Annotated in this window: 104 protein-coding genes, 1 tRNA gene and 1 pseudogene; 69 read left to right on the top strand and 37 right to left on the bottom strand. The window is 63.0% G+C overall.

Annotation, left to right across the window (positions count from 1 at the left end; genetic code table 11):
• Positions 1-1,006: 1,006 nt before the first annotated feature.
• Positions 1,007-2,824, bottom strand: coding sequence for a glutamine--fructose-6-phosphate transaminase (isomerizing) (gene glmS, locus CG51_RS11655; protein ID WP_035745169.1), 1,818 nt, complete (start codon positions 2,822-2,824; stop codon positions 1,007-1,009).
• 1 nt (position 2,825) lies between these two features.
• Positions 2,826-4,175, bottom strand: coding sequence for a bifunctional UDP-N-acetylglucosamine diphosphorylase/glucosamine-1-phosphate N-acetyltransferase GlmU (gene glmU / locus CG51_RS11650; protein ID WP_035745167.1), 1,350 nt, complete (start codon positions 4,173-4,175; stop codon positions 2,826-2,828).
• 105 nt (positions 4,176-4,280) lie between these two features.
• Here glmU and CG51_RS11645 point away from each other — a divergent pair, with 105 nt between their 5' ends.
• Both CG51_RS11645 and CG51_RS11640 read left to right on the top strand, forming a co-directional pair.
• Positions 4,281-4,949: an HAD-IA family hydrolase gene (locus CG51_RS11645; protein WP_035745164.1), complete on the top strand. Its 669-nt coding sequence runs from the start codon at positions 4,281-4,283 to the stop codon at positions 4,947-4,949.
• Between the two features lie 97 nt (positions 4,950-5,046).
• Positions 5,047-5,238 carry a con-10 family general stress protein gene (locus tag CG51_RS11640; protein WP_035745162.1) on the top strand — a complete coding sequence of 64 codons (192 nt, stop codon included), beginning with the start codon at positions 5,047-5,049 and terminating at the stop codon, positions 5,236-5,238.
• A gap of 69 nt (positions 5,239-5,307) precedes the next feature.
• Here CG51_RS11640 and CG51_RS11635 read toward each other — a convergent pair whose 3' ends face one another.
• Positions 5,308-5,751, bottom strand: a complete 444-nt coding sequence (locus CG51_RS11635; RefSeq protein WP_035745160.1) for a CreA family protein — start codon at positions 5,749-5,751, stop codon at positions 5,308-5,310.
• Positions 5,752-5,850: 99 nt separating this feature from the next.
• Between CG51_RS11635 and CG51_RS11630 the strand changes: the two genes are divergently transcribed.
• The 28 genes from CG51_RS11630 to CG51_RS11495 all read left to right on the top strand — a co-directional run bounded on the left by CG51_RS11630 (position 5,851) and on the right by CG51_RS11495 (position 34,146).
• Entirely contained in the window at positions 5,851-7,014 is a 1,164-nt protein-coding gene (locus CG51_RS11630) for an isovaleryl-CoA dehydrogenase (protein ID WP_035745158.1), read from the top strand.
• Between the two features lie 10 nt (positions 7,015-7,024).
• A complete protein-coding gene (locus tag CG51_RS11625; RefSeq protein ID WP_035745157.1) occupies positions 7,025-8,629 on the top strand; it encodes a carboxyl transferase domain-containing protein in 1,605 nt (534 codons plus the stop codon).
• Between the two features lie 114 nt (positions 8,630-8,743).
• A complete protein-coding gene (locus CG51_RS19190) occupies positions 8,744-9,241 on the top strand; it encodes a thermonuclease family protein (protein ID WP_051930482.1) in 498 nt (165 codons plus the stop codon).
• A 28-nt stretch (positions 9,242-9,269) separates the two neighbouring features.
• Positions 9,270-9,785 carry an O-acetyl-ADP-ribose deacetylase gene (locus CG51_RS11615; protein ID WP_035745155.1) on the top strand — a complete coding sequence of 172 codons (516 nt, stop codon included), beginning with the start codon at positions 9,270-9,272 and terminating at the stop codon, positions 9,783-9,785.
• Positions 9,785-11,725, top strand: a complete 1,941-nt coding sequence (locus CG51_RS11610; protein ID WP_035745152.1) for an acetyl/propionyl/methylcrotonyl-CoA carboxylase subunit alpha — start codon at positions 9,785-9,787, stop codon at positions 11,723-11,725. Before CG51_RS11615 ends, CG51_RS11610 begins: the two co-directional genes overlap by 1 nt.
• The gene (locus tag CG51_RS11605) at positions 11,722-12,378 is read left to right on the top strand and encodes a glutathione S-transferase family protein (RefSeq protein WP_035745150.1); all 657 of its coding nucleotides are present in this window, start codon (positions 11,722-11,724) and stop codon (positions 12,376-12,378) included. Before CG51_RS11610 ends, CG51_RS11605 begins: the two co-directional genes overlap by 4 nt.
• On the top strand, positions 12,371-13,231 hold the full coding sequence (locus tag CG51_RS11600) for a hydroxymethylglutaryl-CoA lyase (protein ID WP_035745148.1): 861 nt from the start codon (positions 12,371-12,373) through the stop codon (positions 13,229-13,231). Before CG51_RS11605 ends, CG51_RS11600 begins: the two co-directional genes overlap by 8 nt.
• A 105-nt stretch (positions 13,232-13,336) precedes the next feature.
• Positions 13,337-14,152, top strand: a complete 816-nt coding sequence (locus CG51_RS11595) for a crotonase/enoyl-CoA hydratase family protein (protein WP_051930480.1) — start codon at positions 13,337-13,339, stop codon at positions 14,150-14,152.
• Between the two features lie 215 nt (positions 14,153-14,367).
• Positions 14,368-14,733 (top strand): NADH-quinone oxidoreductase subunit A, encoded by a 366-nt coding sequence (locus tag CG51_RS11590; protein WP_035745146.1) that lies wholly within the window; start codon positions 14,368-14,370, stop codon positions 14,731-14,733.
• Positions 14,724-15,257 carry a NuoB/complex I 20 kDa subunit family protein gene (locus CG51_RS11585; RefSeq protein ID WP_179209136.1) on the top strand — a complete coding sequence of 178 codons (534 nt, stop codon included), beginning with the start codon at positions 14,724-14,726 and terminating at the stop codon, positions 15,255-15,257. The genes CG51_RS11590 and CG51_RS11585 overlap by 10 nt, the downstream gene beginning before the upstream one ends.
• Before the next feature lie 7 nt (positions 15,258-15,264).
• Complete coding sequence (locus CG51_RS20085; RefSeq protein WP_035745144.1) at positions 15,265-15,879, top strand: NADH-quinone oxidoreductase subunit C; 615 nt, start codon at positions 15,265-15,267, stop codon at positions 15,877-15,879.
• 12 nt (positions 15,880-15,891) lie between these two features.
• Positions 15,892-17,100, top strand: coding sequence for an NADH-quinone oxidoreductase subunit D (locus CG51_RS11575; protein ID WP_035745142.1), 1,209 nt, complete (start codon positions 15,892-15,894; stop codon positions 17,098-17,100).
• A 61-nt stretch (positions 17,101-17,161) separates the two neighbouring features.
• On the top strand, positions 17,162-18,442 hold the full coding sequence (locus tag CG51_RS11570; RefSeq protein WP_035745140.1) for an NADH-quinone oxidoreductase subunit E: 1,281 nt from the start codon (positions 17,162-17,164) through the stop codon (positions 18,440-18,442).
• Entirely contained in the window at positions 18,442-18,666 is a 225-nt protein-coding gene (locus CG51_RS11565; protein WP_035745138.1) for a DUF5337 domain-containing protein, read from the top strand. The genes CG51_RS11570 and CG51_RS11565 overlap by 1 nt, the downstream gene beginning before the upstream one ends.
• 4 nt (positions 18,667-18,670) lie before the next feature.
• On the top strand, positions 18,671-19,966 hold the full coding sequence (gene nuoF, locus CG51_RS11560) for an NADH-quinone oxidoreductase subunit NuoF (RefSeq protein ID WP_035745135.1): 1,296 nt from the start codon (positions 18,671-18,673) through the stop codon (positions 19,964-19,966).
• Between the two features lie 2 nt (positions 19,967-19,968).
• Positions 19,969-20,469: a DUF3291 domain-containing protein gene (locus CG51_RS11555; protein WP_035745133.1), complete on the top strand. Its 501-nt coding sequence runs from the start codon at positions 19,969-19,971 to the stop codon at positions 20,467-20,469.
• A gap of 3 nt (positions 20,470-20,472) precedes the next feature.
• The gene (gene nuoG / locus CG51_RS11550) at positions 20,473-22,494 is read left to right on the top strand and encodes an NADH-quinone oxidoreductase subunit NuoG (protein ID WP_035745131.1); all 2,022 of its coding nucleotides are present in this window, start codon (positions 20,473-20,475) and stop codon (positions 22,492-22,494) included.
• A 153-nt stretch (positions 22,495-22,647) separates the two neighbouring features.
• Positions 22,648-23,685, top strand: a complete 1,038-nt coding sequence (gene nuoH, locus CG51_RS11545; RefSeq protein WP_035745129.1) for an NADH-quinone oxidoreductase subunit NuoH — start codon at positions 22,648-22,650, stop codon at positions 23,683-23,685.
• Positions 23,686-23,734: 49 nt separating this feature from the next.
• Complete coding sequence (nuoI, locus tag CG51_RS11540; protein ID WP_035713893.1) at positions 23,735-24,229, top strand: NADH-quinone oxidoreductase subunit NuoI; 495 nt, start codon at positions 23,735-23,737, stop codon at positions 24,227-24,229.
• Positions 24,230-24,236: 7 nt separating this feature from the next.
• Positions 24,237-24,644, top strand: a complete 408-nt coding sequence (locus CG51_RS11535) for a carboxymuconolactone decarboxylase family protein (RefSeq protein ID WP_035713892.1) — start codon at positions 24,237-24,239, stop codon at positions 24,642-24,644.
• Between the two features lie 2 nt (positions 24,645-24,646).
• The gene (locus CG51_RS11530) at positions 24,647-25,255 is read left to right on the top strand and encodes an NADH-quinone oxidoreductase subunit J (RefSeq protein WP_035713891.1); all 609 of its coding nucleotides are present in this window, start codon (positions 24,647-24,649) and stop codon (positions 25,253-25,255) included.
• 77 nt (positions 25,256-25,332) lie between these two features.
• Positions 25,333-25,638 (top strand): NADH-quinone oxidoreductase subunit NuoK, encoded by a 306-nt coding sequence (gene nuoK / locus CG51_RS11525; RefSeq protein ID WP_035745126.1) that lies wholly within the window; start codon positions 25,333-25,335, stop codon positions 25,636-25,638.
• Positions 25,639-25,641: 3 nt separating this feature from the next.
• A complete protein-coding gene (gene nuoL, locus CG51_RS20740; protein WP_035745125.1) occupies positions 25,642-27,888 on the top strand; it encodes an NADH-quinone oxidoreductase subunit L in 2,247 nt (748 codons plus the stop codon).
• Positions 27,888-29,432 (top strand): NADH-quinone oxidoreductase subunit M, encoded by a 1,545-nt coding sequence (locus CG51_RS11515; protein WP_035745122.1) that lies wholly within the window; start codon positions 27,888-27,890, stop codon positions 29,430-29,432. Before nuoL ends, CG51_RS11515 begins: the two co-directional genes overlap by 1 nt.
• A gap of 16 nt (positions 29,433-29,448) precedes the next feature.
• A complete protein-coding gene (nuoN, locus tag CG51_RS11510; protein ID WP_088239060.1) occupies positions 29,449-30,888 on the top strand; it encodes an NADH-quinone oxidoreductase subunit NuoN in 1,440 nt (479 codons plus the stop codon).
• 20 nt (positions 30,889-30,908) lie between these two features.
• Entirely contained in the window at positions 30,909-31,667 is a 759-nt protein-coding gene (locus CG51_RS11505; protein ID WP_035745119.1) for a biotin--[acetyl-CoA-carboxylase] ligase, read from the top strand.
• Between the two features lie 13 nt (positions 31,668-31,680).
• On the top strand, positions 31,681-32,460 hold the full coding sequence (locus CG51_RS11500) for a type III pantothenate kinase (RefSeq protein WP_035745117.1): 780 nt from the start codon (positions 31,681-31,683) through the stop codon (positions 32,458-32,460).
• A 9-nt stretch (positions 32,461-32,469) separates the two neighbouring features.
• The gene (locus CG51_RS11495; RefSeq protein WP_035745114.1) at positions 32,470-34,146 is read left to right on the top strand and encodes a ribonuclease J; all 1,677 of its coding nucleotides are present in this window, start codon (positions 32,470-32,472) and stop codon (positions 34,144-34,146) included.
• Positions 34,147-34,149: 3 nt separating this feature from the next.
• On the opposite strand, the gene CG51_RS11490 is transcribed toward CG51_RS11495, so the two are convergent.
• Positions 34,150-34,956, bottom strand: coding sequence for an AraC family transcriptional regulator (locus tag CG51_RS11490; protein WP_051930478.1), 807 nt, complete (start codon positions 34,954-34,956; stop codon positions 34,150-34,152).
• 115 nt (positions 34,957-35,071) lie between these two features.
• Between CG51_RS11490 and CG51_RS11485 the strand changes: the two genes are divergently transcribed.
• A complete protein-coding gene (locus CG51_RS11485) occupies positions 35,072-36,310 on the top strand; it encodes an MFS transporter (RefSeq protein ID WP_332888856.1) in 1,239 nt (412 codons plus the stop codon).
• Positions 36,311-36,362: 52 nt separating this feature from the next.
• Here CG51_RS11485 and CG51_RS11480 read toward each other — a convergent pair whose 3' ends face one another.
• From CG51_RS11480 to CG51_RS11470, 3 genes are all read right to left on the bottom strand, one after another.
• Positions 36,363-37,601 carry a saccharopine dehydrogenase family protein gene (locus tag CG51_RS11480; RefSeq protein ID WP_035745111.1) on the bottom strand — a complete coding sequence of 413 codons (1,239 nt, stop codon included), beginning with the start codon at positions 37,599-37,601 and terminating at the stop codon, positions 36,363-36,365.
• A gap of 54 nt (positions 37,602-37,655) precedes the next feature.
• On the bottom strand, positions 37,656-38,750 hold the full coding sequence (locus tag CG51_RS11475) for a carboxynorspermidine decarboxylase (RefSeq protein ID WP_035745110.1): 1,095 nt from the start codon (positions 38,748-38,750) through the stop codon (positions 37,656-37,658).
• Between the two features lie 184 nt (positions 38,751-38,934).
• A complete protein-coding gene (locus CG51_RS11470) occupies positions 38,935-39,546 on the bottom strand; it encodes a GcrA family cell cycle regulator (RefSeq protein WP_035745109.1) in 612 nt (203 codons plus the stop codon).
• A gap of 381 nt (positions 39,547-39,927) precedes the next feature.
• On the opposite strand from CG51_RS11470, the gene CG51_RS11465 reads away from it, so the two are divergent.
• The 3 genes from CG51_RS11465 to argF are packed head-to-tail and all read left to right on the top strand — an operon-like array spanning position 39,928 to position 42,594.
• Positions 39,928-41,124, top strand: coding sequence for an aspartate aminotransferase family protein (locus CG51_RS11465; protein WP_035745106.1), 1,197 nt, complete (start codon positions 39,928-39,930; stop codon positions 41,122-41,124).
• Positions 41,117-41,668, top strand: coding sequence for a GNAT family N-acetyltransferase (locus CG51_RS11460; RefSeq protein WP_051930476.1), 552 nt, complete (start codon positions 41,117-41,119; stop codon positions 41,666-41,668). The genes CG51_RS11465 and CG51_RS11460 overlap by 8 nt, the downstream gene beginning before the upstream one ends.
• On the top strand, positions 41,668-42,594 hold the full coding sequence (gene argF, locus CG51_RS11455; protein ID WP_035745105.1) for an ornithine carbamoyltransferase: 927 nt from the start codon (positions 41,668-41,670) through the stop codon (positions 42,592-42,594). The genes CG51_RS11460 and argF overlap by 1 nt, the downstream gene beginning before the upstream one ends.
• Before the next feature lie 48 nt (positions 42,595-42,642).
• Here argF and CG51_RS11450 read toward each other — a convergent pair whose 3' ends face one another.
• Positions 42,643-43,029, bottom strand: coding sequence for a hypothetical protein (locus tag CG51_RS11450; RefSeq protein ID WP_035745104.1), 387 nt, complete (start codon positions 43,027-43,029; stop codon positions 42,643-42,645).
• 118 nt (positions 43,030-43,147) lie between these two features.
• Between CG51_RS11450 and CG51_RS11445 the strand changes: the two genes are divergently transcribed.
• Positions 43,148-43,576 (top strand): VOC family protein, encoded by a 429-nt coding sequence (locus tag CG51_RS11445; RefSeq protein WP_035745103.1) that lies wholly within the window; start codon positions 43,148-43,150, stop codon positions 43,574-43,576.
• A 15-nt stretch (positions 43,577-43,591) separates the two neighbouring features.
• On the opposite strand, the gene hrpB is transcribed toward CG51_RS11445, so the two are convergent.
• Together hrpB and CG51_RS11435 are read right to left on the bottom strand one after the other, a co-directional pair.
• Positions 43,592-46,066 carry an ATP-dependent helicase HrpB gene (hrpB, locus tag CG51_RS11440; protein WP_035745102.1) on the bottom strand — a complete coding sequence of 825 codons (2,475 nt, stop codon included), beginning with the start codon at positions 46,064-46,066 and terminating at the stop codon, positions 43,592-43,594.
• Complete coding sequence (locus tag CG51_RS11435) at positions 46,066-46,794, bottom strand: DUF3108 domain-containing protein (RefSeq protein WP_035745101.1); 729 nt, start codon at positions 46,792-46,794, stop codon at positions 46,066-46,068. The genes hrpB and CG51_RS11435 overlap by 1 nt, the downstream gene beginning before the upstream one ends.
• 107 nt (positions 46,795-46,901) lie before the next feature.
• On the opposite strand from CG51_RS11435, the gene meaB reads away from it, so the two are divergent.
• Entirely contained in the window at positions 46,902-47,933 is a 1,032-nt protein-coding gene (gene meaB / locus CG51_RS11430; protein ID WP_051930474.1) for a methylmalonyl Co-A mutase-associated GTPase MeaB, read from the top strand.
• Here meaB and CG51_RS11425 read toward each other — a convergent pair.
• Genes CG51_RS11425 through CG51_RS11410 form a run of 4 tightly spaced genes read right to left on the bottom strand, consistent with a single transcriptional unit; the run spans position 47,902 to position 49,989 of the window.
• On the bottom strand, positions 47,902-48,357 hold the full coding sequence (locus tag CG51_RS11425) for an NUDIX hydrolase (RefSeq protein WP_051930472.1): 456 nt from the start codon (positions 48,355-48,357) through the stop codon (positions 47,902-47,904). The genes meaB and CG51_RS11425 overlap by 32 nt on opposite strands.
• Positions 48,358-48,364: 7 nt before the next feature.
• Complete coding sequence (locus CG51_RS11420) at positions 48,365-48,886, bottom strand: GNAT family N-acetyltransferase (protein WP_035745099.1); 522 nt, start codon at positions 48,884-48,886, stop codon at positions 48,365-48,367.
• The gene (locus CG51_RS11415; RefSeq protein WP_342351899.1) at positions 48,876-49,136 is read right to left on the bottom strand and encodes an NfeD family protein; all 261 of its coding nucleotides are present in this window, start codon (positions 49,134-49,136) and stop codon (positions 48,876-48,878) included. The genes CG51_RS11420 and CG51_RS11415 overlap by 11 nt, the downstream gene beginning before the upstream one ends.
• A gap of 1 nt (position 49,137) precedes the next feature.
• The gene (locus CG51_RS11410; RefSeq protein WP_233141311.1) at positions 49,138-49,989 is read right to left on the bottom strand and encodes an SPFH domain-containing protein; all 852 of its coding nucleotides are present in this window, start codon (positions 49,987-49,989) and stop codon (positions 49,138-49,140) included.
• 199 nt (positions 49,990-50,188) lie between these two features.
• On the opposite strand from CG51_RS11410, the gene CG51_RS11405 reads away from it, so the two are divergent.
• Complete coding sequence (locus CG51_RS11405) at positions 50,189-51,442, top strand: DNA polymerase IV (protein ID WP_035745095.1); 1,254 nt, start codon at positions 50,189-50,191, stop codon at positions 51,440-51,442.
• Positions 51,443-51,537: 95 nt separating this feature from the next.
• Here CG51_RS11405 and CG51_RS11400 read toward each other — a convergent pair whose 3' ends face one another.
• On the bottom strand, positions 51,538-52,050 hold the full coding sequence (locus tag CG51_RS11400; protein WP_143412873.1) for a hypothetical protein: 513 nt from the start codon (positions 52,048-52,050) through the stop codon (positions 51,538-51,540).
• Positions 52,051-52,134: 84 nt separating this feature from the next.
• The gene (locus CG51_RS11395) at positions 52,135-53,007 is read right to left on the bottom strand and encodes an N-formylglutamate amidohydrolase (protein WP_035745093.1); all 873 of its coding nucleotides are present in this window, start codon (positions 53,005-53,007) and stop codon (positions 52,135-52,137) included.
• 139 nt (positions 53,008-53,146) lie between these two features.
• Between CG51_RS11395 and CG51_RS11390 the strand changes: the two genes are divergently transcribed.
• Positions 53,147-53,221 (top strand) — tRNA-Val (locus CG51_RS11390).
• A gap of 53 nt (positions 53,222-53,274) precedes the next feature.
• Here the strand turns inward: CG51_RS11390 and CG51_RS11385 are convergent.
• The 18 genes and pseudogenes from CG51_RS11385 to CG51_RS20075 form a co-directional block, all read right to left on the bottom strand.
• Positions 53,275-54,279 (bottom strand): tyrosine-type recombinase/integrase, encoded by a 1,005-nt coding sequence (locus tag CG51_RS11385; RefSeq protein ID WP_035745092.1) that lies wholly within the window; start codon positions 54,277-54,279, stop codon positions 53,275-53,277.
• A gap of 17 nt (positions 54,280-54,296) precedes the next feature.
• Positions 54,297-54,437 (bottom strand): annotated as a pseudogene (locus tag CG51_RS21135) (excisionase family DNA-binding protein); the annotation flags it as partial.
• Entirely contained in the window at positions 54,397-54,639 is a 243-nt protein-coding gene (locus CG51_RS21130) for a Lar family restriction alleviation protein (protein WP_084695149.1), read from the bottom strand. The gene CG51_RS21130 and the pseudogene CG51_RS21135, both read right to left, overlap by 41 nt.
• Positions 54,632-55,018: a Lar family restriction alleviation protein gene (locus CG51_RS11380; RefSeq protein ID WP_035745090.1), complete on the bottom strand. Its 387-nt coding sequence runs from the start codon at positions 55,016-55,018 to the stop codon at positions 54,632-54,634. The genes CG51_RS21130 and CG51_RS11380 overlap by 8 nt, the downstream gene beginning before the upstream one ends.
• A 37-nt stretch (positions 55,019-55,055) precedes the next feature.
• Positions 55,056-55,322 (bottom strand): hypothetical protein, encoded by a 267-nt coding sequence (locus CG51_RS11375; protein WP_035745088.1) that lies wholly within the window; start codon positions 55,320-55,322, stop codon positions 55,056-55,058.
• Positions 55,319-55,693 carry a hypothetical protein gene (locus CG51_RS11370; protein WP_035745085.1) on the bottom strand — a complete coding sequence of 125 codons (375 nt, stop codon included), beginning with the start codon at positions 55,691-55,693 and terminating at the stop codon, positions 55,319-55,321. The genes CG51_RS11375 and CG51_RS11370 overlap by 4 nt, the downstream gene beginning before the upstream one ends.
• A complete protein-coding gene (locus tag CG51_RS11365; RefSeq protein ID WP_035745083.1) occupies positions 55,690-55,977 on the bottom strand; it encodes a hypothetical protein in 288 nt (95 codons plus the stop codon). Before CG51_RS11365 ends, CG51_RS11370 begins: the two co-directional genes overlap by 4 nt.
• A gap of 15 nt (positions 55,978-55,992) precedes the next feature.
• Positions 55,993-56,328 carry a DUF968 domain-containing protein gene (locus CG51_RS11360; protein WP_035745078.1) on the bottom strand — a complete coding sequence of 112 codons (336 nt, stop codon included), beginning with the start codon at positions 56,326-56,328 and terminating at the stop codon, positions 55,993-55,995.
• Positions 56,325-56,786 carry a hypothetical protein gene (locus CG51_RS11355; protein WP_143412875.1) on the bottom strand — a complete coding sequence of 154 codons (462 nt, stop codon included), beginning with the start codon at positions 56,784-56,786 and terminating at the stop codon, positions 56,325-56,327. The genes CG51_RS11360 and CG51_RS11355 overlap by 4 nt, the downstream gene beginning before the upstream one ends.
• 44 nt (positions 56,787-56,830) lie before the next feature.
• Positions 56,831-57,022, bottom strand: coding sequence for a hypothetical protein (locus tag CG51_RS11350; RefSeq protein WP_035745076.1), 192 nt, complete (start codon positions 57,020-57,022; stop codon positions 56,831-56,833).
• Entirely contained in the window at positions 57,019-57,345 is a 327-nt protein-coding gene (locus CG51_RS11345) for a hypothetical protein (RefSeq protein WP_143412876.1), read from the bottom strand. Before CG51_RS11345 ends, CG51_RS11350 begins: the two co-directional genes overlap by 4 nt.
• Before the next feature lie 10 nt (positions 57,346-57,355).
• Positions 57,356-57,832: a single-stranded DNA-binding protein gene (gene ssb / locus CG51_RS11340; protein WP_035745071.1), complete on the bottom strand. Its 477-nt coding sequence runs from the start codon at positions 57,830-57,832 to the stop codon at positions 57,356-57,358.
• Positions 57,832-58,536 carry a hypothetical protein gene (locus CG51_RS11335; RefSeq protein WP_088233702.1) on the bottom strand — a complete coding sequence of 235 codons (705 nt, stop codon included), beginning with the start codon at positions 58,534-58,536 and terminating at the stop codon, positions 57,832-57,834. The genes ssb and CG51_RS11335 overlap by 1 nt, the downstream gene beginning before the upstream one ends.
• Before the next feature lie 9 nt (positions 58,537-58,545).
• On the bottom strand, positions 58,546-59,238 hold the full coding sequence (locus CG51_RS19185; RefSeq protein WP_051930466.1) for an ERF family protein: 693 nt from the start codon (positions 59,236-59,238) through the stop codon (positions 58,546-58,548).
• Between the two features lie 105 nt (positions 59,239-59,343).
• The gene (locus CG51_RS11325) at positions 59,344-59,691 is read right to left on the bottom strand and encodes a hypothetical protein (protein ID WP_035745069.1); all 348 of its coding nucleotides are present in this window, start codon (positions 59,689-59,691) and stop codon (positions 59,344-59,346) included.
• A gap of 12 nt (positions 59,692-59,703) precedes the next feature.
• Positions 59,704-61,089 carry a DUF6745 domain-containing protein gene (locus tag CG51_RS11320; protein ID WP_035745066.1) on the bottom strand — a complete coding sequence of 462 codons (1,386 nt, stop codon included), beginning with the start codon at positions 61,087-61,089 and terminating at the stop codon, positions 59,704-59,706.
• A gap of 95 nt (positions 61,090-61,184) precedes the next feature.
• Positions 61,185-61,547: a hypothetical protein gene (locus CG51_RS11315; protein WP_035745064.1), complete on the bottom strand. Its 363-nt coding sequence runs from the start codon at positions 61,545-61,547 to the stop codon at positions 61,185-61,187.
• Positions 61,544-61,684, bottom strand: coding sequence for a hypothetical protein (locus CG51_RS20075; protein ID WP_156961343.1), 141 nt, complete (start codon positions 61,682-61,684; stop codon positions 61,544-61,546). The genes CG51_RS11315 and CG51_RS20075 overlap by 4 nt, the downstream gene beginning before the upstream one ends.
• A gap of 150 nt (positions 61,685-61,834) precedes the next feature.
• Between CG51_RS20075 and CG51_RS11310 the strand changes: the two genes are divergently transcribed.
• Positions 61,835-62,995, top strand: coding sequence for a RelA/SpoT domain-containing protein (locus tag CG51_RS11310; protein ID WP_035745061.1), 1,161 nt, complete (start codon positions 61,835-61,837; stop codon positions 62,993-62,995).
• Positions 62,996-63,094: 99 nt separating this feature from the next.
• Here the strand turns inward: CG51_RS11310 and CG51_RS11305 are convergent, their stop codons facing one another.
• Both CG51_RS11305 and CG51_RS11300 read right to left on the bottom strand, forming a co-directional pair.
• On the bottom strand, positions 63,095-63,412 hold the full coding sequence (locus CG51_RS11305; RefSeq protein ID WP_035745059.1) for a helix-turn-helix domain-containing protein: 318 nt from the start codon (positions 63,410-63,412) through the stop codon (positions 63,095-63,097).
• Entirely contained in the window at positions 63,413-63,808 is a 396-nt protein-coding gene (locus CG51_RS11300; RefSeq protein WP_233141307.1) for a type II toxin-antitoxin system RelE/ParE family toxin, read from the bottom strand.
• A gap of 1,014 nt (positions 63,809-64,822) precedes the next feature.
• On the opposite strand from CG51_RS11300, the gene CG51_RS11285 reads away from it, so the two are divergent.
• The 20 genes from CG51_RS11285 to CG51_RS11190 all read left to right on the top strand — a co-directional run bounded on the left by CG51_RS11285 (position 64,823) and on the right by CG51_RS11190 (position 78,130).
• Positions 64,823-65,101 carry a hypothetical protein gene (locus tag CG51_RS11285; protein WP_035745055.1) on the top strand — a complete coding sequence of 93 codons (279 nt, stop codon included), beginning with the start codon at positions 64,823-64,825 and terminating at the stop codon, positions 65,099-65,101.
• A gap of 364 nt (positions 65,102-65,465) precedes the next feature.
• A complete protein-coding gene (locus tag CG51_RS11275; protein WP_035745050.1) occupies positions 65,466-66,008 on the top strand; it encodes a hypothetical protein in 543 nt (180 codons plus the stop codon).
• Positions 66,005-66,202 (top strand): hypothetical protein, encoded by a 198-nt coding sequence (locus tag CG51_RS11270; protein ID WP_035745048.1) that lies wholly within the window; start codon positions 66,005-66,007, stop codon positions 66,200-66,202. The genes CG51_RS11275 and CG51_RS11270 overlap by 4 nt, the downstream gene beginning before the upstream one ends.
• A gap of 210 nt (positions 66,203-66,412) precedes the next feature.
• On the top strand, positions 66,413-66,667 hold the full coding sequence (locus CG51_RS11265; protein ID WP_035745045.1) for a DUF2312 domain-containing protein: 255 nt from the start codon (positions 66,413-66,415) through the stop codon (positions 66,665-66,667).
• Positions 66,668-66,669: 2 nt separating this feature from the next.
• On the top strand, positions 66,670-67,092 hold the full coding sequence (locus CG51_RS11260; RefSeq protein ID WP_035745043.1) for a RusA family crossover junction endodeoxyribonuclease: 423 nt from the start codon (positions 66,670-66,672) through the stop codon (positions 67,090-67,092).
• A complete protein-coding gene (locus tag CG51_RS19180) occupies positions 67,089-67,775 on the top strand; it encodes a YdaU family protein (RefSeq protein WP_051930464.1) in 687 nt (228 codons plus the stop codon). The genes CG51_RS11260 and CG51_RS19180 overlap by 4 nt, the downstream gene beginning before the upstream one ends.
• Complete coding sequence (locus CG51_RS11250; protein ID WP_143412863.1) at positions 67,775-68,401, top strand: hypothetical protein; 627 nt, start codon at positions 67,775-67,777, stop codon at positions 68,399-68,401. Before CG51_RS19180 ends, CG51_RS11250 begins: the two co-directional genes overlap by 1 nt.
• Positions 68,402-68,427: 26 nt before the next feature.
• A complete protein-coding gene (locus CG51_RS11245; RefSeq protein WP_035745039.1) occupies positions 68,428-68,868 on the top strand; it encodes a helix-turn-helix domain-containing protein in 441 nt (146 codons plus the stop codon).
• Between the two features lie 794 nt (positions 68,869-69,662).
• Positions 69,663-69,875: a hypothetical protein gene (locus tag CG51_RS11240; RefSeq protein ID WP_035745036.1), complete on the top strand. Its 213-nt coding sequence runs from the start codon at positions 69,663-69,665 to the stop codon at positions 69,873-69,875.
• Positions 69,872-70,273 carry an A1S_2505 family phage non-structural protein gene (locus CG51_RS21125; protein ID WP_035745034.1) on the top strand — a complete coding sequence of 134 codons (402 nt, stop codon included), beginning with the start codon at positions 69,872-69,874 and terminating at the stop codon, positions 70,271-70,273. Before CG51_RS11240 ends, CG51_RS21125 begins: the two co-directional genes overlap by 4 nt.
• A complete protein-coding gene (locus tag CG51_RS11230) occupies positions 70,270-70,479 on the top strand; it encodes a ClpX C4-type zinc finger protein (RefSeq protein ID WP_035745031.1) in 210 nt (69 codons plus the stop codon). The genes CG51_RS21125 and CG51_RS11230 overlap by 4 nt, the downstream gene beginning before the upstream one ends.
• Positions 70,479-70,766, top strand: coding sequence for a hypothetical protein (locus CG51_RS11225; RefSeq protein WP_035745029.1), 288 nt, complete (start codon positions 70,479-70,481; stop codon positions 70,764-70,766). The genes CG51_RS11230 and CG51_RS11225 overlap by 1 nt, the downstream gene beginning before the upstream one ends.
• Positions 70,763-70,924, top strand: coding sequence for a hypothetical protein (locus CG51_RS20070; RefSeq protein WP_156961342.1), 162 nt, complete (start codon positions 70,763-70,765; stop codon positions 70,922-70,924). The genes CG51_RS11225 and CG51_RS20070 overlap by 4 nt, the downstream gene beginning before the upstream one ends.
• A gap of 840 nt (positions 70,925-71,764) precedes the next feature.
• Entirely contained in the window at positions 71,765-72,154 is a 390-nt protein-coding gene (locus CG51_RS21050) for an HNH endonuclease (RefSeq protein ID WP_051930457.1), read from the top strand.
• Between the two features lie 168 nt (positions 72,155-72,322).
• Positions 72,323-72,868 (top strand): hypothetical protein, encoded by a 546-nt coding sequence (locus CG51_RS20065; protein ID WP_143412864.1) that lies wholly within the window; start codon positions 72,323-72,325, stop codon positions 72,866-72,868.
• Entirely contained in the window at positions 72,868-74,139 is a 1,272-nt protein-coding gene (locus tag CG51_RS11205) for a terminase large subunit (RefSeq protein WP_198947693.1), read from the top strand. Before CG51_RS20065 ends, CG51_RS11205 begins: the two co-directional genes overlap by 1 nt.
• Positions 74,139-74,531: a terminase TerL endonuclease subunit gene (locus tag CG51_RS20545; RefSeq protein WP_198947692.1), complete on the top strand. Its 393-nt coding sequence runs from the start codon at positions 74,139-74,141 to the stop codon at positions 74,529-74,531. Before CG51_RS11205 ends, CG51_RS20545 begins: the two co-directional genes overlap by 1 nt.
• Positions 74,532-74,542: 11 nt before the next feature.
• Positions 74,543-76,471 (top strand): phage major capsid protein, encoded by a 1,929-nt coding sequence (locus CG51_RS11200; protein WP_035745026.1) that lies wholly within the window; start codon positions 74,543-74,545, stop codon positions 76,469-76,471.
• Between the two features lie 58 nt (positions 76,472-76,529).
• A complete protein-coding gene (locus tag CG51_RS11195; protein ID WP_051930453.1) occupies positions 76,530-76,781 on the top strand; it encodes a hypothetical protein in 252 nt (83 codons plus the stop codon).
• Entirely contained in the window at positions 76,781-78,130 is a 1,350-nt protein-coding gene (locus CG51_RS11190) for a phage portal protein (protein ID WP_035745024.1), read from the top strand. The genes CG51_RS11195 and CG51_RS11190 overlap by 1 nt, the downstream gene beginning before the upstream one ends.
• Here CG51_RS11190 and CG51_RS11185 read toward each other — a convergent pair.
• A complete protein-coding gene (locus CG51_RS11185; protein ID WP_143413020.1) occupies positions 78,127-78,771 on the bottom strand; it encodes a hypothetical protein in 645 nt (214 codons plus the stop codon). The genes CG51_RS11190 and CG51_RS11185 overlap by 4 nt on opposite strands.
• Positions 78,772-79,003: 232 nt before the next feature.
• Between CG51_RS11185 and CG51_RS11180 the strand changes: the two genes are divergently transcribed.
• The 10 genes from CG51_RS11180 (at position 79,004) to CG51_RS11140 (ending at position 85,503) form a co-directional block, all read left to right on the top strand.
• Entirely contained in the window at positions 79,004-79,921 is a 918-nt protein-coding gene (locus tag CG51_RS11180) for a collagen-like domain-containing protein (RefSeq protein WP_143412866.1), read from the top strand.
• On the top strand, positions 79,921-80,217 hold the full coding sequence (locus tag CG51_RS11175; protein ID WP_035745020.1) for a head-tail connector protein: 297 nt from the start codon (positions 79,921-79,923) through the stop codon (positions 80,215-80,217). Before CG51_RS11180 ends, CG51_RS11175 begins: the two co-directional genes overlap by 1 nt.
• Positions 80,214-80,543, top strand: a complete 330-nt coding sequence (locus tag CG51_RS11170; protein WP_035745017.1) for a phage head closure protein — start codon at positions 80,214-80,216, stop codon at positions 80,541-80,543. Before CG51_RS11175 ends, CG51_RS11170 begins: the two co-directional genes overlap by 4 nt.
• Positions 80,540-80,947, top strand: coding sequence for a DUF3168 domain-containing protein (locus CG51_RS11165; protein ID WP_051930449.1), 408 nt, complete (start codon positions 80,540-80,542; stop codon positions 80,945-80,947). The genes CG51_RS11170 and CG51_RS11165 overlap by 4 nt, the downstream gene beginning before the upstream one ends.
• Complete coding sequence (locus CG51_RS11160) at positions 80,940-81,365, top strand: HK97-gp10 family putative phage morphogenesis protein (RefSeq protein ID WP_035745014.1); 426 nt, start codon at positions 80,940-80,942, stop codon at positions 81,363-81,365. Before CG51_RS11165 ends, CG51_RS11160 begins: the two co-directional genes overlap by 8 nt.
• Before the next feature lie 223 nt (positions 81,366-81,588).
• Positions 81,589-82,044 (top strand): phage tail tube protein, encoded by a 456-nt coding sequence (locus tag CG51_RS11155; RefSeq protein ID WP_035745012.1) that lies wholly within the window; start codon positions 81,589-81,591, stop codon positions 82,042-82,044.
• Positions 82,044-82,457, top strand: a complete 414-nt coding sequence (locus tag CG51_RS19170; protein ID WP_051930447.1) for a gene transfer agent family protein — start codon at positions 82,044-82,046, stop codon at positions 82,455-82,457. Before CG51_RS11155 ends, CG51_RS19170 begins: the two co-directional genes overlap by 1 nt.
• A complete protein-coding gene (locus tag CG51_RS20945; protein WP_269845378.1) occupies positions 82,454-82,579 on the top strand; it encodes a hypothetical protein in 126 nt (41 codons plus the stop codon). Before CG51_RS19170 ends, CG51_RS20945 begins: the two co-directional genes overlap by 4 nt.
• The gene (locus CG51_RS11145; protein WP_035745010.1) at positions 82,580-85,015 is read left to right on the top strand and encodes a hypothetical protein; all 2,436 of its coding nucleotides are present in this window, start codon (positions 82,580-82,582) and stop codon (positions 85,013-85,015) included.
• On the top strand, positions 85,012-85,503 hold the full coding sequence (locus CG51_RS11140) for a hypothetical protein (protein ID WP_035745008.1): 492 nt from the start codon (positions 85,012-85,014) through the stop codon (positions 85,501-85,503). The genes CG51_RS11145 and CG51_RS11140 overlap by 4 nt, the downstream gene beginning before the upstream one ends.
• Positions 85,504-85,560: the final 57 nt, after the last annotated feature.

Here is an 85,560-nt window from a genome sequence, read left to right as displayed (position 1 = left end):
GTCAGCCCAAATTGCTCCGAAGGCAGAGGTCACAGGTTCGAATCCTGTCGGGTGCGCCAATAAAATCAAGTAGTTGGAAGACGCGCTTGATGTCGGGAAATCCCGCAATGAGCATACAATGAGCATTCGGACGGAAATCGTTTGCCACGCTTTCTGAGAATCGAATTGACTCGCCTTGGCCGGAAGAACAGATCCGCGCGACTGCCGGGGTTTTCCATTCACCGGCGAAGAGAGGCCTCGGCGAATGTCGAACGCTTTCTGCCTCAGCCTTAAACGGCGTCGAACCTGGCGGGTGAAAGCGGCCCCGTGGACAGAGCTGCAGCCTTCGTGACGATCTCCGTCCCAGACCGCGAGCCTCCCGTCCACCGCTGGAAGAATGACGACGTGCCGCGGCTTGAGGGGCACGCGCATCAGTCTCGCTGGGAAAAGCGGAGCGCCGCTTGCCGGCGTTGCCGTGGCTTTGAACGTCCAAGAACGTGGTAGCTGCCGTCCAACTTCCTATGAAAAAGCTGCCCTCGGCCTCCGACCGCAAAAGGCGCTTCCAGCGATCCTCTTCCGGGGAGCGCGGATACGGTTGGCGTCAAGGTGAATTTGGCATCCCGTGATTGCTGGTCTCGCAGGATAAAAAGGCTGCTGCGAATTTTTCCGTCCCAAACCCTCATTGACAGACCAAAGGCCAACACCACGTGGCGGGCAATCGTCGCATCAGCTTCGCAGAGGGCCATCCCCATGGCGTGACGCTCGCCGCCCGCTTTTCGTGAAAGGAGACCGCTCGATCCAGCGAATGATGCACACGGCCGGCCATGCGCTCCAAAAACGGCTAGGCCGGCCTGATGGCGTCACGCGCCGGACGGGGCAACCTGAGTTCTAGTCCTTGTCAAGACAGATCCAGGCTGCACGTACACGCCGGTTCCATGCCGCGCTAAGCTCCGGGATCAAAAAGCCAGTCGATCCGCGTGCCTAAACCTTATTTCTTGCGCGCAACAAAATGGCCCGATGGGGTCGTTTATTCCACTGTCACGGATTTCGCCAGGTTACGGGGCTGATCGACGTCGGTGCCCTTCGCGACGGCGGTGTGGTAGGCGATGAGCTGTGCGGGTATTGCGTAGAGGATCGGGGCGAAGGGAGCGGGCGCTTCGGGCATGTGTATCGTATCGGCGACGCCGGATCCTGCTTCGTGAATGCCCTGATGGTCGGAGATGAGCAATACCTTGCCCTTGCGTGCCATCACTTCCTGCATGTTGGAGACGGTCTTGTCAAAAAGTGCATCTCGCGGGGCCATCACGATCACCGGCATGGTTTCGTCGATCAGAGCGATTGGCCCATGCTTCAGCTCGCCCGCCGCATAGCCTTCCGCGTGTATATAGCTGATTTCCTTTAGTTTCAGCGCGCCTTCAAGGGCGAGAGGGAACATAGGTCCACGCCCGATGAAGAGCGCGTCCTTCGCTTCGGAGAGCTGACGGGCCAGGCGCTCGATCTGATCGGACTGGCCGATGGCAGTGTTGAGCAGGCCGGGCAGGCTGCGGAGTGCCGCGACATGGCCGCGCAGTTCCTCAGGCGAGATACGGCCCCGATCCACCCCCGCCCGCAGCGCGAGAAGCGCGAGGATAAGGAGCTGACAGGTGAACGCCTTGGTGGAGGCCACGCCGATCTCGACCCCGGCGAGGATCGGCAGCGCACCATCCGCCTCCCGCGCGATGGTGGAGGTGGCGACGTTCACGATACCCACCGTCTGCGCGACCTGACCCTGCGCGTGGCGGAGCGCCGCGAGCGTATCGGCGGTCTCCCCCGACTGGCTGACGAAGAAGGCCAGCGATCTGGGCGACAGTACCGGTTCGCGATAACGGAACTCCGAGGCGAAGTCGGTATCCACCGGCAGGCCCGCGAGCTGCTCGAACCAGTATTTCGCCACCTGACAGGCGATATAGGCTGTGCCGCAGGCGGACATCGCCACCCGGTCTGCGCTGGCGAAATCAATCTCGATGGGCAGCACGATTTCCCCATCGGCATTGATGTAATGGGAAAGCGCGTCGCCCAGCACCACCGGCTGTTCGGCGATCTCCTTGGCCATGAAGTGCTTGTAGCCGGCCTTTTCGATCCGCGCCGCGTCCATGCGGATCGTCTCCATCTTCCGGTTCGCGCGCCGTCCCGCTGCATCATAGATGACGGCACCGGAGCGGCGGATCACGGCCCGGTCGCCTTCCTCCAGATAGGTGATCCGGTCGGTCATGGGGGCGAGGGCGATGGCGTCGGACCCCACGAACATCTCGCCGTCGCCATGCCCGATGGCGAGGGGAGAGCCCTTGCGCGCGACGATCATCAGATCCTCCTCGCCATCGAACAGGAACCCGAGCGCAAAGGCGCCCTCCAGCCGTGCCACCGTTGCGGCGGTGGCGGCGTCGGCATCCATGCCCGTTTCCATGTAGCTGCGGGTGAGGGTAGCCACAATCTCCGTATCCGTGTCGGAATCGAAACTGTAGCCCTGTTCCTCCAATTCGGCCTTCAGCGCGCGAAAGTTCTCGATGATGCCGTTATGCACCACCGCGACCCCGCCCGAGACATGCGGATGCGCATTGCGGACGGAGGGCGCACCATGGGTGGCCCAGCGGGTATGACCGATGCCGGACTTGCCGGCCAGCGGCTCATGCACCAGCAGGTCCGACAGGTGGACGAGCTTGCCCGTCGCCCGCCGCCGGTCAAGATGGCCATGGTTGACAGTGGCGATACCCGCGCTGTCATAGCCGCGGTATTCCAGCCGCCGCAGCGCTTCCACCAGCATGGGGGCGACTTCGTGATGGCCCAGAACGCCGACGATACCACACATGTCACTTGCCTCCCTTGGCGCGCTTTGCTGCGCGGAGCCGTTCAAAGAACCGCAGGGCGAAGCCGGGCTTCACCTCCTGCTTGGCGCGGGCGACGCCGAGGGCGCCTGCCGGAACATCCGCCGTGATGACGGAGCCTGTCGCGGTCATCGCATCGTCACCGATCCGAACGGGAGCGACCAGCATGGTGTCCGATCCGATGAACACCCGCGCTCCGATCTTCGTCCGGTGCTTGTTCACGCCGTCGTAATTGCAGGTGATGGTGCCCGCACCGATGTTCGTCTCCTCACCCACGCTCGCATCGCCGATATAGGTGAGGTGGTTGACCTTGGCGCCCTGCGCGATGGTGGCGTTCTTGATCTCTACGAAGTTGCCGACATGCACCCCTTCCGCCAGTTCCGCACCGGGGCGGAGCCGGGCGAAAGGCCCGACCGTCGCGCCTTCCGAGACGTGGCATCCCTCCAGATGCGAAAAGCCCCGGATGCGCGCGCCCGATTCCACCGTGACGCCCGGCGCAAAGATCACGTTCGGCTCCACCACCGTGTCGCGGCCAATGGCGGTGTCCCACGAGAAATGCACCGTCGCTGGATCGAGCAGCGTCACGCCGTTCTCCGCCGCCTCTCCGCGGGCGCGAGCCTGAAAGGCAGCCTCCGCGGTGGCGAGCTGGGCACGGGTGTTCACGCCCATCGTCTCCACCTCCGCACAGGTGACGGCGGTGGCGGACAACCCCTGCGCCCGGCCGAGCGCCACGATATCGGTCAGGTAGTATTCACCCGCCGCATTTTCGTTGCCGACCTCCGAGACGAGCCGCAGCAGCGTGGCCGCATCTGCACAAAGCACCCCGCTGTTGCACAGCCCGATACGGCGTTCGCTCTCCGTCGCGTCCTTGTATTCAACGATGCGGAGCAGGGTGTCGCCCTCCATCACCAGACGGCCATAGCGTCCGGGGTCTGCCGCCTCGAAACCCAGCACGACGATATCGTGCTGCTTCCGTGCGGCCAGCATCTCCTCAAGCGTTTCGGCGCGGATGAAGGGTGTATCGCCGTAGAGCACGATGGCGTTCCCGGCGAAGCCCTCCAGCATCGGCGCGGCCTGCAACACGGCATGGGCGGTGCCAAGCTGTTCGGCCTGCTCCACGGTGCGGACACGCTCATCAAACTCTTCCACGACGCCGGCGACCGCAGCTCCGCCATGTCCTGTCACGACCACGCTGCGCTCCGGCTCCAGAGGCGCGGCGGAGAGCAGCGCATGAACCACAAGCGGCGCCCCTCCCACTTCGTGCAGAACCTTGGGCAGGTCCGAATTCATTCGTGTTCCCTGACCTGCTGCCAGAACGATGAGTGCCGTCGCCATACGTCTGATCTTCCCTTCCTGTCGCGCCCGTTTTACCGAGAGCCTCGCCTGCCGCAAGAGCGCGGGCCATCACATGAATTTACGGGACGTTTCAAGGAGCGGCGGATGCGGACGGTGATATTCGATCTCGATGGAACGCTGGCGGACACATCCGCCGACCTGATCGCCGCCGCCAATGCCTGTTTCCAGTCGCGTGGCGAGGGGACGCCGCTTGATCCCGTTGCGGATGCCGGAACGGCGTTTGCGGGTGGACGCGCCATGCTCCGGCTCGGCCTCTCGCGGTTGGGACGGGAGTGGAGCGAGGCGGATGTGGACGCTGATTTCCCCCTGCTGCTCAAGGCCTATGGTGAGGATATCGACCGCCACACCCGCCTTTATCCCGGTGCGGTGGAGGCGGTGGAGGCGCTCCGCGGGCGGGGGGACAGGGTGGGCATCTGCACCAATAAGCCCGAGGGGCTGGCGGAGACGCTTCTTGCCCGGCTCGGCGTGCGGGACCTGTTCCAGTCGCTGATCGGCGCCGACACGCTTGCCAGCCGTAAACCCGACCCGGAACCCTACCGGCAGTCCGTCCTCCGCGCGGGGGGAGAGGTCGCCTGCTCGCTTCTTGTCGGGGATACGGTGACGGACCGGAACACCGCGCGGGCGGTGGGAGTGCCGGTGGTGCTTGTCACGTTCGGCCCGGAAGGCCCCGGCATCGCCCGGCTGGAGCCGGATGCTCTGCTCGATGACTATGCCACGCTGCCGGGGTTGGTGGAGCGCCTTCTGCCGCTGTGATCTCTTTTTCGCGACTGCTTCGGCGATCAGGAACATCGCTGCTCGCCCGCTGTTGTTATCCTGCCAGCCAGACTGGCAAGGAGTTGGAGGACTCAAAATGGCAACCAATCAACATGGCTCGTCCGACAAGGACAAGAAGAGCGGCCAGATGAAGCAGGATATGGATCACAACAAGGGCGGCCAACAGGGCGGCTCGAAGTCGTCCAATCCGGGGAATTTCGCCAATGATCGGGAACGCGCCTCAGAGGCGGGCCGGAAGGGCGGCGAATCCTCACACGGAAGCCGCTGATCCCAGGGTTGCAAGAAAGGCCGGCCGGGTAGTCCCGGCCGGCCTTCTCATGCGCGTTGTAGCGGTGTTTCAGTCGAGCGCGACGGTGGAAATCGCCATCTTGGCAGAACCCTCCACCACCTGATCGCCATGCGAGACGTAGATCAGCGTATGATGCGCCTCATCGTATATCCGGCGTACCTTCAGCGATTTGAAGATGATCGACCGCCTCTCGCTGAAGACCTCCTCTCCCTTTGGTCCCTTTTCTATGTCTCCCAGCGTCACCGGCCCCACTTTGGCGCAGGAGATGGCCGAGTTCGAAGGATCCTCGAACCAGTTGCCCTGCCGCAGCCTGTCGATCGTTGAACGGCTGAAGTAGGCGACATGGCAGGTGACGCCCTGTACCTTCGGGTCGTCAAACGCCTCCACCACGACATCGTTTCCCATCCAGTCCACGCCTATGCGACCGACTTCTTCGGCAAATGCGGTGGTGGCCGCGAACGACATCGAAAGGGCAATAACGATACGGCGCATCTGGAGTCTCCATTTCGGCCAGATCATTTGCGCGATTGACCGGGTTCGAGGCCAGCGATATTTATTGAACACACGTTCAATTCCGGGGAGGGAATCGGGATGTTCATGGCGTCGATGCGCTTCGATCTGGGCGAGGATATCGAAACGCTGCGCGAGGCGGTCCATCGCTGGGCGCAGGAGCGGCTGAAGCCCATGGCGGCAGAGATCGACCGCACGAATGAATTTCCCGCGCCGCTGTGGAAGGAACTGGGCGACCTTGGCGTGCTGGGCGTCACCGTGCCGGAGGAATATGGCGGAGCGGGGATGGGATACCTTGCCCATGTCATCGCGGTGGAGGAGATCGCGCGGGCGTCCGCCAGCGTCTCGCTTTCCTATGGCGCCCACTCCAATCTCTGCGTGAACCAGATCAAGCTGAACGGCACGGAGGAGCAAAGGGCCAGATACCTGCCGAAGCTCGTCTCCGGCGATCATGTCGGCGCACTTGCCATGTCGGAGGCGGGAGCCGGGTCGGACGTGGTGTCTATGAAACTCCGCGCCGAGAAGCGGAACGGCTATTACGTGCTGAACGGCACGAAATACTGGATCACGAACGGGCCGGATGCCGATACGCTGGTCGTCTATGCCAAGACCGACCCGGAGGCCGGATCCCGCGGCATGACCGCCTTCATCGTCGAAAAGACCATGACGGGCTTCTCCACCTCCCGGCATTTCGACAAGCTGGGGATGCGCGGTTCCAACACCGCGGAGCTGGTGTTCGAGAACGTGGAGGTGCCTTTCGAGAACGTTCTGGGCGGGGAAGGCAAGGGCGTGCGGGTGCTGATGTCGGGGCTGGACTACGAACGGGTGGTCCTGTCGGGTATCGGCACGGGGATCATGGCCGCCTGTCTGGATGAGGTGATGCCCTATATGCACGAACGCCGCCAGTTCGGACAGGAGATCGGGAGCTTCCAGCTCATGCAGGGCAAGATCGCGGACATGTACACCGCGATGAACACCGCCCGGGCCTATGTCTATGAGGTGGCGAAAGCCTGCGACCGGGGTGAGGTGACACGGCAGGATGCCGCCGCCTGCGTGCTCTACGCCTCCGAGCAGGCGCAGGTGCAGGCGCATCAGGCGGTGCAGGCCTTTGGTGGCGCGGGATTTCTGAACGACAGCGTGGTGAGCCGCCTGTTCCGTGACGCGAAGCTCATGGAGATCGGGGCGGGCACCAGCGAAATCCGCCGCATGCTCATCGGGCGGGAACTGATGTCGGTCACGGCCTGAGGAGGGCGCCATGAAACTCGTCTCCGCGGCACTGACCGCTTCCGAAGGCTTCCGCGCCAATCGTGCGGCCCATCTGTCCCTGCTGGAAACGGCGGCGGAGGCTGCGGCCCTGGCCGCCGCAGGAGGCGGCGACAAAGCCCGCGCCCGCCACGTGGCGCGGGGCAAGATGGCGCCGCGGGAGCGGGTCGCCAACCTGCTGGACCCCGGCTCGCCGTTTCTGGAGATCGGCGCAACCGCCGCGCATGGCATGTATGACAATGCCGCCCCCTGCGCCGGGCTGATTGCCGGGATCGGGCGCGTGGCGGGGCAGGAGGTGCTCATCGTCTGCAATGATGCGACGGTGAAGGGCGGCACCTACTATCCCATGTCGGTGAAGAAGCACCTCCGCGCGCAGGAGATCGCGGAGGAGAACCATCTTCCCTGCGTCTACCTTGTGGATTCGGGCGGCGCGAACCTGCCCCAGCAGGACGAGGTCTTCCCGGACCGGGAGCATTTCGGCCGCATCTTCTACAATCAGGCGCGGATGAGCGCGAAGGGCATCCCGCAGATCGCCGTCGTCATGGGGTCATGCACCGCAGGCGGGGCCTATGTGCCGGCCATGTCCGACGTGACGATCATCGTGAAGAACCAGGGCACGATCTTCCTCGCCGGCCCTCCGCTGGTAAAGGCGGCGACGGGGGAGGTCGTGTCGGCCGAGGATCTGGGCGGCGGGGACGTGCACACGCGCCTGTCGGGTGTTGCCGATTATCTGGCGGAGGACGACACGCACGCACTGGCGCTGGCGCGTCAGGCCGTGGCCGGGCTGAACCGCACGAAGCCGTTTACCGTGACGATGCAGTCGAGCGAAGAACCGGCCTATGACCCGGAGGAGATCCTCGGCGTGGTGCCTGCCGACCTGAAGACGCCCTACGACATCCGGGAGGTCATCGCCCGCGTGGTGGACGGCTCCCGCTTCGACGAGTTCAAGGCGCGGTTCGGCGAGACGCTGGTGACGGGATTCGCCCATGTCACGGGGATCCCGGTGGGGATCATCGCCAACAACGGGGTGCTGTTTTCCGAATCCGCCGTGAAGGGGGCGCATTTCGTGGAGCTGTGCTCGCAACGCGGCATTCCGCTGGTGTTCCTGCAGAACATCACCGGCTTCATGGTGGGGCGGAAGTACGAGAGCGAAGGCATCGCCCGCCACGGGGCAAAGCTGGTCACGGCGGTCGCGACGACGGAAGTGCCGAAGATCACCATGTTGGTCGGCGGCTCCTTCGGCGCGGGGAACTATGGCATGGCGGGGCGGGCCTATTCGCCGCGGTTCCTGTGGACATGGCCGAACTCGCGCATTTCCGTCATGGGTGGCGAGCAGGCAGCGGGCGTGCTGGCAACGGTGAAACGCGAGGGTATCGAACGCACCGGCGGAAGCTGGAGCGCGGAGGATGAGACCGCGTTCAAGCGCCCCACCATCGAGATGTTCGACCGTCAGAGCCACCCGCTCTATGCCTCTGCCCGGCTGTGGGACGACGGGATCATTGACCCGCGCAAGACGCGCGACGTGCTGTCCCTCAGTCTCTCGGCGAGCCTGAATGCGCCTGTCGGTCAGACGCGCTTCGGCGTGTTCCGCATGTGAGGCATAGGATGAGAAACCCCTCGCAACCAGCGGATTCCACGGGCAGTCGAAAGGATCGGCGGATTTCGCCGGAGCGGGTTGCCTTTGCCGATGCGACCGGTCAGAAGCGGGACGATGTTCACGCTTCTTTCTCCACCGCGGATGCTTCGACGCGCCCTTCGGCTGCGGTCGCGGCTGCTGTTTCTTGTCCTGCTGGCGACACTGGGACCGGCCGGGCTGGATATGGGTATGGCGGTGGTCAAGCCCATTCACGAGGGCAACGGCAAGACCTGCCGCATCTGGTCCGTCACGGATGGAGACACGCTGAAGCTTGCCTGCCTGACCCGCGGTCTGGTGAACACGCGGCTGCGCGGCTTCGACACGCCGGAACTGTTCAGCCCCGGCTGCCCCTCCGAATTCGCAAGGGCGGTTGCCGCGACATGGCTGCTCCGCTGGAAGCTCTGGGGGGCAGAGCATATCGAGGTGCGGATTGGCTCCCGCGATCTCTACGGGCGGTCACTGGCGACGGTGCTGCTGGACGGCAGGCCGCTTGCCGCGATCATGGTGTCAAGCGGTCTGGCGCGGGCCTACGATGGCGGACGCAGACAGGGCTGGTGCGGCGGCCTGATCTGAGCGCAGGTCTGAACAATGGGGCGGGGGGATGACGCCGCATTGCCAGGAGGGCCGCCTGTCGGTTGTCGTGGCCGACATCACCACGCTGCATGTCGATGCGGTGGTGAATGCCGCGAACCGCTCGCTTCTAGGTGGCGGGGGCGTGGATGGCGCGATCCACCGTGCCGCCGGGCCTGAGTTGCTGGCGGAGACGCGCACCCTCGGCGGGGCCGAAACCGGAGAGGTGAAGGTCACGAAGGGATACCGATTGCCCGCCCGCTATGTGATCCATGCGGTAGGCCCCGTCTGGAGGGGCGGGACGGAGGGGGAGGCCGCACTGCTCGCCTCCTGCTACCGCCGCGCGTTGGAGGAGGCGGAGAAGCTTGGCCTCGCCTCCATCGCGTTTCCGTCCATATCCACCGGCATCTACGGATATCCCGCGGAAGCCGCCGCTGGGATCGCCGTCAACACTGTGCGGGAAGCGCAGGCGTCGCTCGACGTGATCTTCTGCTGCTTCTCCGAGGAACAGGCGCGCCTGCATTGCACGGCGCTGGGGAGGGAATGATGTTCCGCAAGATCCTGATTGCCAACCGGGGCGAGATCGCCTGCCGCGTCATGGAGACCGCCCGCCGCATGGGGATTGCGACAGTGGCCGTCTATTCCGATGCGGATGCCGGCGCGAAACATGTGGCCATGGCCGATGAGGCCGTCCATATCGGCGGCCCGAAGCCGGCTGACAGCTATCTGCGCGGCGACCGGATCATCGCTGCCGCGCGGCAGACAGGCGCAGAGGCGATCCACCCCGGCTACGGCTTCCTGTCGGAGAACCCAGAGTTCGTCGATGACGTCACCGCGGCAGGGCTGGTGTTCATCGGTCCCTCGGCCAGCGCCATCCGCGCGATGGGCCTGAAGGACGCCGCGAAGCGGCTGATGCAGGAGGCGGGCGTGCCCGTGGTGCCGGGTTATCTTGGCGCGGATCAGGACGCGACCCGGTTGGCTCAGGCCGCGGCGGAGGTCGGCTATCCCGTGCTCATCAAGGCGGTGGCGGGCGGCGGCGGCAAGGGTATGCGGCTGGTGGAGACCCCCGATGCCTTTGCCGAGGCGCTGGCCTCCGCGCAGGGAGAGGCGCGCACCGCTTTCGGCAATCCCGACGTGCTGATCGAGAAATACGTCGAAAAGCCCCGCCACATCGAGGTGCAGGTGTTTGGCGACGGCACCGATGCCGTTCATCTTTTCGAGCGGGACTGCTCGCTCCAGCGTCGCCACCAGAAGGTGATCGAGGAAGCTCCGGCCCCCGGCATGACGGCGGAGATGCGAGCCGCCATGGGCGAGGCGGCGGTGAAGGCCGCGCGCGCCATCGGCTATGCCGGTGCGGGTACGATCGAATTCATCGTGGACGGGTCTCGCGGGCTGCGCCCTGACGGGTTCTGGTTCATGGAGATGAACACCCGCCTTCAGGTCGAGCATCCAGTGACGGAAGCCATCACCGGCATCGACCTTGTCGAGTGGCAGATCCGCGTGGCGGCGGGTGAGCCGCTGCCCGCGCGGCAGAGCGACCTTGCCATTCACGGCCATGCCTTCGAAGCGCGCCTTTACGCGGAGGACGTTCCCGCGGGCTTCCTGCCCGCGACGGGGCGGCTCGAACATCTTGCCTTCCCGGCCGGCGTGCGGGCCGACAGCGGTGTGCGGCCGGGCGATGCGATCAGCCCGTGGTATGATCCGATGATCGCCAAGATCATCGTTCACGGCCCGAACCGGGAGATCGCGCTTTCGCGCCTGGCTGCGGCGGTGGAGGGCACGGAGGTGGCAGGGAGCGTCACCAACCTAGCGTTTCTTGCCGCACTGGCGCGCCATCCCGGCTTTGCGGCGGGAGAGGTCGATACCGGCCTCATCGCGCGTGATCTGGCAGAACTCACCGCTCCGCCGCCCGCACCGCCTGCGGTCGCGCCGCTGGCCGCGCTTGCCGTGGCGGGTCTTGCGGGTGGGGGGAGTGAGCATACGGGATTCACGCTCTGGACGCCGCTCCGCCAGACCGTCGCCTTCATGCTGGACGGCGAGGAGCGGAGCGCCGTGGTGCTGCCGCTCGCATCCGATCATTTCCGGGTGGAGATCGGTGAGGTCATCCACGAATGCGCGTTGCGGCAGGGGCAGTGGTGGGTTGACGGCGAGAAGGCGGAGGTGCGGATCGTGCCGCTCTCCGTGGGCGTCGGGCTCTTTGCTCATGCCGCTCATATCGCGCGGCCCGTCGATCAGCTTGCCCGTGCCGCAGAGAGCGGTGCCGGCGGCAATGCCGTGCTGGCGCCGATGCCGGGGTTGGTGAAGGCCGTTTTCGTGACGCCCGGGGCGACGGTGGAAAAAGGCCAGCGGCTCGCCGTGCTGGAGGCTATGAAGATGGAACACACCCTCGCCGCGGGGCGGGACGGCACCGTGGCCGAAGTGCTCGCCGGCGAAGGATCGCAGGTGGAGGCCGGCGCGCCGCTCATCCTGCTGGAGGAGGAGGCATGATCCGGCTTCATCACGTTCCGCAGGCGCGTTCGTTCCGCATCCTCTGGCTTCTGCTGGAAATGGGGGAGCAGCCGGAGGTCATCATACACTCCATGCTCGACAAGTCCCTGCGCTCGCCGGATTATCTCGCGCTGTCACCGGCGGGGCGGGTTCCGGCGCTGGAGATCGACGGGCGGCGGCTGTTCGAATCCGGCGCGATCACCGAGTATCTGTGCGAGACCCGCGCGCCGCAGCTGGGCCGTGGGCCGGGTGACGTGGAGCGGGCTGATTGGCTTGAATGGCTGCACTTCGCGGAAACCATCGGCCAGCATCTTGCCAACCTGACGCAGCAGCACATCGTGCTCCGGGAAGATCACATGCGCTCTCCCACCGTGATGCGGCTGGAGGCGAAGCGGCTCGAAAAGACGGTGGAGGTCGTGGAACGGGGTCTCGAAGGCCGCGATTTTCTGCTGTCCTCCGGCTTTTCCGCGGTGGATGTGCAGGTGGGATACGGCGTCATGATGGCGCGCCGTTTCGTGCGCTTCGACGCCTTTCCCTCCGCCTCCCGCTGGCTGCATCACTTCGAGACGCGCCCCGCCTTCCGCCGCGCGCTGGAGGAGGATGGTGAGGCCGAAATCTACACCCGCGATTTCTATGAGGCACCGAATGCGTGACGTCGAGATCTTCGAGGTCGGCCCGCGCGACGGGCTGCAGAATGAAAAGCGCCTGATCCCGGCGGCGGAAAAGATCGCGCTCGTGGATCTGCTCTCCACCGCCGGCTACCGCAGGATCGAGGTGGCGAGTTTCGTCAGCCCGAAATGGGTGCCGCAGATGGCGGATGGGGCGGCGGTGCTGTCCGGCATCCGCCGGGCGCCGGGCATCAGTTACGCGGCCCTTGCGCCCAATCTGAAGGGCTATGAGGCAGCAAGGAGCGCGCGGGCGGATGAGGTCGCGGTGTTCGGCTCGGCCTCCGAAGGGTTCTCGAAGGCGAACATCAACGCGACGATCGCGGAAAGCATCGAACGCATGAAGGGGGTCGCGGCGGCAGCCAAGGCCGACGGAATCCCTGTGCGCGGCTACATCTCCTGCGTGACAGATTGCCCCTATGACGGGCCGACACCGCCCGCCCACGTCGCGCGTGTCGCGGCAGCGCTCCGCGACATGGGCTGCTACGAGGTGAGCCTCGGCGACACGATAGGGCAGGGCACGCCGGAGACGATCCGCGCAATGCTGGAAGCGGTGATGCAGGAACTGCCCGCGGAGCGGCTGGCGGGTCATTATCATGACACGGCGGGACGGGCGCTCGACAATATCGCCGCATCGCTGGAACTGGGCGTGAGGGTCTTCGACGCGGCGGTGGGCGGTCTTGGCGGCTGCCCCTATGCGCCGGGGGCCAAGGGCAATGTCGCGACGGAAGCCGCCGTTGCGTTTCTGGAGGAGGGCGGTTGGCGGACCGGCCTTGACCGCACGGTCATCGCCGAAGCGGCGCAGATGGCCCGTAACCTGCGCAGTCCCGAAGCCGCCTGACCCCACCCGGCCCAACGGCGTCCAGCGCGCGGGGGACGCCCCCCGCGACCCCCGGCTCGGCCGCCCCTCCCTTGCCCTGATCCTGTCCGAAACGGAGATGCCGAGATGACCGAGACCACCCTCGCTGAGTCCACCCGCGCTGAAACCATACGCCTCGAGATCGACGCGCGCGGCGTCGCCACGCTGACCCTCGCGCGGCCCGAACGGCACAATGCGCTTTCGGCGCAGATGATGGATGAGTTGTCCGAAGCGGCGCGGCGGCTCGGGGAAGACCCGTCGGTCCGGGTGGTGATCCTCGCGGCAGAGGGCGAGAGTTTCTGTGCAGGCGGCGACCTTGGCTGGATGCGGGAGCAGATGCGGGCCGATGCGACGCAGCGCGCGCGGGAGGCACGGCGGCTCGCCGACATGCTTGGCCTGCTGGACCGCCTGCCGAAGCCGCTGATCGGCCGCATTCAGGGACAGGCCTTCGGCGGAGGGCTCGGCATGATCTCCGTCTGTGATACCGCGATCGGAGTGACGGGGCTGAAGCTCGGGCTTACGGAGGTGCGACTCGGGCTGATTCCGGCGACGATCGGGCCTTATGTGGTTGCGCGACTCGGCGCCGCGCGGGCGCGCCGTGTATTCTTCTCTCCCCGCATTTTCGGCCCGGAGGAGGCGCTGTCGCTTGATCTGTTGTCGCGCGTGGTGCCGCCAGGAGAACTGGATGCGGCAGTGGAGGCGGAGGTGGCCCCCTATCTCACTGCCGCGCCGGGCGCGGTGGCCGATTCCAAGGCTCTCGTACGGCGACTCGGCGGCGGGGTGACACCGGAGATGGTGGATGCGACGATAGGCGCACTTGTTGCGCGCTGGGAGACCGCCGAAGCGGAGGAGGGGATCGCCGCATTCTTCGAGAAACGCGCACCTGCCTGGCGTGACGGCTGAGCTCGGCTCTTCGTTGAAAACCACGGGAAATGCGCCGCCGGATACGTCCGGGAATCGGTTTGGTTCCGTTTTCCGGCGCGAGTGCCTGAAAACGCGACGTTTGCGATCGCAGAAGGCGCTTGCTGCGCCGCAGTCGGTTGACCCCGACGGGGGGCAGGGGTAAACCGCTTCGCAGCCAACCGGGATGCTACGGTATCCCAGCGAAGGAGCCACCAGTGGACGATCTGCTGAGAGAATACCTGCCGATCCTCGTCTTTCTCGGTGTTGCCGTCGCCCTCGGCCTCGTCCTGATGCTTTCGGCTGCGATTCTCGCGGTGCGGAAACCGGACCCGGAAAAGGTCTCGGCCTACGAGTGCGGCTTCAACTCGTTCGACGACGCGCGGATGAAGTTCGATATCCGCTTCTACCTTGTCTCGATCCTGTTCATCATCTTCGACCTCGAAGTCGCCTTCCTGTTCCCGTGGGCAGTGGCGTTCGGGGGCCTCACAGAAGTGGCCTTCTGGTCGATGATGATCTTCCTCGGCGTCTTGACCGTCGGCTTTGCCTACGAATGGAAGAAGGGAGCTCTCGAATGGGAGTGATGACCGGCGCGAACACCGCGGGCGCTGACCGCGAAGTGGCCACCCAGGCGCTGAACCGCGAGCTTCAGGACAAGGGGTTCCTGCTCACCTCGACCGAGGACATCATCAACTGGGCCCGCATCGGTTCGCTCCACTGGATGACCTTCGGGCTGGCCTGCTGCGCGGTCGAGATGATCCAGATGTCCATGCCGCGCTACGACGTGGAACGCTTCGGCGCGGCACCGCGTGCCTCGCCTCGCCAGTCAGACCTGATGATCGTCGCGGGCACCCTGACCAACAAGATGGCCCCCGCGCTTCGCAAGGTCTATGACCAGATGCCGGAGCCGCGCTACGTGATCTCCATGGGATCCTGCGCGAACGGCGGTGGCTATTATCACTACAGCTATTCGGTTGTCCGGGGCTGTGATCGGGTCGTTCCGGTCGATGTCTATGTTCCGGGGTGTCCGCCCACGGCGGAAGCGCTGCTCTATGGCATCCTCCAGTTGCAGCGGAAAATCCGCCGCACCGGCACCATTGCACGTTGAGGGTAAGATGAGCGACGCAGTCCTTGCAGATGCCCCTCTCGCCGAACTGGCGGAGCATATCCAGAGTCGGCAGCCGCAGCATGTCCTGTCCACGAAGGTGGAATTCGGGGAGTTGACGGTCGAGGCCGACCGCAATTCCATCGTGCCGTTTCTGGAGTTCCTGAAAACCGATCCGAACTGCCGTTTCTCGACGCTGGTCGATCTGACGGCGGTGGACTACCCCGAACGCGAAGCCCGCTTCGATGTGGTCTATCACCTGCTGTCGATGTACCAGAACCAGCGCTTGCGCGTGAAGATCCAGGTGCGGGAGGAGGAACTCGTCCCCTCTGTCACCGGAGTCCATGCCGGGGCGAACTGGCTGGAACGGGAAGTGTTCGACATGTTCGGCATCCTGTTCTCCGGCCATCCGGATCTGCGGCGGATCCTGACGGACTACGGTTTCCGCGGCTTCCCGCTGCGCAAGGACTTCCCGACCACCGGCTACACGCAGGTGCGTTATGACGAGGAACAGAAGCGGGTGATCTACGAACCTGTCAACCTCGTGCAGGAATATCGTCAATTCGACTTCATGTCGCCATGGGAGGGTGCACAATACATCCTGCCGGGCGACGAGAAGAAGTGAGGAGGGTCTGAGATGGACGGTGCTTTCGACGACGCTCTGACCGGCGAACAGAAGATCCGTAATTTCAACATCAACTTCGGGCCGCAGCACCCGGCGGCACACGGCGTGCTGCGCATGGTGCTGGAGCTGGATGGTGAGGTGGTTGAACGCGCCGACCCGCATATCGGCCTGCTTCATCGGGGCACCGAGAAGCTGATGGAGAGCCGGACCTATCTTCAGAACCTGCCCTATCTGGACCGGCTCGACTACGTCTGTCCGATGAACCAGGAGCACGCCTACTGCCTGGCCATCGAGAAGCTGACCGGAACGGTGGTTCCGCGGCGCGCGAGCCTGATCCGGGTGCTCTATTGCGAGATCGGGCGCATCCTGAACCACATCATGGTCATCACCACGGGCATCATGGACGTAGGCGCGCTGACACCGCCGCTCTGGGGCTTCACCGCCCGCGAAGAGCTGATGGTGTTCTATGAGCGGGCCTGCGGGGCGCGTCTGCACGCGGCCTATTTCCGTCCCGGCGGCGTCCATCAGGATCTGCCGCCCGACCTCATCGACGATATCGACGCCTGGGCCGACAGGTTCCCGAAGCTCATCGACACTCTGGATGCGCTCATCACCGAGAACCGCATCGTGAAGCAGCGACTTGTGGATATCGCCCTCGTGACGGAGGAAGACATCCAGCAGTACGGCTTCTCCGGCGTCATGGCCCGCGGGACCGGGCTCGCATGGGATCTTCGCCGCTCGCAGCCTTACGAGTGCTACGACGAGTTCGATTTCCAGATCCCCGTGGGCACCAACGGTGATTGCTACGACCGGTATCTCTGCAGGATGCAGGAGATGCGGGAATCGACCAAGATCATCAAGCAGGCCATCGCAAAACTCCGGCAGACCCCGGGCGATGTGCTGGCGCGCGGTAAGATCACCCCGCCGAAGCGCGGTGACATGAAGCGCTCCATGGAAAGCCTCATTCACCACTTCAAGCTCTACACCGAGGGGTTCCACGTGCCCGCCGGTGAGGTCTATGCTGCGGTTGAGGCGCCCAAGGGTGAGTTCGGCGTCTATCTCGTCGCCGACGGAACCAACCGGCCCTACCGCGTGAAGCTGCGCGCTCCGGGCTACATGCACCTTCAGGCGATGGACTATCTCGCCAAGGGGCATCTTCTGGCCGACGTGACCGCGATCATCGGCACGCTCGACATCGTGTTCGGCGAGGTGGACCGGTGAGCCGCCCCGCCCAAAGCCAGCTGGCCGCGCCCGTCGCGGCCCGCCAGACCGGAGCCGTCTGATGCTACGCCGTCTTTACCACGCGCAGCCCAACCACTTCGAGTTCGCTCCCGCGAACCTCGATTGGGCGAAGGCGCAGATCTCGAAATATCCCGAAGGGCGCCAGGCGTCCGCGGTGATCCCGCTGCTCTGGCGGGCGCAGGAGCAGGAAGGTTGGCTGACCAAGCCCGCGATCGAATATGTCGCGGACATGCTGGGCATGGCCTATATCCGCGTGCTCGAAGTGGCGACCTTCTACTTCATGTTCCAGCTGCAACCGACGGGCACTGTAGCCCATGTCCAGATCTGCGGCACGACGTCCTGCATGATCTGCGGTGCAGAAGACCTGATGGCGGTTTGCAAGAAGCGGATCAACGCCCAACCCCATGAACTCTCGGCGGACGGAAAGTTCAGCTGGGAGGAAGTGGAATGTCTGGGCGCCTGTTCCGGCGCGCCGATGGCCCAGATCGGCAAGGACTACTACGAGAACCTGACCGAGGACAAACTCGTGGCCCTGCTCGACGACCTGGCCGCCGGCAACGTTCCGGTGCCGGGTCCGCAGAACGGGCGCTTCTCCTCCGAACCAGCGACGGGCCTGACGAGCCTCACCGATCTTGCGGAAGACCGGCCGGAGCGCAACGCCTCCGTGACGCTCGCGCTCGCGATCGGGGATACCGTGAAGCGCATCGATGGCACGGAAGTGCCGCTCAATGCGCCTTGGCTCGACCGTTCTGACCGTAATGCGCCCGTCGACGCGAGCGAGGCGGAGGTCCAGCCCACTCCGGGTGCGGGTCACCCGATCGATGAGACGGGCATTTCGATCGAGGAAGCCCCCGTGGATACCATCGGGCGGCCGGAAGTCGATGGCACCGCCACCGGCGGCACCGCGACGGGTGAACCGGGCCAGCCTGTGGCGGGCGACGATCCCGAAGGTCGGGACGACAAGGATGTGGACCAGGAGCCGGAAAGCGATCCCAAGGCTACGGCGGAGGATGCCGTAATCCTTGGCGGGGGTGCCCCGACGCGCCCGGGCTTCCTACCCGAGCCGCGGGAGGGAGGGGCGGACAATCTGCTCCGCATCTCCGGCGTCGGCCCGAAGCTCGAGAAGATGCTCCACGACCTCGGCATCTTCCATTTCGATCAGATCGCTGCCTGGACGGCGGAGGATCTGGCATGGATCGACGAGCATCTGCACGAATTCAAGGGGCGCGCCCTGCGCGAGGATTGGATCGGGCAGGCGAAAATCCTCGCTGCCGGCGGGGAGACCGAGCATTCCCGCAAGGTGGAGCGTGGGGAGATCTGATGACGGAGGACGCGCACAGGGCACTGGCCGTGCAGGCCAGACAGGCGGGCGGCGTGATGGCCGCCGCGATGGTGCTCTGGTTCGTCCTGCAATGGTTGGGAGGGCGCATGGGCTGGGATAGCCGCTATGCTTTCCTGATCGACTTTGCCGCGATCGGAGCCCTTGTGTGGGGTATGATCGTCACATGGCGCGTCTGGCGCAAACGCCGGGCCTTGGAAGGGTGAGAAGATGCTGAAGGACCAGGACCGGATCTTCACCAACATCTACGGGATGCATGACCGCTCCCTGGCCGGCGCGAAGAAGCGCGGGCACTGGGACGGGACTGCCGGCCTCATCGAGAAGGGGCGCGACTGGATCATCGACGAGATGAAGAAGTCGGGCCTGCGTGGCCGGGGCGGGGCAGGTTTTCCGACCGGCATGAAATGGTCCTTCATGCCGAAGGAATCCGACGGTCGTCCGGCCTATCTGGTCATCAACGCCGATGAATCCGAACCCGCGACCTGCAAGGACCGGGAGATCATGCGCCACGATCCGCATACGCTGATCGAGGGCGCTCTGATCGCCTCCTTCGCCATGGGCGCGCATGCGAGCTACATCTACCTGCGCGGCGAATACATCCGGGAGCGCGAGGCGCTGCAGGCCGCCATCGACGAATGCTATGAGGACGGTCTGCTCGGCGTGAACCCGGCAGGCTCGGGCTGGGACTTCGATCTCTACCTTCATCACGGGGCAGGCGCCTATATCTGCGGCGAGGAAACGGCCTTGCTGGAGAGCCTTGAAGGCAAGAAGGGCATGCCGCGGATGAAGCCGCCGTTCCCGGCGGGCGCGGGGCTTTACGGTTGCCCGACCACGGTGAACAATGTCGAATCCATCGCCGTTGCACCCACCATCCTGCGCCGGGGCGGCGAATGGTTCGCCTCCTTCGGCCGGCCGAATAATGCGGGCGTGAAGCTCTTCGGTCTGACCGGGCATATCAACACGCCCTGCGTGGTCGAGGAGACCATGTCCATCTCGATGAAGGAACTCATCGAGAAACACGGCGGCGGTATCCGCGGCGGCTGGAAGAACCTGAAGGCTGTGATTCCCGGCGGCGCGTCCTGCCCGATCATCCCGGCGGACCAGTGTGATGATGCCATCATGGATTATGATGGCATGCGGGAGCTGAAATCCTCCTTCGGCACCGCCTGCATGATCGTGATGGACCAGCAGACGGATGTCATCAAGGCGGTCTGGCGGCTGGCGAAATTCTTCAAGCATGAAAGCTGCGGCCAGTGCACGCCTTGCCGGGAAGGCACGGGTTGGATGATGCGCGTGATGGACCGCTTGGTCACTGGCGATGCGGAAGTCGAGGAAATCGACATGCTCTTTCAGGTAACCAAGCAGGTGGAGGGCCACACGATCTGCGCGCTCGGTGATGCGGCGGCCTGGCCGATACAGGGTCTCATCCGCCATTACCGCAATGAGATCGAAGACCGCATCAAGTATAAAAAGACCGGGCGCGTCTCGGCCATCGCGGCGGAGTGACGATGGCGCCCGAGGGAATGCATCTCGCCGAGCTGAACATCGGACGGCTGATCGCTGAAACCGATGATCCGCGGGTGGCGGAGTTCATGGCGGCGCTGGACCGGGTGAACACGCTCGGCAAGCGGATGCCGGGCTTCGTGTGGATGATGGAAGGTTCGGGCGAACCGGGCAAAGGCAATACGGAAATGAAGATTGCGGGCGATCCGCGCTTCGTTTCCAACCTCACCGTCTGGGAAGACGTGGCGAGCCTTGAGCGCTTCGTGTGGAACACAGTCCACCGCAGCTTCTACGAGCGGAGGGCGGAGTGGTTCGAGGTGCTGGGGCGGATGCATTTCGTCATGTGGTGGGTGCCTGCCGGGCACCGGCCTAGGCTGGAGGAGGGTCTGGCGCGGCTGGACCACCTGACGGCCCGTGGCGACAGCGACCATGCCTTCGGGTGGAAATATCTGGATGACGCGCGGCTCTGGCAGAGCCGTGGGTGCCGGCAGATCGCGGCGGAGTAAGTGATGTCGAATATCAGGAAAATCTCCATCGACGGCCTCGTCTATGAAGTGGACGGCGCGATGACCATCCTGCAGGCCTGTGAGGTCGCCGGGATCGAGGTGCCGCGCTTCTGCTACCATGAGCGGCTGTCCATCGCGGGCAACTGCCGGATGTGTCTGGTGGAAGTGGTCGGTGGCCCCCCGAAGCCCACGGCGTCCTGCGCCATGCAGGTGAAGGATCTGCGTCCCGGCCCGAACGGCGAGCCGCCGGTGGTCAAGACCAATTCGCCCATGGTGAAGAAGGCGCGGGAAGGGGTGATGGAGTTCCTGCTCATCAACCACCCGCTCGACTGCCCGATCTGCGATCAGGGCGGCGAATGCGACCTTCAGGACCAGGCGATGGCCTATGGCGTGGACTTCTCCCGCTACCGTGAGCCGAAGCGTGCGACCGAGGATCTGAACCTCGGCCCGCTGGTCGAGACGCATATGACCCGCTGCATCTCCTGCACCCGCTGCGTCCGCTTCACCACAGAGGTGGCCGGTATCACCCAGATGGGCCAGACCGGTCGGGGCGAGGACAGCGAGATCACCAGCTACCTCAACCAGACGCTCGACAGCAACATGCAGGGCAACGTGATCGATCTGTGCCCGGTCGGCGCGCTTGTGTCGAAACCCTACGCTTTCACCGCGCGTCCTTGGGAACTGACCAAGACCGAGACGATCGACGTGATGGATGCGCTCGGCTCCAACATCCGGGTGGATACGAAGGGCCGCGAAGTCATGCGCATCCTGCCGCGCAACCATGACGGCGTGAACGAGGAGTGGATCTCCGACAAGACACGCTTCGTCTGGGACGGGTTGCGCCGCCAGCGGCTCGACCGGCCCTATGTGCGCGAAAACGGCAGGCTGCGCCCGGCAACCTGGGGTGAGGCGCTGGAGAAGGCCGCTGCCGCGATGAAGGGCAGGAAGGTCGCTGCACTGGTGGGCGATCTTGCCCCGGTGGAGGCGATCTATGCTCTGAAGGAACTCGTCCAAGGGCTTGGCGGCAATGTGGAATGTCGGACAGACGGGGCGAAGCTGCCCGCTGGTAACCGGTCGGGCTACGTCGGCACTGCGCGGATCGAGGATCTGGAAAATGCGGCGCTGATCCAGCTCATCGGCACCGATCCGCGCAACGAATCTCCAGTACTCAACGCCCGTATCCGCAAGGCGTGGATCAACGGTGCGAAGGTCGGACTGATCGGGTCCGCCGCCGACCTCACCTACAGCTATGACCATGTCGGAGCGGGGCGCGCCGCGCTGCGGGAGCTTGCGGGCAAGGACATCTCCGACGAGACAAAGGCGAAGCCCAGCGTCGTCGTCATCGGGCAGGGAGCATTGACGGAGGCGGATGGCGCGGCGGTGCTTTCGCAGGCGATGCGGCTGGCTGAAAACAGCGGCTCCGGCTTCCTTGTACTGCACACCGCGGCGAGCCGCGTGGGCGCCATGGATGTCGGCGCGGTGACCGAGGGCGGGATGGATGCCGCGCTAAACGGGGCGGAGGTGATCTACAGCCTCGGCGCCGATGAAATGGAGATCGCACCCGGGCCGTTCGTCATCTATCAGGGCCATCACGGAGACCGTGGTGCGCACAGGGCGGATATCATCCTGCCGGGTGCCGCGTATACCGAGGAAGCCGGTCTGTTCGTCAATACCGAAGGCCGTCCGCAACTCGCGCTCCGCGCTGGTTTTCCGCCGGGTGAGGCGAAGGAGAACTGGGCGATCCTGCGGGCGCTTTCGGCCGAACTCGGCGCGACGCTCCCCTATGACTCTCTGGCTGCGCTGCGCCGGAAGCTGGTGGCGGAGGTGCCGCATCTTGCACGCATCGACGAGGTGGCCGAAAACGCTTGGACCCCGCTCGACCCCAGTGCGCCGGCAGATGCCGACTTCCGCCCGGTGATCAAAGACTTCTACCTGACCAACCCCATCGCCAGGGCGTCGCAGTTGATGGCAGAGCTTTCCGCTCTCGCCGCCGCCCGTCGCTCGCCGGCTATGGCGGCGGAGTAAAGCACCGTGATCCGGTTCGACCCCACCGGCAACTATCGTATCCGGGCTGGCATCTGCAGGCCGGATGCTGTTAACAGCAGCGTGACCGGAGGGAGCGAGTCTCTCTCCCCGGCCGACCCAGCGATGACCGACGGTCAATGAACGTGAGGCAAGATGGCTGACTTCTTCTCCACCACCGCAGGGACCATCGTCCTCATCGTCGGTCAGTCCCTTCTGGTCGTCGCCTTTGTGATGCTGTCGTTGATCTATCTGGTCTATGGTGACCGGAAGATCTGGGCAGCGGTCCAGATGCGCCGCGGGCCGAACGTCGTCGGTCCATGGGGCCTGTTCCAGACCTTCGCCGACGCTCTCAAATATGTCCTGAAAGAGATCGTGGTTCCCGCGGGGGCCGATAAATTCGTCTTCTTCCTCGCCCCGCTTTTGTCCTTCGTCCTGGCGATCCTCGGCTTCGCGGTGATCCCGTTCGCGGATGGCTGGGTGCTCGCCAACATCAACGTCGCCATCCTGTTCCTGTTCGCCATCTCCTCGCTTGAGGTTTATGGCGTGATCATGGGCGGATGGGCATCGAACTCCAAATATCCCTTCCTCGGTTCGCTCCGGTCCGCGGCGCAGATGATCTCCTATGAGGTGTCGCTGGGGCTCATCATCATCGGCGTGGTGATCTCCACCGGCTCGCTGAACCTCTCCGCCATCGTACATGCTCAGAGCGGCTCGGCCGGGCTGTTCAACTGGTATTGGCTGCCGCACCTGCCCATGGTCGTGCTGTTCTTCATCTCCGCCCTGGCGGAGACGAACCGCCCGCCCTTCGATCTGCCTGAAGCGGAATCCGAACTGGTGGCGGGATTCATGGTCGAATATTCATCCACGCCTTATCTGCTCTTCATGGCGTCGGAGTACATCGCCATCTGGCTGATGTGCGCACTCATCTCCATCCTGTTCTTCGGCGGCTGGCTCTCGCCCATTCCGGGCCTGCCCGACGGCGCGATCTGGATGTTCCTGAAGATGTGTTTCTTCTTCTTCCTCATCGCGATGGTGAAGGCGATCGTGCCGCGTTACCGCTACGACCAGCTCATGCGGATCGGCTGGAAGGTATTCCTTCCGTTGTCGCTGATCTGGGTCGTGCTCATCGCGTTCCTCGCGCGCTACGAAGTGCTCGGTCACTTCTGGGCCCGCTGGTCGATGGGGGGCTGAAGATGAAAAGGCAGCCGACGAAACAGACGCCGAAGGAAAGGGCGCACTGATGGCCACCATAAACTATGCGCGCGCAGCGAAGTATTTCTTGATGACCGATTTCATCAAGGGCTTCGGTTTGGGTCTGAAGTACTTCTTCGCGCCCAAGGAGACGGTGAACTATCCGTTCGAAAAGGGCCCGCTGTCTCCCCGCTTCCGCGGTGAACATGCCCTGCGGCGTTACCCGAACGGTGAGGAACGCTGCATCGCCTGCAAACTGTGCGAAGCGATCTGCCCGGCACAGGCCATCACCATCGATGCAGAACCGCGGGAGGACGGCTCCCGTCGGACCACGCGCTATGACATCGACATGACCAAGTGCATCTACTGCGGCTTCTGTCAGGAGGCCTGTCCGGTGGACGCGATCGTGGAAGGCCCCAACTTCGAGTTTTCCACCGAGACGCGCGAAGAGCTGTTCTACGACAAAGCCAAGCTTCTCGACAACGGGGCCCGCTGGGAAGCCGAAATCGCCCGCAATCTCGAGCTTGACGCTCCATATCGGTGAGGCAGACATGAGCGACGACTTCTCCCGCATGTTCAAGGCGATGCTGGAAAGCAGCCAGGAGATGGCGCGCTCGCTCAATCCGGCACTCGAAGATTTCCGCATGCCGGGCTTCGACGAGCTGATGCCGACCATGTCCAAGAACTTCATGGAGATGGCCTTCGGCAGGACATTCAACCGCGAGGGGCTGGACAGCAAGACCCGGCTGCTCGTGATCATCGCCGCGCTCACCATGCTCGGCGCGCAGGCGGAGCCGCAGTTGAAGCTCACCATCCGCCACGCGCTGGAAGCGGGCGCGACCAAGCGGGAGATCGCGGAAGTGATCTACCAGATGGGCATGTTCGGCGGGCTGCCGTCGATGAACCGGGCGCTGGAGATCGCGCAGAGCGTCTTCGGGGCCAAGGGAACAGAAGAATGACGATGCTAACCTTTGCCTTCTATCTCTTTGCCATCACCACGGTGTTGGCCGGTCTCATGGTCGTGACGGCACGGAACCCCGTGCATTCCGTTCTCTGGCTCATCCTGGCTTTCTTCGCGGCGGCGGGGCTGTTCGTCCTGCTCGGGGCGGAGTTTGTGGCGATGCTGCTGCTCATCGTCTATGTCGGCGCGGTTGCTGTGCTCTTCCTTTTCGTCGTGATGATGCTCGACGTCGATTTCGAGGAATTGAAGAGCGAGATGGTGCGGTACATGCCGCTCGGCCTGCTGATAGGCCTTGTCATCATCATGCAACTCGCCATCGCGTTCGGAAGTTGGACGATGGCGCCGACGGCGGAGGCTGCACGGATGGCGCCGGCCCCTGCACCGGAGGTCATGCACAACACCGCCGCACTCGGTCACCTGATTTATGACCGCTACGTTTACCTCTTCATGGCCTCCGCGCTTGTGCTGCTGGTCGCGATGATCGGGGCAATCGTGCTCACGCTGCGGCACCGGACGAATGTGAAGCGGCAGGATGTGATCAAGCAGATGATGCGCGATCCGGCGACGGCGATCGAGCTCAAGGACATCAAGCCGGGGCAGGGACTCTGACCACCCCGACGAAACAAGGGCGGCCCGACCGCCGGTGAAGGCCGGTGCGGAAGCGCCGGAAGCGAGGGACGAGGACGATGATCGGACTCACACATTATCTGACGGTGGCCGCGGCGCTGTTCGTCATCGGGATCTTCGGGATCTTCCTCAACCGGAAGAACGTGATCGTCATCCTGATGTCGATCGAGCTGATCCTGCTGTCTGTGAACATCAATCTGGTGACCTTCTCGGCCTTCCTCGGCGACCTCGTCGGGCAGGTCTTCACCCTTTTCGTGCTGACGGTCGCGGCGGCCGAAGCGGCGATCGGTCTGGCGATCCTGGTCTGCTTCTTCCGGAACCGCGGCACCATCGACGTCGAAGACGTCAACGTGATGAAGGGCTGAGGCATGGAAAAGATCATCGTCTTCGGCCCGCTTCTGGCGGCGATTATCGGCGGCTTCGGCTGGAGGATCATCTCGGAGCGCGGGGCGCAGTTCCTCACGACAGGGTTGGTTTTCCTCGCAGCGATCCTGTCTTGGGTGCTGTTCCTGACATATGGGGGCGAGGCGTATCGCGTCCCGCTGATGACCTGGCTCGAGTCCGGCACGCTCTATGCAGACTGGTCGCTACGGATCGACCGGTTGACGACGATCATGCTGATCGTGGTCAATACGGTCTCCGCACTCGTTCATCTCTACAGCTTCGGCTATATGGCCCATGACGACAACTTCGGCGACACGCCCTATCGGGCGCGGTTCTTCGCCTACCTGTCGTTCTTTACCTTCACCATGCTCATGCTGGTGACGTCGGACAACCTGCTCCAGATGTTCTTCGGGTGGGAAGGCGTCGGCGTCGCCTCCTACCTGCTGATCGGCTTCTACTACAAGAAGCAGTCGGCGGGCGCGGCGGCGATGAAGGCGTTCATCGTCAACCGGGTGGGTGACTTCGGCTTCATCCTCGGTATCGCGGCGCTCTACTTTCTTGCGGATTCGATCCGCTTCGACGACATCTTCGCGGCAGCGCCCTCGCTCGCCACGACGGAGATCAGCTTCCTGTGGCGCGACTGGAACGCTGCCAATCTCGTGGCATTTCTGCTGTTCATCGGGGCCATGGGAAAATCGGCGCAGCTTTTCCTGCACACCTGGCTCCCGGACGCCATGGAAGGCCCCACGCCGGTCTCAGCCCTGATTCACGCCGCGACGATGGTGACGGCAGGGGTGTTCCTGGTCTGCCGCATGTCGCCGGTGATCGAATTTGCACCAGAAACCAAGACCTTCATCGTCATCATCGGTGCGTCCACCGCGTTTTTCGCGGCGACGGTCGGCCTCGTGCAAAACGACATCAAGCGCGTCATCGCTTATTCGACCTGTTCGCAGCTCGGCTACATGTTCGTGGCCGCGGGCGTGGGCGTCTATTCGGCGGCGATGTTCCATCTGCTCACGCACGCCTTCTTCAAGGCAATGCTTTTCCTCGGTGCGGGTTCGGTCATCCATGCGATGCATCATGAGCAGGACCTGCGGAATTACGGTGGATTGCGCAAGAAATTGCCTGTCACCTACTGGATGATGATGATCGGCACATTGGCGATCACCGGCGTGGGCATTCCGCTTACTCATATTGGTTTCGCCGGATTCCTCTCGAAGGACGCGATCATTGAAAGCGCTTGGGCCGGGGGCACGGGAGCATCGCAATATGCTTTCTGGATGCTGGTCATCGCCGCCTTCATGACATCCTTCTATTCATGGCGGCTGATGTTCCTCACCTTCTTCGGCAAGCCGCGCGATGCACATGTCGTCGAGCATGACACGGAGGAACCGGACGGTCACGCCGGCCACGGCGTGGATCAGCATTCCAGCCATAACGACAGCGATCATGGCCACGATCATGGCCACGGGCATCACGGTTCCGCCTATGATCATGCGCATGAAAGCCCGAGGGTCATGCTGGTCCCGATGATCGTTCTGGCTTTCGGCGCGGTCTTTGCAGGGATGATCTGGCAAAAGCCCTTCTTCGGCGATCATCACGCGGTGGAGCATTTCTTTTCCATTCCGGCGGAGCACGAGGAAGTCGCAGCAATCTCCCATGGGGCGGCGCCCGCGGAAGCTCCTGTTGGAACGGCCGCTAATGAGGCTGCAGCGGCAGACCATGCCGCTTCGGCGGAAGGCGCACCGGCAACGGCGGAGCATGGAGCAAGTCCTGAGAAGCTCGGTGCGATCTTCATGCATGCCGACAATCACGTGATGGAAAATGCCCACCATGCCCCGGTCTGGGTCAAGGTATCACCGTTCGTCGCGATGCTTCTGGGGCTGGGGCTGGCTTATATCATGTACATTCGCGATCCGAGCCTTCCGGCGCGTGTCGCCGCCACCAATCGCCCGCTCTACAAGTTCCTGCTGAACAAGTGGTACTTCGACGAGATCTATACGTTCATCTTTGTCCGCCCGGCGCAGGCGGTCGGACGGTTCCTGTGGAAAAACGGTGACGGTGCGACGATCGACGGCGGGATCAATGGGTTGGCCACCGGGATCATTCCGTTCTTTGCACGGCTCGCGGGACGGCTGCAGTCGGGTTACCTGTTCCACTACGCTTTCGCCATGGTGGTGGGTATTGCCCTGCTTGTCACTTGGATGACGCTCTGGGGAGGAGCGCACTGATGGAAAACCTCCTTTCGATCGTCACCTTCACGCCCCTTGTCGCGGCGATCATTCTCGCGCTGTTTCTGCGCGGGGACGACGCGGCGGCCCAGCGGAATGCCAAGTGGCTGGCGCTCATCGCGACAACGGCGACCTTCCTCATCTCGCTGTTCATCCTGATCGGCTTCGACCCGTCCGATACCGGCTTCCAGTTCGTGGAAAGCCGGGAGTGGATTCTCGGCCTTCGCTACAAGCTGGGTGTTGACGGCATTTCCGTGCTCTTCGTCATGCTGACGACCTTCCTCATGCCGCTGACCATCGCGGCCTGCTGGGATGTCACCTACCGGGTGAAGGAGTACATGATTGCCTTCCTCATCCTGGAAAGCCTGATGATCGGCGTCTTCGTGGCGTTGGACCTCGTGCTGTTCTACCTGTTCTTCGAAGCGGGCCTGATTCCGATGTTCCTCATCATCGGCATCTGGGGCGGGAAGGACAGGATCTACGCTTCCTTCAAATTCTTCCTCTATACCTTCCTCGGCTCCGTGCTGATGCTGGTGGCGATGGTGTCGATGTACTGGCAGGCGGGCACGACCGACATTCCGACCTTGCTGAACCATCAGTTCGCCTCCGCCCCGCTCACGCTCATGGGTTGGCAGATCATGGGCGGCGTGCAGACGCTGCTGTGGCTCGCCTTCTTTGCCTCCTTCGCGGTCAAGATGCCGATGTGGCCGGTCCACACCTGGCTGCCGGATGCGCACGTGCAGGCTCCCACCGGGGCGTCCGTTCTGCTGGCGGCGGTAATGTTGAAGATGGGCGGCTACGGTTTCCTGCGCTTCAGCCTGCCGATGTTCCCGGTGGCGTCCGACCTGCTGGGGCCGTTCGTTCTGTGGCTGTCCGTCATCGCGATCGTCTATACCTCTCTCGTTGCGCTTGTGCAGCAGGACATGAAGAAGCTGATCGCCTATTCGTCGGTGGCACATATGGGTTATGTGACCATGGGGATTTTTGCGGCCAACCAGCAAGGGCTGGACGGCGCGATCTTCCAGATGATCAGCCACGGCTTCGTCTCGGGCGCCCTCTTCCTTTGCGTCGGCGTGGTTTACGACCGTATGCACACCCGGGAGATTTCCGCCTATGGCGGCCTGGTGAACCGGATGCCCGCCTATGCGACGATCTTCCTGTTCTTCACCATGGCGAACGTTGGTCTGCCCGGCACATCCGGCTTCATCGGAGAGTTCCTGACGATCGTCGGGGTGTTCCAGGTGAACACCTGGGTCGCGACCTTAGCCGCAACCGGGGTGATCCTGTCGGCCTGCTACGCGCTCTGGCTCTACCGCCGCGTAGTGCTGGGCGATCTGGTCAAGGAAAGCCTCAAGTCCATCACCGACATGACCCGGCGCGAGAAGGCGATTTTTGCCCCGCTCGTCGCCATGACACTTCTGCTTGGCGTGTATCCGTCGCTCGTTACCGACATCATCGGGCCTTCCGTGGCCAATCTGGTGCAAGGTTACGAGACGGCGGTCGCCCAGGCCGGTGAGGCCGCGACGCGGCTCGCCCGGAATTGAACCGAAGGACCGCGCCATGATCTCTGCCGATATTGCCATCGTCCTGCCGGAGCTGCTGCTTGCGGCCTATGCGATGCTAGCGCTGCTCTTCGGGGTCTATACGGGCAAGGATGCGACCGCCACGCTGATCACCTGGGTGACGGCGGTGGTAATGGTTCTTCTGGCATTCTGGATAGGCATGGGTGGCGGCACGCGGCTCGCCTTCGGGGGTATGTTCGTCGACGACGCCTTCTCGCGGTTCGCGAAGGCGGTCATTCTGGTCTCCGGCGCCTTTGTGCTGGTGATGGGCCGCGACTATCTTGCCAAGCACGACCTGCTCCGCTTCGAATATCCGGTGCTGTTCGCGCTGGCGACCGTCGGCATGATGGCGATGGTCTCCGCCGGCGATCTGATGTCGCTTTATCTTGGCTTGGAGCTTCAGTCGCTGGCCCTCTACGTGCTTGCGGCGATCCGGCGTGACAATCTCAAGTCCACCGAGGCGGGCCTGAAGTACTTCGTGCTCGGCTCGCTGTCTTCCGGGATGCTGCTCTATGGCGCGTCCCTCGTTTATGGATTTGCGGGCACGACTCTGTTCAGCGGCATCATGGAGGCCGTCAGAGGGTCCGAGCAACTGCCGCTCGGCCTGCTCTTCGGGCTGGTGTTCATGCTCGCCGGGTTGGCGTTCAAGATCTCCGCCGTGCCCTTCCACATGTGGACGCCCGATGTCTATGAAGGTGCGCCGACGCCGGTCACCGCCTTCTTCGCCACTGCCCCCAAGGTTGCGGCCATGGCGCTCATCGCCCGGCTCGTTCACGGCGCCTTTGGCAATGTCGCGGGGGACTGGAGCCAGATTGTCGCATTCCTGTCGGTCTGCTCCATGTATCTTGGGTCTATCGGCGCGATCGTGCAGACGGACATCAAACGCCTGATGGCCTATTCCTCCATCGCCCACATGGGGTACGCGCTGATGGGCCTCGCCGCGGGGACGAGCTTCGGGATTCAGGCGATGCTCGTCTATATGGCGATCTACGTCACCATGAACATCGGCACCTTTGCCTTCATCCTGTCGATGGAGCGGGATGGACGTCCGGTGAGCGATATCGACTCGCTGCGCCTGTTCAGCAAGCGGGAACCGCTGAAGGCGCTGGCGCTTCTCGTCCTGTTCTTCAGCCTCGCGGGCGTGCCGCCGTTCATCGGCTTCTTCGGAAAGTTCTACGTCATCATGGCGGCGGTTGAGGGCAACATGACCTGGCTTGCGGTTATGGGTGTCATCGCTTCCGTGATCGGTGCCTATTACTACCTCCGTATCGTCTATTATATGTACTTCGGTGAAGAGGGCGCTGGCGTGGAAAGCCGGATGGGGCCGGTGCAATGGGTGATGCTGATGGGCTCGGCGGCGATCATGCTGGTCGGTGTCATCAACCTGTTCGGCATCGAACCTTATGCGCAGGCCGCGGCCACGGCGCTCGTTCCCTGAGGCATGACGGGCCCTGAGGCATGACGAGGGTGGCCGACTGGCCGGCGGGTATCGGGCGGCACGTCCATGCCGAACTGGACAGCACGCTGAACGAGGCGGCGCGTATCGCGCCAGTTCTCTCGGCCCCTGCGTGGATTCTCACCTACAATCAGACGCAGGGGCGGGGCCGGCGCGGTCGTCCCTGGGCCATGCCGTCGGGCAACTTTGCCGGCGCGCTGGTGCTGAGGCCGCAAGAGCCACCCGCGACGGTGGCGCTCCGCTCCTTCGTGGCAGCGCTCGCCCTTGCCGATGCCTTGAGCGAAGTGACAGGCCGGCCGGAACTCCTCGCACTCAAGTGGCCCAATGATGTACTGCTTGCCGGTGGCAAGGTGGCTGGCATTCTGCTGGAAGGCATCGGGCAGGGCGGCCACGTCAGCCATCTCGCCATCGGTATCGGTGTTAACCTGGCAGAGGCACCACCTGCCGAGGCGCTGGAGCCGGGAGCCGTGCACCCGGTGAGCCTGCTGGCCGCAACCGGTGCCCAGGTCGCGCCCGAGGAATTCCTGTCCGTGCTTGCCCGGAGCTATGCTGCGCGCGAGGCCGTCTTCATGACGCAGGGCTTCGCCCCCATCCGGGAGGCATGGCTCGCCCGCGCCGCGCGGCTGGGCGAGCGTATCACGGCGCGGACGGGCAGCACCGCGACCACGGGGATTTTCGAGACGATCGACGCGCAGGGGGCGCTCGTTCTGGCAACGTCGGAGGGGCGGCGGGCCATTCCCGCTGCGGAAGTGTTCTTCTGAGGGGGAGAAGGCCATGCTGATGGCGATCGATTGCGGCAACACCAACACGGTGTTCTCCATCTGGGACGGCGCGCACTTCATCGCCACGTGGCGCACCGCGACGGATCATCGCCGCACGGCGGATCAATACTGGGTCTGGATCAAGCAGCTCATGACGCTGAACCAGATCGACGCGGATGTGACGGAGGTCATCATCTCCTCCACCGTGCCACGGGTCGTGTTCAACCTCAGGGTGCTGTGCAACCGGTATTTCGACTGCCGCCCGCTGGTGGTGGGCAAGCCGGAATGCCGCCTTCCGAATCCGCCACGGGTGGACGCGGGCACGCTCGTCGGCCCGGACCGGCTGGTCAATACGGCAGGAGCCTATGACCGGCATGGGGGTGATCTGATCGTCGTCGATTTCGGCACGGCCACGACGTTTGACGTGGTGGATAGCGACGGGGCCTATATCGGGGGCGTGATCTCTCCTGGCGTGAACCTGTCGATGGAGGCGCTGCACATGGCCGCCGCCGCCCTGCCGCACGTGGATGTGACCAAGCCTGAACAGGTGATTGGCCGAAACACCGTCGCCTGCATGCAGTCCGGCATTTTCTGGGGCTATGTGGGTGTGGTGAAGGAGATCTGTGCGCGGATTCGGGCGGAAAGAGGCCGTTCCATGCTGGTGATCGGCACCGGGGGGCTTGCGCCTTTGTTCGCGACCGGCGAAGACCTGTTCGACCGTCTTGAAGACGACCTGACGATGCATGGGCTGCGCATCATCAACGACTACAACAAGGACACACCCCGCGAATGAGGGATACGCATGAGTGAACGGCTGATCTTCCTGCCCCTGGGCGGCGCCGGCGAAATCGGCATGAACGCCTATGTTTTCGGCTACGGGCCGGCGGGTCGGGAGCGGCTGATCCTCGTCGATCTGGGTGTGACCTTCTCGGACATGGAGACCACCCCAGGCGTCGATCTCATCATGGCCGACGTCTCCTGGCTGACCCAGCGGGCCGACCGGCTGGAGGCGATCTTCATCACCCATGCGCATGAGGATCACCTTGGCGGGATCGGCCATCTCTGGCCGCGGCTGAAGGCGCCCGTCTATACACGAACCTTCACCGGCGTTCTTGCGCGGCTGAAGCTGGAGGAGCAGGGTCTGGCGACCGACATGCTCAACATCGTCGGTGCCTATCCCGAGCAGGTGGAGGCGGGGCCGTTCCGTGTCTCCTTCATGCCCGTGTCGCATTCCATCCCGGAAAGCGCTGCGCTGGTCATCGATACACCCGCTGGCCGGGTGGTTCACTCCGGGGACTTCAAGCTGGACGGGACGCCGGTGGTGGGTGAGCCTTTCGATGCCGCCGCCTGGCATACGATGGCGCGGGCGAATGGCAAGGTGCAGGCGTTCACCTGCGACTCGACCAACGTCTTTTCACCCCGTCCGGGCCGTTCGGAAGCCACCCTGGCCGCGCCGCTGCTCGATCTCGTGGTGAATGCGCGCGGCATGGTGGTCGCCACGACCTTCGCGTCGAACGTCGCGCGCTTGAAGACGCTGGCCGATGCGGCGGTCGCTGCGGGACGCTCCGTCTGCCTGCTCGGGCGCGCGATGCGCAAGATGGTGGCGGCGGCGGTCGAGGCCGGCGTGCTGACGGATTTCCCCCCGACCGTGTCGCCCGAGGATGCGGCGAGCATGCCGCGGGAGAACGTGATGCTCATCGTCACGGGCAGTCAGGGCGAGCGGCGTGCGGCTGCCGCACAGCTGTCGCGCGGGCGCTATCTGGGGCTGGAGTTGAAGGAGGGCGATATGTTCCTCTTCTCCTCCCGCACCATTCCCGGCAATGAACGCGGCGTGATTCGCATCATGAACGCGCTCTCGGAAATGGGCGTGGATGTGGTGGATGACAACGACGGTCTCTACCATGTTTCAGGTCACGCCAACCGGCCGGATCTGGAGGCGGTGCATGATCTGGTCTCTGCCCGCATGGTCATTCCGATGCACGGCGAGCATCGTCACCTGAGGGAGCATGCAAAGCTCGTCGCAGCCAAAGGCATCCCTTCGGAAATCGTTACCAACGGCATGATGATGGATCTGTCCGGCGATCGTCCGCGCGTGGTCGACCATGTGGATACGGGGCGGCTCTATCTCGACGGCAATGTGCTGATCGGCGCGACAGATGGGGTAGTGCGTGACCGCATCCGCATGGCGCTGAATGGGCATGTTCTCATCACCGTCATCATCGACGACGAAGGCGAGATCCTCGGCGATCCTTGGGCGGAGGTCATGGGTCTGCCCACGCGGGGCCGGAGTGGCGGCGCATTGGAGGAGGTCATCGAGCAGGCGCTCGCCGATCTGCTGGAGAAAGTGTCACACAAGGTCATCGCAGATGACGGCAAGCTCGACGAGGCCATCCGCCGCCAGGTGCGCCAGACATCCGTGCAGGAAATCGGCAAGAAGCCCGAGGTCACCGTGGTGGTCAGCCGTCTGCTGGAAGAGTGAGCGTCAGACCTTGATGCCGTAGGTGCGAGGCGGACTGCCAAGCATCCTGCGGAACATTGTGGTGAAAGCCGCAACGCTTTCATAGCCGAGGTCGAGCGCCACGGTCGTCACCGGCTCGCCTGCGGCAAGCCGGGGCAGGGCGGCGAACAGGCTCGCCTGCTGCCGCCAGCGGGACAGGCTCAAGCCCGTCTCCTGCTGGAAGCGCCGGGTGAAGGAGCGACGGCTCATCCCGGCACGTGCGGCCCAGTCGTCGATGGCGACATGGGCGTCGGGTGAGGCGACGAATTCCCGGCACAGCCGTGCAAGCCGTGGATCGGTCGGGAAGGCCAGCGCAAGCGGACGTTCCGACAGCAGCGGTATTTCATGTAGCAGCAGGTGGTTGACGAGGGGATCGCGCTTACCCAGCGGTCCCAGAGGCGGGAGATCGGATGCCGCCTTCAGCAGTTCCCGCATCAGCGGCGTGACATGGACCACCCGGATGGTGCTCGGCAGGCCCGGATGTGCGCCGGGCAGGACATAAGCCGACCGCATCCGCACATTGCCAAGCATCTCTACCGAATGCACCGTTTCGGCGGGCAGCCAGAGGGCATGGTCCTTCGGCACCATCCATCGCCCCGCATCTGCGCGAACGAGCAGAACGCCTTCCAACGCATGGATAAGCTGGGACCGGCTATGCTTGTGCGGCGGCACCAGCCGGTAATCCGGGTAATCCGCGGCCGCGGCGATCAGAGGTTCGCTGGATATGTCGAGCGCGTCGAGCGTCGGCTTCGGCACCGCCGTCCGGTCACGATAGTTGGGGTCCGCCTCCATGCTGTCCTCCGTTGGCCCGGACGCGAAAGTCTTTGACCAAAGCACGAAAGAACTCAATTGGGAACTGCCTTAAGAACGGGCGGAAATATTACGCGGAGTCGTTCCCTTGTCCGATGTGGCCATAACCCCTGATATCGCGGCGCCATTGCAGCCCGCACAGCCCGCCCCGCGGCGACGTCTGGATAGCACGACCTGGTCGATCATCCTTGCCGTCAGCCTGTGTCATATGCTGAACGATGTGATGCAGTCGCTGCTCGCGGCGATTTATCCTCTGCTGAAGGCGGATTTCGCGCTGGATTTCTGGCAGATCGGTGCGCTGACGCTGGCGTTCCAGGGCACCGCTTCGCTTCTGCAGCCGGCGATCGGCATTTATACCGACAAGAACCCGTTGCCGATGTCGCTGCCCTGGGCTTCGGTCCTTACTTTTCTCGGGTTGATGGTGCTCTCGGTCGCCGGCAGCTATCCGACTCTGCTCATCGGCGCTTCGCTGGTCGGGATCGGTTCCGCCATCTTCCACCCGGAGGCGTCGCGCGTGGCCCGGTTCGCTTCCGGTGGCCGTTACGGCACGGCGCAGTCGCTCTTTCAGGTGGGCGGCAACTTCGGCACCTCGCTGGGGCCGCTGCTTGCTGCCTTCATCGTGGTGCCGCTCGGGCGTCCGGCCGTGGCTTGGTTCGGCGTTCTGGCGCTGATCGCCGGCTTCGTGCTCTATCGGGTCGGGCTTTGGTATCGCGATATCCGCGAGGAACTGCAGGCTCGCAAAGCCGCTGACAAGACGCTGCCGCTACCGCGGGCGCGGGTGATGTGGTCCATCGGGATCCTCGCCTTCCTCGTGCTGACCAAGAATGCCTACATGGCGGGGATGACCAGCTTCTACACCTTTTATCTGATCGACACCTTCGGTCTCGGCACGCAGGCGGCGCAGGTGAAGCTGTTCCTGTTCCTCGGCGCAGTTGCCGTCGGCACGATCCTCGGCGGGCCCTTTGCCGACAGGTTCGGCCCGCTCACGGTGATCTGGGTGTCCATCCTGGGTGTGCTGCCCTTCACGCTGCTGCTCCCCCATGCGAACCTGTTCTGGACGGGGGTGCTGACCGTCGTGATCGGCGTGATCCTCGCCTCGGCCTTCTCCGCCATCGTGGTCTTTGCACAGGAACTGCTGCCGGGGCGTGTCGGGATGGTTGCAGGTATCTTCTTCGGCCTTTCCTTCGGGCTCGGCGGGATCGCCGCCGCACTGATCGGGCTTGCGGCCGACAGCCACGGGATCGCCAGCGTCTATCACGTCCTTGCATGGTTCCCGGCGCTTGGTCTGCTGACGATCTTCCTGCCGAAATCGGCGGAACTGCGGCGCAAGAGCTGATGCGAAAAGGGCGCCCTAAGGGGCGCCCTTTCACAATTCCGGGTTTTCACCCTCAGTAATCCAGCGGCCTGTCGCCATCCTTGTCCTTCACGCGGGTCGGCAGGCCCAGGCGGTCGAGTTCCTTGAGGAACGGCAGCGGCGGCAGCTCCTCCACATTGACCATCTTGCCCACGTCCCAGTCACCACGCGCGATGAGGATCGCGGCAGCAACCGGGGGCACACCAGCGGTGTACGAGATCCCTTGGCTGCCGACTTCCTCATAGGCTTCCTTGTGGTCCGCGACGTTGTAGATGAACACTTCGGCCGCTTCGCCGTTCTTCGTTCCGGTCACCAGATCGCCGATGCAGGTCTTGCCCTCATAATCGGGGGCGAGGCTCGCAGGATCGGGCAAGACGGCCTTTACCACCTTGAGCGGCACGACCTCCTGACCCTCGGCCGTCTTCACAGGCTTTTCGGAGAGCAGGCCGAGATTCTTCAGGACGGTGAATACGTTGATGTAATGGTCGCCGAAGCCCATCCAGAAGCGCACATCCGCGTCCGGATAGTTGGCGGAGAGGGAGTGCACCTCATCATGGCCGGTGAGATACGCCTTTTGCTTGCCGACGACTGGCAGATCCCACTCTCGCCCAACCTCGAACATGCTGTTCGACTGCCACTGGCCATTCTGCCATGAATAGACCGTGCCCGTGAATTCACGGAAGTTGATCTCCGGGTCGAAGTTGGTGGCGAACCAGCGCCCGTGCGACCCTGCATTGATGTCCACGATGTCGATCGACTTCACCGCATCGAGATAACGGTCAGCGGCGAGGCGGGCATAGGCATTGACCACGCCGGGATCAAACCCGACGCCGAGGATCGCGGTTACGCCCGCTTGCGCCGTGCGCTCCCGCCGCTGCCATTCATAGTTGCCATACCACGGGGGTGTTTCGCATATCTTCGCTGGGTCTTCGTGGATGGCCGTGTCCATATAGGCCGCGCCCGTTCGGATACAGGCTTCCAGCACATACATGTTCACGAAGGCGGAACCGACATTAATGACGATCTCCGCACCCGTCCTCTCAATCAAAGTCGCAACCGCGTCGGTATCCATCGCATCGACGGCATGACCTTCAAGCACGCCGGCAACCTTCAGGGCGCTTTTCGCATGCACGCTTTCGATGATCGCATCGCATTTCGCCTTCGTACGTGATGCGATGTGGATGTCGCCCAGAACGTCGTTGTTCTGGGCGCATTTATGCGCCACGACCTGCGCCACGCCACCGGCTCCGATAATGAGGACGTTCTTCTTCATTCCATGAGGCCTCGTTGGTCTGTGAGTGAAGGCCCCGCCATTGGGGGCGCGGGGTCAGGAAAGTGCGGCGGCGAATTCGTCATAGCCGAAGTCGCGCACTTCAGTCAGGGTTCCATCCAGCTCGCGGATGGCGATGGAAGGCATCTTCACACCGTTGAACCAGTTCTTCTTGACCATCGTGTAACCGGCGGCATCCTGAATCGACAGCCGGTCCCCGGCTTTCAGGGGGTGGGGAAAGCGGAACTCGCCGAAGATATCGCCTGCGAGACAGGATTTTCCGCAGACCATCCATTCCTCCGGCCCTTCGTTCGGCTCCATCTTGGCGGACTGACGATAGATCAGCAGATCAAGCATATGGGCTTCGATAGAGCTGTCCACGATGGCAAGATTCTTTCCATTGTGCAGCGTGTCGAGCACCGTAACCTCCAGCGTGGTGGATTTGGTGATCGCCGCCTCTCCCGGCTCCAGATAGACCTGAACGCCGAAAGTGTCGGAAAACCGCTTCAGCCGCTCAGCGAGTTTCATCAGCGGATAACCCTCGCCGGTGAAGTGGATGCCTCCGCCCAGCGAAATCCAGTCCAGCCGCCGGATCAGCCCACCGAAGCGTTGCTCGATCAGGCCCAGCATCTCGTCAAACCGCTCGAAACTCTCGTTTTCGCAGTTGTTGTGGAACATGAAGCCGGAAATCGCATCCAGATGCGGTTCGATCCGCTGCGGATCCCATTCGCCGAGCCGCGAGAAGGGCCGCGCCGGATCCGCCAGATCGAAGCCGGAGGTGGAGACGCCGGGATTGACCCGCAGGCCGCGGACATGCCCCTCCGACACGTCGCGGAAGCGTTCGAGCTGCCCGGCGGTGTTGAAGATGACCTTGTCGGAATTGGCCAGAACCTCGTCGATCTCGTCAGGTGCCCAGGCGACGGAATAGGCGTGCGTCTCGCCCGGAAACTTCTCACGTCCGAGCTTCACCTCGTAAAGCGAGGAGGAGGTGGTTCCGTCCATGTAGTCCGACATGAAGTCGAAGACCGACCATGTGGCGAAGCACTTGAGCGCCAGCAGCGCCTTGGCGCCGGAGGCTTCGCGCAGCGTGGCGATCTTCTCCATGTTGGGCAGGAGCAGCGCCTTGTCGATCACGTAGCAGGGTGTCTGCATGGGGGGCCTCCTACGGCGTCAGGGCGGGCGACCGCGCCGCCCGAGGAAGGCGACGACGTAGTCATTTTTCTCTGCCGCCTCAAGTCCCCGGGGCAATTTGCCGCCGAATCTGCCCTGCCGAAGCAACAGGAAGATGACCCCCCGCGGAATGCGCGGGGACGCTCGATCAGAGGGAGGTCACGACTTAGCGGCGACGGTCCCGGCGGGCGGACATCGGTTGGAAAGCCACGCTCACATGCGCCTCGCAATAGGGTTTTCCGGGCGCGGCCGCATGACCGCAGAACCAGAAATCGTCCGTGGCCGGGTCGCCGATCGGCCATTTGCAGGTCCGTTCCGTCAACTCCAGCAAGGTGAGCTTGCGGGCGCGCTTCTCCACCTCGCGGGCGGAGGCAAGGGTTTCGGGGCTGATTTCGTTGGTCGAGGGCTGCGGCGGAAGCGGCTGAAGGCCATTCGTCACCGGACGACGGGTGGAAAGCTGGGTCGGCGGCGCCGGCGCGACACGCGGTTGCGGCTCGACGCGGCTCGGCTCTGCCCGGACGGGTTCCGGCTCCGGCTCGCGTGCGCTCTCGACGACGACCTCTATCACCGTTTCCTGTGTTACGATTTCCTCGACCGTTTCCACAACGGCTTCCTCTTCCTTCTCACCCGGTCCACGGTTGGAAAGGCCAAGCCGATGGACCTTGCCGATCACCGCGTTGCGCGTGACACCGCCAAGTTCCTTGGCGATCTGGCTGGCGCTCTGGCCTTCGCCCCACATCCGCTTCAGGGTCTCGACGCGTTCGTCGGTCCAGGACATTCAGTGCCTCCGGCTGAAAGCCGCACTACCGGCTGCGCGAGAGGGCGCACCGGCAAGCGGCAAAATTCTGGTTCTTGGCGCCGCATACTAAGCGGGACACGGCGAGATACAAGCGACAGGCCGCCGATTCAAGCACAACCGCAGCAAAGGTCGCTTTCTCTGAGATGAGCACCCTGAAAAAGATTTACAACCCTGCACCGACCGGTTATCCGCGTCTCATGATCGCGAAGCTCCGCCTTTCCCTGCCGAGCCGACGTCGTCGCACCCGCGTCTGACGTCCCGATCACCGTGCGCCTGCCGCACCTCTCCTTATCAAGCCACCGTCGTTGACTCGCCCCCGCTGCTTTGGCACCTCTGGGGCGCATTTCAGAGGATGATCCGATGATCACGTCCGTCCTGCCGACCTACAACCGTGCGCCGCTGTCCTTCGTGAAGGGGGAGGGCGTCTGGCTGACGGAGGCGGGCGGGGAGCGATACCTCGACCTTGGCGCAGGGATCGCGGTGAACGTGCTCGGTCACGCCAATCCCGCGCTGACGGAGGTGTTGTCCGAGCAGGCCCACAAGCTCTGGCACACATCGAACCTCTATATGGTGCCGGAGCAGCAGCGGTTGGCCGATCTGCTGGTCTCGCATACCTTTGCGGACACCGTGTTCTTCACCAATTCCGGGACGGAAGCGGCGGAACTGGCCATCAAGATGGCGCGGAAATACTGGTATGACGGGGGCGAGAAGGAGCGGGTGGAGATCATCACCTTCGAGGGCTGCTTCCACGGACGCTCCTCCGCTGCCATCGCGGCCTCCGGCGCGGAGAAGATGGTGAAGGGCTTCGGACCGTTGCTTCCGGGGTTCGTCCACCTCCCCTTCGGCGACATGGCCGCAGTGAAGGCCGCGATGACGGAAAAGACCGCGGCGATCCTGCTCGAACCCATTCAGGGCGAAGGCGGTATCCGTCCGTTCGGCGATGCCTTCCTCAAGGAAATCCGCGCCCTTTGCGATACAACGGGTACGCTCCTCATTCTTGATGAGGTTCAATGCGGCGTGGGGCGCACGGGCAAGCTCTTTGCCCACGAATGGGCCGGGATCACCCCGGATATCATGATGGTGGCCAAGGGTATCGGCGGCGGTTTCCCCCTCGGCGCCGTGCTGGCGACGGAGACTGCGGCGCGCGGCATGACGGCGGGCACCCACGGCTCGACCTATGGCGGCAACCCGCTGGGCTGCGCGGTCGGGGCGAAGGTCATGGATATCGTCACCGACCCGGCGTTTCTCGAAGCAGTCAACCACAAGGCCGGGTTCTTCCGCCAGAAGCTGGAGGGGCTTGTCGCCGCGTATCCCGAGGTCTTCGAGGAAGTGCGCGGGCAGGGCCTCATGCTGGGCCTGAAGTGCCGCATTGCTCCCGCCGATCTGGTGACCGCGGGCTATGCGGAAAAGGTACTGACCGTAGGAGCCGCCGATAACGTCGTCCGCCTGCTGCCCGCGCTGAACATCGCAGAGGCGGAGATGGCCGAAGCGGTGGAGCGCCTGGACCGTGCCGCCGCCGCTCTCTCCCCGGAGAAGAAGGCGCAGGCCGGTGATTGAGTCCCGGCCCCCTTCCGCCACCGGCAGCGAGGCGGTGCCCGGCATCCGGCTGGATCCGGTCACGCCCGCAGACCTGCCGCTTCTCGGCTCATGGCTCCGCCTGTCGCACGTCCGCCGCTGGTGGGACGCGCCGGAGGAGCAACTGGCCCGCATCGGTGAGCGGATCGGATCGCCTCTGATCTCTCAGCAGATCGCCAGCTATTGCGGGCAACCGTTCGGTTATGTGCAGCATTACCGCCTCATGGACTGGCCGGGCGGGACCGGCGGTCTGCCAGAGGGTACACGGGGTATCGATCTGCTGATCGGTCCGTCCTGCCGGCTTGGCCGTGGCCTTGGGTCCGGCTTGCTCCGGGCGCTCTCGGCCAAGCTCTTTGCCGAGGGTGTTCCTGCTCTTGCAGGCGATCCCGATCGGGCGAACATCGCGGCTGTCCGGGCCTTCCGCCGGGCAGGGTTCCGCGATTATGCTGCCGGTTCCAACATGCCGCCGCTCATGGTGCTTATTGCCAATCCGACGCCGGACGAAAACGACGAAAGACAAGCCTGATGAATAGCTTTCTCGATATTCACACTACAGCGCCTGAAGACTTGCGGAGCATGATAGACAATGCCCGTGCCATGAAACTGGCGCGCAACGGCCGTCCCAAGGGTGCTGTGGATGACGAATTGCCGCTGAAGGGCCGCATGGTTGCGCTGATCTTCGAGAAACCCTCCACCCGAACCCGCGTCTCCTTCGACGTGGGCGTACGTCAGATGGGCGGCGAAACCATGGTGCTGTCCGGTAAGGAAATGCAGCTCGGCCATGGTGAGACGATTGCCGATACCGCGCGCGTCCTGTCCCGATATGTCGATCTGATCATGATCCGCACGTTTGAGGAGGCCACGCTCTACGAAATGGCCGAACACGCCTCCGTCCCGGTCATCAATGGGCTGACCAACCGGACGCATCCCTGCCAGATCATGGCCGATGTGATGACCTATGAGGAACATCGCGGCGATATCGCGGGCCGCAAGGTGGTGTGGTGCGGCGACGGCAACAACGTCTGTGCCTCGCTCATCCATGCCGCCGGGCAGTTCGGTTTCGATTTCACCTTCACCGGTCCGCAGCCGCTGGACCCGGAGCGGGAGTGGCTGGACTTCGCGCGTTCCCGCGGTGTGTGGGCGGAGGTCGTGCGCGATCCAGCCCGCGCGGTGGAGGGTGCCGATCTTGTCGTCACTGATACCTGGGTGTCGATGCATGATCCGCAATCGGCACGGGAGCGGCGGCACAATCAGCTTCGCCCCTATCAGGTGAATGACGCGCTCATGGCGCATGCGAAGCCCGACGCGCTTTTCATGCACTGCCTGCCTGCCCATCGCGATGATGAGGTGACGAGCACCGTCATGGACGGGCCGCATTCCGTCGTCTTCGATGAGGCGGAGAACCGGCTCCACGCGCAGAAGGCCGTCATGCGATGGTGCCTCGACGTCTGACGGGTGTATCAGACCTCCGACCAACGTCCGAATTGCTCCGGCGATTGGTCATGTCCCGCGCGGGTACGGAGCGGGGATATCGTATTCCCTCCCCTCCACGATCAGTCGTGCAGCGCGGATCGTTTCCCGGTCCGACAGCACGCCCACAACTTTTGCGGCCTTGCCGTCCGACGGTGGTGCTGCGGACAGGCCGGACCGGGTGACCTGCCGTTGCGAGCCAAGCAGCACGTGCCACCGGTGGCCGTCGCTATCCTCCAGCGTCATGCCTGGCGCGGGGGCTGACAGGTTCACCTCATGGACAGCGCCATTGATCGTCACCGGGCCCTTCCAACCGGCGAACCGATGCGCATGTGCCAGCTGCGGCGCGGCGTGGTAGGCAAGCGCGGCAAGGAGAAGCGTGGCAAGGCTGACCCGCCCGATGTCTCTCGTCGTCATTCGCTCCTCCTTAGTCGGCCGGAGAGAGCATAGGTCGGGCCGACACCGGCGCGGAATCACGGTTGCTTGACCCTGCGGGCCCCGGCCTATCTTTCCCGACATGCAGGGAGGGAAGGACATGGAAACCGAACGATTGCATCGCGGGCGGCTCATCGACCACCTTCAGTTCGTTGTCCGGGACTTGGAAGCGAGCCGCCGGTTCTACGGGGCGGTACTGGACGTGCTGGATATTCCGATTGGCGGGGAGGGAGAGGGCTTCTTCTGGGCCGATGAACTGTTCGTCACCTCCGCCGACAGCCCGGCTGCCCTCGGCAAACTCACTGGGCGGCACCATCTCGCCTTTCAGGCGGCCGATGAGGGGCAGGTGCGCGCATTTCATGCCGCGGGGCTTGCAGCAGGGGGCACCGACAACGGTGGTCCCGGAGAGCGGCCCTATCACCCCGGCTATTATGCCGCCTTCCTGCTGGACCCGGACGGCAATAACATCGAAGCGGTCTTTCATGGCCCCGCTAAACGGAGCGCGCCCTCAGTGGTCGTGGAGTTCTGAGGTGGTTCTGGGCGGTCAGCCCGTCTGACCCCGGGGTTTGACGCGCAACGTGGGCTCCGCCTGCGTCGGATCCTCGGGCCACGGATGTCGGGGATACTGGCCGCGCATGTCCTTGCGCACATCGGCATAGCTCGTGGCCCAGAAGCGGGGCAGGTCGGTCGTCACCTGCACAGGCCGCCGGGCGGGCGAAAGCAGCGTAACGCGGAGCGGTAGGCGTTTCGGTCCGATGGCGGGATGCTCCGTTACGCCGAACATTTCCTGCAAGCGCACCTCGATCGCCGGAACCCCGCCGCGATAGTCGAGCGGGATGCGGTTGCCGAGCGGCGTGGCGAAATGCCCGGGTGCCAGTCGGTCGAGGGTCTGCATCTCCTCCCATCCCAGCATCTGACGGAGCGGTTCGAGCGGATCGAGCGCCTTCAGGTCCGCCGCCGTCCGCCGGCCTGCCAGATGGGGCAGCAGCCAGTCCTGCAGCCCTGCGGTCAGCCCGGTGTCCGACATGTCGGGCAGGTCCACGCCCTCTGCCCGGAGCAGTTCCACCCGAGCGCGGAACCGTTCTGCCGCCTCTGTCCAGCCAAGGGAGGAGAGGCCCAGATCGCGCACCCCGTCCAGCAGCGCCTCCGCTACCCGTTCCTCCGGCGCGTCCTGCCATATGCGGTCGTCCAGTATGATGGAGCCGAGCCGCTCCTGCCGCCGGGCGATGACGCGACGCTCGCGGGGTGACCAGACGCAGACATCCTCCCAGCCGATGCGCTCGCCGTGCAGGCGCCGCACCCCCGCCTCGGTGATTTCCACCGCCTGCCGGATCGTCGGCTCCCGCGCCGTGCCGCCCAGATCGGTCGCGACAAGCAGGCGCTGTCCCGACATCGGATCGCCTGCCGCGATGGTCACCCCTTTTCCGCCCGACAGCAGCCAGCGCGGTGTTTCCCCCTTTCGGCGGAGGCCGATGCGGTCAGGATAGGCGAGGGAGGCCATTTCGCCCGGTGTCATCTCCGGCCCCGCCGGCCCCTCCGAGCCCGCCAGCCGGGAGAGCCGCCGCGCTTCCTGCCGGATCGTCTCCACCGTCGCGCGGTCCGCAGGCCAGGGGCGGCGCTCCGCATAGGCGCGCAGGTCGCGCACCGCCTCCAGCCGGAGGGCGACGTCGGCGGGAGCGCCCCGCAGGGGATCCCGCGCGGCCATCAGCGCCGCCAGCGGTGCCGCCTGCCTGCCCGCGAGCCGCAGCATATGGCCAAGGCGGGGGTGCAGCGGGATGGGTGCCAGTTGTCGCCCGTGTTCCGTGACGCGGCCCGCGTCATCCAGCGCGCCCAGATCCTGCAGCATTGCCCGCGCTTCGGCCAGCGCAGGGGCGGGGGGCGGTGTCAGGAAAGCCAGCCCGCCTCCGTCCGGCGCACCCCAGAGCGCGAGTTCCATGGCGAGCGGGGCGAGGTCGGCCGTCTCCATCTCCGGCGGTGGAAAGGCGGGGAGCGCACCCTCCTCCCCCTTGGCCCAAAGGCGATAGCAGATACCCGGTGCCACGCGTCCTGCCCGGCCCCGGCGCTGCTCCGCCTCGGCCCGTGTCACCCGCTCCGTCACGAGGCGGCTCATGCCCGAACCGGGATCGAACCGTGCCCGCCGTGCCCGGCCCGCATCCACAACGACACGCACGCCTTCGATGGTGAGGGAGGTTTCCGCGATGGCCGTGGAGAGCACGATCTTGCGCCCCTTGGCCGAGGGGCCGATGGCGGCGCGCTGCTCCGCGAAGGGTAGCGCCCCGTAGAGGGGGCGCACCGTCGCGCCCGGAATGTCGAGCAGCGCCGCGACCTGCCTGATTTCGCTCTCCCCGGGTAGAAAGACGAGGATGTCGCCCTCTGTCTCCGCTGCCGCCTGTGCGACGAGCGCGGCAGTGGCAGGCGCAAGGCGGGTTCCGGCAAGGAGCGGGGCGGTGAGCCAGCGCGTCTCGACCGGAAAGGCCCGGCCCTCGGAGGTGACGAGCGGCGCGTCCTCCAGCAGCCGCGCGACGGGGGCTGCGTCCAGCGTCGCGGACATCACGAGAACGATGAGATCGGGGCGCAGGGCGCTCCGCGCCTCCCATGTCAGGGCAAGGCCCAGATCCGCGTTCAGAGAGCGCTCGTGGAACTCGTCGAAGATCACGGCACCCACGCCGGACAGCTCCGGGTCGGACTGGATCATGCGGGTGAGGATCCCCTCCGTCACGACCTCGATCCGGGTCATCGGTCCGATGCGGCTTTCTCCCCGGATGCGGTAGCCGACGGTTCCCCCGGCCGCCTCCCCGAGCGTCTCGGCCATGCGTTCGGCGGCCGCGCGGGCGGCAAGGCGGCGCGGCTCCAGCATCACGATCCGGCCTGTCACCTTTGGCAGCAGGGCCAGCGGCACCCGCGTGGTCTTGCCTGCGCCGGGTGGAGCTTGCAGGACGGCCCGTCCCGCTGTTGCCACCGCTTCCGCCAACGCGGGCAGCACGGCGTCGATGGGAAGCGGTGACCAGCCGTCAGCCATCAGCGCCGCGTCAGCACCGCCGCACCATAGAGCGTGTCCATGCTGATCTGTGTGACCTGCATGACGCCCTGACCGGCCGGCACGTAGGTCATGGTGAAGTTGAACACGGTCTTTTCCGCCATTTCGCGATCCGAGAATCCTGCCAACCGCTCATAACGCCCCGTACAGAGGATGGCATCCCCCTGCGCGCGCGGATTGGACAGGGAAACACGGCTCCGGCGTTTACCGTCGAACATGAACCCATCATAATTGCAGACTTCCGCCACCGGTGTGGGGCGGAGGCCGATCCAGATGGCAGTCAACGGGTCGATGGTGCCGCCCTGAGATGCAGGATCGACCACATTGCCCCGCCGGTCGCGTTCAGGCGGATCATATTCCACCACCTGCGGCGTACCATCCTGATAGCTCATGACCGAGTGGGACTTCCGCTTGCCGGTATCGGCATCCTCCGTATAGCGGGAAGGGGTAAAGCGCCCGCCGCTTCGCGTTCCCTGTACCTGCGCGTCATAGCGCATGGTGCGGAAGAGTCCCACCAGCCCCGCGCTCTGAAGTCGTCCGGCAACGGAATAACCGCTCGCCGTCTCCTGCCCTGTCATCGACAGTGTGGCGGCGGGAATTCCCCGGATCCGCAGGTCGAAGGTGCTGTTTGCCTGTTGCGCCATGACGGGCGTGAGGGGAAGAGCCATCAGCAGGGCGGCGGCAAGGGTGGTGCGGGTGGGCAGGGGCATAACATGTTTCTCCGGTTCGGACTGGACATATAACCCTGCGCCTTGGCAAGTAATCCCCGCGGCAACCGGAAATGTGACCAGCTGCCGAAACCTGCCGAAGGGATGCGATGACAGTGCAGAGGACTTCCGCAAGGCGCGGCCCCGTCGGGGCGGGCGAAATCAGCATGCTTGCGACAGGCGTTCTCTCCGGTGATCGCCGCGCACTGGCCCGGGCGATCACGCTGGTGGAAAGCCAGCGCGCCGATCACCGGCTGCTCGCGGAGGATCTGCTCGACCGGCTGGCGGGGAGCGGGCGGCAGGCGCTGCGCCTCGGTCTTTCGGGCACGCCGGGAGTGGGCAAATCCACCTTCATCGAGAGTTTCGGGTTGCGGCTGACGGAGAACGGCAAGCGGATCGCCGTGCTGGCCGTTGATCCGTCCTCTGCGCGGACGGGTGGATCCATCCTCGGCGACAAGACGCGGATGGAACTTCTTTCCCGTGATCCGAACGCCTTCATACGCCCCTCACCCAGCCGATCTGAATTGGGGGGCGTGGCGCGCCGCACACGGGAGGCCGTAGCGCTTTGCGAAGCTGCCGGGTTCGACGTGGTTCTCGTGGAGACGGTCGGTGTCGGGCAGTCGGAGACGATGGTGGCGGAGATGACTGACATCTTCGTCCTGCTGCTCGCTCCGGCGGGAGGGGACGAGCTTCAGGGCGTGAAACGCGGGATCATGGAGATCGCTGACCTGATTCTGGTGAACAAGGCTGATGGCGATTTGAAGGCGGCGGCCACGCGGACCTGCGCGGATTACGCCGGCGCCTTGCGCCTGCTACGGAAGCGGCCGCAGGATCCTCCCGGCTATCCCAAGGCGCTGACGGTCTCTGCCCTGGAACAGGCCGGGTTGGCGGAGGCATGGGAGGAGATCGGGGAATTGGCGCGCTGGCGACAGGAGACCGGCTGGTGGACCGAGCATCGCGCCACGCAGGCCCGCCGCTGGTTTGAGGAGGAGGTCCGCCTCGGCCTCATCGCACGCCTCTCGGCCGATCCAGCCGTGCGGGCGGAGTTGCTGGCCCTGGGACAGGCGGTGATGGAAGGCCGCGCCGCTCCCGCCCGTGCCGCCCGCGACCTCATCGACCGCTTGTCGCGGCCTCCGGCCTGAAACCGGCGGCAAGGCAGTCCGCAACCCGGGAGCGGAGCACAGGCACGGCCTCCGGGTGGTGCAGGAACTCCGCGACCGGCATCAGGCGCCATTCTTGCCCTTCATCGCCGAACCGGATTGCTGCCACGTCCTCCGCAGTGAGGGTTCCGGCAAAAAAATGTGCGGGCAACAGGCCGGGGCGCGGGTGAATACAGTGCCATCGTAGCCGCGAGGGCGGCAGTCGGAGGCCAAACTCCTCCTCCACTTCCCGCAGCACGCATGCCTCCGGGGTCTCGTTGCCTTCCCGGCCCCCGCCGGGAAGATCCCACGCGCCCGGCCATGGCAGGTCCGGCCGGTCATCCCGCATCATCACGAGGAGGTCGTCGCCCAGAAACAACGCGATTTTCGCCCCGTCGAAAGGAGCACGCGTCTGATGGCCCGTCATCGGCCGATCAGGCGGGAAGGCCGAAGGCAGGGTGATAGAGCGCCCTGCCTTTGGGGGGAGGTGTCCAGATCGCGCGGACGAGGACGTGTTCGGGCGGGATGCCGGGAACCGTAACCTGCGGGGCTTCGACGAAGCCGAAGCGGCCGTAGTAAGCCGCATCTCCCACCACGACATAGCCCGCCGCATCCTCATCCAGACGGGCGAAGGCCGCGCGGATCAACGCCGTGCCGATACCCTTGCGTTGCAAGTCGGGACGGACGGATATGGGGCCGAGGCCCAGCCAGACAGAACCGTTGGCCATGGTGACCGGGGAAAACACCAGATGACCGATGATGCCGCCGCCCGTCTCGGGTGTCCGGTCCTCGGCCACGAGGGAGGAGAGGAGAACCCCGTCGGCCCGGAGATCGCGCACGATCCGCGCCTCGTTTCCATCGCTCTGCGGGTGCCCGGCGAAGGCGGCGGTGATCAGGCGGTCGATGGCATCCACATCGTCGGGCCGCTCCGGGCGGATGGCGAATTCAGTTGTCATTGATGTCCCGCTTCCAGATTTTCACCTCACTCCGCCGCCCGAAAAGCCGCCTGAGCAGCAGCCACCCGGCAAGGGACAGGAGCGCGAAAAGGAGCCAGATTATCGCCGTTCCCCCCAGCGAGGGGAAGAGCAGAAGAGCCAGACCCGTCAGCATTCCTCCAATGGCGAAGCCGAGGAAGACCCATCCGGGGATCAGCACCTCCACGCCCGCCAGCACGATCGCTCCGATCATCCAGATCCACCAGGCCACGTCACCCGCGCCCCTTCAGCATGCGGAAGGCGTTCGCGAAGGCCTCCACCGCGTCGGCAGGCAGGACGATGGTCTGATTGCCCGCCCCCTTCGCCATCGCCGCCATCGCTTCCACCTGTTTCAGCGCGACCTGATACTGCGCGGCCTCCAGCCCGTTGTCGGCGATGGCGCGGGCGACGACCTCCGTCGCATAAGCCTCGGCATCTGCACCGATCCGGCGCGCTTTTGCCTGCTGTTCCGCCGCATAGAGCTCGGCATCCGACGCCAGTTCCACCGCGCGTTTGCGGCCTTCCGCCTCGGTGACCTGCGCACGGCGGGCGCGTTCGGCGTTGAGCTGCTGGAGCATTGCGGCGCGCGTGGCGTCGTCCAGGTTGACGTCGAGTATCTCCGCCCGCGTCACCTCGATTCCCCAGTCGTCCACGATATTGGCCAGCGACTCGCGGATTTTCTCGATCAGGCGGGCGCGGTTCGACTGCACCTCGTCCAACTCCATCGCGCCGATCTCCGCCCGGACGATGCCAGCGACGGTGGTGGCGATGGCGGCATCCACGTCCCGGATGCGATAGACGGTCTTTTCCGGTTCGATGATGCGATAAAACACACTGGTTTCGACCTGAAGGAGCACGTTGTCCGCAGTGATCGCGTCCTGACGCGCCACGGGGAGCTGGCGCTCCAATACGGAGATCTTGTGCGCGACACGGTCGAGAAAGGGCACGATCAGGTTGATGCCCGGTCCCAGTACCGCATGAAGCCGTCCGAACCGCTCCACGACGTATTTCTCCGACTGAGGCACGATCCTGACCCCAAGGAAAATGCATAGGATGACGAAGGCAGCAATGCCGATCATCACCATTTCGCTGCCACTTAGCCCACCCGGAAACATCCCGCCCTCCGCCTTCGTGTGCAGAGAGTTGCCGCAATTGCGGTCCACGGCAAGGGCTCCCAAGGCGCGACCGGTGCCCGGAGGCATGGCGCGCGGGTCGCCTTTCGGCCTGACGATGGGGACTATTCATCGCCAGGCGCCCGCGCGATAATGGCGCAGGAGGTCCGAGATGCCCGCATTGTGCCGCGATTGCCTCACGCCCTTCGACGCGGGCCGGCGCTGCCCGGCCTGCCGGAGCGCGCGTGTTCTGTCGCATCCTGAGCTTTTCACGCTCTCCGTCGCGCATATGGACTGCGACGCGTTCTACGCCAGCGTGGAGAAACGGGATGATCCGGCCCTCGCCGACCGTCCGGTGATTGTGGGTGGGGGAAGCAGGGGCGTCGTCTCCACCTGCTGCTACATCGCACGCATACAGGGTGTGCGGTCGGCCATGCCCATGTTCCGGGCGCTGAAGCTTTGCCCTGACGCGGTGGTCATCAAGCCTCGGATGCAGGTCTATGTCGACGTCTCCCGCAGGATCCGTGCGATGATGGAGGATCTGTCCCCCGCCGTGCAGCCCCTGTCGCTGGACGAGGCGTTCATCGACCTCACCGGGACGGAACGGTTGCATCATGCGCCGCCCGCGGTGATGCTGGCGCGGCTCGTGCGGCGGATGGAGGTGGAGCTTGGCCTGACCGGCTCCGTCGGACTATCCCACAACAAGTTTCTCGCCAAGATAGCCTCGGACATGGACAAGCCGCGCGGGTTCTCCGTGATCGGCAGGGCGGAGACGCTGGATTTCCTAGCCGACAAGCCGATCCAGCTCATCTGGGGTGTCGGCCCCGCGTTTCAGGAGGCGCTGGAGGGCGTGGGCATTCGCACCTTCGCAGACCTGCGCCGCTGGAGCCGGGAAGATCTCTCTCGCCGCTTCGGCCCTTCGGGGGAGCGGCTCTGGCATCTGGCCCGGGGGGAGGATCACCGCCCCGTCACGGCGCATGCGCCGGTGAAGTCCATCTCGCGGGAGACAACGTTCTTCGAGGACATCTCTGACCGTGATCTGCTGGAAGGTCATCTGTGGCGATTGGCAGAGCAGGTTTCCGACCGGACCAAGGCACGCGATCTGTCAGGGCGTACTGTGACACTGAAGCTCAAGCGTCATACCCATGCGATCCTCACACGGAGAGAGACGCTCCGGGAGCCGACGCAGCTTGCCGACAGGATCTACCGCACGGCGCTGGAGCTTATGGCCCATGTAAAGGATGCCGGGCCGTTCCGCCTGCTGGGTGTCGGGCTCAGTGATCTCATGCCTGCGGGCAAAGGCGATCTGACCGTCGATCTCTTCGATCCGAGCGCTGCGCGGCGCGAACGGGCGGAGCGCGCGACCGACAGCATCCGCGCGCGCTTCGGGCAGGACGCGATCATCCGGGGCAGGGCGCTTCGTTAGTCGGCCGCCGTGAGACGTATCCGATCGGACGCGCAGGGTCGAGCCGGGGGTCGCGGGGGGCGTCCCCGCGCCTTGTTCCCCATCCATGGCTTCTGTCAGGCACAGAACATCCGGCTCACATAGATGCGGTCTTCGCCTGAATTGTAATAGCAATAGCCGTTTTCGTTCCGCTGATACTGGCGCGCTGTCGCATCGGATTTATCGCGGTTCTTCCGCAGCGTCTCGCCCCATGCACAAGCAAAGCCGTCCCCGTCGGGATCAAGCCCATACGTGTCGCGTTCCGGCCCGCCGGCAGCCAGAAAGACCCGCTGGGCCGCAGCAGGAGAGGCGAACTCCCCGCAACTCCGCTTCATTCCCGGCTCCGCCGGGCGGGGAAAGCGCGGCTTGCCCACCGCGCTGGCCGAAATGTTGCCGAGGTGCCGCCCTCCGAAGCGCATCTGCCCGCGCGCGCCGAGTTCGGCTTCCACCATCATCAGATCGGTTTCGGACGGCGGCTGTCCCTGCACCTCCCAAAGGCGAAAGATCGGCAGGCGCTCATAGCGGGCCGAGACGGTTTCGGGGTCCGGCCTGGGAGGCGCACAGGCTGCAAGGCCAAGCAAGGCGAGCAACGCGAGTCCCCTGTTGAGAGCGGAAAAAGTGCGGGCCCGGCGGGCCGCACGGCAATGAGATGGCATGGCTGTGTTCCTGTCCGGCTATTCGGCGGCGTGCCGCCGCTCTCCTCCAGCAAAATCGCTGGCGCCTGCCGCGATGCCCGCGGCCACCCTGTCGATCAACGTCTGAAAAGCCGGATAGTCGTCGCTTTTCCTCAGGGTGCGTTCGTTCATATAGAGCCCGCGGTCCACTTCGATCTGGATCACGTGCCGATTGCGGGTAGGATTACCGTAGGTCTGCGTGATGTAGGCCCCGGCGAAGGGCATGTTCCGCAGGACCCGCAGACCCTCCGCCGCCAACAGCGATTCAACCAGTTCGACCAGCCGTCCGTCGGCGCTCGAGCCGAACCTGTCACCCAAAACCACATCGGGACGGCGCCCGGCGGCGGAGAAGTGATTCTCCACCGCCTCCCGTGGCATGGAGTGGCAATCGACCAGTAGCGCGGTGCCGAAACGGGCGATCGTTCCCTCCACCAGTTGCCCGAGGCATGTGTGATAGGGTCGCCACCAGAGCTGGATACGCTCTTCCGCCGCGCTCCGCGACATCTTGCCGGAAACGATGGCGCGCCCACCCGCGACGACCCGGGGAATCACCCCCAGACCCGACGAAATGCGGGGATTATGCGCGACATGCCGGACCCCTTCGATCAGGGCGGGGTCGAGTTCGTCGCTGTTGCGGTTGAGGTCGATGAAGGCGCGCGGCATGGTCGCGGCGATCAGCGGCGCCCCATGCAAAGGTGCGCAGGACCACAGTTCATCCACGAAAGCATCCTCGGAAGACCGGATCGCGCGTCCGTCGAGCAGCGATGCACTGAGGAACGCATCGGGATAGTGTCTTCCGCTGTGAGGCGAGGAAAACACAACCGGCGTGGTCTGCGTGGAAGGCTCCGTCAGGATATAGGGGGCAGGGCTCATCGCGGTCTCCATCAAAAACGAATATAGTGCGATGCAGGTTCTGTCCAAAAGCCCTTGAACACCTTCGCGAGTCCTTTTATAGACCCGCCAACCGACAAGGACCGCCGGTTTCGCAGGAAGCTGCGGTCAGGGTCGGGTGGGGCGCGTAGCTCAGCGGTAGAGCACTACGTTGACATCGTAGTGGTCACAGGTTCGATCCCTGTCGCGCCCACCATTCTTCTCAAATACTTATCGGAAAACTGCGTTGTGCGTTCAGGTTCGTCGAACCTATTTGACACTCCTGATGCCCACAAAATCCACCGCCAAGGCGGCATCGGCGAGATACTCGGGCGAGTATCTGGCATAGACTCGCTCCGTGATCGACGTGCTTGAGTGCCCCAGATACTGACTTATGGCGCTCATCGGCACTCCGGCTTCGGCCATATGTACAGCGGCTGTGTGCCGAAAAACGTGCGGCGTCACCCCAGTTAGCTTTGCCTTCTTGCAGGCGGATTGCAGTCCTGTGCGAATAGAGCGAACGGGCGCGCCCGCGTACTCGATGACGTACTCCGTCTGCGCCGATTCGCGGGCGGACAGAAGCGACGCGCGCAGTCCGGGGTTGATTGGGACCACGGCCCGACCCTTTCTTGGGCCGTCCATATCCCGACGAAGGTCGATTCTCCCTCGCTTTTCATCCACCCGATCCCATGTCAGATCCAGTATCGCTCCAATCCGCGCGGCGGTGGAAAGCATGAGAATCACAGCGAGCCTGATGTGTGGCGTCTCAAGCGTGGATAGCAGCCGGTCTATCTCATCCCGAGTCAGATAGCGGTCCTTTGGTGCTGGCTTCTTTGGTCGCACGATGTGTGGGGCGCGATCGATAATGCGGGCCTTTGCAGCCCAGTTCAGGGCTGTGCTCAAATGTCCAAGCTCTGTCCAGATGGTGCCGACTTTACGGCCTTCGGCAGTCCTGGATTCAGCATAATCCCTGCAATGCTGCCCGGTGATTTGATCTGGGAGCAGAGCGCCGAAGTGCGCCAGAATCGGCAGGCCGGTGAACGACATGTTGCTTGTTGCTGGTCGGCCAGCATGCTCGTCACAGTAGTCTTGCCATACCGCCCGAACAGTTTTCTGTGCTTTGGAGCCGCGCGTTTCCCTTCTAATGATTGTCAGCGCTTCTGCCTCGGCTTCCTTTCGCGTGAGTGCACTAAGACGAAAGCGTCGTCGCTTGCCGTTGTCATCCCAAGTGACGACAAAGCGGCCATTGAGGCGCCCAACGCTGTATTCCCGCATTGCTCGTACTCCTCTACCGCTGACACCGGAATTCTGATCATGCGGCCTATGCGGAAGCCGCGCAATTGCCCCTGCTTGACGAGCTGCCGCACCTTTTCTCCGGAGCAGCCCCATCGATCAGCCAGAGTGTCTGGCGTGTAGGGTCGCGCTGGTTGCATCACTCACTCCTCCTTCTGGCTGGCGGGTGCGGAGGTTCCACGCTTCGGTGGCCTTCCTTGCCGTCGGTAGATAGCCGAGATTGCACCCACAAGAAGCGCATTGCGGGCACCTGCTTCTGGACGCCAAATCGCCATGGCGCGCCTCGTAATCGTTCAGCCACGCTCTGCCACCGCAGAACGGGCATGGAAGTAACTCACTCATCGCTCCCTCCCGCCGAGGTGAGGGTGTCGCGCTCCCGAATCGCCCGGTCAACGCTAAGTTCCATGACAGCCATCAGCGCCTCCTCTAAATTCCTGACCCTCGCGCGCAATGCAGTGGCTTCAGGCTCATGCTGCGCGGTGTCAGTGGGTGCGGCAGAGGTGGCGGGTTTGCCGTCAGTATCGGCGGGGAGAGCGCGAGTATTCCATGCGGCAACAAGGTCATCATAGATGGGGCATTCAATCCGCCAACTTTCTATGTCATCGCCGCAGCCAGCGTTTTCACATGAGATAAAATAGTTACCGGATGATCGTGGGCCGTAGTCATCACAGTCGATGTTGGCCTTGCCTCCGCAGAACGGGCAGGGGAGAAGGTCGGTCATTTCGGTTCTCCGAGTTGGGGTGTCGAGCGGTCAATCATCACAAAATCCTGTTGATAAAATCGTCATCTTCCTCACGCGTCGGAAAAGGCGGCAGCCCGATCTGCACACGCAGATGCCGGGGCCAGCTATTCGCGAGATACGGGCGCTGCAGCACGATCTGGATATGCGCGTCGGTCAGCGGGATGCCGGGCGCGAGGCACACGTCGTCGCTGTGGCTGTCATACTCAATCTTGCCCGTCTCCAGTTCGTGCAGGAGGCGGAGGTGTGTCTGCCAGCGCTGAGACAGGCGGCGTATCCATTTCATCGGGTCATCCTCAACACGATTGCGGCGGAAATCAGGGCACCGAGCAGCGACAGCAGCGCGGACGGCACGGGTACGGGAGAAGGTGGCGGGCGAGGCGGCTCGGGGCGGGGATGATGTGTTCCGCCGGGGTCGGTCGGAATGACCACAGGGGGCAGGCGCTCACGCGGCTCATAGACGAATGTGCTGGGCGGCTGGCGCAGGCCGGAGAAGTCCACCGGCCACGCATAGGGTGTGCCGCACTCTGTGTCTGGGGGCAGATACACGACCTTGAAATCTCCCGGCCCGGCGGTGTCGGCAGGGGCTTCGGTGAGCCATAGCCCCACCCATGTTCCCAGCGCTGCAGCGGCGACGTAATGGCGGAGCCGCATCATGCGTCCTCCCCCATGCAGTCGCTGTAGATCTCCCACGCGATCTGGCGGGGGGCCTCGTCCCCGAGCAGGTAAATGCCGTAGGCTATCATGACGATGCCCGCTACCTGCGGAACCATCACGCTCGGGGGCAGGCTCTCGGCAAATGCGGTCAGGGACACGCCTGCCTCCGCCGCCGATGCCGCGCGCAGGGCCAGATCGGCCAACGCTATGCAGGAGTCATGCTCAGAGGCCTGAGCGCAGGGTGCGAGCATCAAGCCCGCCAAAGCGAGTGTTGTAAATTTCATGTCTTTTCTCGTGTGTTAGAGGCGGGCTTCCACCCAGCCGATCCAGTTCACGTCGTCTCCGTATTCCTCGCGCCACGCCATTGGGTGGCGGTGCAGGGCAATCTTGCTCGTGTCCATGAGGCCGATGTGATGACCCTCACAGAGCGGTATGGTCATGCTGTCAGGGGCGCGCTTTTGACTGTGCCGACCGTGGATGCAGTGATGCGCCTGAGTCGGGGATTTTTGCGTCAGGCCCCATTCGTAGCAGATGACGCAAGGCATGGCGGCGACGGCGGCGAGGCGCTTTGGGTCGCGGCCAGCAGGTGGCGTCTTGAGGCCCATCGGACCCTTGAGGACGGCGAGGAATGTCATGCCACGCGCGCCCTCAGATCCTCGACCGGCACGCCAAGCTTCCCCGCGATCCATTCCATAATGGCCGTCTTGCTCTCCTGGAAACGCTTCCCGCCCATCGCGCGCACGCTCTGGCTCTCAGGCGTCCAGATCGTTACGATCGGGCCGCGGACCTGACCGATGGCGTAGCCGTGCTTGCCTGTCTCCGCTCCAATCAGTGCAGCCTTGACACGCTGCGCCGTGGCATTGGCTCCGCAGTCCAGCGTGTAGGTCTGGCAGAAACCGGTTGCGATCAGCGCGTGTTTCCTTAGCGTTTCTGGCGTCTCGGCGTAGAGTTGCATCATTTCGCTCTCCGGCAGGCTGGCCCATGCGTCGTGGATCCATGCAAACTGGTGCTTGTGGCTGTTGGTACTGCGCCCTCGCTCGACGGAGACGAAAACAAGCTCGCCCGGCTGGTAGTCTGGCAGGTCGTTCGCCATAAGGCGAAGAACACCGTGTCCGATGACTTGGGCGCGGCACTCCATCACCGTGCCCCCCACAACCTTTCAGCCTCTAACAGCACCCGGTTAGCCTGTGCCCGCAGGTGTTCGGCGTGGTCGTCGTCGGTGTCTGGGTCGATCTTCGCCAGCACAAAATCAACCAGGAGCGACGGCGTGTGCCAGCCGGTTTCCTGACGGGCTTGCTGGATGGCGGAAAGCATGTCCTGATCGGTCATTTCCGCACCTCGGCGCCAAGAAAATGGTGCCATTGTTCCATCTCATCCGAAGCCGCAACCTCAGCGAACTCAGACCTGAGATGGCCCGCGAGCTTTAGGAAATGCAGGTATGAAATACGGTGGCGAGCAAACGCGGCTGCCGCTCCCGTGTCTGCCAATTTCTTTGCGCGATTAGACCCAGCGCCGTGCGCCCGCCCGAGGTCGTGGGTGGCGAGATAGTCAGGGTCTACTCCGATGTAGGTCAGGAGGAACACGTCCTCACTTTCCGACCACGGACCCTTCTTTGTTTTATTGGCGGATTGCGCGTTGCATGGCTTGTTCATGGCGCTGACCTCAGAATGGGATAGAATCTAGGTCATCGTCCAGACCGACGGACGGACGCCCGCCAGCCGCGTATCCGCCGCCATAGCTGCCTGAGTCGTAGCCGTCTGACGTGCCGCGCTGGCTGTCCTCGCGATGCGGGCCGTCGAGAAGCGTCAGCTCACCGCGGAACGGGCGAAGGACGATTTCCGTGGAATAGCGGTCCTGGCCTGACTGGTCCTGCCACTTGCGCGTTTCAAGCTGGCCCTCGATATAGACCTTGGACCCTTTGCGGAGATATTGCTCGGCGATCTTGACCAGCGGGTCGGACATGATGCTGATGGCGTGCCATTCCGTGCGCTCTTTGCGCTCTCCGCTGGACTTGTCGCGCCATGTCTCGCTGGTGGCGATCCGCAGGTTGCAGACCTTGCCGCCGTTCTGGAAGCTCCTGACTTCCGGGTCGCGGCCCAGATTGCCGACCAGAATAACCTTGTTGACCGATCCAGCCATCAGTTAGCCTCCTTCTCATCCCACACGCGCAACCCATCGGCATTGCGATAAGTCTTGTGATTGCGCCGCGCCCATTCTTCGATGAACGCCGTTATGTCGTCCCGGGCATTGCGCGCGATCCAGTTCAGCAGGGCGCGATGATCGGTGATTTCATATCGCGTGACTGTACGCAGGCCCTTCACGTCATTGGCCTTGGATGCGGCGCGGGCGTCCCGCTGCGCTTGCTCTGCGGCGGTTTGCGCGGCGGCTGCTTGGCGCTGTTCCTCGATGTTGCCATCATCGGCTTTCATCGCCGCTTCGCGGGCGACCCGAGCGGCTTCCTCCGCCGCGATGCGGGTAGCGCGTTCCTCCGCTGCCCTTTCAGCCGCCAGTTTTTTCTTGAAATCGTTCGAGATGGAAGCAAGGCCCTTCTGTATCCGGTCCAAGTCATCCTCGGTCGGCTTCCAGCGGGCAATCTCCGCCTTCCACGCATCATGCAGCGGGGCAGTCGCCGACTTCTTGGCATCGTCCAGTGCGCGGCGAGCGGAGCGAATGTCCTTCGCCAGCTTGTCCACCGCCTTCATCTGGCTTTCGTTTGTGACTGGCTCCCCGTCCAGCCAGTTCTCGGCTTCCGAAATGGCATCACCGAAAGGGGTGAGCGCCTCGTCCATGGGATCTGGGGGATTGTTGTTTCCGACTACAGCGCGCGGATTCATCTCGTTCATCGTGGACACCTAGTAGGGGATTTCATCGCCGATATTGTCGGCGAGGCTGGGGGCTTGGCGGGCGGGGTCGGCGTGAGCTTTCTCGCCAGCCGCCTTGAACGCCGCGACGAATTCCAGATACTTCGGCTCATCAGCCTCTTTCAGCGCTACGCGCGCTCCCTTTTCCTTGTTCCAAAGATCGGTCAGAGCTTCTTTTGTGGTGCGCCTGCTGATTGCGGAGATCAGACGATCCCGGCATCCTGCGGGGTTGAATTCTGGATCCGATTTCGGCGGCTCAAGCCTCTGCGGCGCGGCCTTGACTGCGGCGTTCCCGTCGTCGTCATCCGGGGCGACCCCCGTAACGCTCTCCGTGCCAATACGCTTGGCGTAGGTCGTTGCGGACTTCATGCCCTGCATGTCGTTCTTCGTGACGATAAGCGGCACATCGCACTCGATGCGTGTTTCGCTCTCCCCATGGATGAGGGTGGTACGCATAGCCGCAGACCCGTCGACAAAAGTGTGTAACAGGGCCAGCCCGTTCGCGTTAAGGGCCGGGAGAACAGCCTGCATAACGTCCGCGAGGTCGGCATAACGGCTTGTGAATGCTCTGTTAACCGCCCCCTTTGTGACGGTTCCCATCTCCATTTGTGCGGCGGCGAGCGCCATGTAGACGTTCTTGTGGACGGCAATCTTCGGCGCGTCATGCTTGGTAACAGCGTTCATTCTTTGCCTCCTTACTAAAGGGCGCTTGGCTTCGCGGCGGCGGGCGAAGCGTCCGTGGTGGCCCCTGCCAGCTGGGCGAGCCGTGGACAGGCAGGGGCGGGGGTGTCAGTCGGCAGCGCGGCGAACCGCTTCGGCGTACGGGTCGTATTCCTGCTGCCCCCGGATTTCGTAGCTTCCGGGTGGCAGGTCCACGGGACGGTGGGTGTCATGGCCGCGCAGGTGGATGACCCGCGTCGGCTCCTTCACGATCATCCGCAGCACTGTCATCGCGCCAGAGCCGGGCTTTGCCACGATCCGTACAGCAGACGGCCGTTCGATGACGTGATGGTGGTGCGTTTCGGAGGGTCCTACGATCAGGTGTCCGCCCTGCAACCCAAGCTCCGGCCAGCTTGGCAGCGGTCCATCCGGGATACGGATGATCGTGACTTCACCTTGACGTGCATAGAATTCCATTTTCTTTCCTTTTCAGGCTGTTATGGATGGTTTCCGCCATTCGGAGGGGGTTAGACCGGTGAGGAATGCCTGTGCGCAATGCGGGAGGGAATAGCCCCTCGTTGCGCTGAAATCGGGCGGCAGGCAGAGCGCGAAATCTCGGCCCGTTGCGCAGCGAACGCGGAGGAAAAGGTGCGCTCTATCAAGGTCGGGAAGGCGCAATTCGATTACTGAGCCTATTTCCGGGTCGTCGTCTGCCCCAACCAGTCGGCCTTGAAGCTGGTCAAGAATTTTCGCCCACCCCATGATTTCGATGCCAGCACGACGAACCTCGAGGTTCTGCGTCGCCATCACTTCTTGAGCGAGCAAAGACTCCCGGTTCTCGATCCAGTGCGCAGGCACCCGGACGCCATGCCACGCATGCAGCGCATATCCGCTTGGGAACGCCATCGCCGCGCCGGTTTCGCTGTGCAGTCGCTGCCTGTCGTCAAAGCAGAGCACATTCGGGCGGCGGCTGACGAAAGCCACCCCATCGTAGGCGTACATCGGGCCACACAGGCGGGCATATTCGTGCCACGCATCCAGAGCCTCAGACTGCTCCGTGGTGTATTTGACGCCTATCTGCTGTGTGTACTTATAAAATGCGACCCAATAGAATTCGGAGCCGCCCGAAAACCACAATGTGTCATATATATCCTTCCCGCCGATCTGGCTCCAGAGATGACCTTCAAGCTGGTCCTTGATCTGTCCCCAAAGCTGGCCCCAGAGCTGGCCCCAGAGATGGTCCCAGAGATGGCCCCCGAGCTGGACCCGGAGCTGATCCTCTAGCTGGACCCCAAGTTGGTCTTCGATCTGCTCCCCGATCTGTCCCCAAAGCTGGCCCCCGAGCTGGACCCAGAGCTGGTCCTCGATCCGGTCACCGATCTGGCCCTCGAGCTGGCCCTCGAGCTGGACCCGGAGCTGATCCTCTAGCTGGACCCCAAGTTGGTCCTCGATCTGGTCCCGGAGTTGGTCCCCGAGCCGTTCATCGAGCTGTCCCCTGATCTGGTCCCAAAGCTGATCCTCTAGCTGTTCCCATAGCTGACCCCAGAGCTGTCCCCTGATCTGGTCCCAAAGCTGATCCTCTAGCTGTTCCCATAGCTGACCCCAGAGCTGGCCCTCAAGTTGGTCCCTGAGCTGTCCCCAGAGCTGGCCCTTGGTTTTCCGAAGAATCGCCCGCGCCAACAGGCATTGCACGGGGTCATCGAAAATGAAAACCCCCGGCTCTTTCTGCCCTCGCGCGGCATATATGCGTTTGACGACACGCCGCATTTCATCATCGCTGACATCAGGGTCGGCAAGAGCTAGAGCGCGGCACTCCTCGCGGAAGCGCAGCATTTCTTCGCTCTGCTCCGTGGTCAGTGTGTCGATCTTGGCCATTGTGGCCTCCGGAGAATGGTTTGAGAAAATCGGCGGGACCGTGTGACAGCCCCGCCTAGTTGCCGCGCCGGGACAGTTGGCGCGGGGGCATGCTGTCAGTCATCCCAGCGGGACATTTGGCTACAGTTGTCGGCGGCATCGCGCTCGGCGGCGGCCCATCCTTTATCGTCCCACCAGTCTTCGGCGGCAGCGATAGCGCGGTCATATGCCTCGCGGCCGAATACGGTGACGAGCAGCTCGGGTGCGTCCGCGATGCCGTCGATCTCGCAGGACACGGGCCAGATTTCACCATCCACGTCGCCGCCGAATTTCAGAACGACAAGGTGCTCCGGGTCGGCGTCCACCTCGAAATCGAATTCGTAGTCCGGATCGCGGGGGCGCTTGGGTGAAAGCAGGGCGGAGAGCACGTCACTGGCGTGGGACGAGATCAGGGCAAGCGGGTCTGGACGAGCGTTCATTGTGCGCGCCCCTCTACGAGGGCGTCTGTCTCAAGGTCGATCCTGCGCAGGTCGGTGGCGCGCTTGTCGCCAGACTTGCGGGCCTCCGTAGCGGCGGCATAGGCGGCTTCATTCAGGGCGCGAAGGGCATCGGTCATCTGCGTGTCTCCCTCATGGCTCCCGAGGCTCATGTGTCGCTCGGGGTGTGAGGCAGACTATGCAGGGGACAAATGTCCCTGTCAATAACAAAAGGGACATTTGTCCTGTAAAAAGTTGCCCCGCGCGCCGGGACGTGAGAGAATCACTCTATGGATACAGGCCAATTAGCCCGCTACGGGGCCTTGCAGAATCAGGTTTTAGGCGGGGAGGATGATGCCGACCATTTCATGTCGAGCATTCCCGTGGCTGACTATCCGAAGCGTATTTACTCATTCGGGCAGATCAAGAGGGCCGGAAAGATACTTTCCGAAGACTTGCCCGACGGCAGCCAGACCAGCGATGAAGTCTTGGAGGCATTCCGTATTGCACACAACTGGCGCATGGCCCACGCGCTGCCAATGATCGTGGAGAGGAAGCGCCTTGCTTTCATTGCGAAGGGCGGCTTCGTGACCTCTGGTCGCGTGAAGCGCATGGCGTCGATCAGGAAAAAGCTAACGCGCGGGAGCACCGACCTGCGCCAAATGCAAGACCTCGGCGGGTGCCGGGCTGTGATGCCTAGCCTGCTGACCCTTGGCGAAGTTGTCGCCCGCTACACTGGCGGCAGCACAAAAAGCACTATGGATCGGTATAGCGACTACCTGTCCAGCCCGAAGAGTGACGGCTACCGGGGCATACACCTCATTCTAAACTTCGAGGGCGTTGGACAGTCCGAAGAATTCAGCGGCCAGAAGCTGGAAATACAGGTTCGGACGCGGCTTCAACACTCTTGGTCAACCGCTGTTGAAGTCATCGGGGCTGTGCTCAACCAAGACCTAAAGGCAGGCGGGGGTGATGACAGATGGCGGCTGCTGCTCGCGCTGATGAGCGATTACTATGCGCTCTGCGATGGGGTTCCCCTGCGTCCAGCCGCCCCGCAGACCCAAAGCCAGCTCTGCCGCGCCATTCGCGAAGTGGAGTGCGAGCTCGGCGCGCTGGCATTCCTCAAGGCCATACGGGACAGCATGAGCTACTATGTGAGCTCGCCTGACAACGCATGGATGTATCGGCTTTCGATGGATTCCCTATCTCGAACCGTGGCGGCCTACCAGGCCGGGAAGATTACCGCAGTCAATGGTGAGGACTACGACGAACTGGATGAGCAGAGACAGACCGTTATCGTCAGCGTAGATACCGCCAGAGACCTGCCACGCGCCTTCCCGAACTTTTATCTGGACGTGTCGCACTTCACTGCGATGCTTGTTCGCGCGGTGAAGAACCGCAAGCTCCACCGGACCTACCATGGGGCTGTCGATCTCCCGCAATTTGGCTAATCACCGCTGCGACGGGTTGCACTGTCAGCGGGGGGGGCATGAAAAAGCCCGCCGGGCGAGGGCGGGCTATGCCTCAGTGAGGCTGATGATAAGTCGCCGTCAGGCTGCGTGGCTCTTTGATCTGGCAGCGGTTTCGCGCAAGATTTCACGCACTCGGTCTGGCGCTTGCTCAATTATGATCAGATACGCCCGCATGCCGTCCAGCGGCCTATGGCGCTTCTGCTCCCAATCCCGGATTTGGTGAATGCTAAAGCCGAACTCGGTCGCGAAGTCCTCCTGCGAGAGGTCAAGCGAAGTGCGTATCGCCTTCACGTCGACATCCGCAGGGACGTAAAGGCTTGCCGGTTCGCTGCGGCCAGCAGCGATCTCGTTCGCCTCACGAGCTGCGCGAAGAAGCCTTTCCCCCACTTTAGTCATCTAACTCTCCATCCTCTTTAGTGCGCGTATTTTTTCTTGGTTATTCGCGCGATACGTGTCAGCCATCTTAGCCAGTTCAACCCTCAACGCGTTCCTTTCAGCCTTCGACAAGTTGATTTTCACCGTCTTGTCGTAGACATCCAGAAGGAACACCGGCACGTCGTCCGCAGCGTAGTAGGTGATGACCCTAACCCCGCCGCTTTTTCCTCGTCCTCTAAACGGGAAGCGCAACTTGCGGGCTCCTCCCGTTTCTTTGATCAGGTCGCCCGCTGTCGGGTTTGCCGACAGATAGAGGGTGATCCTGCGCCTATCTTCTTCGTCCAGACCAACCTCTTTGGCTGCATCCGCGAAGTTGTGCGTTTCGATAACGCAGTGCATCTGATGTTCGGTCATCATGCGTAAAACCCGTAGCGCAAAAATCTCGAACTGTCCACTGCGAGTATGTAACTCCCGTAGTTAAAATTCGTTCCAGTATGCGCGCGTTGCTCGTCCAGCCCGATGCCTCATCCCTGCATTCCCTCCTCCATTCCGGCCAGACCAAAGCATAAGTAAGTTGTGACTTATCAATAGCTTGCTGGCTAAAAAGCCAACTTATCAGAGCCTCCGACCTCTGCTTTCATCGAGAGCATTGAAAGAGCTGATTCTGAGGGAGGGTTAACGAGTGACTGAGGAAGAATTTGTGCGATTCATACAGGGGATGAGGGCGATTGTGGCGGAGGACGATCCCCTGCGGAAGATCGACCTCGCGCGGCAGCTAGCAGAACTTCCCTCGCTTCCGGCCCTATTGAGCGCCACAGAGCGGCGGCTTCAGATCGGAGATGTGCGGTGTCGTCCTGAAGAAATTCATCAAGGCTGAAGCCGAGGGCATTCGCTATTTTCAAAGCATCATCGACGTTGGTGGAAGGGCTTTGCCCTTTCGCCGCCCTCTGCATCACCTTTTTCATCTGCTCATACGACACAGATGCCTCCTGGCAAATCTGCTGGAGGGAGATCCCGGTCACATCAAGGGCTGCCCGAAGGGCTTGGTGAAACAAGATCGACATGCCTAGTTGATATGGCTGGTCACGGTTGCAGCAAAGGCGACAAAAGTCCCTTGACAAATGGGGGACAAAAGTCCCTTATAGTAGCTATGACCCGAGATGATCTCATTTTCCAAATTGAGCAGTTCGCCGCCAACAACGGTGTGGCCCCGGCGACCGTCACTAGCCGGGCAGTCGGTAACAGTCGCCTCTACCGGAGACTGAAGGCCGGAGGAGACTGCACACTGGATATTGCCCGGCGTCTGATTGGCTACATGGATGATGACGGACCCCCCTCCCAAAAAGAGGCGGCGGAATGACTCGCAATCATCCCGCCGCCCAGCACTCCTCACTTGGTCACTCACCACAGAGCAACCATGGAGCCTCCCAAATGCTGAAGTCTTCGGGGAAACTTCCCCTCAATAAATTCGAAGAAAAGCGCATTGCCCGTCGGGCCAAACGTGAGCACCGGGCGACATTCCCGGAGCGATGGACACATTTCATCAGGACTTACTTCGGAGACGACCCGGTGGAAGTTGCTGGATTCTTCGGCTGCGACCCGGACACCGCAGAGGGTTGGATAACCGGTTCGCACGGCGCTTCGGGGGCGTTCGTCGACTACGCGTACAGCAACATTCCCGACCTTGGTTCCTATCTCTCTGGAAGGTGACGCCATGAGCGACCGCCTGTCACGTTTTCACGTAGCAGAAATGTATCTTGGCCAGCGCCTTGCTTGGGTCGGCGATTGCGTCGCAACCTTCGGGGAATGGCTCGTGAGTGTGGGGGAGGGGTGGTCTAATGCCGCCGCTCTCCGATCAGGAAAATCTCCCCGGAAACTTCCGGAAACTTCCGGGGAGTCCTCGGAATGAACCGCGCCCGCGACTGGTATGACCATGAAATCCTCATGGCTCTGCGTTTTCGCGATGAGGGGGTTTCTCTCGCTGCGATAGGCCGTGCCCTCGGGAGGACCAGAGGGTCCGTGCGAGGCAAGCTCCGCCGCTTGGACGAGGAATATGCCGCGTCGGAGGCGACCAATGGGCAAGCGTAGCAACTTCACGCGCAGGGACCGGGATTTCTACCCGTCGCCGCGCGAGGCGGTTCTCCCGCTGCTCCCGCATCTCGAACCGGGAGCATCATTCATCGAGCCATGCGCCGGTGCTGGCGATCTGGTGCGCCATCTGAGAGATGCCCGACACCCCTGCATTTGGGCTTTCGACACTCATCCGCAATCTGAAGATGTGCAGCAATTCGACGCATTCGACATGCGCATGTCGCCATGGCGCGGCGGAATTCAAGGCGACTACATCATCACAAACCCGCCGTGGGCGCGCGACGTGCTGCATCCCATGATCCAGCATTTTGCCGCGCAGCGACCGACGTGGCTCCTGTTCGACGCAGACTGGATCCACACCCGCCAGTCGGCTCCTTTCATGCGGCTTCTCCGCAAGGTCGTGTCGGTAGGGCGAGTCAAGTGGATCCCAGACTCGAAGATGACCGGAAAGGATAACTGCGCGTGGCACCTTTTCGACGCCGAAGGCGAAGGGCCTGCCCTGTTCTTCGGAAGGCAAGACCCATGAGCGCTTCCTCGATCAGCACATGGACGGAAGACGATCTGCGGGTCTGGTGGGATGTCGTGCGCCCCATCGAGCACGATGACGTCGTGAAAGCCGTGCTCCCCGAAGTCTACAGACGCGCCCGCGATCTGAAGATCGACCTCAGCAACCCAACCAACGGAGGCAGAAATGCCCGTCAAGTACGCCCTCGCCGTTGAGGCGCTGCGGGGGCGGTGACCGACTCATGGTCACGCATCCCGACCCGACGAAGCCCGCAGGTCGCATCCGGTACTCGTTCATCGACGGCAATTCGATCACGGCGGCGACATACCGAAAACTTCTGCCCGGCCTCGTTCCGGTGCGGGATGGGCTCTTTCCCGAGATATCGCAAACCTTCGCATGGCGCTCAGAGGAGTGAGGAGATTACAATGACCACCACCTACGAAGCCTACAACGTCACAGCCGAAGAACTCCGCCAGTTCATCGAACGCTACGAGCAGCTGGAAGCCGAGCGGAACGACATCTCCGAACAGCAAAAAGAGGTGATGGCCGAGGCGAAGGGGCGCGGTTACGACCCCCGCGTCATCCGCAAGATCATCGCCATGCGCAAGCGCGACAGGGACGATCTGGCCGAGGAAGAAGCAATCCTTGAGGTCTACAAGACCGCGCTCGGGATGCGCTGATCATGGATCGGCGCGTCACCTTTATCATTCCCGGCGCGCCGTTCGCCAAGCAGCGGGCGAGGTCGGGCTTCAACAAGCGCCTTGGCCGCGCCATCACCTTCAACGCCCCCGCCAACGAGAAATTCGAGGGCACGGTAGGCAGCATCGCCGCTGGCCTGTTCTCAGCCCCACTGGATGGGCCTGTGAGCGTCACCGTCGAAGCCGTGTTCTGCCCCGCGCCCAGCTGGTCGAAGAAGCGACGCGCCGAGGCGATGGGCCAGCCCCACACGCAGAAGCCTGACGGCGACAACCTGCTTAAAGCCATCAAGGACGGCCTGAACCGGATCGCTTGGTCTGATGACGCTCAGGTCTCGGACAGCCGCGTCATGAAGCGCTGGGGCGAGCGCGCTGAAACGCGCGTCACGGTCGAGAGGATAATGCAATGAGCCAGAACCCCTTTATGCAGCTCTATGTTGGCGACTATCTGGCCGACACGCTGGACCTCACGACAGAGCAGCACGGGGCATACCTGCTCTTGCTGATGACGATGTGGCGGCACGACGCAAAGCTTCCAAATGACCATTCCAAGCTGGCTCGGATCGCCCGGGTTTCCGCCCGCCGCTGGCACATGGTCTGGGTCGAAATTCAGCATTTTTTCTACGTCGATGGTGACTGCATCCGCAACAGCAGGCTAGATCGGGAGCACCAAAAAGCGACTTCGATATCCGAGAAACGGAGCGCATCTGGTGCGGCTGGCGGACGTGCTAAGGCATTGAAAGATAAAGATGGGGCTGTGGCAAACGCTACCGATTTGCCACAGCATAGTCAGAAGTCAGAACCAGATATAAGTAATTCAGAAGCTAAAGCTTCTGGCTTCGCCGATCCTGCCAAGGCCCTTTGGGATGCCGGGGTGGATGTGCTCACCGCCTATGGCATCCCGAGCAAGCAGGCGCGGACGGTCATCGGAAAGTGGCGGAAGGACCAGCATCCCGACGCCGAAATCCTCTCAGCCATCTTGGACTTCGGAAAAGCCGGGGCTGTCGATCCCATCCCTTGGATCACGGCCAGACTAAGGCCGAAGGAACCGCCCGCCCGACTGTATGACCTCTCAAAATATCAGGTCCAATGATGAATTATCGCCAGTCGGAAATCGCGACTCTTCTCGGCGAATGGCTCGACAGGTACACCGCGCCGATCCATCTGCGGGACAAGGCCAACGCGGCGCAGAAGGAGGTTGAGGCGCTTCTTCGCGCTCTCCTCAAGTTCGCCCCTCAGGTCGATTATCAGCCGTTCTGCCGTGCCGTGTTCGACCAGCTCGACTTCCAGATGAAAACGCGGGCGTGGCCGACGGTTGGCGAGATGGGGGCAGTGTGCTCCAACATCCGCAAGGAATCCCCGCGGCCGCGCGACCTGACGCCGCAGCGGGACACGGCGTCTCTGGCTATCATCGGACGGCGCATGGCGGCGGGAGAGGCAGTCGGCGAAAGCTACCTCTATGACTCGAATGCCTGCGATCTGATCGCTGGCGGCCACGTCGATGCGGAGACCATGCGCCGCTACCGCAAGGGCGCGTTCATGGCTCGCCGCGATGCCTACGGTCATGAAAAAGCCGTTGAGTGGGAGCGGGAGCAAATCCAACGCCACGAGGAGGCCCGGCAAAGCTTTCGGGACCGCGAACGTTCTCGCCGCGACACTAAAGGCCCCGACAAATCCACGCCGGTTCCAGAAGGCTATGGGGATTGGGACGCAGCATGAACCACTCCCCAAACAGAGAGCGGTCAATGTGGGCCAGCGTCGTGCTCCAGGCCGTGCATGACATCCAGGGCACCAGCCGAGATCGCGATTACGCAAACCAGTCAGATCATTATCGCTCACTGGCGATCCGCTGGGCTCGCTCCTCTGATTTTGAGACTTGCTGCTACGCCGCCGGGGTAGAGCCGACGCGGCTCAAGGCAGCGCTTGACCGGATCATTGCGAACCTACCAGCGGCGCCACGTATCCCGACGCAGGTTAAAGACCATCGGCGGCCAAAGGAGAAAGGCTTGACGAAAAGGGATATTCAGCGCCTCCAAACCCGAAAACGGGTGGCTGACCTTCTCGCGGAAGGGATGAATGGAAAGGACATATCCGCGCGCCTCGGAATGTCTGATAGCAACATTTACAGGCACATCTCCGCCATCCGCGCTTCCACCCGATCGAGCATGACGGAGCCCGCAGAATGACCGACGACATGATCACGATGGGGAACGCGAAGCTTGAGCGCCGCTTGGCGGCGGGAGCTAAGTGAGAGAAATGACTGCGATAGGAGGCGCGCTATGCGTCCTTTTTTCAGCTACTACGGATCAAAATGGACGGGCAGTCGTCACTACGGCGCTCCCCGGCATGATCTTGTAATCGAACCATTCGCAGGGTCTGCCGGATATTCAACAAGGTGGGCCTGCCGCAATGTACGGCTTTATGACGTTTCACAGGATATTTACGATCTGTGGTCTTGGCTTATCGGTTGCTCGGCTGATGACTTAACTAAAATCCCGGACTCTTTCGAGGGTTTTTCTGAAGTCATGTCTCTTTCTCGGGGACCTCAGCTTCTTGTCCGATTCTGGGTCTCAAAGGGTCGTGTGGAGGCGTCTAAAAAACTATCGCCGTGGTATTTCCAATATAGAAATGCTGAGGATTGCAGGGTTTGGGGGGCTAGCGTGAAAAGAAGAATTATTCGGCAGAAGCCCATTTTGGATCGGTGGAGTATCGAGAAAAAGCCGTGGTGGGAAATAGATGTAGAGCCAGCGCATTGGCACATTGACCCTCCATATAATAACTCGGCAGGGTCTAAATACCCGTGCTCGGATTTGGATTATGCGGCATTGGCGGAGTGGTGCCGTAATCTTCCCGGAGAGGTTGATGTTTGCGAAAATGTCGGCGCTGATTGGCTTCCGTTTTCCCCATTATACGAAGTTGTCACAAGTCGTGGGCGTCCCAGCGGAGCTGTCTCTCGCGAGGCAGTTTGGAGGAAAGTAGCATGACCGACGACATGATCACGATAGGAAACGCCATGCTTGACCGCCGCTTGGCGCAGGCCCGGCAGGAAGGCGCGGAGCGGATGCGGGAGCTGGCGGCAATGACAGCGGAATTCGCCGCGAACACATGCGATGAGGAAGTCCGGGACCTCATCGGAAATCTGGCCGACTTTATTCGGTGGATCCCATCTCAGCACAGCAAGGGGGGAGAATGATGGTCCCGGGGGTTTTTGTTTTCGGATCCAACCGCGCCGGACGTCACGGCTACGGTACGCCGCTATATGCGTTTCGGCACTATGGAGCGATGGACGGACAGGGGGAGGGGAGGCAGGGAGACAGCTACGCTATCCCGATCCATGATGAGCGGATGAAAACCTTGCCTATCCCAGAAATAGAGGATTCCTTTCGGCGCTTTTCCGCATATGCTGCGTCGCAGCATCATGAAGTTTTCCTTCTAACGACAGTCGGGTGTGGTGTCGGGTGCCATAATCCTGCGGACATCTGGGCAATTCTCCAGCGCGTGGACCTGCCGCACAATGTCGTCCTGCTGTCGTCTTGGGCTGCAAATTACAAGATCGTACCCGACCCTCAGCACAGCAAGGAGGGCGCATGATGGGCACGATCAAGGAGCGGGACGTTGTGTTCTGTAGCTTCTGCGGCAAAGATCAGCATGAGGTAGAGTGCATTGTCGTCGGTCCAGAGCCGCGTGGCATCACAGCCATATGCAACGAGTGCATCGAGATTGCCATGCACACCGTCATCAGTGTGCGGATCAAGGCGCGGGGCAATAGCCTGCCGGATCGCAAGGAGGGCGAGTAATGGCTGAACCACTGACCCTCGCGCAGCGGCTCAAGGTCCACAGCATGATTGATGGACCTAAAATTATCGAGATGACTCAGGAGGAGGCCGGGGAGTTTTTCCGGCTTCTGGATGACTGGGAAAAGGCAAGGAGGGTTATTGAAGCCGGAAATGTGATGCTTATCGCCATGGCGAATTTTGAGCAGTCAGTTAAGCGGCGTGACGAATACCGCGACAATATAATGGTCCGAGTCTGTCAGATTTGCATCGGGCTGACCTCTTTTGCATGGCTGATGGCGCTCAGATGACCAGCAAATATCAACGTGAGCGCGACCGCAAGCGCCGCGAGCACCAGCGCGAGAAACAAGCCAAGCGCCGCGCCGACAACCAGGCAGACCGCTATCAGGTCAGGCACCCGGCAATCATAGACGACGACACCGAGGAGGCCATCCATGGCGAGAGGTAGGCCCCGCAAGAAGGTCAAGCGCACAGCGTCCGGACAACCGTCTCGCAGCGCGGAGGCCAGAGCAGACGCTACGAGGGTCGCCTTTGAGGAAGGCCCCATGCAGGTAGCGCTTAGGGCGCGGCGACGCCATGCCGTGAAATTCAAGGAGCCAGCCAATGACGAAGGCGCTTCGAAATGGAGAACGAGGGACGCAAGGCCCGTAAGCAAGGACGAGATGGTCGCAGCAAAGCTACAGCACCGAGGCAGCGTCATCGGCCGCCTATGGGCAGATGGCAGGATTACAGACCAGCAACTCTCAGCAGGGTCAGACTACTGCGAGAGATACATCCGCTACGCCGCGCTACACGGCCTGCCAGCGCCAACCCCTCAGGCGATCAGCTACGGGGAGGTGAGGGGAGGATCGCGCCCCGAGCGGCTGCGCGCAGCCATGGAGGCAAAGAGGCAGCATGAGGCGGATCAGAACATCCTCCGCAAGTGCTCGGCAGGCGTAGCATGGGCGATCAAGAGGGCATGTGTATTGGACGATGCGGCCCCGGTGCACATGATCTGCGAAGGACTACAAGCTCTTGTGTCATCTGGGCGTTGACAGGATAGACGAGTGCATGTAATTTGATAATCGCGAGGGGGTGCGACCATAGGTCCGCCCCCTTTTCTTATTCCCGCTCCGGCCCCTTTCACGGCCACCCCGTCAGCCGCATGAGCCTGTCCTGCCCGCAAGGGTCAACACGTTGCCGGAGACGGTCAGCATAGGGTTGGCAGCCCTTGGCCGATGATTTAGCGTGAAGGTAGGACGACGGGAATATCAGCGGTGGCCGGCTAGGTAGCAGGAGGGTATCTGCGATGGCGAGGCTCACCATCCTCAAGCCGAAGGTCGCCAAGCTGGCCCCCATGATGCGCGCTGCTCCTCCTCGGGTCAGTGCAGACACTGGGGCTGACTGGTCATCCCTCTACGACCTGCAGGCGTGGAGGAGAAAGCCAGACGGTCTGCGTTGGCGAACCCTTGTCCGTGATAGCTTCATCTGCCGCATGTGTGGGCGACTGGAGACAGACACCAGCAAGCTGCACGCCGACCACAAGACGCCACACCGCGGGGACATGGCCCTGTTCTTGGACCCAGACAACGTTTGGTGCCTATGTGAGACCTGCCACAACCGGGACAAGCAGGCGATCGAGAAGGGTGGGAAGCTCCGTCGCCCCCGCCGAGTGGGGCTGGATGGATACCCGGTGTGAGGATCAGGTAATGGGATACGTCCCCCGCTTGCCGGTTGCGCCATGCCCCGGCTGTGGATCAGCCCCAGAAGTCGCAATCTGCGGCATCATCAGGCTCAGGAGCCGCCTCGGGTGTAGGTGCGGCGTCTCGGGTCAATGGAGGGACTTGGACCACGAGGGCGCCAACCCATGGAACGCCGCGATCAGCGGATGGGAGATGGTCGCTGGCAGGTTCTCCTGCGGGCGGGCGCCACCACTCCCGAAGTGAGCCGGGGGGGGGTGGTCAAGGCCGCGAATCCGGATGCCCCTGACAACCCGCGCCCCACTCATTCGCAGATTAAACCCGGCAGTTTGATTTCGCCTGTCGGTAATCAAACCCGTAATCAAACAATCAAAGGCATCAAAATGGCCCGTGGTGGATACCGTGCGGGGGCGGGGCGTCCGAAGAAGGAAGCCGGGAAGCCCCCTGCAATGATGAACGACGCAGCGGCCCACAAACCGCGCAAATCTCTCGGTGGGATGACGCCTCTCGAATACATGCTTGACGTGATGAACGACGATGAGGCCGATCCATCCCGGCGCGACCGGATGGCAATGGCCGCGGCACCCTTCGTTCACGTGCGGGCGTCCGACATTGCCCCCGGCAAGAAGGAGCAAAAACAGGCGGCGGCTGAAAAGGCGGCTGGCAAGTTCTCTCCGCGTGGTGGTCCGCGTCTGGCGGTCAATAACGACTGATGGACTGGTCGACGGCCTGCCCGGATTGGGAACGGAGGATCGTTGCAAGCGAGAGCCTGATTCCGGCGCCGCTGTTCCCCGGCGAAGCTGACTATGCGCTGAGCGTGTTCATGGCACTCCGGGTGGCCGATATGCCGGGCAAGCCAACCTTCGGAGAGGTCTGCGAGCAGTGGGTGTTCGACTTCGTGGCGGCCATCTTCGGGGCAAATGATCCGGAGACGGGCAAGCAGATGATTTCCGAGTTCCTGCTGGCGATATCGAAGAAGAACAGCAAGTCCACGTTGGCGGCGGGCATCATGCTCACGGCGCTGATCGTTGGTTGGCGTGAGGAAGAGGAACTGCTGATCCTGGCGCCGACGATCGAGGTGGCGGGAAACAGCTACAAGCCTGCGGCAGCGATGGTGAGGGCGGACCCGGAATTAGAAGCCCTGATGCACGTTCAGGACCACGTTCGGACGATCACGCACCGGGTTACGAAAGCATCGCTCAAGGTCGTGGCGGCAGATACGGACACGGTTTCGGGGAAGAAGTCGGGCCGCATTCTGATCGATGAACTTTGGGTGTTTGGAAAGCGGCCAAACGCGGATGCCATGCTGAGGGAGGCGACGGGCGGTCTGGTTTCTCGGCCCGAGGGGTTCATCATCTACCTGACGACGCAGAGCGACGCGCCGCCTGCCGGGGTATTCAAAGACAAGCTGGACTATGCCCGTGACGTGCGGGACGGGAAGATCGAGGATAACCGCTTCCTGCCGGTGATCTATGAATTCCCGCAGGCGATGATCGACGCCGGGGATTACCTCAAGCCGGAGAATTTCTACGTCACCAACCCCAACATGGGCCGGTCCGTATCGCGGGAGTGGCTTGAGCGGGAGATGGGTAAGGAGCTGGCAAAGGGCGCGGAGACGCGGGCCACGTTCTTAGCCAAGCATCTGAATATTGAGATCGGCATGAACCTCCGGGCCAATCGCTGGCCGGGGGCTGATTACTGGTCGCGGCGCGGGTCCAAGATGACGCTGGACGATCTTCTGGATCGTTCAGAGGTCGTCGTGATCGGGATTGACGGCGGCGGTCTTGATGACCTGTTCGGCCTGTCCGTCTTGGGCCGGGAGAAGGGATCGCGAGACTGGCTGTCATGGAGCCATGCGTGGTGTCACCGCGGCGTGCTCACCCTTCGGAAGTCCATCGCGACCAAGCTTGAGGGGTTCGAAGCTGACGGCGACCTTACCACGTTGGGGACGAGCTGGAGGACATCTCCGAGATTGTTGGCGTAGTGGGCGAGGTGAAGGAGCGCGGCATTCTTGCCTCGGTGTCAGTTGACCCGGCGGGGCTTGGCGAACTGATCGAGGCACTTGCCGAAATCGGGGTGACGCAAGAGGAAGGTCTGCTGATCGGGTCGCCGCAGGGCTACGCGATGATGAACGCGATCAAGACGGCAGAACGGAAGCTGGCAAACGGCACGCTGAAACACGATGCATCAGCGCTGATGGCGTGGTGTGTCGGAAATATCAAGATAGAGCCGACCGCCACAGCTATCCGGGCGACGAAGCAGAATGCCGGGGATGCGAAGATCGATCCGGCCATGGCGCTGTTCAACGCGGTGACAGTGATGGTCCGCAACCCGGAAGCGAAGCGGGCGCCGGAATATCGCATGGTATTTGTCTAAGGGAGGTCCTCATGGACCGGATGTATTCCACCATCGCCATCAAGGCGGTGGACGAAGATGCGCGCATCATCACCGGCATTGCCAGCACGCCGACGCCTGACCGGGCGGACGATGTGGTTATTCCGGAGGGGGCGACGTTCAAGCTGCCCATCCCGCTGCTTTATCAGCACGACCACTCTCAGCCTATCGGGCATGTGGTCAAGGCGAAGGTCACGAAATCCGGGATCGAGATCGAGGCGTCCATAGCCAAGGGCTTGTCGGACGTCGATGCCATCTGGTCGAAGATCAAGGCTGGTCTGGTTCGCGGGCTGTCCATCGGTTTCCGTGGGATCGAGGCGGAGGAAATTCCGCGATCCTGGGGCCGCAAGTTCACGAAATGGGAGTGGCTGGAGCTTTCTGCCGTGGTCGTCCCGGCGAACGCGGAAGCCACGATCCTGACCGTCAAGCAATTCGCCGGGGCCTCGTCTGGCCAGACCGGCAATATCGCGCCCTCCGTCGAGGGGCACCCCAAAACTGTGTCTTTGGTGCCCAAGGAGGGCAAAACCATGAAAACCTATGCCGAGCAAATTGCTGCTCTTGAGGCCAAGCGCCAGGCCAACACCGCGCGCATGGAAGAAGTGATGTCGAAGTCGATGACGGAGGGGCGCTCCACGGACGCCTCCGAACAGGAGGAATTCGACACGCTGGAATCCGAGATCGGCCAGATCGACGGAGACCTGAAACGCCTTCGCTCCATGGAGCGGCTGGCCGTTTCCAAGGCCGTTGCTGTCGAGGGCGGGAAGTCGATCGAGACCGGTTCCAACGTCCGTGGTGGGCTTGCTCCCGTGACGGTGAAGGCTCCCAAGCTCGATGCCGGTATCGGCTTCGCCCGGCTGGCGAAGATCAAGGCGATCTCGAAGCTGGACGGCGAAAGCCCCCGCCACATCGCGAAGATGCTCTACGGCGAGGATTCCGCGGAATACGGGATGCTGGTCAAGGCTGCGGTTCCCGCCGGGACGACCACCGGCGCGACGTGGGCTGGTCCTCTGGTGGGAGAACAAGGGAGCGCATTCGCCGACTTCCTGGAATATCTTCGTCCACAGACCATCCTCGGTCGTTTCGGTGCGGCTGGCGTCCCATCGCTCCGTCGCGTCCCGTTCCGCGTCCCCCTGATTGGTCAGACCTCCGGCGGTGCGGGGTACTGGGTCGGGCAGGGCAAGGCGAAGCCCCTGACCAAGTTCGACTTCGAGCGTCGCGTGCTGGACCCGACCAAGGTTGCCAACATTGCGGTGGTAACGGAAGAGGTTCTCCGTGACTCCAGCCCTGCGGCGGAGGCCATCGTGCGGGATTCTCTCGCGGCGGCGTTGCGCGAGCGGCTGGACATCGACTTCGTGGATCCGGCCAAGGCGGCTGTGGCGAACGTCTCTCCTCAGTCGATCACCAACGGCGCTACGGCTATCCCGTCGAACGGCACCACGGCTGATGATGTGCGGGCCGACTTCCAAGCCCTCATGGGCGCCTTCATCGCGGCGAACAATGCGCCTACCACCGGCGTCTGGATCATGTCTGCTACCCGCGCTCTATCGCTGTCGCTGATGCGGTCGCCGCTAGGGGCGCCGGAGTTCCCCGACATCACTATGACGGGCGGCACGCTGTTCGGCATGCCGGTGATCGTGTCGGAATACGTGGATGCCGACATCGTAATCCTCGCGAATGCCAGCGACATCTATCTCGCGGACGACGGCGGCATTGCGGTGGACATGAGCCGCGAAGCTTCGCTTCAGATGGACGACGCACCTACCATGGCATCGGACGTTCCCACGGCGACCTCGGTCGTGTCCATGTTCCAGACCAACAGCGTGGCTTTCCGCGCTGAGCGCACCATCAACTGGGCGCGTCGTCGCACGTCGTCTGTGGCCTATCTCACGGGCGTTGCGTGGGGCGCCCCCGTCGAGCCGTAAGGCAAGACAGTCGGCCGGGCGGGTGACTGCCCGGCCTTCCCCTCCAGAAGGTGGCCCGATGAAAAATCTGATCACGACCAAGCCTCTGCGATACGCGAACAAGTCGATGGCGTCGGGTGTCGCGTTCACTGCTTCGGCGCGTGACGCAGATGTTCTCGTGCGGCTCGGCAGCGCCCGTTACTTGACGAAGGAAGTCATCGCCGACGAACTGCCGCAGCTCCGTGCCGAATATCTCGCCGTTATCGGCAAGAAGCCGTTCTACGGGTGGGATGCTGACACCCTCAAGGCCAAGATCGCAGAGGCGAAGTGATGCGTTTGTTCGGGCTGACCATCACGCGGAAGTCTCTTTCGCCTGTCACGGATAACCGTGGGTGGTTTCCGCTGATCCGCGAGCCGTTTACGGGAGGATGGCAACAGAATGCCGAGGTGAAGGTCGATACGGTTCTGTCGAATCCGACGATCTTTGCCTGCATGACTCTGATCGCGGGCGATATCAGCAAGCTTCGGATCAAGCTCATGGAATACGCTACGTCTGGGGTATGGCAGGAGACGCGCAATAACGCATATTCTCCCGTGCTTCGAAAGCCGAACCGCTACCAGACGCGCGGGCAGTTCGTTGAAAGCTGGATCCTGTCCAAGCTGTCTCGCGGCAATACCTTCGTCCTGAAGCAGCGAGACAATCGCGGTGTGGTCACGGCGCTCTACGTGCTGGACCCTAACCGGGTTAAGCCGCTCGTGTCTGACGACGGCTCGGTCTATTACGAATTGCAGCCGGACACGCTTACAGCCTCGGTCGAGGCGATCACGGTTCCGGCGTCCGAGGTCATTCACGACCGATACAATTGCCTGTTTCACCCTCTGGTGGGACTATCGCCGATCTTCGCGGCCGGTCTGGCGGCGATGCAAGGCTACCAGATAGCCAACGGCTCCACGCTATTCTTTCGGAACAGGTCGATGCCGAGTGGCATCCTGATTGCCCCCGGTCCGATCAGCGACGCGACGGCGACCCGGCTCAAGTCGCACTGGGAGACGGATTACACCGGCAGCGGGGCGGGCAAGATAGCTGTTGTCGGGGATGGACTGAAATTCGAGCCGCTGGGGATGACCGCGGTCGATGCGCAACTTGTGGATCAGTTGAAGTGGTCTGACGAGGTTATCGCACGCACGTTCCACATCCCTCCCTACAAGATCGGTCTGGAGCAGACGCCGGTCGCGTCCAACGTCCAGGCGCTGAACGTCGAATACTATTCCCGTGCGCTGCAAAAGCTGATCGAGGACGCCGAGGCGTGCCTTGACGAAGGGCTGTCTCTGGACGGCGTGAGTATGGGCGTGGAGTTCGACACGGACGGGTTGCTGCGCATGGACAGCGTGGCGCAGATGGAAGTGATCGAGCGGAGCAAGAACGTGCTGACGCTGGACGAACGCCGGAAGCGGCTTGATGCTCCTCCGATCACAGGTGGCGATACGGTCTACATGCAGGAGCAGGATCACAGCATCGCCGCAATCAACGCACGGGACCAGATGCTGATCGATCAGTCGGAGGCGCAACCTTTCGCCCTGCCGGCCCCCGAGGCGCCAGCAGACGAGGATCCAGAATTGCCGGACGAGGCAGGAAAGGCGCTCTGGGAGGCGGAGTTCAGAAAGGCAGTGGGAGGTTAGATCTCACGGAGGCGAGCAAGCATTTCCCTGTAGGTCGCAATCAGATGGTCGGCCTCCGCAGTCTGAGAGGCTGAGCATCCAAGAGAGGCGATGTAAGAATGCAGGTGCTCTGCCGCCTTCAACCGCTGTTCTGCTTCGGATCGCAGGTTGACCGGCTTTGCTCTGCCGCGGTCGACCTTGGCCACGAGTTCGTTCTGCCGCTCGCGCTCTTTCATCAACAGGGACGGGACTTTCAGGAGACGTTCGGCGTCGCGGTCTTTCTGGTAGGTGGTGGCGGTCAGCGGGAGACCTAGGATGAACCTCTGGCACTCATTGAGCGCATCGCTCTGTGAATAGTAATGGTTTGAGTAGAACGGGTCATGTCGGTCCATGTCTTCGTCATTCAGGTTCACCCGAGTAACCACGAACTTCCAAAATGTTCGGCGTCCTTGGTCGGCGAACACAGTCGCCCTTATGCGCTTGCGCTGGCTGTTTTGCCCGAGGAACGTTGGGTTCCCACTCTCACTGATCTGCCAACCATCCGGTAGATCGGGAGGGCCATAGCCCTCCTGCAAATGTCGGTCCATTGCACCACGCTCTTTCAGCCAAGCCCGCGTCACAAAAATGATGGCGATGATCGAAGCGACGACAAGCCAGCCCACGCGCAAAGCCCCTGATTCCAATGCGTCCATGGTCAGGGGGCGGAGGGCAGGGAGTCAAGCGAGGAGGCCTGTCTACTCAGCGTCCTCTGGAGGGGTTAGGTGGGACCGAAGTTCGTTGATTCGTGTACGCAAATCATCAACGCCGTGTTGCGCTGCCGACCTTACCAAGGGAGACACCTTTGGGTCGGCGAGCACATTTATCAGATCCTCTAATTGGGACATTAGGCGCCAAATGAAGCACTCCGAAATAAAGGCCATGGCAGAGGGTGTTGCGCCGGTTGTGCGCGATCTGCTGGATAAGGCCACGGCGCCGCTTCTGGCCCGCATCGAAGCACTAGAGGCGGCTATGGCTGAGCGTCCTGCCCCTATCGACGGCAGGGACGGAGCAGACGGTCGAGATGGTGCGAGCGTGACGCTTGACGATGTGATGCCCGCGCTCTCGGCTCAGGTGAAGGCATATCTGGATGCCGTCCCGGTGCCGAAAGACGGCAAGGATGGCGCCGACGGAAAGGACGGGGCCAGCGTGACCGTCGATGACGTTCTGCCGGACATCGAAAAGCGAGTTGATGATTTTCTCTCGGCCATCCCGGCACCGAAGAACGGGCGCGACGGCGCGGACGGCGTTCCGGGCAGGGACGGAGCCGACGGCAAGGACGGCGAACGCGGCGAAAAAGGTGCGGATGGGGCCGGGGTGGCTGATCTCCTGATCGACCGCGACGGGGCGCTGATTGCCACGATGACGGATGGCCGCGTCAAGTCTCTCGGACCGGTCATCGGGCGTGATGGGGTTGACGGGAAGGACGGCGCGGCAGGCATCGACGGGAAAGACGGCGCTGACGGGTTCGGGTTTGATGATGTGGACTTCGTGTACGACGACACGGGCCGCGCAATCGCTCAATTCCAGCGCGGCGATGTGGTCAAGTCCATCGCGCTGCCCGGCTTTGTGGATCGAGGCATCTTCCGCGACGGAGAAAAGTATGTCCGCGGCGATGCGACGACATTCGGCGGAAATCTGTGGCTGGCTCAGGAACCTACGACCGAGAAGCCCGGTGACGGCAAGGGCTGGCGGTTGGCGGTGAAGAAAGGCCGAGACGGAAAGGACGGAGAGATGAAGGCTCCCCGCGAAACCAAACCCCTTCAGGTGCGGTAATGGCTGATCTGGTCACGGTGGACGAGGCGAAAGCCCTCCTGCAAATCCTGCACAACGAGGACGACGCGTCGATCGGACTGCTGGTTTCGGCGGTGTCGGATCGCCTCTTGGAATACGTGAAGGCGACCGAGACGCCCGATCCCATCCCCCCGGAGATGAAGGTCGCGGCGATCTTCTGGGTGGGGCTGCTCTACAAGACCCCGGATAGCGACCCGGACGGGCTGATGCCGGACAACTATCCACCCGCAGCGGTTCGGGCGATGATTTATCCCCGCAGGACGCCGACACTGGCATGAGCGGGGGATATTATCACATCGCGCTGGACAAGCCGACGAAGACGGATGACGGGCACGGCGGTGTAGAGGTCGGCTGGGAAGAGGTCACGGAAGCCCGCGCCCATATCCGCTATCTGCGTGGCGGGGAGGAAGTGCAGGCTGGGCGTCTGCAAGGCATCCTCACGGTGGTTGCAACGGTCTACAGCACCTCAGCGACGCGGCAGGCCAAGGCGTCCTGGCGGATGCGCGACGTTCGCAGCGGGGAGGTCTACAACATCCGGTCCGTGATGCCGACCGAGGACCGCAGGCAACTGGAAATCACGGCACAATCCGGGGTGGCGGTATGACGAGCGTCGCGTTGCAGGATGTCATTCTGGATGCGCTCAAGGCGGATGCGGCGGTAACGGCGCTGGTTGGCGAACGGGCGTGGGATCAGGCGCCGGATGGCGCCGATTATCCTCACATCACGATTGGGCCGTCCAGCTTCTTCCCCGATGACTATGACTGCATCACAGGGCGCGTGGAGACGGTGCAGGTTGATGTCTGGTCGCGGGACCAAGGGCGGAAATGGCCATGCAAGCAGATCGTGGATGCGGTCAAGCGGGCATTACACGACAAGCAGGGGGACATGGGTGTCGATGCCTTGGTGAACATGGAAGTGGCCCTCTGCCAGATCATGGACGACCCTGACGGCATCACCACGCATGGGGTGGTGCAGGTCGAAGCACTGATCGAGGAAAACGATGGTTGATGGGCTGGAAAAACTCCGCGCTCGGTTCCGTGCTCTCCCGCGTGCGGTGCAGGAGGCCGCCACGCAGACGCTTGAGCAGAACGCGAACGAGATCGTGGCCATGATGAAGCGCCTCGTGCCGAAGGATAGCGGCAGGCTGGCGGCGTCAATCGGCTGGACGTGGGGCGATGCGCCCGAAGGAACCTTGGCCGTTGGCACGGTGGCTAAAAGCTCTGACAGCAAGTTGCGGATTACGATCTACGCTGGCGGGAAAACTGCCGGAGGGGACGCCTTCTACGCCCGCTTCCAAGAGTTCGGCACGGAGAACATGCTTGCCAGTCCATTCTTTTATCCCTCTATCCGTGCCAATCGCACCAAGGGCCGCGCCCGCCTGAGTCGGAATGTCCGTAAGGCAGCAGAAAAGGCGTTCAATGGCTGACTGGCAGACGCGGGCGCTGTTTCTGCGCGAATTTCATTGGCGTCGCCCGAAGGCAAGCATTGGGTTCGGGGCAAAGGCAAAACCCACCCCTCAGAGCTTTCCGCGTGATTTCATAGCAGCCGCCATCAGGGCGGGCGCGGCAATCCCGGTCCGCAAGGGCTGACTTCCTTACAATCCAACTCAACGGCCCGCTTCGGCGGCCCTTTTGCCATGGAGACCTGAAATGGCTGCCCCTATCACTGAGTTCTTTCATCAGCTTGTGTTGGAGATCGAGACCGAGACCCCCGGAACCTACGCGAAAATCTGCGGGCTGAAAGACATCACCGTCAGCCGCGCAACGCAGGTCGACACGTCGGAAGTCCCTGCGGACTGCGACGACGAGAGCCTGCCTTATTCGACGGAGCGGTCAGTTCGCGCGCTCAATGTCACGGTGTCCGCGTCGGATGCCACATGGGCGCAGCAGTCGCACGAGCTCCTGATGGACTGGTATTATTCTGGCGCCACCAAGAACGTTCGCGTCGGCAACCTCAACGCCGCCGTCGGTGACACCGAATATGAAAGCGGTCCGGCATACCTGACCCAGCTCGACCACACGCGGACGAAGGGACCGAAGGTCTCGGCATCCATCGCGTTCGAATTCGACGGCACCCCGACGCGGACGGCGAAAGCGGCCCCCTGATGAAAATTACCCTGACATGGCCGGGCGGCGAGCATGATTTCGCGCTCCCCATCGGTCGCCTACGCGCAGTCCAGGATGCCTGCGACGCGGGGCCGATGGAAATTCTAGGGGCTCTCCGCACCGGTCGGTGGCGGGTCGACATGCCGCTTTCGGTCCTACGACATGGGCTGATCGGGGCGGGGATGGATGAGGGCGCGGCGCGATCCCTTATGCAGCGTCTGACGGATGCACATCCACTTGCTGAGTTCATCGTGCCCGCCAGTCTCGTAATCGCCGCCGCGGTCATGGGGGTGGCCGATGACCCCGTGGGGGAGCAGACGGGGGCGATGAGCCCCCTGGAAAGTGGAAGTTCAGTACCTTCTACAAAGGCGGCGCCAAAGCGGGCTTCACGCCGCGCGAAGTCGACGCAATGAGCCTTTGGGAATTCGCCTGCTGCATGGAGGGCATGGTCGAGTTCCACGGCGGCAAGAAAGCATCTGGCACATCGTCATGGACCGACGAGGAGGCGCGCGAGATGGGTATTGTGGGGTTCTAGATGGCCGAAAACGCGCTTACCTTCCGGGTCGAGGCAAACATTCTGGCGCTCGAAAAGTCCCTCGCCCGCATGGAGGCTCAGGTTACAAGACGCGCTAATCAAGTCGAGAAGCGTTTTGCCAACATGAACAAGGGGGTCTCAGAATCAATCGCCAAGTCAGGCGAAGCCATTGCGAAGACTGCGGCAGGATCGGCGGATGTGTTCGGGGCCGAACTTGAGCGGCTCAAGACCAAATTCGACCCGATCTACGCTGCATCGCAGGCATATGCCAAGGAGCTGGGAGAGCTCGACAAGGCGCATCGCATGGGTGCCATATCTGCAGCGCAGTATGAAGCGGCTTTGGAAAAGATGAACCGGGCCTATGGCGCCGGGGCGTCCTCGGGCAGCGGTCGTGCTGGCGCGGCTGCCATGGCGGCCGAAATGGATACTCTCCGTCAGAAATTCGACCCCCTCTACGCGGCATCCAAGCGATATGAGGCAGAGCTGGACGTGCTCAATCGTGCTCAGCAGATGGGCGCGATTTCAGCGCGGCAATACGAGACGGCACTGGAGACTCTGAACAAGGAATACGCCAGCTTCGCAGTGGCAGGGAACAAGGCGACAGGCGTCGTCGGCAAGCTGAGCAATGTCACCGGCCAGCAACGTTTTATCATCCAGAACACCGCAGCTCAGTTCGGTGACATGGCCGTCCAGCTCGGCGCCGGCACAAGCATCCTGCAAGTCATGGGGCAGCAGCTCCCGCAGGTTCTGGGCCCGCTTGGCACATTTGGTGCGCTAGCCGGTGTTGCTGCAGCCGTGATCTTTCCCCTCCTCAATGCCATGGGCCTCTTTGGGGATGAATCGGCGGATGTCGCCAAGCGGCTGAAGGAGGTTAACACCGCCATCAGTGATCTCCGGTCCATCACTTCGCAGTATGCAGACGGCGATCTCACCAAGCTGCGGGATAAGTACGGCGAAGTAACAGAGCAGCTATGGCAGATGGTCGAAGCGCAGCGCACACTGGCGAGGATCGACGCGCGCCAGGCGCTGGACACCGCAATCGGCGGCATCACCGAAGTCAGTCAGCCCGGAATGATCGACAGCCTCCGCGGCTACGCGGCCAGCGAGACGGGTCAACTGCGGTTTCTCCGCGATGAGCTGAGCCTGACAGATGAGCAGGCCCGGCAGTTGTATGACGCCCTGAACGCGCTCGGCACCGCGGCGGGGCCGCAAGAGCAGCTGACCGCATTTGAGCAACTGCGGGCGTTGGCCGCCGACATGTTGTTGTCACAGGAGGACTTGAGTGCGGAGCAGCTGACCCTGCTCAAGAATATCGTGGCGGGGGAGGATGCGACGCGTCAGCTTGTGGCAGCCACGGCAGAGATTGCGCCGGGCATCACCACGGCAGCGGATGAGGCCAACCGGCTCGCATCGAACCTTCTCGATGCCATGTCGCTGCGCAACCGGCTTGCGCAAGAGAACACCGGCGGTGGTCGAGGCGAGATCAACCCGTGGAATTACCGCGAGCCTGACCCGAACGTTTTCACGATGGACGATGTATCGAGCTGGGAACGAGAGCAGGCCGAGGCGCGTCGAAAAGCGGAGAGCGAGGCCCGGAAAGCAGCCCGGAAAGCGCAGACAGAGTCAGAGAAAGATGCCAAGCGCGCCGCGAAGGAAATGGCCCGCGACGCAGAACAGGTCTTCAACTCCACCCGTACAGCGGCGGAGCAATATGCGCTGGAGATGGACAAGCTCAACGTCCTACTCAAGGCGGGAGCGATCAGCCAGGATACCTACAATCGTGCGGCACAATCCCTGGGGGATGAGTTCACGCAGGCCGGACATTTCGCATCGGCGGTCTCCGATGAGCTTCGCAGCAGTTTCAGCGGGCTTTTCGACGGCATCGTCAGCGGAAGCCAGAACGCCGGAGAAGCAATTTCCGATCTCGCACGTCGTCTCGCCGCCATGGCGGCTCAGGAAGCGACGTTCCGCCTTTTGGGCAGCCTGATGCCGAACGTCTTCGGATCGAGTGGATTCGTCCCTCTCGTCCGCGCGGCAGGGGGCGGGTACATCTCAGGACCCGGAAGCGCTACCAGTGACAGCGTGCCCGCAATGCTGTCCGATGGAGAGTTTGTCGTGCGGGCGAGCGCGACCCGGCAAAATAGGGCGCTCCTGGAGGCCATCAACAGCGGTGGGCTGCGCGGCTTTGCTTCCGGCGGCTACGTCGGCCCGTCCAGCATGTCCTATCCGTCGCGTCAGGGGGGCGGGAATATCCAGATCGTCAATCAGACGACCGGTCGCGTGGATCGAGTCGATCAGGAAACAACCCGCAGCGCGAATGGGCGCGAGACGACCAAGCTCGTCATGCAGGAGGTCAATCGCGGTATTTCCAGCGGCATGGCCGACAAGAGTTTGCGCCAGCGCAACGGCCTCAGAACATCGGTGACCAAGCGATGAACATCCAGCAATGGCCCTTCGAAGTGCCCGACTGCATCATGCCGCTGTCGGTCGAGGGCGGGTTGCAGGACAACCGTGTCAGCTTCGAGCCGGAGGTTGGCCCGCCTGTCGAACGTCCGCGGTCCAGTTGGGCGCCGGAGGTCTACTCGCTCGACATGCGGCTGATGACGGTGGCGCAGTTCGTGGCATTCGAGACGTGGTATCGGACCACTCTCCGGTATGGTGTCTTGCCGTTCGAGTTTTCACATCCCATCACGCGGAAACGGTCGGCGTGGAAGATCGTCAAGGGGAGCCCGCCGTATCAGGTGAGCAAGCAGCGCCGGGCTGCCCCCGATACCCGGTGCATCGCACTCTCTTTCAGCATCATGTCTTTCCCGGCGGATGTCCCAGACGGGTATCTGCTGCAGGAGAATGGCGATTACGTGCTGCAGGAAAACGGCGATCGCATCATCGTGCAGGAGGGGGTCCCATTCGATGGCGGATCGTGACATTCCCGCGGCGACACGCGCGTCGCTGGAGGACGCATCCTCCCCGGATGCGCTGCT

This window comes from Haematobacter missouriensis, assembly GCF_000740775.1.
Lineage (GTDB): Bacteria > Pseudomonadota > Alphaproteobacteria > Rhodobacterales > Rhodobacteraceae > Haematobacter > Haematobacter missouriensis.
This window is presented reverse-complemented; position numbering and strand designations above follow the sequence as displayed.

Excerpts from the sequence above, each read along its gene's own strand:
- glmS (WP_035745169.1), bottom strand. The coding sequence starts at position 2,824 with ATGTGTGGTATCGTCGGCGTTCTGGGCCATCACGAAGTCGCCCCCATG.
- glmU (WP_035745167.1), bottom strand. The coding sequence starts at position 4,175 with ATGGCGACGGCACTCATCGTTCTGGCAGCAGGTCAGGGAACACGAATG.
- CG51_RS11645 (WP_035745164.1), top strand. The coding sequence starts at position 4,281 with ATGCGGACGGTGATATTCGATCTCGATGGAACGCTGGCGGACACATCC.
- CG51_RS11640 (WP_035745162.1), top strand. The coding sequence starts at position 5,047 with ATGGCAACCAATCAACATGGCTCGTCCGACAAGGACAAGAAGAGCGGC.
- CG51_RS11635 (WP_035745160.1), bottom strand. The coding sequence starts at position 5,751 with ATGCGCCGTATCGTTATTGCCCTTTCGATGTCGTTCGCGGCCACCACC.
- CG51_RS11630 (WP_035745158.1), top strand. The coding sequence starts at position 5,851 with ATGTTCATGGCGTCGATGCGCTTCGATCTGGGCGAGGATATCGAAACG.
- CG51_RS11625 (WP_035745157.1), top strand. The coding sequence starts at position 7,025 with ATGAAACTCGTCTCCGCGGCACTGACCGCTTCCGAAGGCTTCCGCGCC.
- CG51_RS19190 (WP_051930482.1), top strand. The coding sequence starts at position 8,744 with ATGTTCACGCTTCTTTCTCCACCGCGGATGCTTCGACGCGCCCTTCGG.
- CG51_RS11615 (WP_035745155.1), top strand. The coding sequence starts at position 9,270 with ATGACGCCGCATTGCCAGGAGGGCCGCCTGTCGGTTGTCGTGGCCGAC.
- CG51_RS11610 (WP_035745152.1), top strand. The coding sequence starts at position 9,785 with ATGTTCCGCAAGATCCTGATTGCCAACCGGGGCGAGATCGCCTGCCGC.
- CG51_RS11605 (WP_035745150.1), top strand. The coding sequence starts at position 11,722 with ATGATCCGGCTTCATCACGTTCCGCAGGCGCGTTCGTTCCGCATCCTC.
- CG51_RS11600 (WP_035745148.1), top strand. The coding sequence starts at position 12,371 with ATGCGTGACGTCGAGATCTTCGAGGTCGGCCCGCGCGACGGGCTGCAG.
- CG51_RS11595 (WP_051930480.1), top strand. The coding sequence starts at position 13,337 with ATGACCGAGACCACCCTCGCTGAGTCCACCCGCGCTGAAACCATACGC.
- CG51_RS11585 (WP_179209136.1), top strand. The coding sequence starts at position 14,724 with ATGGGAGTGATGACCGGCGCGAACACCGCGGGCGCTGACCGCGAAGTG.
- CG51_RS20085 (WP_035745144.1), top strand. The coding sequence starts at position 15,265 with ATGAGCGACGCAGTCCTTGCAGATGCCCCTCTCGCCGAACTGGCGGAG.
- CG51_RS11575 (WP_035745142.1), top strand. The coding sequence starts at position 15,892 with ATGGACGGTGCTTTCGACGACGCTCTGACCGGCGAACAGAAGATCCGT.
- CG51_RS11570 (WP_035745140.1), top strand. The coding sequence starts at position 17,162 with ATGCTACGCCGTCTTTACCACGCGCAGCCCAACCACTTCGAGTTCGCT.
- CG51_RS11565 (WP_035745138.1), top strand. The coding sequence starts at position 18,442 with ATGACGGAGGACGCGCACAGGGCACTGGCCGTGCAGGCCAGACAGGCG.
- nuoF (WP_035745135.1), top strand. The coding sequence starts at position 18,671 with ATGCTGAAGGACCAGGACCGGATCTTCACCAACATCTACGGGATGCAT.
- CG51_RS11555 (WP_035745133.1), top strand. The coding sequence starts at position 19,969 with ATGGCGCCCGAGGGAATGCATCTCGCCGAGCTGAACATCGGACGGCTG.
- nuoG (WP_035745131.1), top strand. The coding sequence starts at position 20,473 with ATGTCGAATATCAGGAAAATCTCCATCGACGGCCTCGTCTATGAAGTG.
- nuoH (WP_035745129.1), top strand. The coding sequence starts at position 22,648 with ATGGCTGACTTCTTCTCCACCACCGCAGGGACCATCGTCCTCATCGTC.
- nuoI (WP_035713893.1), top strand. The coding sequence starts at position 23,735 with ATGGCCACCATAAACTATGCGCGCGCAGCGAAGTATTTCTTGATGACC.
- CG51_RS11535 (WP_035713892.1), top strand. The coding sequence starts at position 24,237 with ATGAGCGACGACTTCTCCCGCATGTTCAAGGCGATGCTGGAAAGCAGC.
- CG51_RS11530 (WP_035713891.1), top strand. The coding sequence starts at position 24,647 with ATGCTAACCTTTGCCTTCTATCTCTTTGCCATCACCACGGTGTTGGCC.
- nuoK (WP_035745126.1), top strand. The coding sequence starts at position 25,333 with ATGATCGGACTCACACATTATCTGACGGTGGCCGCGGCGCTGTTCGTC.
- nuoL (WP_035745125.1), top strand. The coding sequence starts at position 25,642 with ATGGAAAAGATCATCGTCTTCGGCCCGCTTCTGGCGGCGATTATCGGC.
- CG51_RS11515 (WP_035745122.1), top strand. The coding sequence starts at position 27,888 with ATGGAAAACCTCCTTTCGATCGTCACCTTCACGCCCCTTGTCGCGGCG.
- nuoN (WP_088239060.1), top strand. The coding sequence starts at position 29,449 with ATGATCTCTGCCGATATTGCCATCGTCCTGCCGGAGCTGCTGCTTGCG.
- CG51_RS11505 (WP_035745119.1), top strand. The coding sequence starts at position 30,909 with ATGACGAGGGTGGCCGACTGGCCGGCGGGTATCGGGCGGCACGTCCAT.
- CG51_RS11500 (WP_035745117.1), top strand. The coding sequence starts at position 31,681 with ATGCTGATGGCGATCGATTGCGGCAACACCAACACGGTGTTCTCCATC.
- CG51_RS11495 (WP_035745114.1), top strand. The coding sequence starts at position 32,470 with ATGAGTGAACGGCTGATCTTCCTGCCCCTGGGCGGCGCCGGCGAAATC.
- CG51_RS11490 (WP_051930478.1), bottom strand. The coding sequence starts at position 34,956 with ATGGAGGCGGACCCCAACTATCGTGACCGGACGGCGGTGCCGAAGCCG.
- CG51_RS11480 (WP_035745111.1), bottom strand. The coding sequence starts at position 37,601 with ATGAAGAAGAACGTCCTCATTATCGGAGCCGGTGGCGTGGCGCAGGTC.
- CG51_RS11475 (WP_035745110.1), bottom strand. The coding sequence starts at position 38,750 with ATGCAGACACCCTGCTACGTGATCGACAAGGCGCTGCTCCTGCCCAAC.
- CG51_RS11470 (WP_035745109.1), bottom strand. The coding sequence starts at position 39,546 with ATGTCCTGGACCGACGAACGCGTCGAGACCCTGAAGCGGATGTGGGGC.
- CG51_RS11465 (WP_035745106.1), top strand. The coding sequence starts at position 39,928 with ATGATCACGTCCGTCCTGCCGACCTACAACCGTGCGCCGCTGTCCTTC.
- argF (WP_035745105.1), top strand. The coding sequence starts at position 41,668 with ATGAATAGCTTTCTCGATATTCACACTACAGCGCCTGAAGACTTGCGG.
- CG51_RS11450 (WP_035745104.1), bottom strand. The coding sequence starts at position 43,029 with ATGACGACGAGAGACATCGGGCGGGTCAGCCTTGCCACGCTTCTCCTT.
- CG51_RS11445 (WP_035745103.1), top strand. The coding sequence starts at position 43,148 with ATGGAAACCGAACGATTGCATCGCGGGCGGCTCATCGACCACCTTCAG.
- hrpB (WP_035745102.1), bottom strand. The coding sequence starts at position 46,066 with ATGGCTGACGGCTGGTCACCGCTTCCCATCGACGCCGTGCTGCCCGCG.
- CG51_RS11435 (WP_035745101.1), bottom strand. The coding sequence starts at position 46,794 with ATGCCCCTGCCCACCCGCACCACCCTTGCCGCCGCCCTGCTGATGGCT.
- meaB (WP_051930474.1), top strand. The coding sequence starts at position 46,902 with ATGACAGTGCAGAGGACTTCCGCAAGGCGCGGCCCCGTCGGGGCGGGC.
- CG51_RS11425 (WP_051930472.1), bottom strand. The coding sequence starts at position 48,357 with ATGACGGGCCATCAGACGCGTGCTCCTTTCGACGGGGCGAAAATCGCG.
- CG51_RS11420 (WP_035745099.1), bottom strand. The coding sequence starts at position 48,886 with ATGACAACTGAATTCGCCATCCGCCCGGAGCGGCCCGACGATGTGGAT.
- CG51_RS11410 (WP_233141311.1), bottom strand. The coding sequence starts at position 49,989 with ATGGTGATGATCGGCATTGCTGCCTTCGTCATCCTATGCATTTTCCTT.
- CG51_RS11405 (WP_035745095.1), top strand. The coding sequence starts at position 50,189 with ATGCCCGCATTGTGCCGCGATTGCCTCACGCCCTTCGACGCGGGCCGG.
- CG51_RS11395 (WP_035745093.1), bottom strand. The coding sequence starts at position 53,007 with ATGAGCCCTGCCCCCTATATCCTGACGGAGCCTTCCACGCAGACCACG.
- CG51_RS11385 (WP_035745092.1), bottom strand. The coding sequence starts at position 54,279 with ATGCGGGAATACAGCGTTGGGCGCCTCAATGGCCGCTTTGTCGTCACT.
- CG51_RS21130 (WP_084695149.1), bottom strand. The coding sequence starts at position 54,639 with ATGAGTGAGTTACTTCCATGCCCGTTCTGCGGTGGCAGAGCGTGGCTG.
- CG51_RS11380 (WP_035745090.1), bottom strand. The coding sequence starts at position 55,018 with ATGACCGACCTTCTCCCCTGCCCGTTCTGCGGAGGCAAGGCCAACATC.
- CG51_RS11375 (WP_035745088.1), bottom strand. The coding sequence starts at position 55,322 with ATGAAATGGATACGCCGCCTGTCTCAGCGCTGGCAGACACACCTCCGC.
- CG51_RS11370 (WP_035745085.1), bottom strand. The coding sequence starts at position 55,693 with ATGATGCGGCTCCGCCATTACGTCGCCGCTGCAGCGCTGGGAACATGG.
- CG51_RS11365 (WP_035745083.1), bottom strand. The coding sequence starts at position 55,977 with ATGAAATTTACAACACTCGCTTTGGCGGGCTTGATGCTCGCACCCTGC.
- CG51_RS11360 (WP_035745078.1), bottom strand. The coding sequence starts at position 56,328 with ATGACATTCCTCGCCGTCCTCAAGGGTCCGATGGGCCTCAAGACGCCA.
- CG51_RS11355 (WP_143412875.1), bottom strand. The coding sequence starts at position 56,786 with ATGGCGAACGACCTGCCAGACTACCAGCCGGGCGAGCTTGTTTTCGTC.
- CG51_RS11350 (WP_035745076.1), bottom strand. The coding sequence starts at position 57,022 with ATGACCGATCAGGACATGCTTTCCGCCATCCAGCAAGCCCGTCAGGAA.
- CG51_RS11345 (WP_143412876.1), bottom strand. The coding sequence starts at position 57,345 with ATGAACAAGCCATGCAACGCGCAATCCGCCAATAAAACAAAGAAGGGT.
- ssb (WP_035745071.1), bottom strand. The coding sequence starts at position 57,832 with ATGGCTGGATCGGTCAACAAGGTTATTCTGGTCGGCAATCTGGGCCGC.
- CG51_RS11335 (WP_088233702.1), bottom strand. The coding sequence starts at position 58,536 with ATGAACGAGATGAATCCGCGCGCTGTAGTCGGAAACAACAATCCCCCA.
- CG51_RS19185 (WP_051930466.1), bottom strand. The coding sequence starts at position 59,238 with ATGAACGCTGTTACCAAGCATGACGCGCCGAAGATTGCCGTCCACAAG.
- CG51_RS11325 (WP_035745069.1), bottom strand. The coding sequence starts at position 59,691 with ATGGAATTCTATGCACGTCAAGGTGAAGTCACGATCATCCGTATCCCG.
- CG51_RS11320 (WP_035745066.1), bottom strand. The coding sequence starts at position 61,089 with ATGGCCAAGATCGACACACTGACCACGGAGCAGAGCGAAGAAATGCTG.
- CG51_RS11315 (WP_035745064.1), bottom strand. The coding sequence starts at position 61,547 with ATGAACGCTCGTCCAGACCCGCTTGCCCTGATCTCGTCCCACGCCAGT.
- CG51_RS20075 (WP_156961343.1), bottom strand. The coding sequence starts at position 61,684 with ATGACCGATGCCCTTCGCGCCCTGAATGAAGCCGCCTATGCCGCCGCT.
- CG51_RS11310 (WP_035745061.1), top strand. The coding sequence starts at position 61,835 with ATGGATACAGGCCAATTAGCCCGCTACGGGGCCTTGCAGAATCAGGTT.
- CG51_RS11305 (WP_035745059.1), bottom strand. The coding sequence starts at position 63,412 with ATGACTAAAGTGGGGGAAAGGCTTCTTCGCGCAGCTCGTGAGGCGAAC.
- CG51_RS11300 (WP_233141307.1), bottom strand. The coding sequence starts at position 63,808 with ATGATGACCGAACATCAGATGCACTGCGTTATCGAAACGCACAACTTC.
- CG51_RS11285 (WP_035745055.1), top strand. The coding sequence starts at position 64,823 with ATGCTGAAGTCTTCGGGGAAACTTCCCCTCAATAAATTCGAAGAAAAG.
- CG51_RS11275 (WP_035745050.1), top strand. The coding sequence starts at position 65,466 with ATGGGCAAGCGTAGCAACTTCACGCGCAGGGACCGGGATTTCTACCCG.
- CG51_RS11270 (WP_035745048.1), top strand. The coding sequence starts at position 66,005 with ATGAGCGCTTCCTCGATCAGCACATGGACGGAAGACGATCTGCGGGTC.
- CG51_RS11265 (WP_035745045.1), top strand. The coding sequence starts at position 66,413 with ATGACCACCACCTACGAAGCCTACAACGTCACAGCCGAAGAACTCCGC.
- CG51_RS11260 (WP_035745043.1), top strand. The coding sequence starts at position 66,670 with ATGGATCGGCGCGTCACCTTTATCATTCCCGGCGCGCCGTTCGCCAAG.
- CG51_RS19180 (WP_051930464.1), top strand. The coding sequence starts at position 67,089 with ATGAGCCAGAACCCCTTTATGCAGCTCTATGTTGGCGACTATCTGGCC.
- CG51_RS11250 (WP_143412863.1), top strand. The coding sequence starts at position 67,775 with ATGAATTATCGCCAGTCGGAAATCGCGACTCTTCTCGGCGAATGGCTC.
- CG51_RS11245 (WP_035745039.1), top strand. The coding sequence starts at position 68,428 with ATGTGGGCCAGCGTCGTGCTCCAGGCCGTGCATGACATCCAGGGCACC.
- CG51_RS11240 (WP_035745036.1), top strand. The coding sequence starts at position 69,663 with ATGACCGACGACATGATCACGATAGGAAACGCCATGCTTGACCGCCGC.
- CG51_RS21125 (WP_035745034.1), top strand. The coding sequence starts at position 69,872 with ATGATGGTCCCGGGGGTTTTTGTTTTCGGATCCAACCGCGCCGGACGT.
- CG51_RS11230 (WP_035745031.1), top strand. The coding sequence starts at position 70,270 with ATGATGGGCACGATCAAGGAGCGGGACGTTGTGTTCTGTAGCTTCTGC.
- CG51_RS11225 (WP_035745029.1), top strand. The coding sequence starts at position 70,479 with ATGGCTGAACCACTGACCCTCGCGCAGCGGCTCAAGGTCCACAGCATG.
- CG51_RS20070 (WP_156961342.1), top strand. The coding sequence starts at position 70,763 with ATGACCAGCAAATATCAACGTGAGCGCGACCGCAAGCGCCGCGAGCAC.
- CG51_RS21050 (WP_051930457.1), top strand. The coding sequence starts at position 71,765 with ATGGCGAGGCTCACCATCCTCAAGCCGAAGGTCGCCAAGCTGGCCCCC.
- CG51_RS20065 (WP_143412864.1), top strand. The coding sequence starts at position 72,323 with ATGGAACGCCGCGATCAGCGGATGGGAGATGGTCGCTGGCAGGTTCTC.
- CG51_RS11205 (WP_198947693.1), top strand. The coding sequence starts at position 72,868 with ATGGACTGGTCGACGGCCTGCCCGGATTGGGAACGGAGGATCGTTGCA.
- CG51_RS11200 (WP_035745026.1), top strand. The coding sequence starts at position 74,543 with ATGGACCGGATGTATTCCACCATCGCCATCAAGGCGGTGGACGAAGAT.
- CG51_RS11195 (WP_051930453.1), top strand. The coding sequence starts at position 76,530 with ATGAAAAATCTGATCACGACCAAGCCTCTGCGATACGCGAACAAGTCG.
- CG51_RS11190 (WP_035745024.1), top strand. The coding sequence starts at position 76,781 with ATGCGTTTGTTCGGGCTGACCATCACGCGGAAGTCTCTTTCGCCTGTC.
- CG51_RS11180 (WP_143412866.1), top strand. The coding sequence starts at position 79,004 with ATGAAGCACTCCGAAATAAAGGCCATGGCAGAGGGTGTTGCGCCGGTT.
- CG51_RS11175 (WP_035745020.1), top strand. The coding sequence starts at position 79,921 with ATGGCTGATCTGGTCACGGTGGACGAGGCGAAAGCCCTCCTGCAAATC.
- CG51_RS11170 (WP_035745017.1), top strand. The coding sequence starts at position 80,214 with ATGAGCGGGGGATATTATCACATCGCGCTGGACAAGCCGACGAAGACG.
- CG51_RS11165 (WP_051930449.1), top strand. The coding sequence starts at position 80,540 with ATGACGAGCGTCGCGTTGCAGGATGTCATTCTGGATGCGCTCAAGGCG.
- CG51_RS11160 (WP_035745014.1), top strand. The coding sequence starts at position 80,940 with ATGGTTGATGGGCTGGAAAAACTCCGCGCTCGGTTCCGTGCTCTCCCG.
- CG51_RS11155 (WP_035745012.1), top strand. The coding sequence starts at position 81,589 with ATGGCTGCCCCTATCACTGAGTTCTTTCATCAGCTTGTGTTGGAGATC.
- CG51_RS19170 (WP_051930447.1), top strand. The coding sequence starts at position 82,044 with ATGAAAATTACCCTGACATGGCCGGGCGGCGAGCATGATTTCGCGCTC.
- CG51_RS20945 (WP_269845378.1), top strand. The coding sequence starts at position 82,454 with ATGAGCCTTTGGGAATTCGCCTGCTGCATGGAGGGCATGGTCGAGTTC.
- CG51_RS11145 (WP_035745010.1), top strand. The coding sequence starts at position 82,580 with ATGGCCGAAAACGCGCTTACCTTCCGGGTCGAGGCAAACATTCTGGCG.
- CG51_RS11140 (WP_035745008.1), top strand. The coding sequence starts at position 85,012 with ATGAACATCCAGCAATGGCCCTTCGAAGTGCCCGACTGCATCATGCCG.